General features: G+C 67.0%; 109 protein-coding genes, 3 tRNA genes and 1 riboswitch (1 of these 113 only partly in view). Of the genes, 47 read left to right on the top strand and 65 right to left on the bottom strand.

From position 1 onward, the window contains the following. Positions 1-15: 15 nt before the first annotated feature. The 14 genes from fusA to JHW45_RS15335 form a co-directional block, all read right to left on the bottom strand. Positions 16-2,139 (bottom strand): elongation factor G, encoded by a 2,124-nt coding sequence (fusA, locus tag JHW45_RS15270; RefSeq protein ID WP_272858445.1) that lies wholly within the window; start codon positions 2,137-2,139, stop codon positions 16-18. Between the two features lie 18 nt (positions 2,140-2,157). After that, positions 2,158-2,628: a 30S ribosomal protein S7 gene (rpsG, locus tag JHW45_RS15275; RefSeq protein ID WP_272858446.1), complete on the bottom strand. Its 471-nt coding sequence runs from the start codon at positions 2,626-2,628 to the stop codon at positions 2,158-2,160. A gap of 12 nt (positions 2,629-2,640) precedes the next feature. After that, positions 2,641-3,012, bottom strand: a complete 372-nt coding sequence (gene rpsL / locus JHW45_RS15280) for a 30S ribosomal protein S12 (RefSeq protein WP_042252808.1) — start codon at positions 3,010-3,012, stop codon at positions 2,641-2,643. 279 nt (positions 3,013-3,291) lie between these two features. Further along, a complete protein-coding gene (locus JHW45_RS15285) occupies positions 3,292-4,146 on the bottom strand; it encodes a putative rhamnosyl transferase (RefSeq protein WP_272858447.1) in 855 nt (284 codons plus the stop codon). Between the two features lie 118 nt (positions 4,147-4,264). Continuing rightward, positions 4,265-8,521 (bottom strand): DNA-directed RNA polymerase subunit beta', encoded by a 4,257-nt coding sequence (gene rpoC / locus JHW45_RS15290; protein WP_272858448.1) that lies wholly within the window; start codon positions 8,519-8,521, stop codon positions 4,265-4,267. 104 nt (positions 8,522-8,625) lie between these two features. Then, positions 8,626-12,771: a DNA-directed RNA polymerase subunit beta gene (gene rpoB / locus JHW45_RS15295; protein WP_272858449.1), complete on the bottom strand. Its 4,146-nt coding sequence runs from the start codon at positions 12,769-12,771 to the stop codon at positions 8,626-8,628. A gap of 238 nt (positions 12,772-13,009) precedes the next feature. After that, entirely contained in the window at positions 13,010-13,384 is a 375-nt protein-coding gene (gene rplL, locus JHW45_RS15300; RefSeq protein WP_272858450.1) for a 50S ribosomal protein L7/L12, read from the bottom strand. 66 nt (positions 13,385-13,450) lie between these two features. Beyond that, positions 13,451-13,966 (bottom strand): 50S ribosomal protein L10, encoded by a 516-nt coding sequence (gene rplJ, locus JHW45_RS15305; protein WP_272858451.1) that lies wholly within the window; start codon positions 13,964-13,966, stop codon positions 13,451-13,453. A 239-nt stretch (positions 13,967-14,205) separates the two neighbouring features. After that, positions 14,206-14,904, bottom strand: a complete 699-nt coding sequence (gene rplA, locus JHW45_RS15310; RefSeq protein WP_272858452.1) for a 50S ribosomal protein L1 — start codon at positions 14,902-14,904, stop codon at positions 14,206-14,208. A 3-nt stretch (positions 14,905-14,907) separates the two neighbouring features. Next, positions 14,908-15,360: a 50S ribosomal protein L11 gene (rplK, locus tag JHW45_RS15315; RefSeq protein WP_272858453.1), complete on the bottom strand. Its 453-nt coding sequence runs from the start codon at positions 15,358-15,360 to the stop codon at positions 14,908-14,910. Between the two features lie 89 nt (positions 15,361-15,449). Then, positions 15,450-15,986, bottom strand: a complete 537-nt coding sequence (nusG, locus tag JHW45_RS15320) for a transcription termination/antitermination protein NusG (protein WP_272858454.1) — start codon at positions 15,984-15,986, stop codon at positions 15,450-15,452. A gap of 171 nt (positions 15,987-16,157) precedes the next feature. Then, the gene (secE, locus tag JHW45_RS15325) at positions 16,158-16,355 is read right to left on the bottom strand and encodes a preprotein translocase subunit SecE (protein ID WP_272858455.1); all 198 of its coding nucleotides are present in this window, start codon (positions 16,353-16,355) and stop codon (positions 16,158-16,160) included. 154 nt (positions 16,356-16,509) lie between these two features. Further along, positions 16,510-16,585: transfer RNA gene (locus JHW45_RS15330), tRNA-Trp, on the bottom strand. A gap of 77 nt (positions 16,586-16,662) precedes the next feature. Further along, positions 16,663-18,516, bottom strand: a complete 1,854-nt coding sequence (locus JHW45_RS15335; RefSeq protein WP_272860635.1) for an ABC transporter ATP-binding protein — start codon at positions 18,514-18,516, stop codon at positions 16,663-16,665. Between the two features lie 212 nt (positions 18,517-18,728). Here JHW45_RS15335 and JHW45_RS15340 point away from each other — a divergent pair, with 212 nt between their 5' ends. After that, on the top strand, positions 18,729-19,232 hold the full coding sequence (locus tag JHW45_RS15340; protein ID WP_272858456.1) for a DUF892 family protein: 504 nt from the start codon (positions 18,729-18,731) through the stop codon (positions 19,230-19,232). Between the two features lie 60 nt (positions 19,233-19,292). Here JHW45_RS15340 and JHW45_RS15345 read toward each other — a convergent pair whose 3' ends face one another. The 6 genes from JHW45_RS15345 to tuf form a co-directional block, all read right to left on the bottom strand. Beyond that, complete coding sequence (locus tag JHW45_RS15345; RefSeq protein WP_272858457.1) at positions 19,293-20,867, bottom strand: GMC family oxidoreductase; 1,575 nt, start codon at positions 20,865-20,867, stop codon at positions 19,293-19,295. A 12-nt stretch (positions 20,868-20,879) separates the two neighbouring features. Beyond that, the gene (locus JHW45_RS15350; RefSeq protein WP_272858458.1) at positions 20,880-21,401 is read right to left on the bottom strand and encodes a Twin-arginine translocation pathway signal; all 522 of its coding nucleotides are present in this window, start codon (positions 21,399-21,401) and stop codon (positions 20,880-20,882) included. Positions 21,402-21,463: 62 nt separating this feature from the next. Beyond that, positions 21,464-21,859 (bottom strand): VOC family protein, encoded by a 396-nt coding sequence (locus tag JHW45_RS15355; RefSeq protein WP_272858459.1) that lies wholly within the window; start codon positions 21,857-21,859, stop codon positions 21,464-21,466. Positions 21,860-21,954: 95 nt separating this feature from the next. After that, positions 21,955-22,242 carry a ribbon-helix-helix domain-containing protein gene (locus tag JHW45_RS15360; protein WP_272858460.1) on the bottom strand — a complete coding sequence of 96 codons (288 nt, stop codon included), beginning with the start codon at positions 22,240-22,242 and terminating at the stop codon, positions 21,955-21,957. Positions 22,243-22,344: 102 nt separating this feature from the next. Continuing rightward, entirely contained in the window at positions 22,345-23,088 is a 744-nt protein-coding gene (locus tag JHW45_RS15365; RefSeq protein WP_272858461.1) for an SDR family NAD(P)-dependent oxidoreductase, read from the bottom strand. Positions 23,089-23,266: 178 nt separating this feature from the next. Continuing rightward, entirely contained in the window at positions 23,267-24,442 is a 1,176-nt protein-coding gene (tuf, locus tag JHW45_RS15370) for an elongation factor Tu (RefSeq protein WP_272858444.1), read from the bottom strand. A 221-nt stretch (positions 24,443-24,663) separates the two neighbouring features. On the opposite strand from tuf, the gene JHW45_RS15375 reads away from it, so the two are divergent. The 3 genes from JHW45_RS15375 (at position 24,664) to JHW45_RS15385 (ending at position 26,803) form a co-directional block, all read left to right on the top strand. Beyond that, positions 24,664-25,614: a DUF533 domain-containing protein gene (locus JHW45_RS15375; RefSeq protein WP_272858462.1), complete on the top strand. Its 951-nt coding sequence runs from the start codon at positions 24,664-24,666 to the stop codon at positions 25,612-25,614. A 137-nt stretch (positions 25,615-25,751) separates the two neighbouring features. Next, the gene (locus JHW45_RS15380) at positions 25,752-26,219 is read left to right on the top strand and encodes a c-type cytochrome (RefSeq protein ID WP_272858463.1); all 468 of its coding nucleotides are present in this window, start codon (positions 25,752-25,754) and stop codon (positions 26,217-26,219) included. Continuing rightward, a complete protein-coding gene (locus JHW45_RS15385) occupies positions 26,219-26,803 on the top strand; it encodes a cytochrome b/b6 domain-containing protein (protein WP_272858464.1) in 585 nt (194 codons plus the stop codon). The genes JHW45_RS15380 and JHW45_RS15385 overlap by 1 nt, the downstream gene beginning before the upstream one ends. Before the next feature lie 23 nt (positions 26,804-26,826). On the opposite strand, the gene parC is transcribed toward JHW45_RS15385, so the two are convergent. Next, positions 26,827-29,070 carry a DNA topoisomerase IV subunit A gene (gene parC / locus JHW45_RS15390; protein WP_272858465.1) on the bottom strand — a complete coding sequence of 748 codons (2,244 nt, stop codon included), beginning with the start codon at positions 29,068-29,070 and terminating at the stop codon, positions 26,827-26,829. Between the two features lie 150 nt (positions 29,071-29,220). On the opposite strand from parC, the gene JHW45_RS15395 reads away from it, so the two are divergent. The 7 genes from JHW45_RS15395 to JHW45_RS15425 all read left to right on the top strand — a co-directional run bounded on the left by JHW45_RS15395 (position 29,221) and on the right by JHW45_RS15425 (position 34,224). After that, positions 29,221-29,781: an SH3 domain-containing protein gene (locus JHW45_RS15395; RefSeq protein WP_272858466.1), complete on the top strand. Its 561-nt coding sequence runs from the start codon at positions 29,221-29,223 to the stop codon at positions 29,779-29,781. A 1-nt stretch (position 29,782) separates the two neighbouring features. Next, a complete protein-coding gene (locus tag JHW45_RS15400; RefSeq protein ID WP_272858467.1) occupies positions 29,783-30,601 on the top strand; it encodes an SDR family NAD(P)-dependent oxidoreductase in 819 nt (272 codons plus the stop codon). A 25-nt stretch (positions 30,602-30,626) separates the two neighbouring features. Further along, positions 30,627-30,827 (top strand): twin transmembrane helix small protein, encoded by a 201-nt coding sequence (locus JHW45_RS15405; protein ID WP_272858468.1) that lies wholly within the window; start codon positions 30,627-30,629, stop codon positions 30,825-30,827. Next, positions 30,827-31,399 (top strand): cob(I)yrinic acid a,c-diamide adenosyltransferase, encoded by a 573-nt coding sequence (locus JHW45_RS15410; RefSeq protein WP_272858469.1) that lies wholly within the window; start codon positions 30,827-30,829, stop codon positions 31,397-31,399. Before JHW45_RS15405 ends, JHW45_RS15410 begins: the two co-directional genes overlap by 1 nt. A gap of 148 nt (positions 31,400-31,547) precedes the next feature. After that, positions 31,548-32,306, top strand: a complete 759-nt coding sequence (locus JHW45_RS15415) for an electron transfer flavoprotein subunit beta/FixA family protein (protein ID WP_272858470.1) — start codon at positions 31,548-31,550, stop codon at positions 32,304-32,306. Next, on the top strand, positions 32,306-33,232 hold the full coding sequence (locus tag JHW45_RS15420; protein WP_272858471.1) for an electron transfer flavoprotein subunit alpha/FixB family protein: 927 nt from the start codon (positions 32,306-32,308) through the stop codon (positions 33,230-33,232). The genes JHW45_RS15415 and JHW45_RS15420 overlap by 1 nt, the downstream gene beginning before the upstream one ends. A gap of 116 nt (positions 33,233-33,348) precedes the next feature. Further along, a complete protein-coding gene (locus JHW45_RS15425) occupies positions 33,349-34,224 on the top strand; it encodes a 3-hydroxybutyryl-CoA dehydrogenase (RefSeq protein ID WP_272858472.1) in 876 nt (291 codons plus the stop codon). 54 nt (positions 34,225-34,278) lie between these two features. On the opposite strand, the gene JHW45_RS15430 is transcribed toward JHW45_RS15425, so the two are convergent. The 6 genes from JHW45_RS15430 to JHW45_RS15455 all read right to left on the bottom strand — a co-directional run bounded on the left by JHW45_RS15430 (position 34,279) and on the right by JHW45_RS15455 (position 37,549). After that, on the bottom strand, positions 34,279-34,662 hold the full coding sequence (locus JHW45_RS15430; RefSeq protein WP_272860636.1) for a DUF2852 domain-containing protein: 384 nt from the start codon (positions 34,660-34,662) through the stop codon (positions 34,279-34,281). A gap of 107 nt (positions 34,663-34,769) precedes the next feature. Next, positions 34,770-35,384, bottom strand: a complete 615-nt coding sequence (locus JHW45_RS15435; RefSeq protein WP_272858473.1) for a TetR/AcrR family transcriptional regulator — start codon at positions 35,382-35,384, stop codon at positions 34,770-34,772. Between the two features lie 10 nt (positions 35,385-35,394). Beyond that, complete coding sequence (locus tag JHW45_RS15440; protein ID WP_272858474.1) at positions 35,395-35,673, bottom strand: HPr family phosphocarrier protein; 279 nt, start codon at positions 35,671-35,673, stop codon at positions 35,395-35,397. Beyond that, positions 35,670-36,092: a PTS sugar transporter subunit IIA gene (locus tag JHW45_RS15445; RefSeq protein WP_272858475.1), complete on the bottom strand. Its 423-nt coding sequence runs from the start codon at positions 36,090-36,092 to the stop codon at positions 35,670-35,672. Before JHW45_RS15445 ends, JHW45_RS15440 begins: the two co-directional genes overlap by 4 nt. After that, positions 36,089-37,111, bottom strand: a complete 1,023-nt coding sequence (gene rapZ, locus JHW45_RS15450) for an RNase adapter RapZ (protein ID WP_272858476.1) — start codon at positions 37,109-37,111, stop codon at positions 36,089-36,091. Before rapZ ends, JHW45_RS15445 begins: the two co-directional genes overlap by 4 nt. A gap of 27 nt (positions 37,112-37,138) precedes the next feature. Then, complete coding sequence (locus JHW45_RS15455) at positions 37,139-37,549, bottom strand: HPr kinase/phosphorylase (RefSeq protein ID WP_272858477.1); 411 nt, start codon at positions 37,547-37,549, stop codon at positions 37,139-37,141. 209 nt (positions 37,550-37,758) lie between these two features. On the opposite strand from JHW45_RS15455, the gene JHW45_RS15460 reads away from it, so the two are divergent. After that, positions 37,759-39,354 (top strand): phosphoenolpyruvate carboxykinase, encoded by a 1,596-nt coding sequence (locus JHW45_RS15460; protein WP_272858478.1) that lies wholly within the window; start codon positions 37,759-37,761, stop codon positions 39,352-39,354. 104 nt (positions 39,355-39,458) lie between these two features. Here the strand turns inward: JHW45_RS15460 and argF are convergent, their stop codons facing one another. From argF to JHW45_RS15480, 4 genes are all read right to left on the bottom strand, one after another. Continuing rightward, positions 39,459-40,385 carry an ornithine carbamoyltransferase gene (gene argF / locus JHW45_RS15465; RefSeq protein ID WP_272858479.1) on the bottom strand — a complete coding sequence of 309 codons (927 nt, stop codon included), beginning with the start codon at positions 40,383-40,385 and terminating at the stop codon, positions 39,459-39,461. 123 nt (positions 40,386-40,508) lie between these two features. Next, entirely contained in the window at positions 40,509-40,985 is a 477-nt protein-coding gene (locus JHW45_RS15470) for a GNAT family N-acetyltransferase (RefSeq protein WP_272858480.1), read from the bottom strand. Further along, positions 40,978-42,147 carry an aspartate aminotransferase family protein gene (locus tag JHW45_RS15475; RefSeq protein ID WP_272858481.1) on the bottom strand — a complete coding sequence of 390 codons (1,170 nt, stop codon included), beginning with the start codon at positions 42,145-42,147 and terminating at the stop codon, positions 40,978-40,980. Before JHW45_RS15475 ends, JHW45_RS15470 begins: the two co-directional genes overlap by 8 nt. Positions 42,148-42,302: 155 nt before the next feature. Next, positions 42,303-43,121, bottom strand: a complete 819-nt coding sequence (locus JHW45_RS15480) for an ABC transporter permease (protein WP_272858482.1) — start codon at positions 43,119-43,121, stop codon at positions 42,303-42,305. A 117-nt stretch (positions 43,122-43,238) separates the two neighbouring features. Here JHW45_RS15480 and JHW45_RS15485 point away from each other — a divergent pair, with 117 nt between their 5' ends. After that, entirely contained in the window at positions 43,239-43,826 is a 588-nt protein-coding gene (locus JHW45_RS15485) for a GcrA family cell cycle regulator (protein ID WP_272858483.1), read from the top strand. Positions 43,827-43,836: 10 nt separating this feature from the next. Next, positions 43,837-44,283, top strand: coding sequence for an NUDIX hydrolase (locus JHW45_RS15490; protein WP_272858484.1), 447 nt, complete (start codon positions 43,837-43,839; stop codon positions 44,281-44,283). Here JHW45_RS15490 and nudC read toward each other — a convergent pair. Further along, positions 44,280-45,242, bottom strand: coding sequence for an NAD(+) diphosphatase (gene nudC / locus JHW45_RS15495; RefSeq protein ID WP_272858485.1), 963 nt, complete (start codon positions 45,240-45,242; stop codon positions 44,280-44,282). The two genes, JHW45_RS15490 and nudC, sit on opposite strands and share 4 nt — an antisense overlap. Positions 45,243-45,603: 361 nt before the next feature. Between nudC and metG the strand changes: the two genes are divergently transcribed. From metG to JHW45_RS15510, 3 genes are all read left to right on the top strand, one after another. Continuing rightward, a complete protein-coding gene (gene metG, locus JHW45_RS15500) occupies positions 45,604-47,322 on the top strand; it encodes a methionine--tRNA ligase (protein WP_272858486.1) in 1,719 nt (572 codons plus the stop codon). 61 nt (positions 47,323-47,383) lie between these two features. Next, entirely contained in the window at positions 47,384-48,307 is a 924-nt protein-coding gene (rocF, locus tag JHW45_RS15505; protein ID WP_272858487.1) for an arginase, read from the top strand. A 70-nt stretch (positions 48,308-48,377) separates the two neighbouring features. Then, positions 48,378-48,462: transfer RNA gene (locus JHW45_RS15510), tRNA-Leu, on the top strand. Between the two features lie 75 nt (positions 48,463-48,537). Here JHW45_RS15510 and JHW45_RS15515 read toward each other — a convergent pair. The 4 genes from JHW45_RS15515 to JHW45_RS15530 all read right to left on the bottom strand — a co-directional run bounded on the left by JHW45_RS15515 (position 48,538) and on the right by JHW45_RS15530 (position 52,924). After that, positions 48,538-48,613 (bottom strand) — tRNA-Thr (locus JHW45_RS15515). 81 nt (positions 48,614-48,694) lie between these two features. Beyond that, positions 48,695-50,524 carry a heme biosynthesis protein HemY gene (locus tag JHW45_RS15520; protein WP_419181812.1) on the bottom strand — a complete coding sequence of 610 codons (1,830 nt, stop codon included), beginning with the start codon at positions 50,522-50,524 and terminating at the stop codon, positions 48,695-48,697. Between the two features lie 10 nt (positions 50,525-50,534). After that, entirely contained in the window at positions 50,535-52,160 is a 1,626-nt protein-coding gene (locus tag JHW45_RS15525) for a COG4223 family protein (RefSeq protein ID WP_272858489.1), read from the bottom strand. A gap of 95 nt (positions 52,161-52,255) precedes the next feature. Continuing rightward, positions 52,256-52,924, bottom strand: a complete 669-nt coding sequence (locus JHW45_RS15530) for a uroporphyrinogen-III synthase (RefSeq protein ID WP_272858490.1) — start codon at positions 52,922-52,924, stop codon at positions 52,256-52,258. 65 nt (positions 52,925-52,989) lie between these two features. Between JHW45_RS15530 and tsaD the strand changes: the two genes are divergently transcribed. From tsaD to truA, 9 genes are all read left to right on the top strand, one after another. After that, positions 52,990-54,057, top strand: a complete 1,068-nt coding sequence (tsaD, locus tag JHW45_RS15535; protein WP_272858491.1) for a tRNA (adenosine(37)-N6)-threonylcarbamoyltransferase complex transferase subunit TsaD — start codon at positions 52,990-52,992, stop codon at positions 54,055-54,057. Then, positions 54,054-54,995 (top strand): NAD(P)H-dependent glycerol-3-phosphate dehydrogenase, encoded by a 942-nt coding sequence (locus JHW45_RS15540; RefSeq protein WP_272858492.1) that lies wholly within the window; start codon positions 54,054-54,056, stop codon positions 54,993-54,995. Before tsaD ends, JHW45_RS15540 begins: the two co-directional genes overlap by 4 nt. Beyond that, positions 54,995-55,267 (top strand): YciI family protein, encoded by a 273-nt coding sequence (locus JHW45_RS15545; protein ID WP_419181813.1) that lies wholly within the window; start codon positions 54,995-54,997, stop codon positions 55,265-55,267. The genes JHW45_RS15540 and JHW45_RS15545 overlap by 1 nt, the downstream gene beginning before the upstream one ends. Continuing rightward, entirely contained in the window at positions 55,267-55,680 is a 414-nt protein-coding gene (locus tag JHW45_RS15550; protein WP_272858494.1) for an EVE domain-containing protein, read from the top strand. The genes JHW45_RS15545 and JHW45_RS15550 overlap by 1 nt, the downstream gene beginning before the upstream one ends. Positions 55,681-55,777: 97 nt before the next feature. Beyond that, positions 55,778-56,023 carry a DUF4170 domain-containing protein gene (locus JHW45_RS15555; protein ID WP_272858495.1) on the top strand — a complete coding sequence of 82 codons (246 nt, stop codon included), beginning with the start codon at positions 55,778-55,780 and terminating at the stop codon, positions 56,021-56,023. Continuing rightward, the gene (locus tag JHW45_RS15560) at positions 56,023-57,201 is read left to right on the top strand and encodes a 3-deoxy-D-manno-octulosonic acid transferase (RefSeq protein WP_272858496.1); all 1,179 of its coding nucleotides are present in this window, start codon (positions 56,023-56,025) and stop codon (positions 57,199-57,201) included. Before JHW45_RS15555 ends, JHW45_RS15560 begins: the two co-directional genes overlap by 1 nt. After that, the gene (gene lpxK, locus JHW45_RS15565) at positions 57,198-58,193 is read left to right on the top strand and encodes a tetraacyldisaccharide 4'-kinase (RefSeq protein ID WP_272858497.1); all 996 of its coding nucleotides are present in this window, start codon (positions 57,198-57,200) and stop codon (positions 58,191-58,193) included. The genes JHW45_RS15560 and lpxK overlap by 4 nt, the downstream gene beginning before the upstream one ends. A 205-nt stretch (positions 58,194-58,398) precedes the next feature. Then, positions 58,399-59,385 carry a 5-bromo-4-chloroindolyl phosphate hydrolysis family protein gene (locus JHW45_RS15570; protein WP_272858498.1) on the top strand — a complete coding sequence of 329 codons (987 nt, stop codon included), beginning with the start codon at positions 58,399-58,401 and terminating at the stop codon, positions 59,383-59,385. 6 nt (positions 59,386-59,391) lie between these two features. Beyond that, on the top strand, positions 59,392-60,171 hold the full coding sequence (gene truA, locus JHW45_RS15575) for a tRNA pseudouridine(38-40) synthase TruA (RefSeq protein ID WP_272858499.1): 780 nt from the start codon (positions 59,392-59,394) through the stop codon (positions 60,169-60,171). Here truA and JHW45_RS15580 read toward each other — a convergent pair. Continuing rightward, positions 60,168-60,968, bottom strand: coding sequence for a sugar transferase (locus tag JHW45_RS15580; protein ID WP_336385793.1), 801 nt, complete (start codon positions 60,966-60,968; stop codon positions 60,168-60,170). The genes truA and JHW45_RS15580 overlap by 4 nt on opposite strands. Positions 60,969-61,122: 154 nt before the next feature. On the opposite strand from JHW45_RS15580, the gene JHW45_RS15585 reads away from it, so the two are divergent. The 9 genes from JHW45_RS15585 (at position 61,123) to JHW45_RS15625 (ending at position 68,784) form a co-directional block, all read left to right on the top strand. After that, positions 61,123-61,578, top strand: coding sequence for a universal stress protein (locus JHW45_RS15585; protein WP_272860638.1), 456 nt, complete (start codon positions 61,123-61,125; stop codon positions 61,576-61,578). Between the two features lie 61 nt (positions 61,579-61,639). Next, positions 61,640-62,200 (top strand): NifU family protein, encoded by a 561-nt coding sequence (locus JHW45_RS15590; protein ID WP_272858500.1) that lies wholly within the window; start codon positions 61,640-61,642, stop codon positions 62,198-62,200. Then, positions 62,193-62,792: a tRNA (adenosine(37)-N6)-threonylcarbamoyltransferase complex dimerization subunit type 1 TsaB gene (gene tsaB, locus JHW45_RS15595; protein ID WP_272858501.1), complete on the top strand. Its 600-nt coding sequence runs from the start codon at positions 62,193-62,195 to the stop codon at positions 62,790-62,792. Before JHW45_RS15590 ends, tsaB begins: the two co-directional genes overlap by 8 nt. Beyond that, entirely contained in the window at positions 62,789-63,190 is a 402-nt protein-coding gene (locus JHW45_RS15600; protein WP_272858502.1) for a GNAT family N-acetyltransferase, read from the top strand. The genes tsaB and JHW45_RS15600 overlap by 4 nt, the downstream gene beginning before the upstream one ends. A 100-nt stretch (positions 63,191-63,290) precedes the next feature. Further along, positions 63,291-64,280 (top strand): BMP family lipoprotein, encoded by a 990-nt coding sequence (locus JHW45_RS15605; RefSeq protein ID WP_272858503.1) that lies wholly within the window; start codon positions 63,291-63,293, stop codon positions 64,278-64,280. Continuing rightward, positions 64,280-65,929, top strand: a complete 1,650-nt coding sequence (locus tag JHW45_RS15610) for an ABC transporter ATP-binding protein (protein WP_272858504.1) — start codon at positions 64,280-64,282, stop codon at positions 65,927-65,929. The genes JHW45_RS15605 and JHW45_RS15610 overlap by 1 nt, the downstream gene beginning before the upstream one ends. Then, a complete protein-coding gene (locus JHW45_RS15615) occupies positions 65,929-67,026 on the top strand; it encodes an ABC transporter permease (protein ID WP_272858505.1) in 1,098 nt (365 codons plus the stop codon). Before JHW45_RS15610 ends, JHW45_RS15615 begins: the two co-directional genes overlap by 1 nt. Beyond that, a complete protein-coding gene (locus tag JHW45_RS15620; RefSeq protein WP_272858506.1) occupies positions 67,026-67,991 on the top strand; it encodes an ABC transporter permease in 966 nt (321 codons plus the stop codon). The genes JHW45_RS15615 and JHW45_RS15620 overlap by 1 nt, the downstream gene beginning before the upstream one ends. Next, complete coding sequence (locus JHW45_RS15625; RefSeq protein ID WP_272858507.1) at positions 67,975-68,784, top strand: purine-nucleoside phosphorylase; 810 nt, start codon at positions 67,975-67,977, stop codon at positions 68,782-68,784. Before JHW45_RS15620 ends, JHW45_RS15625 begins: the two co-directional genes overlap by 17 nt. 7 nt (positions 68,785-68,791) lie before the next feature. Here the strand turns inward: JHW45_RS15625 and mnmH are convergent, their stop codons facing one another. Beyond that, a complete protein-coding gene (mnmH, locus tag JHW45_RS15630) occupies positions 68,792-69,844 on the bottom strand; it encodes a tRNA 2-selenouridine(34) synthase MnmH (protein WP_272858508.1) in 1,053 nt (350 codons plus the stop codon). Between the two features lie 2 nt (positions 69,845-69,846). Continuing rightward, entirely contained in the window at positions 69,847-70,419 is a 573-nt protein-coding gene (locus JHW45_RS15635) for a L,D-transpeptidase (RefSeq protein ID WP_272858509.1), read from the bottom strand. A gap of 427 nt (positions 70,420-70,846) precedes the next feature. Between JHW45_RS15635 and JHW45_RS15640 the strand changes: the two genes are divergently transcribed. Both JHW45_RS15640 and JHW45_RS15645 read left to right on the top strand, forming a co-directional pair. Continuing rightward, the gene (locus tag JHW45_RS15640) at positions 70,847-73,267 is read left to right on the top strand and encodes a heavy metal translocating P-type ATPase (RefSeq protein WP_272858510.1); all 2,421 of its coding nucleotides are present in this window, start codon (positions 70,847-70,849) and stop codon (positions 73,265-73,267) included. Continuing rightward, positions 73,264-73,923 (top strand): arylesterase, encoded by a 660-nt coding sequence (locus JHW45_RS15645; protein ID WP_272858511.1) that lies wholly within the window; start codon positions 73,264-73,266, stop codon positions 73,921-73,923. Before JHW45_RS15640 ends, JHW45_RS15645 begins: the two co-directional genes overlap by 4 nt. Positions 73,924-73,941: 18 nt before the next feature. Here the strand turns inward: JHW45_RS15645 and JHW45_RS15650 are convergent, their stop codons facing one another. Beyond that, positions 73,942-75,687 carry a SulP family inorganic anion transporter gene (locus tag JHW45_RS15650; protein ID WP_272858512.1) on the bottom strand — a complete coding sequence of 582 codons (1,746 nt, stop codon included), beginning with the start codon at positions 75,685-75,687 and terminating at the stop codon, positions 73,942-73,944. A gap of 20 nt (positions 75,688-75,707) precedes the next feature. Beyond that, positions 75,708-76,394: a helix-turn-helix domain-containing protein gene (locus JHW45_RS15655; protein ID WP_272858513.1), complete on the bottom strand. Its 687-nt coding sequence runs from the start codon at positions 76,392-76,394 to the stop codon at positions 75,708-75,710. A 286-nt stretch (positions 76,395-76,680) separates the two neighbouring features. Between JHW45_RS15655 and JHW45_RS15660 the strand changes: the two genes are divergently transcribed. Next, positions 76,681-79,398 carry a nitrate/nitrite transporter gene (locus tag JHW45_RS15660; RefSeq protein WP_272858514.1) on the top strand — a complete coding sequence of 906 codons (2,718 nt, stop codon included), beginning with the start codon at positions 76,681-76,683 and terminating at the stop codon, positions 79,396-79,398. Positions 79,399-79,530: 132 nt separating this feature from the next. Here the strand turns inward: JHW45_RS15660 and JHW45_RS15665 are convergent, their stop codons facing one another. Together JHW45_RS15665 and JHW45_RS15670 are read right to left on the bottom strand one after the other, a co-directional pair. Next, positions 79,531-80,529, bottom strand: coding sequence for a formylglycine-generating enzyme family protein (locus tag JHW45_RS15665; protein ID WP_272858515.1), 999 nt, complete (start codon positions 80,527-80,529; stop codon positions 79,531-79,533). A gap of 149 nt (positions 80,530-80,678) precedes the next feature. Further along, positions 80,679-81,620, bottom strand: coding sequence for a porin (locus JHW45_RS15670; RefSeq protein WP_336385812.1), 942 nt, complete (start codon positions 81,618-81,620; stop codon positions 80,679-80,681). Between JHW45_RS15670 and JHW45_RS15675 the strand changes: the two genes are divergently transcribed. The 5 genes from JHW45_RS15675 to JHW45_RS15695 all read left to right on the top strand — a co-directional run bounded on the left by JHW45_RS15675 (position 81,501) and on the right by JHW45_RS15695 (position 87,958). Further along, complete coding sequence (locus JHW45_RS15675; RefSeq protein WP_272858516.1) at positions 81,501-82,313, top strand: MFS transporter; 813 nt, start codon at positions 81,501-81,503, stop codon at positions 82,311-82,313. The two genes, JHW45_RS15670 and JHW45_RS15675, sit on opposite strands and share 120 nt — an antisense overlap. 12 nt (positions 82,314-82,325) lie before the next feature. Next, on the top strand, positions 82,326-83,939 hold the full coding sequence (mdlC, locus tag JHW45_RS15680; protein ID WP_272858517.1) for a benzoylformate decarboxylase: 1,614 nt from the start codon (positions 82,326-82,328) through the stop codon (positions 83,937-83,939). A 27-nt stretch (positions 83,940-83,966) separates the two neighbouring features. Further along, positions 83,967-85,436, top strand: a complete 1,470-nt coding sequence (locus JHW45_RS15685; protein ID WP_272858518.1) for an aldehyde dehydrogenase family protein — start codon at positions 83,967-83,969, stop codon at positions 85,434-85,436. 296 nt (positions 85,437-85,732) lie between these two features. Beyond that, positions 85,733-86,986, top strand: coding sequence for an alpha-hydroxy-acid oxidizing protein (locus JHW45_RS15690; RefSeq protein ID WP_272858519.1), 1,254 nt, complete (start codon positions 85,733-85,735; stop codon positions 86,984-86,986). Between the two features lie 3 nt (positions 86,987-86,989). Further along, positions 86,990-87,958 (top strand): MBL fold metallo-hydrolase, encoded by a 969-nt coding sequence (locus tag JHW45_RS15695; RefSeq protein ID WP_272858520.1) that lies wholly within the window; start codon positions 86,990-86,992, stop codon positions 87,956-87,958. A 166-nt stretch (positions 87,959-88,124) separates the two neighbouring features. Here JHW45_RS15695 and JHW45_RS15700 read toward each other — a convergent pair whose 3' ends face one another. Beyond that, positions 88,125-89,060 (bottom strand): LysR family transcriptional regulator, encoded by a 936-nt coding sequence (locus tag JHW45_RS15700; protein ID WP_272858521.1) that lies wholly within the window; start codon positions 89,058-89,060, stop codon positions 88,125-88,127. Between the two features lie 100 nt (positions 89,061-89,160). On the opposite strand from JHW45_RS15700, the gene JHW45_RS15705 reads away from it, so the two are divergent. From JHW45_RS15705 to JHW45_RS15715, 3 genes are read left to right on the top strand one after another with little or no spacing between them, the layout of a single operon-like run. Continuing rightward, positions 89,161-90,234, top strand: a complete 1,074-nt coding sequence (locus tag JHW45_RS15705; RefSeq protein ID WP_272858522.1) for a maleylacetate reductase — start codon at positions 89,161-89,163, stop codon at positions 90,232-90,234. A gap of 39 nt (positions 90,235-90,273) precedes the next feature. Further along, the gene (locus JHW45_RS15710; protein WP_272858523.1) at positions 90,274-92,031 is read left to right on the top strand and encodes an FAD-dependent oxidoreductase; all 1,758 of its coding nucleotides are present in this window, start codon (positions 90,274-90,276) and stop codon (positions 92,029-92,031) included. A 50-nt stretch (positions 92,032-92,081) separates the two neighbouring features. After that, complete coding sequence (locus tag JHW45_RS15715) at positions 92,082-92,936, top strand: dioxygenase family protein (RefSeq protein ID WP_272858524.1); 855 nt, start codon at positions 92,082-92,084, stop codon at positions 92,934-92,936. A 94-nt stretch (positions 92,937-93,030) separates the two neighbouring features. Here the strand turns inward: JHW45_RS15715 and JHW45_RS15720 are convergent, their stop codons facing one another. The 19 genes from JHW45_RS15720 to JHW45_RS15810 form a co-directional block, all read right to left on the bottom strand. Beyond that, positions 93,031-94,848 (bottom strand): amidohydrolase, encoded by a 1,818-nt coding sequence (locus JHW45_RS15720; RefSeq protein WP_272858525.1) that lies wholly within the window; start codon positions 94,846-94,848, stop codon positions 93,031-93,033. Positions 94,849-94,939: 91 nt separating this feature from the next. Continuing rightward, a complete protein-coding gene (locus JHW45_RS15725) occupies positions 94,940-95,701 on the bottom strand; it encodes an isochorismatase family protein (protein ID WP_272858526.1) in 762 nt (253 codons plus the stop codon). A 273-nt stretch (positions 95,702-95,974) separates the two neighbouring features. Further along, on the bottom strand, positions 95,975-96,565 hold the full coding sequence (gene wrbA / locus JHW45_RS15730; protein WP_272858527.1) for an NAD(P)H:quinone oxidoreductase: 591 nt from the start codon (positions 96,563-96,565) through the stop codon (positions 95,975-95,977). Between the two features lie 40 nt (positions 96,566-96,605). Then, positions 96,606-97,010 (bottom strand): DoxX family protein, encoded by a 405-nt coding sequence (locus JHW45_RS15735; RefSeq protein WP_272858290.1) that lies wholly within the window; start codon positions 97,008-97,010, stop codon positions 96,606-96,608. Positions 97,011-97,036: 26 nt separating this feature from the next. Next, positions 97,037-97,969 (bottom strand): ring-cleaving dioxygenase, encoded by a 933-nt coding sequence (locus JHW45_RS15740; protein WP_272858528.1) that lies wholly within the window; start codon positions 97,967-97,969, stop codon positions 97,037-97,039. Between the two features lie 137 nt (positions 97,970-98,106). Continuing rightward, positions 98,107-98,838: an ABC transporter permease gene (locus JHW45_RS15745; protein WP_272858529.1), complete on the bottom strand. Its 732-nt coding sequence runs from the start codon at positions 98,836-98,838 to the stop codon at positions 98,107-98,109. After that, the gene (locus JHW45_RS15750; protein WP_272858530.1) at positions 98,835-99,560 is read right to left on the bottom strand and encodes an ABC transporter ATP-binding protein; all 726 of its coding nucleotides are present in this window, start codon (positions 99,558-99,560) and stop codon (positions 98,835-98,837) included. Before JHW45_RS15750 ends, JHW45_RS15745 begins: the two co-directional genes overlap by 4 nt. Then, positions 99,557-100,228, bottom strand: a complete 672-nt coding sequence (locus JHW45_RS15755) for a TenA family protein (RefSeq protein WP_272858531.1) — start codon at positions 100,226-100,228, stop codon at positions 99,557-99,559. Before JHW45_RS15755 ends, JHW45_RS15750 begins: the two co-directional genes overlap by 4 nt. Next, positions 100,225-101,160, bottom strand: coding sequence for an ABC transporter substrate-binding protein (locus JHW45_RS15760; protein WP_272858532.1), 936 nt, complete (start codon positions 101,158-101,160; stop codon positions 100,225-100,227). Before JHW45_RS15760 ends, JHW45_RS15755 begins: the two co-directional genes overlap by 4 nt. Next, positions 101,157-102,140: a HesA/MoeB/ThiF family protein gene (locus JHW45_RS15765; protein WP_272858533.1), complete on the bottom strand. Its 984-nt coding sequence runs from the start codon at positions 102,138-102,140 to the stop codon at positions 101,157-101,159. Before JHW45_RS15765 ends, JHW45_RS15760 begins: the two co-directional genes overlap by 4 nt. Continuing rightward, positions 102,137-102,733, bottom strand: coding sequence for a thiamine phosphate synthase (locus JHW45_RS15770; RefSeq protein WP_272858534.1), 597 nt, complete (start codon positions 102,731-102,733; stop codon positions 102,137-102,139). Before JHW45_RS15770 ends, JHW45_RS15765 begins: the two co-directional genes overlap by 4 nt. Further along, positions 102,730-103,500 carry a thiazole synthase gene (locus tag JHW45_RS15775; protein WP_272858535.1) on the bottom strand — a complete coding sequence of 257 codons (771 nt, stop codon included), beginning with the start codon at positions 103,498-103,500 and terminating at the stop codon, positions 102,730-102,732. The genes JHW45_RS15770 and JHW45_RS15775 overlap by 4 nt, the downstream gene beginning before the upstream one ends. Position 103,501: 1 nt before the next feature. Then, on the bottom strand, positions 103,502-103,696 hold the full coding sequence (thiS, locus tag JHW45_RS15780) for a sulfur carrier protein ThiS (protein WP_272858536.1): 195 nt from the start codon (positions 103,694-103,696) through the stop codon (positions 103,502-103,504). Then, entirely contained in the window at positions 103,680-104,657 is a 978-nt protein-coding gene (locus tag JHW45_RS15785) for an FAD-dependent oxidoreductase (RefSeq protein WP_272858537.1), read from the bottom strand. The genes thiS and JHW45_RS15785 overlap by 17 nt, the downstream gene beginning before the upstream one ends. After that, positions 104,654-105,454: a bifunctional hydroxymethylpyrimidine kinase/phosphomethylpyrimidine kinase gene (gene thiD, locus JHW45_RS15790; protein ID WP_272858538.1), complete on the bottom strand. Its 801-nt coding sequence runs from the start codon at positions 105,452-105,454 to the stop codon at positions 104,654-104,656. Before thiD ends, JHW45_RS15785 begins: the two co-directional genes overlap by 4 nt. Before the next feature lie 59 nt (positions 105,455-105,513). Further along, a riboswitch (TPP riboswitch) is annotated at positions 105,514-105,614 on the bottom strand. A 134-nt stretch (positions 105,615-105,748) separates the two neighbouring features. Further along, positions 105,749-106,528, bottom strand: coding sequence for an ABC transporter permease (locus tag JHW45_RS15795; protein ID WP_272858539.1), 780 nt, complete (start codon positions 106,526-106,528; stop codon positions 105,749-105,751). Beyond that, positions 106,525-107,283: an ABC transporter ATP-binding protein gene (locus JHW45_RS15800; protein WP_272858540.1), complete on the bottom strand. Its 759-nt coding sequence runs from the start codon at positions 107,281-107,283 to the stop codon at positions 106,525-106,527. Before JHW45_RS15800 ends, JHW45_RS15795 begins: the two co-directional genes overlap by 4 nt. A gap of 47 nt (positions 107,284-107,330) precedes the next feature. Beyond that, positions 107,331-108,350 carry an ABC transporter substrate-binding protein gene (locus JHW45_RS15805; RefSeq protein WP_272858541.1) on the bottom strand — a complete coding sequence of 340 codons (1,020 nt, stop codon included), beginning with the start codon at positions 108,348-108,350 and terminating at the stop codon, positions 107,331-107,333. 101 nt (positions 108,351-108,451) lie between these two features. Then, complete coding sequence (locus tag JHW45_RS15810; protein WP_272858542.1) at positions 108,452-109,231, bottom strand: IclR family transcriptional regulator; 780 nt, start codon at positions 109,229-109,231, stop codon at positions 108,452-108,454. A 105-nt stretch (positions 109,232-109,336) separates the two neighbouring features. On the opposite strand from JHW45_RS15810, the gene JHW45_RS15815 reads away from it, so the two are divergent. Next, positions 109,337-110,284, top strand: a complete 948-nt coding sequence (locus tag JHW45_RS15815) for a cupin domain-containing protein (RefSeq protein WP_272858543.1) — start codon at positions 109,337-109,339, stop codon at positions 110,282-110,284. 103 nt (positions 110,285-110,387) lie between these two features. On the opposite strand, the gene JHW45_RS15820 is transcribed toward JHW45_RS15815, so the two are convergent. Together JHW45_RS15820 and JHW45_RS15825 are read right to left on the bottom strand one after the other, a co-directional pair. Then, a complete protein-coding gene (locus JHW45_RS15820; protein WP_272858544.1) occupies positions 110,388-111,188 on the bottom strand; it encodes an IclR family transcriptional regulator in 801 nt (266 codons plus the stop codon). A 94-nt stretch (positions 111,189-111,282) separates the two neighbouring features. Then, positions 111,283-111,913 carry the 3' portion of an MBL fold metallo-hydrolase gene (locus JHW45_RS15825; RefSeq protein WP_272858545.1) on the bottom strand. Its footprint extends 347 nt past the window's final position, so only the last 631 of its 978 coding nucleotides appear in the window; its start codon lies beyond the right edge, outside the window; its stop codon occupies positions 111,283-111,285.

A 111,913-nucleotide genomic window follows, 5' to 3' on the forward strand; every position in this document is an offset into this window, starting at 1 on the left:
GACCGCGCACCGCCCTTATGCGTATTTCTTCTGGATTTCGTCCGAGATGTTCTGCGGCACGGCCTCGTAATGGTCGAACTGCATGGTGAACACGGCGCGACCCGAGGACATCGAACGCAGATTGTTGATATAGCCGAACATGTTGGCCAGCGGCACGAAGGCGTCGATGACGTTCGCGTTGCCGCGCGTGTCCTGACCGCGAACCATGCCGCGACGGCTGGTCAGGTCGCCGATGATCGAACCCGTATATTCCTCGGGCGTGACCACCTCGACCTTCATGATCGGTTCCAGCAGCTTGGCGCCGGCCTTGCGCAGACCTTCGCGCATCGCGGCGCGCGAGGCGATCTCGAACGCCAGCACCGACGAGTCGACATCGTGGAACGCACCGTCGATCAGCGCGACCTTGAAGTCGATCACCGGGAAGCCGGCCAGCGGACCGGAATCCATCACCGACCTGATGCCCTTCTCGACGCCCGGAATATATTCCTTGGGCACGGCGCCGCCGACGATCTTCGATTCGAAGCTGTAACCCTCGCCCGGCTCGGTCGGGGTGATGACCAACTTGATGCGCGCGAACTGCCCGGTGCCGCCGGTCTGCTTCTTGTGCGTATAGTCGATCTCGGCCTGCTGGCTGATCGTTTCCCGGTAAGCCACCTGCGGCGCGCCGATATTCGCCTCGACCTTGAATTCGCGCTTCATGCGGTCGACCAGGATGTCGAGGTGAAGTTCGCCCATCCCCTTCATGATCGTCTGGCCCGATTCCAGATCGGTCTCGACGCGGAAGGACGGATCTTCGGCCGCCAGACGCTGCAACGCCAGACCCATCTTTTCCTGGTCGGCCTTGGATTTCGGCTCGACCGCGATCTCGATCACCGGATCGGGGAAGGTCATGGTTTCCAGCACCACCTGCTTGGAGGCGTCGCACAGCGTGTCGCCGGTCGTCGTCTCTTTCAGGCCGGCCAGCGCGATGATGTCGCCGGCGAACGCCTCGTCGATCTCTTCGCGGCTGACGGAATGCATCATCATCATCCGGCCGATGCGCTCGCGCTTGCCCTTGGTCGAGTTGACGATCGAATCGCCCTTCTTCAGCGAACCCGAATAGATCCGCGTGAAGGTCAGCGAGCCGACGAACGGGTCGTTCATGATCTTGAACGCCAGTGCCGAGAAGGGCGCGTCGTCGTCCGCCGGACGTTCGATGTTGCGCTCTTCCGATTCGTCGTCGGGGCTGAAGCCCTTCAGGACCGGAACGTCGATGGGCGCCGGGAGAAAGTCGATCACGGCGTTCAGCAGCGGCTGCACGCCCTTGTTCTTGAACGCCGATCCGGCCAGCACCGGGAAGAACGACAGCGACAGTGTGCCCTTGCGGATCAGGTTCCGCAGGGTCTGCTCATCGGGTTCGTTGCCTTCCAGATAGGCTTCCATCGCCTCGTCGTCCTGCTCGACCGCCAGTTCGACCAGGTTCGACCGCCATTCCTCGGCCAGATCCTTCAACTCGTCGCGGATCGGCTGGCGGATCCAGCTTGCGCCCAGATCCTCGCCCTTCCAGATCCATTCTTCCATCTTGATCAGATCGACGATGCCTTCCAGCTTGTCCTCGGCCCCGATGGGCAGCGCGATGGGGCACGGCGTGCCGCCGGTGCGGTCCTTGATCATCTTCACGCAGTTGAAGAAGTCGGCGCCGATCTTGTCCATCTTGTTGACGAACACCAGGCGCGGCACCTTGTAGCGGTCGGCCTGCCGCCAGACGGTCTCGGTCTGCGGCTCGACCCCGGCATTGGCGTCCAGCAGCGCGATGGCCCCGTCCAGAACGGCCAGCGAGCGTTCGACCTCGATGGTGAAATCGACGTGGCCGGGCGTGTCGATGATGTTGAAGCGATACTTGGTGTCCGAGGTGCCGTCGGCGGTCGGGTCTTCCTGACGCTGCCAGAAGGTGGTCGTCGCGGCCGAGGTGATGGTGATGCCCCGCTCCTGCTCCTGCTCCATCCAGTCCATCGTCGAGGCCCCGTCATGGGTCTCGCCAAGCTTGTGGTTCTTGCCGGTGTAGAACAGGATACGCTCGGTCGTGGTCGTCTTGCCGGCATCGATATGGGCCATGATGCCGAAATTGCGGTAACGCCGAAGCGGGTACTCGCGTGCCATGAGGGGCCTTCCTTCCGTTTACCAGCGGTAGTGGCTGAACGCCTTGTTGGCGTCGGCCATCTTGTGGGTGTCTTCGCGCTTCTTCACGGCGGTGCCGCGGCCGTTGACGGCATCGGCCAGCTCGCCGGCAAGGCGCTCTTCCATGGTGTGTTCGTTGCGGTTCTTCGCCGCGATGATCAGCCAGCGGATCGCCAGCGCCTCGCGGCGGATCGGGCGAACCTCGACCGGAACCTGATAGGTGGCACCGCCGACGCGGCGCGAACGCACCTCGACCGAGGGCTTCACGTTGTCCAGCGCCTCGTGGAAGACTTCGATCGGCTCGCGCTTCAGTCGGCCTTCGACGCGCTCAAGCGCGTTATAGACGATGCGTTCGGCAACCGATTTCTTGCCGTCAACCATCAGGTTGTTCATGAACTTGGTCAGCACGCGATCGCCATATTTGGCGTCGGGCAGGATTTCGCGCTTTTCAGCGGCGTGACGACGGGACATCGATGTCTCTCCTTACTTCGGACGCTTGGCGCCGTATTTCGAACGACGCTGGCGACGATCCTTGACGCCCTGCGTATCCAGCACACCGCGCAGGATGTGGTAACGGACGCCCGGAAGGTCCTTCACACGGCCGCCGCGGATCAGAACCACGCTGTGTTCCTGCAGATTGTGCTTTTCGCCCGGAATATAGGAGATGACTTCGAAACCATTCGTCAGGCGGACCTTGGCCACCTTGCGCATGGCCGAGTTCGGCTTTTTCGGCGTCGTGGTATAGACGCGCGTGCAGACGCCGCGCTTTTGCGGGCATCCTTGCAGGTGCATCGACTTGCTGCGCTGCACCCTGGGCTGCCGCGGTTTGCGGATCAGCTGTTGAATCGTCGGCATTCGGTTCCCCGTCTTGCTCTGTCAATACTCGCAGCCTTCGGGCTGCGCCACTTCTCGACGGCGCGTTGCGCGAATCGCAAAACGCCAAACCCATCCGGCCCCATATCGGGGTGGACGTGGAAATTCCAGAGGATCGGGGCAGGTTACGGCCCGGATCGTGACCACACAGGTTCTGGTCCCCGAGACGGTTTCCCGCCGGGTGTGGGGCGTATATGGGGATTCCCGAACCGAGTCAACAGAGGCCGGGACACCGGTTCCGTCGCCCTGGCCGTCCCGCCCTCAGCGCCCCCAGTTCGGTCGGTCGGCCCCCGGCAGGGCGTGGTCGCGCGCCGCCCGGTCAAGCTGTGCAAGGTCGATGCGGAACCGGTCTTCCAGCAGCCCCTGCCAGTCCGGCGGATCGCCTGCGTTCCAGCCGTAGCCCGACCCGATCGCACCGGAATCGTTGTCGTGGTTCAGCAGGCGCACGAACATCGGCTTGGCCGGCATCGTCACGCCGGGCATCGACAGCCCGATCTTCCAGTGCGGGAAATGCATCACGCTGCGGCGCGCATCGGGCGGCAGATAGACCGTCAGCGCCGCCACCGCGTTATGGATCATCCGCGCCTCGACCGAGACGCCCTGCCGCGCCGCCTTCAGCACCAGTCCGCGCGAGTAGTCGCAGGACAGCCGCCTTCGGCGCTGCCAGATCGGTTCCAGCACCTGAAAATCGCCGCGCGCATCGCGGACATAGTCGATGGCAACGGCATCGTCGTCGTCCTGCCGAAAATGTCCGACCACGTCGGCGTCCGGCTCGATATGCGGTTCGGTCGCGGCAAGGCATGCGTCCAGATGCCGGTCCATCGGCGGGATCAGCGCAAGCCGGAACTGCGGCACCCGTTCGACCAGATCGCGCAACCGGTCCAGAAACGGCTGCGGCAGGTCGGGGCCGGTCATGATGACCAGGGTGAAATCGGGATCGGACTGAGCCAGCAGGCCAGGCAGGGTCACGTGCCGGAACCAGAACCAGCGCCGGGACAGCCGGCCGGGGTCATACAGAAACGCGCGCCGGTCCTGCATGTTGTCGTGGCGGACCTGAAATCCGCGCCCGCCCAGATAGGAGAAGCGGCACAGGCCCAGCATCTGCACGCGCATCATCGCAATGGCCCCTGCGGCAAAAGCTGAAAACCCCTGCGCCCGCGATCGAACCGCCCCGCGCGGCGCAAGCGAAAAGGCCCGACCTGCCGGCCGGGCCTTTCCCATGTCATCCGGACGATCACTCTTCGCCGTTGGTTTCCGGCAGATCGCTGATCGCGCTTTCGGTCATCGTCTCGGGCGCGGTCTCGCCCATCGTCGGCTCGGGCGCAGCCAGTGCGGCTGCGGCCTCGGCCTCGGCGCGACGCGCCTCGATCACCTCGGCGTCGCGCTCCGCGGCAATGCGCCGCACGCGCGCGGTCGCCCCGCCGGTGCCCGCCGGGATCAGCCGGCCGACGATGACGTTCTCTTTCAGCCCGACCAGCTTGTCGCGCTTGCCCTGAACGGCCGCCTCGGTCAGCACGCGCGTCGTTTCCTGGAACGACGCGGCCGAGATGAAGCTGCGGGTTTGCAGCGACGCCTTGGTGATGCCCAGAAGCACCGGCTCGCCCTGGGCCGGACGGCCCCCCTTGGCTTCGATCTTGGCGTTCTCGGCCTCGAAATCGTCGCGTTCGACATGCTCGCCCTTCAGCAGGGTCGTCTCGCCGCTGTCGATGATCTCGATCTTCTGCAACATCTGGCGAACGATCACCTCGATATGCTTGTCGTTGATCTTCACACCCTGCAGCCGATAGACGTCCTGCACCTCGTCGATCAGATAGTCGGCCAGCGCCTCGATCCCCATGATCCGCAGAATGTCGTGCGGAGCCGGGTTTCCGTCCATGATATAGTCACCCTTCTGCACGAAGTCGCCTTCCTGCACCGGGATGTGCTTGCCCTTCGGCACCATGTACTCGACCGGATCGCGCCCTTCCTCGGACGGTTCGATGCTGATGCGGCGCTTGTTCTTGTAGTCCTTTCCGAACCGTACATAGCCGTCGATCTCGGCGATGATCGCGTGATCCTTGGGACGACGCGCCTCGAACAGTTCCGCCACGCGGGGCAGACCCCCGGTGATGTCCTTGGTCTTGGCGCCTTCGCGCGGGATCCGCGCCACCACGTCGCCGGGACGGATTTCCTGCCCGTCCTCGACCGACAGGATCGCGTCGACCGACATCGGATAGGTGACCGGGTTGCCCTGATCGTTACGCACCGGCTCTCCGTCCTCGCTGACGATCAGGATTTCGGGCTTCAGATCGTTGCCCTTGGGCGCGCTGCGCCAGTCGGTCACGATCTTCTGCGTCATCCCGGTCGCATCGTCCGTCTCGTCCCGGACCGACAGACCCGAGGCCAGATCGACGAATTTCGCGATGCCGCCCTTTTCCGCGATGATCGGCAGGGTATAGGGGTCCCATTCATACAGCTTGGCCCCCCGGATCACCCGGTCGCCTTCCTTCACGAACAGCTTGCTGCCATAGAACAGCTTGTGGCTGGCGCGTTCCTGCCCATGCTCATCCATGATCAGCAGTTGCATGTTGCGCGACATCACCACCAGCTCGCCGTTGGCGTTGGTCAGCGTGCTTTCGTTGCGGAACTGGACGGTCCCCTCGTGCGAGGCTGCCTGGAACGATTGCTGACCGCCCTGCGCGATGCCGCCGATGTGGAAGGTCCGCATCGTCAGCTGCGTGCCCGGCTCGCCGATCGACTGCGCGGCGATGATGCCCACCGCCTCGCCGATATTGACCAGCGTGCCGCGCGCAAGATCGCGGCCATAGCACAGCGCACAGACGCCATCCTCGGATTCGCAGGTCAGCGCGGACCGGATGCGGACGGTCTGGACGCCCGCCTGCTCGATCGTGTCGGCCTTGCGTTCGTCGATCAGATCGCCCGCGCGGGTGATGATCTCGTCCTCGCCCGGAACCAGCACGTCCTCGGCCGCGGTGCGGCCCAGAATACGCTCGGACAGGGGCGCGATCACCTCGCCGTCATTGACCGCGGCCGAGGCGGTGATGGCCTGATCGGTGCCGCAATCGTGTTCGCGGATGATGCAGTCCTGCGCCACGTCCACCAGACGCCGGGTCAGATAGCCCGAGTTCGCGGTCTTCAACGCCGTATCCGACAGGCCCTTGCGGGCGCCGTGGGTCGAGTTGAAGTATTCCAGAACGGTCAGACCTTCCTTGAAGTTCGAGATGATCGGCGTTTCGATGATCTCGCCCGACGGCTTGGCCATCAGGCCACGCATCCCCCCCAGCTGCTTCATCTGGTTGACCGAACCGCGCGCCCCCGAATGGGCCATCATGTAGACGCTGTTCGGCTCCATCTCGGCGCCGTTGTCGTCGGTCTTGGTGGCCGAGATGGTGGACATCATCGCCTCGGTCACCCGGTCGTTGCATTTCGACCAGGCGTCCACGACCTTGTTGTACTTCTCGCCCTGGGTGATGAGACCGTCCAGATATTGCTGTTCGAACTCTTTCACCTGGTCCTGCACCTCGCCCACGATGTCCCATTTGTTGTCGGGAACCACCATGTCGTTCTTGCCAAAGCTGATGCCGGCGCGGAACGCCTCGCGGAAGCCCAGTCCCATGATCTGGTCGCAGAAGATGACCGACTCTTTCTGACCGCAATAGCGATAGACGGTGTCGATGACGTTCTGGATGTCCTTCTTGCGCAGCAGACGGTTGACCAGTTCGAACGGTGCCTTGGCGTTCATCGGCAACAGCGCGCCCAGACGGACCCGACCCGGCGTCGTCTCGAACCGGCGGACGACTTCCTGTCCGTTCTCGTCGATCTGGCGGACCCGCGCGGTGATCCGGGCGTGCAGATGCACCCCGCCGGCGGCAAGGGCGTGTTCGACCTCTTCGATATTGGCGAAAGCCATGCCTTCGCCCTTCATCCCCTCGCGCATCATCGACACGTAATACAGGCCCAGAACCATGTCCTGCGACGGCACGATGATCGGCGCGCCGTTGGCCGGCGACAGCACGTTGTTCGTGGACATCATCAGGACACGCGCCTCAAGCTGCGCCTCCAGCGACAGGGGCACATGGACGGCCATCTGGTCGCCGTCGAAATCGGCGTTGAAGGCCGAACAGACCAGCGGATGCAGCTGGATCGCCTTGCCCTCGATCAGGATCGGCTCGAACGCCTGGATGCCCAGACGGTGCAGCGTCGGCGCCCGGTTCAGCAGGACCGGATGTTCGCGGATCACCTCGTCCAGGATGTCCCAGACCTCGGGGCGTTCCTTTTCGACCAGCTTCTTGGCCTGCTTGACGGTGGACGACAGCCCCTTCGCCTCAAGCCGCGAATAGATGAACGGCTTGAACAGCTCCAGCGCCATCTTCTTGGGCAGGCCGCACTGGTGCAGCTTCAGTTCCGGCCCGGTCACGATGACCGAGCGGCCCGAAAAGTCCACGCGCTTGCCCAGAAGGTTCTGGCGGAAGCGGCCCTGCTTGCCCTTCAGCATGTCCGACAGCGATTTCAGCGGGCGACGGTTGTTGCCCGTGATCACGCGGCCGCGGCGGCCGTTGTCGAACAGCGCATCGACCGATTCCTGCAACATGCGCTTTTCGTTGCGCACGATGATGTCGGGCGCGCGCAACTCGATCAGCCGCTTCAGGCGGTTGTTGCGGTTGATCACCCGGCGATACAGGTCGTTCAGGTCGGACGTGGCGAACCGGCCGCCATCCAGCGGGACCAGCGGGCGCAGTTCCGGCGGAATGACCGGGATGACGGTCAGCACCATCCATTCCGGGCGGTTGCCCGATTCCAGAAAGGATTCGACGATCTTCAGACGCTTGATGATCTTCTTGGGCTTCAGCTCGCCCGTCGCCTCCTTCAGCTCCTCGCGCAGCTGTTCGGCGGTCGCGGCCAGGTCGATATTGGACAGCATGGTCCGGATCGCCTCGGCGCCGATATCGGCGGTAAAGGCGTCGGCGCCGTAGTTGTCCTGCGCGTCAAGGAATTCCTCTTCGCTCAGCAACTGGCCATAGGTCAGATCGGTCAGACCGGGCTCGATCACGACGTAGTTTTCGAAATACAGGATCCGTTCCAGATCGCGCAGCGTCATGTCCAGCATCAGGCCGATGCGGGATGGCAGCGATTTCAGGAACCAGATATGCGCGACGGGCGCGGCCAGTTCGATATGGCCCATCCGCTCGCGGCGGACCTTTTGCAAGGTCACTTCCACGCCGCATTTCTCGCAGACGAGGCCGCGATATTTCATGCGCTTGTATTTGCCGCACAGACATTCGTAATCCTTGATCGGACCGAAGATGCGCGCGCAGAACAGACCGTCACGTTCCGGCTTGAACGTGCGATAGTTGATGGTTTCGGGTTTCTTCACCTCGCCGAAGGACCACGCCAGAATTTCTTCGGGCGAGGCCAGCGAGATCTTGATTTCGTCGAACTGCCGCGGCGGAGCCATCGGGTTCAGCGGATTGGTGGCAAGTTCCTGGTTCATTTTCTAATCCTAATGAATGGCGCGGGGAAAAAGGGGAAGGTGGGGAAAACCCCCACCCTGCCGGGTTCGCCTGCGACGGGGCCTTGCCCCATCGGATCGTCCGGCTATTCCTCTTCCTCCGCATCCAGGAGTTCCATGTTGAGGCCCAGACCCCGGACCTCCTTGACCAGCACGTTGAAGCTTTCCGGCACGCCGGCCTCGAAATTGTCTTCGCCCTTGACGATGGATTCGTAGACCTTGGTCCGGCCTGCGACGTCGTCCGACTTGACCGTCAGCATCTCTTGCAGGGTATAGGCGGCGCCATAGGCTTCCAGCGCCCAGACCTCCATCTCACCCAGACGCTGACCGCCGAACTGCGCCTTGCCGCCCAAGGGCTGCTGCGTCACCAGGCTGTAGGGGCCGGTCGAACGCGCATGCATCTTGTCGTCGACCAGATGGTGCAGCTTCAGGACGTATTTCATCCCGACCGTGACCTTGCGGGTGAACTGTTCGCCCGTGCGGCCATCGAACACGACAGACTGACCCGAGGTGTCAAAGCCCGCACGCGCCAGCGCGTCGTTGACATCGGCCTCCTTGGCACCGTCGAAGACGGGCGTGGCGACCGGCACGCCGGTGCGCACGGTATTCGCGTGCTCGACCAGGGTGGAATCGTCCATGCCCTCGAAAGTGTCGGCATACAGCTCATCGCCGTAACCGATCTTCATCGCCTCGCGCACCGGGGTCATGTCGCCGTTGCGGCGATACTCTTCCAGCGCCTCGTCGATACGGATGCCAAGGCCGCGCGATGCCCAGCCCATGTGGGTTTCAAGGATCTGCCCCACGTTCATCCGCGACGGAACCCCAAGCGGGTTCAGCACCAGATCGACCGGCGTGCCATCGGCCAGGAACGGCATGTCCTCCATCGGGACGACCTTGGACACGACACCCTTGTTGCCGTGACGCCCGGCCATCTTGTCGCCCGCCTGCAGCTTGCGCTTCACGGCCACGAAGACCTTGACCATCTTCATCACGCCCGGCGGCAGGTCGTCGCCCTGACGGACCTTTTCGACCTTGTCCTCGAAGCGCGCTTCCAGCGCCTTCTTCTGGGCGTCATACTGATGGTTCAGCGCCTCGGCTTCCTTGGCGGTCTCTTCGTCGCCCACGGCAAGCTGCCACCACTGACCACGGCTCAGCGTGCCCAGCAGATCCTCGGTGATCTGGGTGTTGGCCTTGACGCCTTTCGGCCCCTTGACGGCGGTCTTGCCCAGGATCAGCGATTTCAGACGCGAATAGATGTTGCGGTCCAGGATCGCCTGTTCGTCGTCGCGGTCGCGCGCCAGACGCTCGACTTCCTCGCGTTCGATCTGCAGGGCGCGTTCGTCCTTGTCCACGCCGTGGCGGTTGAACACCCGGACCTCGACGATGGTGCCGTAGGCCCCCGGCGGCAGCCGCAGGCTGGTGTCGCGGACGTCGGACGCCTTTTCGCCGAAGATCGCGCGCAGCAGTTTTTCCTCGGGCGTCATCGGGCTTTCGCCCTTGGGGGTGATCTTGCCCACAAGGATGTCGCCCGGCCCCACCTCGGCGCCGATATAGACGATGCCGGCCTCATCCAGATTGCGCAGGGCTTCCTCGCCCACGTTCGGGATGTCGCGGGTGATCTCCTCGGGGCCCAGCTTGGTGTCGCGGGCGGCGACCTCGTATTCGTCGATATGGATAGAGGTGAACACGTCGTCGCGGTGAATCCGCTCGGAGATCAGGATCGAGTCCTCGTAGTTGTAGCCGTTCCACGGCATGAACGCGACGACCACGTTGCGGCCGATGGCCAGTTCGCCCTGATCGGTCGAGGGACCGTCGGCGATGACCTGCGCGGCCTCGACCTTCTCGCCCACCTTGACCAGCGGGCGCTGGTTGATGGTCGAGGACTGGTTGGACCGCTTGAACTTGCGCAGACGATAGATGTCCACGCCCGCACCGCCGGCCTCCAGGTTCTCGGTCGCGCGCACGACGATACGCTGCGCATCGACCTGGTCGATGACGCCGCCCCGCCGCGCGGTGATCGCGGCGCCGGAATCGCGCGCCACGACGGCCTCCATGCCGGTTCCGACGAACGGCGCCTCGGCGCGGATCAGCGGCACGGCCTGACGCTGCATGTTCGACCCCATCAGGGCGCGGTTGGCGTCGTCGTTCTCAAGGAACGGGATCAGCGCCGCCGCGACCGACACAAGCTGCTTGGGCGACACGTCGATCAGATCGACGGCATCGACCGGGTTCAGCATGAAATCGCCCGACTGGCGGGTCGAGATCAGCTCGTCCACGAAGTTGCCGTCCTCGTCCAGCGTCGCGTTGGCCTGCGCCACGGTGTGACGCATCTCCTCGGTCGCGGACATGTAGACCACATCGTCGGTCACCTGACCGTCGACGACCTTGCGATAGGGGGTCTCGATAAAGCCGTACTTGTTGACCCGCGCAAAGGTCGCAAGGCTGTTGATCAGGCCGATATTCTGGCCTTCCGGCGTTTCGATCGGGCACATCCGGCCATAATGGGTCGGATGCACGTCACGCACCTCGAAGCCCGCGCGTTCGCGCGTCAGACCGCCCGGCCCAAGCGCCGACAGGCGCCGCTTGTGCGTCACCTCGGACAGCGGGTTGGTCTGGTCCATGAACTGCGACAGCTGCGACGAACCGAAGAATTCGCGCACCGCGGCCGCGGCCGGCTTGGCGTTGATCAGGTCCTGCGGCATGACGGTGTCGATCTCGACCCCGGACATGCGCTCGCGGATCGCGCGCTCCATGCGCAGCAGGCCGATGCGATACTGGTTTTCCATCAGCTCGCCGACGCTGCGGACGCGGCGATTGCCCAGATGGTCGATATCGTCGATCTCGCCCTTGCCGTCGCGCAGTTCCACCAGACCGCGCACACAGGCCACGATATCCTCGGGGCGCAGGGTGCGTTGGGTGTCGGGCGCGTTCAGATCCAGACGCATGTTCATCTTGACCCGGCCGACGGCGGACAGATCGTAACGCTCGCTGTCGAAGAACAGGCTGTTGAACAGGTTCGAGGCAGCCTCGACGGTGGGCGGCTCGCCCGGGCGCATGACGCGATAGATATCCATCAGCGCCTGTTCGCGGTTCATGTTCTTGTCCGCGGCCATGGTGTTGCGGATATAGGGGCCGACATTGACGTGGTCGATGTCCAGCACCGGGATCTCGGTCACGTCGTTGTCCAGCAGCACCTTCAGCAGGCCGCCCGACAGATCGCCTTCCTTGTCGTATTCGGCGGTGATCTCGTCGCCCGCCTCGGCATAGATCAGCCCGGTTTCCTCGTTGATGATGTCCTTGGCGACAAAGCGGCCGATGATGCGTTCGAACGGAACCAGCAGGTTCACCTGCTCGCCCGATTCCTGCAACTGCTTGACCAGACGCGGCGTCACCTTGTCGCCGGCCTTGGTGATGACCTCGCCGGTATCGGCGTTCACCAGATCGAACGCCGGACGGGTGCCGCGCACGCGATCGGGGAAGAACCGCGTGACCCAGCCCTGATTGCGGCCGTCCTTGCGCAGCGTGTAATCCACGGTCTCGTAGAAGGCGTCCATGATGCCTTCCTGATCCATGCCCAACGAATACAGCAGCGTCGTCACCGGCAGTTTCCGGCGGCGGTCGATGCGGGCGAAGACCAGATCCTTGGCGTCGAATTCGAAATCCAGCCACGACCCGCGATAGGGGATGATGCGGCAGGCGAACAGCAGCTTGCCCGAGGAATGGGTCTTGCCGCGGTCATGGTCGAAGAACACGCCGGGGCTGCGATGCATCTGCGACACGACGACGCGTTCGGTCCCGTTCACGATGAACGTCCCGTTCTGGGTCATCAGGGGCATGTCGCCCATGAAGACGTCCTGTTCCTTGATGTCCTTGACCGATTTCGCGCCGGTATTCTCATCGACGTCGAACACGATCAGACGCAGCGTCACCTTCAGCGGCGCGGCATAGGTCATGTCGCGCTGCTGACATTCCTCGACATCGTATTTCGGGCGTTCCAGATCGTATTTGACGAATTCCAGCGTCGCGGTCTCGTTGAAATCCCTGATCGGAAAGACCGACTGGAAGACGCCCTGAATACCCTCGCCATCGTGATGGTCGGTGCCTTCGCCCGAATTCAGGAACAGGTCGTACGAGGATTTCTGAACCTCGATCAGGTTCGGCATCTCCAGAACTTCGCGGATGTTGCCGTAATAGCGCCGGATACGCTTCTGGCCGACATAGGATTGCGCCATGGGGTCTTGTCACCTTTCGTCTTCGCGCGCGATCCGGGTCGGGTCACCCGGATGCGGCCTACGAATGCAGGGGTGAGGTTCCATTCGTGCCGCGCGTCCCACCGCGCGGCTCCCGAACCTCGAACTTGCCCTGAAGGAAGGTCTGGCCGCCGTTCCGGCCCAGACCGCCCTTCAAGACAGGTTCGGCAGGGACCGGGAAACCCCGGACCCTGCCACGTTCATCCAGACATCGGGCCGATTATTTCAGTTCGACCTTGGCGCCGGCTGCTTCAAGCTTCTTCTTGATTTCCTCGGCTTCGTCCTTGGTCGCGCCTTCCTTGACCTTGCCGCCGGCCTCGACCAGGTCCTTGGCTTCCTTCAGGCCCAGACCGGTGATGCCGCGCACTTCCTTGATCACGTTGATCTTGCTGGCGCCGGCCTCAAGCAGCACGACGTCGAACTCGGTCTTTTCTTCGGCGGCTTCCGCCGGGCCTGCGGCCGGGCCGGCCATCATGACGGCGCCGCCGGCAGCCGGCTCGATGCCGTATTCGTCCTTCAGGATGGTTTTCAGTTCCTGGGCTTCCAGCAGGGTCAGGCCCACGATGTCTTCGGCAAGTTTCTTCAGATCAGCCATTTTTCCGTTTCTTTCAGTTAGTGTTCCAACGTCCGGTCTTCAACCACCAGTCGGGAAAGGATTGCGTCACGCAGCCTCGCGCTCTTCCAGAGTGCTGAGGATGCTTGCGATGTTGCTTGCAGGCGCGCCGATCGCACCGGCGATGTTGGCAGCAGGGGCGCCGATGCACGACACGATCGAGGCAATAAGCTCGTCGCGCGAGGGCATGGCGGCCACGGCTTTGACACCGGCCGGATCCAGCGCCGTGTCGCCCATCGCACCGCCCAGGATCACGAACTTGTCGTTCCCCTTGGCGTATTCCTGGCAGACCTTGGCCGCAGCCACGGGGTCTTCCGAGAAGGACAACACGGTCATGCCCGTCAGGTATTCGGCGATGCTTTCGCACGGCTTACCCTCCAGGGCGATCTTGGCGAGCTTGTTCTTGGCAACACGCACCGCACCACCTGCTTCGCGCATCTTCGCGCGCAGGTCCTGCATTTGCGCAACCGTCATCCCCTCGTAGTGGGCAACCACCACGACGCCAGAGCTTTCAAAGATCTGGCCGAGTTCCTCGACCACCTGTTCTTTTTGCGCTCTATCCACGGTTCACTCCAAGTTTGGGGGTTTCCCCCCGGCTCTCACTTTGTTCCGACCCCAAGGGGTCGGATCGGGTCCGTGAGGGACAAGATCGCCCGAAGGCGAACCTTCGGAAAAATGCTTGTTCCCATCTCGGGAAGGACATTAAGCCATGGCCCTGTCGGACTGCGGCACCCTCCGTCTCGGACAGGACGGGGCGGCTTTCGGCTGCCCCGCCATCCCCGGCTTGAAGGCCGGGGAATTTCTCAGTTGGCGGTCGCGGACGCTACATCCACCGACACGCCCGGCCCCATGGTCGAGCTGATCGAGACCTTCTTCATATAGGTCCCCTTCGCGCCCGTGGGCTTGGCCTTCTGCACCGCGTCGACAAAGGCGCGCAGGTTCTGGGCCAGCTTGTCCTCGTCAAAGCTGACCTTGCCGATGCCGGCGTGGACGACGCCCGCCTTTTCGGCCTTGAACTGCACCTCGCCGCCCTTGGCGGCCTCGACGGCGGATTTCACGTCCATCGTCACCGTGCCGACCTTGGGGTTCGGCATCAGGTTGCGCGGGCCCAGGATCTTGCCCAGACGGCCGACCAGCGGCATCATGTCGGGCGTGGCGATGCAGCGGTCGAACTCGATCTTGCCCGACTGGATCGTCTCCATCAGATCCTCGGCGCCGACGATGTCGGCCCCGGCCTCTTTCGCCTCGTCGGCCTTGGGGCCGCGGGCGAAGACGGCGACGCGGACATCCTTGCCGGTGCCGGCGGGCAGGGTCACCACGCCGCGGACCATCTGGTCGGCATGGCGCGGATCGACGCCCAGGTTCAGCGCGATCTCGACGGTTTCGTCGAACTTGGCCGACGCTGCGTCCTTGACCAGCTTGACGGCGTCTTCGACGGACAGGCCGGACTTGCCTTCAAAGGCGGCGCGTGCCGCGGCTTTTTTCTTTGCGATCTTCGCCATGGCTCAGCCCTTCACCTCGATACCGATCGACTTCGCCGAGCCGAGGATGATCTTCATCGCCTGATCGATGTCGGTCGCGGACAGATCCGGCATCTTCGCTTCGGCGATCTCGCGCACCTGCTTGACGGTCACGCTGCCGGCGGCGGCACGGCCCGGCTTGTCCGATCCGCGCGCGCGGTTGCGCTTGCCCACCGGCTTCAGCCCGGCCGCCTTCTTCAGCAGGAAGGCCGCCGGAGGCGTCTTCGTCTCGAAGGTGAACGACTTGTCGGCGTAATAGGTGATCACGACCGGAACCGGGGCGCCCTGTTCCATTTCCTGCGTGCGGGCGTTGAACGCCTTGCAGAATTCCATGATGTTGATCCCGCGCTGACCCAGTGCAGGGCCGACCGGGGGCGACGGGTTCGCCTGCCCCGCCTTGATTTGCAGCTTCAGGCTGCCGACGACTTTCTTGGCCATCTGGCCTTCTCCTTCATCATCACGCCCGACGATGCGGGCCTTGACTTAGCGGTGCGGCATCGGGCTTGTCCCCTGCCTCCCGCGACCCATCACGCGGTCTTGGCGACCTGCGTGAATTCCAGTTCGACCGGCGTCGGCCGGCCGAAGATCGAGACGGTGACCTTGATGCGGGACGACGCCTCGTCGACTTCCTCGACCATCCCCGAAAACCCCTCGAACGGGCCGTCGGTCACGTTCACCTTCTCGCCCACGTCAAAGCGGATCAGGTTGCGCGGCGCGGCCTCGTCGCCGTCGCCGGTGCGGTGAAGGATGGTGTTCACCTCTTCGTCGCGCATCGGCATCGGCTTGCCCTGCGCGCCCAGGAACCCCGTGACCCGGTTGATCGAGTTCACCAGGTGATAGGTGCGGTCCGACATCTCCATGTGCACCAGCACATAGCCGGGCATGAAGCGGCGCTCGGACGTCACCTTCTTGCCGCGCCGGATCTCGATCACCTCTTCGGTCGGGACCAGCACCTCGTCGATCTCGTCCTCAAGCCCCTTTTCGGACGCCGCCTGCCGAATCGCCTCGGCGACCTTCTTCTCGAAGTTCGACAGGACGCTGACCGAATACCAACGCTTTGCCATGTCTCGATCGACCCCTGTTCGTCTGCCGGGAATCACCCGCCGCGGCGGCAACCCCTTGAATTCACCTACGTCCCGCAAAATCGAAATCGGCGCGCATGCGGTTTCGATGCACGCCGGATGCCGGACAGTCGGGCGCAGATACCGCCGCACGGCCCGGATTGCAAGCCCCGATCAGCCGCTGATAAAGCGCAGCCCCTCGGTCAGGCCAAAGCGGATGACCAGATCGACCAGAAAGAAGAACAGGCTGGTCAGCGCCGCCATGATGAACACCATGATCGTCGTGGTGATCACCTCGCGGCGGGTGGGCCAGGTGATCTTGGCGGCCTCGGCGCGGACCTGATTGATGAACTGGACGGGGTTGGTGGCCACTTGCGGCTCCTTGCAAAATCACCGCCCATCTAGCCCCGAAAGCCCGGGGTTTCAAGCCCGCACCGCCCATGCAGCGGTTCGCGCGGCATGACGCCTGTGCAAGCCTGTCGCGGTGCGGTGGGTGCGGGCGGCGCGCGCATGGCGGGAAAGGGCCTGGCAGGGGCAGAGGGACTCGAACCCACGACCCTCGGTTTTGGAGACCGATGCTCTACCGACTGAGCTATACCCCTGTGGCCGAGCGTCGGTTTACGGCAGCGCGGCGGACGGTGCAAGAGGGTTCGAGGGCGCGCGGCGGGATCGGGCGGGCCTATTCGGCCGCGTCGGCGGCAAGGAAACCGCCCGATTGCCGCGCCCACAGCCGCGCGTAAAGCCCGCCCCGCGCCAGCAGGTCGGCATGGCTGCCCTGTTCCACGATCCGGCCCGCATCCATCACGATCAGCCGGTCCATCGCGGCGATGGTGGACAGGCGGTGGGCGATGGCGATGACCGTCTTGCCGCGCATCAGCTGGTCCAGGCGCGACTGGATCGCGGCCTCGACCTCGCTGTCCAGGGCGCTGGTCGCCTCGTCCAGGATCAGGATCGGCGCGTCCTTCAGCGCGACACGGGCAATGGCGATGCGCTGTCGCTGGCCGCCCGACAGCTTGACGCCGCGTTCGCCCACATGCGCGTCCAGCCCGCGCCGGCCATGGCTGTCGGTCAGGCCCGGCACGAACCCGTGCGCCTCGGCCATGTGCAGGGCCTGCGCGATCTGGGCCTCGGACGCGTCGGGGCGGCCATAGGCGATGTTGTCGCGCACCGAACGGTGCAGCAGGCTGCTGTCCTGGGTGACGACGCCGATGGCCGCGCGCAGGCTGTCCTGGGTGACGCGGGCGATGTCCTGCCCGTCGATGGCGATGCGGCCGCCTTCGATGTCGTGAAAGCGCAGCAGCAGGTTGATCAGCGTGGACTTGCCCGCGCCGGACCGCCCGACCAGCCCCACCCGTTCGCCGGGCGCGACATGCAGCGTCAGATCGTCCAGCACCGGCAGGGGCCGCGCGCCCCGCGGGCCGGCATAGCGGAAGGTGACATGGTCGAACCGCACCTCGCCCGGGCCGGGCCGCAGGGGCATGGCGTCGGGCGCGTCCAGCACCTGACGCGGCAGCGAAAGGCTGGCGATGCCGTCGCGCACGGTGCCGATATTTTCGAACAGCGCGGCGAATTCCCACATGATCCAGTGCGACATGTTGTTCAGCCGCATCGCCAGCGGCACGGCGACGGCCAGCGCGCCGACCGCGATCCGCCCTTCGGACCACAGCCACAGGCCAAGCGTCGTCACCGCGCCGATCAGCGCGACATTGATCGCGTTCAGCGTCACGTCCTGGATCGTGGACAGCCGCATCTGCCGATAGACGGTGTGCAGGAACGCATCCATTCCCTCCTTCATCCACGCTTCTTCGCGCGCGGAATGCGAGAACAGCTTGACCGTGGCGATGTTGGCATAGCTGTCCACGACGCGGCCGGTCATGCCCGCCCGCGCGTCGGCCTGCGCCTCGGCCACCCGGCCCAGACGCGGCACGATCAGCCACAGAAGGATGCCATAGGCCGCGGCCCAGCCCGCGAATGGCAGCGCCAGCCGCCAGTCCTGCGATCCGGCCAGCACCAGCGCGCCGAGGAAATAGATCAGCACATAGCTGCCCACATCCATGATCTTCATCGCCACCTCGCGCACCGCCAGCGCGGTCTGCATCAGCCGCTGCGCGATCCGACCCGCGAACTCGTCCTGGAAATAGCCGATCGACTGGTGCAGCAGATAGCGATGCGCCTGCCAGCGGATGCGTTGCGGGAAATTGCCCATCAGCGACTGGTGCAGGATCAGCGAGGCCAGCAGGTTCAGCACCGGCAGCACGATCAGCAGCACCACCGCCATCATCGCCAGCCGCGCGCCCTCCTGCGCCCAGAACATGTCGCGCGGGGTGTCGGACAGCCGGTCCACCAGATCGCCCAGCCAGCCGAACAGCATCACCTCGATCACCGCGATCACGCCCGAAAACAGCCCAAGCGCGACCAGCCACGGGATCGCGCCGTGGCTGTAATGCAGCACGAACCGCCACAGCCCGCGCGGCGGCATCGCCGGCGTGTCGGACGGATAGGGGTCGATGCGTCGTTCGAACCACGCGAACAAGGGTGTCACCGGAACTGAAACATGGACAAGGCAGGGACGGGTTTGCTGGCCCGCGCCTGCGGCCAAGTCAAGCCCGCGCGGCGCGGCCTGCCCGGCAAAATGCGCCGAATCGGCGCAATCTGGCGGGCGCGATGGAACGCGCGGCGCGTGGTGGCGGTTAAGCGTGGAATGCCGCGCCCCCGCGCGGCACCGACATCCGAACGGAGGACATCATGGCCATCAAGAACCTGAAAGACCTGTATCTGGACCAGCTGAAAGACCTGTATTCGGCCTGCAAGCAGTCGATGCCGGTCGTGACCGAACTGGGCCGCGCCGCCCAGTCCCGCGAATTGTCCGAGGCGCTGATCGCCGGCAATCAGGGCATCTCACGCGGGATGGAGGTGCTGGCCGAACTGTGCGACCGCCACGGGGTGGACCCGACGGGCGAGCATTGCAAGGGCATGGAAGGCATCGTCGCCGAGGCGCGCAAGCACGGGCTCGAGACCGAATATGCCGACGAGGATGCGCAGGACGCGGCGATCATCACCCAGTATCAGCGGATGATGCATTACGCGATCGCGGGCTATGGCTGCGTGCGGACCTTTGCCAACCGGCTGGATCTGGACGGCGACGCGGCCTCGTTGCAGGAATGTCTGGACAACACTTGGGAAGGCGACCGCCGCATGACCAAGATCGCCGAAGGCGGCGTGAACAAGGCGGCGATGGACGGCCAGTAAGGCCCCTTTGAACCACACGGCCGGCCCGGCGAACCGGGCCGGCCGTCGATTTGCGCAAGCTCAGACGTTGCCGGCCGACATCTCGCGGGCGATGTGATCGGCCTGCCGGATCGCCAGCGCCACGATCGTCAGGGTCGGGTTTTCCGCAGCCCCCGTCGTGAACTGGCTGCCGTCGCTGACAAACAGGTTCTTCACCTCATGCGCGCGCCCGTCGCGGTTCACCACCCCGTCTTCGGGCTTTTCCGACATGCGGTTCGTGCCCAGATTATGGGTCGAGGGATAGGGCGGCGTCGGCAGGATGCGGGTCGCCCCCACCGCCTTGTAGATCGCCTCGCCCTGCCCATAGGCGTGGGTGCGCATCGCGATGTCGTTGGGGTGATCGCTGAAATTGACGTTCGCGACCTTCAGGCCGAACCCGTCCTCGACATCGGACAGGGTCACGCGGTTATCTTCCTGCGGCATGTCCTCGCCCACGATCCACATGCCGGCCATGTTCTCATAGCTGTCCAGCGCGGTGGTGAATTCGCGCCCCCATGAACCCGGGTCCAGGAACGCCGCCATGAACGGCAGGCCGAGGCTGAGGGTTTCCAGCTCGTATCCGCCGACAAAGCCGCGCGAGGGGTCGTGCTTGGCCTCGTCGCGGATGATGCCGGCCATCGTCGTGCCGCGCCACATGCGCACCGGCCGCTCGAACGTCGCATAGACCGAACCGGTCGTGTGCCGCATGTAGTTGCGACCGACCTGCCCCGACCCGTTCGCCAGCCCGTCCGGAAACATGCTGCTGGCCGAATTCAGCAGCAGGCGCGGACTTTCAAAGCTGTTCCCGGCGACGCAGACGATCCGCGCCTTCTGCATGTGCAGATTGCCGTCGCCGTCGAAATACTCGACCCCCGTCACCTTGCCCGTGTCGTCGTGCAGGATGCGGGCCGCATGGGCGCGGTCGCGCACTTCCAGATTGCCGGTCGCCTCGCCGCGCGGAATGTCGGTATAGGCGGTGGACCACTTGGCGCCCCATTTGCACCCCTGAAAGCAGAACCCGGTCTGCTGGCAAGCCATGCGATCGTCGTAATCGACGCTGTTGATCGCCATGTTGCCGGTGTGCACTTCCTTGTAGCCGATCGCCAGCGCACCCTTTTCGAACACCTTGTAGTTGTTGCTGCCCGGCAGGCGCGGACGCCCGCCGACGCCGGTGACGCCCAGCTTGGTCTCGGCCTTGTCGTACCACGGCGCCATCTCCGCCGAATCCAGCGGCCAGTCCAGCAGGTTCGCGCCCTCGACCGGACCATAGGTGGTGCGCGCCTTCCATTCGTGGTCCTGAAACCGCAGGCTGGCCCCCGCCCAGTGGACCGAGGTGCCGCCGACCGCCTTCACGATCCACGCAGGCAGGCCGGAAAAATCGCGCGCCACCCGCCAGTCGCCGCTGGTCGTGCGCGGATCGGTCCAGGCAAGCTGGCCGAAACTGTCCCATTCGTCGTTGATGTAATCTTCGGGCATGTATCGGCCGCCGGCCTCCAGCGCGACGACCTTGACGCCCTTCTGCGCCAGTTCGTTGGCCAGAACCCCGCCGCCCGCGCCGGTGCCCACGATGACGACCACGCTGTCGTCGTTCAGTTCGAATTTCGCTGCCTCAGCCATGATCTCTCTCCCTCACAGCCAGTCGATGTCATCGAAGCCGCGGTCGATATAGCCGCCCTGCGAGAACGACTCGCCCTCATATCCGAAGACGGGCCAGATTTCCTTCTGGTTATACAGCCCCGTCACCAGCCCGCCGCGGACGGACTGGAAGAAGGGCGTATCCTCGATCCGGCGCAGGATCGCGACGCGATCCGCCTCCCACCCGACGGACAGGTAATCGTCGAATCCGGCCTGCACGGCGGCGGCGTCCAGCGCGGCGATGCCCTGGGACACGGCGTCTTTCGCCTCTTCGCTGTCATAGGATTTGACCGCGACCGCATAGAACCGGTCGCCAAGCCGGTCATGCGGATAGATGTCGCGCGCCATCTGCAACAGCGTCGCCATCTGGTGTTCGGTGATCGTGCCGACCTCGACCGCCCAGGCGGCGTCGGGCGCGGCGATGAAGCCCGCCCCGGCCACCGCCAGCGCGCCGGCCGCCGCCGCCCGCGACAACAGCGCGCGCCGGGTCAGCCCTTGCTTGCTGAGTTGAGACATGTTTCCTCCTCCCCTTCCCTTTGTGATGCCCCGCGGCCCCCTTCCCCGGACCGCGGCGCGTGCTATCTGAACCGGCCGCCGCGCCGCAGCACCTCGATCTGGTATCCGTCCGGGTCCGCGATAAAGAAGAACCGCGCGATCACCTCGCCGCCGGGCGCGAAATCGACCAGCTTGCGCGGCGCGAATCCCTCGGCCTCAAGCCGGGCGTGCAGCGCGTCCACATCCTCGACCGAAAACGCCACATGGCCATAGCCGTCGCCCAGATCGTAGGGTTCGGTCCGGCCCTTGTTGACGGTCAGTTCCAGTTCCGTCTCGCTTTCGCCGTTGGACAGGTAAACCAGCGTGAAATCGTCGAAATCCAGCCGGTCTGCGACCTCCAGCCCGAAACAGCGCCGGTAGAAATCGACCGAGCGTGCCTCGTCCAGAACGCGGATCATCGAATGGATGTATTTCGCCATGAAGGCGGCCTCCGTGCTTGTCCATGTCGAACAACACTAGAAGGCGTCCGGCCGGGCCGGGTAGTAGCGGTTTACTACAGCCGCGTTTTTTTCGCCTATTCGGCGGCGATGGCGGCGATCCTCTGATCCTCGCCCAGATGGATGGTGCAGGCGCAGCGCAGCAGCGAGGTGAAGTTCGGCGCCTCACTATGCAGTTCCAGCACCTCGGCATACAGCTTCGAGATGAAGGCGGGCGTGCTGACGCCTTCGCGCGCGGCGATGTCGTCCAGGATGCGCCAGAACGCGCGTTCCAGCCGGATCGAGGTCGATTGCCCGTTCAGCCGCAACCTGCGGGTGACGGATTCATAGCGGTCGGGGTCCTGCCCCGCGAAGATCTGGCACATCGGCTTGATCCGGCTGTTGGTGGGTGGCCGAGTTTGCGGCAGAACCGGGCGGCGGTCAACGGCGCAGCGATGCCGCGCCGCCCGATGCCCCGCGCGATGCGATCAGCGCGCGGTATAGCCGCCATCGACCAGGTGATAGGACCCGGTGATGAAGCTGGCCTCGTCCGACAGCAGGAATGCGGTCAGCGTGGCGACCTCTTCGGGGCGGCCCAGCCTGCCCGGCGCGTGTAGCTGCGCCAGTTGGGTCTGCTGGTCCTGATCCAGATTCTCGTCGATCAGCGGCGTGCGGATGAAGCCTGGCCCGACGGCGTTGACGCGGATATTGTCGGCGGCATGTTCAAGCGCGGCGGTCTTGGTCAGGCCCAGAAGCCCGTGCTTGGCCGCGACATAGGCGACCGAGCCTTCGAACCCGACCGAGCTCAGGATCGAGGCCATGTTGACGATGACGCCGCCGCCGGCCTTCTTCATTTTGGGAATGGCATGGCGCATGCCATAGAAGGCGCCCGACAGGTTGACGTCGATCACCTTGCGCCAGCCATCGACCGGATAATCGCCGGTGGGCGCCGAGGGGCCGCCGATGCCCGCGTTGTTGACCAGCAGATGCAGCGCGCCTGTCCGGTCGACGGCGGTGGCGATCATCGCCCTGACGGCCTCCTCGTCGCTGACATCCACCTCGACCGCGATGGCGCGGTCCAGACTGTCCGCCTTGGCCTTGGCCTCGTCCAGCTTCAGATCAGCCACGACGACCGTCGCGCCCTCGGCGGTCAGTTGCTCGGCGATGGCCGCGCCGATCCCCGAGGCGCCGCCGGTGACGATGGCGGTCTTGTCCTTGAAACGCATGTTCATCGCGGTTCTCCTGCAATGTGGATCTTGATGCGGTGCAGGATGGGCGGCGCGCCGGGCTTTGGCAATATCGGGGGGCGTGCCCCGTTGTCGCGGCACCGCCGGACGAAAAAGGGGCCGTCCCTGCGGACGACCCCTTTCCTGTTTTCGCGTTCGCGGGGCGGCAATCCGCCCCATGACATCACTCGATGATTTTCGACACCACGCCGGCGCCGACGGTGCGGCCGCCTTCGCGGATGGCGAAGCGCAGCTTCTCTTCCATCGCGATGGGCGCGATCAGTTCGACCTCGAATTTCAGGTTGTCGCCCGGCATCACCATTTCCGTGCCCTCGGGCAGCTTCACCGTGCCGGTCACGTCCGTCGTGCGGAAATAGAACTGCGGACGATAATTGGCGAAGAACGGGGTGTGGCGGCCGCCCTCTTCCTTGGTCAGGATATAGGCCTCGGCCTCGAACTTGGTGTGCGGCTTGACCGAGCCGGGCTTGCACAGAACCTGCCCACGCTCGACCCCGTCGCGGTCGATGCCGCGCAGCAGCGCGCCGATATTGTCGCCCGCCTCGCCGCGATCCAGCAGCTTGCGGAACATCTCGACCCCGGTGCAGGTGGTCTTCTTCGTCGGGCGGATGCCGACGATTTCCAGCTCGTCGCCCACGTTCACCGCGCCACGCTCGACCCGGCCGGTCACGACCGTGCCGCGGCCCGAGATCGAGAACACGTCCTCGATCGGCATCAGGAAGGGCTGGTCCACCGCCCGTTCGGGCGTCGGGATATAGTCGTCCACCGCCTTCAGCAGCTCGCGGATCGAGTTCTCGCCGATCTCGGGATCGCGGCCTTCCAGCGCCGCCAGCGCCGAGCCCTTGACGATCGGAATGTCGTCGCCCGGATAGTCGTAGCTGGTCAGCAGCTCGCGCACCTCCATCTCGACCAGTTCCAGCAATTCCTCGTCATCGACCTGGTCGACCTTGTTCAGATAGACGACCATGTAGGGGATGCCGACCTGGCGGCCCAGCAGGATATGCTCGCGCGTCTGCGGCATCGGGCCGTCGGCGGCGTTCACCACCAGGATCGCGCCGTCCATCTGCGCCGCGCCGGTGATCATGTTCTTGACATAGTCGGCGTGGCCCGGGCAGTCGACATGCGCGTAATGGCGCGCGTCGGTCTCGTATTCCACATGCGCGGTCGAGATGGTGATCCCGCGCGCCTTCTCCTCGGGCGCGCCGTCGATCGAATCGTAGGCCCGGAAATCGCCGAAATACTTCGTGATCGCAGCCGTCAGCGTCGTCTTGCCGTGGTCGACGTGACCGATCGTCCCGATGTTGACGTGCGGTTTGTTGCGTTCAAACTTTGCCTTTGCCATCTAGGGCCTCCTGATCGCGGGGCGTGGCGTGACAGACCCCCGGGTTTACGTGCGCCGCGATCTATAAGCCGGCGCAGGAAAAATCAAGGGCGGGCGGACGGCCCCGCCCCGCCACGCCCCGCCCATGGCCCAACGCCGCGCGGAACGGTCTTGAGGGCCGCGACGTTCGGGTGGGAACGCGGCGCAATCCGCGCGTCGCGACACTGCGAAAGGACCGCACGATGAGCTTGATGAAAACCCTTGCCCGCGTGGCGGCGGGCGTGATGCTGGCCAAGGGCGTCGGCGCCGTGATGAACAGCCGCCAGCAGGGCGGCCGACCCGACGACAGACGCATCCAGCAGGAAGGGCGCGACCGGCAAGGCGGCGGCGGATTGCTGGACGATCTGCTCGGCAACAACACCGCCGGCACGTCGGGCGGCAGCTTCAGCGAAAGGCTGGGCGAGGTGCTGTCGGGCGGGCGCGGACAGTCCGGCCATGCGGGCGCGCAAAGCGGACGCGGCGCGCAGGGCGGTCTGGGCGGCATGCTGGACAATTTGACCGGGCGCGGCGGCGGCAGCGGCGGCGGGCTTGGCGATGTGCTGGGCCGGCTTGGCGGCGGCGGGTCCGGCGGCACGGGCACGTCGTCCGGTGCGGGCGGTTCGGGGTCCGGCGGGCTGGGCGATCTGCTTGGCGGGCTGCTGGGCGGGGCCGGTGCCGCATCCGCAGGCGGGCTTGCCCGCAAGGATTCGCAGCAGACCAACGACGCCACCTTCGGCGAATTGTTCAACGATTCGGTCGCACGCGGCGACGAACCGCGCATCGCCCCCACCCCCGAACAGAACGCGGTGGCGGGCCTGATGCTGCGCGCGATGATCCAGGCCGCGAAATCCGACGGCAAGATCGACGAGGCCGAGAAACAGCGCCTTCTGGGGCATCTGGGCGACGATCTGGACGACGACGAACGCCAGTTCATCCGCGAACAGATGGCCGCGCCCGTGGATGCCGCCGCGCTGGCGCGCGAGGTGCCCGAGGGGCTGGAATCGCAGGTCTATCTGATGTCGCTGCTGGCCATCGACTTCGACAGCGAGGCCGAGGCGCGCTATCTGAACGATCTGGCGCAGGCGATGCGGCTGGACCGCGACAGCATCAACGCGATCCATCGCAAGGCGGGCGTCATGCCGCTTTACAGCTGACGCGACCCGGCGGCCCGCGCCCGCGCGCCCGCGCCATAGAAATTCCGTGAGCGGGAACGCGCGCGATTGATCGCGTGGCCTCGCTCTGCCAAGCTTCGAACCCATGACCCCCGATGAACCCAGACAGGAGCCGTTTCATGACCCTCGCCAGGACAGCCGCTTTCCTTCTTGTCGCCGCGATGCCGGCGGCGGGTTTCGCCCAATCCGCAGAAGAGATGGCGCAGGACGCGCTGGAGGCGCGGCACGGATACATGAAGATGCTGTCGATCAACATGGGAACGCTGGCGGCGATGGCGCGCGGCGAAATGGAATACGATGAGGGCGCAGCCACCACGGCGGCCACCAACCTTGCCGCGCTGACCCGATACGATGTGCCGTCGCTGTTCGTGGACGGCACCGCGGCCGGCCAGATCGAGGACTCCGAGGCGTTGCCGGCGATCTGGGAAAACCCCGACGATTTCGCCGCCAAGTTCACCCAGCTTGCCGAGGCGGCCGCGGTCAGCCCCGACGCGGTCAAGGGCGGTCAGGGCAATGTCGGGCCGGCGCTGCAGCAGCTTGGCGGCGCCTGCAAGGATTGCCACGACGATTTCCGCCAGAAGAACTGATGTCGCGCGACGAAACCCGGCGCGTCCGGGTCTGGGATCCGGCGCTGCGGATCTTTCACTGGACGCTGGCGACGCTGGTGATCGCGACCTGGCTTCTGGGCAAGTTCGGTCCCAACATCATGACCCTGCATTTCTGGCTGGGCTATGCCATCATCGGCCTGCTGGTGTTCCGGCTGATCTGGGGCGTGATCGGGCCTGAATCGGCGCGGTTCACCAGTTTCGTGCGCGGGCCGTCGGCCATTGCGGGCTATGCGCGCGAGATGGGGCGGCGCGAGCCCAGCAACTGGCGCGGCCATACGCCGGTGGGCGCGCTGTCGGTGATCGGGATGCTGGTGGTGCTGATCGTGCAGGTCAGCACCGGCCTGATCTCGGACCCCGAGGATTTCGTGAATGTCGGACCGCTGGCCGATCAGGTCAGCCGGGCGACCGCCAAGGGCGCCGTCGCCTGGCATCATCGCGGCGCGACGGTGATCCTGCTGTTCGTGCTTCTGCATGTGGGGGTGATCCTGTTCTATCGGGTCTGGAAGAACGAGGATCTGGTGCGCCCGATGATCACCGGCTGGAAATGGGTGCGCCGCCGCTAGATCGGCCGCGCCCCCCCTTCGGGTCAGGCGAACTTGTTGTCGCGCGGAAAGCCGCGCGGGGCCATGCGGCCGGTTCCGGCGCGTTTGCCCAGCCAGTCGCCCAGATCGCTTTCGGTCCGGGTCTTGCCGCCGCTCATCGGCCAGCTCAGCCCCTGCGCCAGCGTGACGAAGGTGGCATCCGACAGCGTATCGGGCGCGACCAGCCCGCCCCCGCCCGAGAATTTCTGCAACCGCACACCCTTGCCGCGCGTCATCTCGGGCAGTTCGCTGACCGGAAAGACCAGCATCTTGCGGTTGGTGCCCACCACCGCGACGTGATCGCCGCGGACCGGCTTGCACAGCAGCGCCTCGCCGTTCAAGACCTGCTTGCCCGATCTGGTCTGCGCCAGGATGTCGCCCGCCTGCACGACGAACCCGTCGCCGGCGCGCGAGGCGACCAGGTATTTCTCGCCCTCGCGCCACGGGAACATCGCGACGATCCCGGCCTCGTTCGGCAGGTCGATCATCAGGCGCAGCGGCTCTCCCATGCCGCGGCCGCCGGGCAGCGTGTTGGCCGGCAGCGTGTAGAAGCGGCCGTTCGAGGCAAAGACGACCAGCTTGTCGGTGGTCTCGGCATGCAGGGCGAAGCCGGGGCCGTCGCCGTCCTTGAACTTCAATTCCGCGTCCAGCGGCTGATGACCCTTCATCGACCGGATCCAGCCCATTTTCGACAGGATGACGGTCAGCGGCTCGCGCTCGATCATCGCGTCCATGTCCAGCGGCTCGACATCGTCGGCTTCGGTGATGCGGGTGCGCCGCTGGCCTTCCGGGGTGGACTTGCCGAACAGGTTGCGCACCTCTTTCAGCTGGTCGGCGATGCGCGACCACTGCGCGCCCTCATCGGCCAGCATCGTCTGCAACTCCTCGCGTTCCGCGTGCAGCCTGTCGCGTTCGGTGCGCAGCTCGATCTCTTCCAGCTTGCGCAGGGCGCGCAGGCGCATGTTCAGGATCGCCTCGACCTGCACGTCGGACAGATGGAACTCGGCAATCATCACCGCCTTGGGATCGTCTTCATGGCGGATGATCTCGATCACCCGGTCCAGGTTCAGATAGGCGATCAGATAGCCTTCCAGCACCTCGAGCCTTGCGGCGATCTTCTCCAGCCGAAAACGGGCGCGCCGGACCAGCACCTCGCGGCGGTGATCCAGAAAGGCGCGCAGAACCTCCTTGAGGCTGCACACTTTCGGCACGCGGCCGTCGATCAGCACGTTCATGTTCAGGCTGAACCGCATCTCAAGGTCGCTGACGCGATACAGCGCCGCCATCAGCTGTTCGGGATCGACGCTGCGGGCGCGGGGTTCCAGCACGATGCGCACATCCTCGGCCGATTCGTCGCGCACATCGGCCAGGATCGGCACTTTCTTGGTCTGGATCAGCTCGGCCAGCCGTTCGATCAGCCGCGATTTCTGCACCTGATAGGGGATTTCGGTGACGACGATCTGCCACTGTCCGCGGCCCAGATCCTCTTGCTGCCACGACGCGCGCACGCGGAACGCGCCCCGGCCGGTGCGATAGTTGCGGGCAATCGTCTCGGCGCTTTCGACGATCACGCCGCCGGTGGGGAAATCCGGCCCCTTGATCAGCGTGGCCAGCGTGTCGTCGCGCGCATCGGGCGTCTTGATCAGATGCAGGCAGGCGTCGATCACCTCGTGCAGGTTGTGCGGGGGGATGTTGGTCGCCATGCCGACCGCGATCCCGGATGAGCCATTGGCCAGAAGATTCGGGAACGCCGCCGGCAGGACGACCGGTTCGGTCAGGGTGCCGTCATAGTTGGGCCGAAAATCGACCGAATCCTCGGCCAGCCCGTCCATCAGCGATTCCGCGGTCTGGGCAAGCCGCGCCTCGGTATACCGGGCGGCGGCGGGGTTGTCGCCGTCGATATTGCCGAAATTCCCCTGCCCGTCCACCAGCGGGTAGCGCATGGCGAAATCCTGCGCCAGCCGCGCCATCGCGTCATAGATCGCCGCATCGCCGTGGGGGTGGTAATTGCCCATCACGTCGCCGGTGATCTTGGCCGATTTGCGAAACGCGCCGTTGGGCGACAGGCGCAGTTCGCGCATCGCGTAAAGGATGCGGCGATGCACCGGCTTCAGCCCGTCGCGCGCATCCGGCAGCGCCCGGTTCATGATCGTGGACAGGGCATAGGTCAGATACCGCTCGCCTATGGCACGGCTCAGCGGTTCGGCCTGGGTATTCTGTTCGGGGTCGATGGGCGGTTCGTCGGACATGCGGGATGGATAGGCCGCAGCGGCTTGCCGGTCCAGCCGGAAATTCGCCTGCGGGAACGTCGCGAGGCGGGACGGCGTTGTCGTGGCGCGGAACCTGCGGATGGGCTAAGCAGGGCGCAGACGGCAAGGCCGGGGGACGATGGCAACGGGATGACACGGCTTTTCGCGTTCATGACGGCGACACTGGTCGCGCTGTATCTGGTGATGACGATCTATGGCGCCGGCGATCTGCGCGGCGCGCGCGATCCCGTCGCCGCGCCGCGCCCCGCCGCGCAGGATGCCGGGCGCGAGGCGCTGATGCCGGCGGGTCAGGACGCAGCGCAGCCCGATGCGGCGGCAGCCCGGCCCACGGACCCCGACCCGGCGCAGCCCGCCCCCGAGATCGTGCAGACGACCGCGCAGACGCCGCAGCGCGTGCAGGAATTCCCCGGCCCGCCGCTGCGCCCGTCGCCCGAATATGTAGGCCAGACGCCCGATGAAGCCGCGCCGCCGCCGCAAGGCGCGCAGGGTCCGATCCTGTATGTCACCGGCAGCAGCGTGAATTTCCGCGCCGGCCCCTCGACCGGCGACCGGGTGATCGGCGCGCTTGGGCAGGGCGACGCGGTCGAGGCACTGGGTCCGACCGACGCCGCATGGGTCCATATCCGCGACACCGCCGGCCGCATCGGCTATATGTCCGGGCAGTTCCTGTCGCCCGCGCAGCCCGACTGACATGGGCGGGCGGGTCCTGATCACCGGATGCTCGTCGGGCATCGGGCTGGATGCGGCGCGGCGGATGCAGGCCCAGGGCTGGCAGGTCGTTGCCACCTGCCGCAGCCAGGCCGACATCGACGCCAGACGGGCCGAGGGGATGGAGTGCCACCACCTGGAACTGGCGGATGCGGGCAGCATCGCCCGGCTGGTCCAGACGGTGCTGGAAGACGCGCCGCTGGACGCGCTTGTCAACAACGCGGCCTTCGCCCTGCCCGGCGCGGTCGAGGACGTTCCGCGCGACGCCCTGCGCGCGATCTTCGAGGTCAATCTGTTCGGCACCCATGACCTGACCGCCCGCCTGATCCCGCATTTCCGCGACCGCGGCGGGCGAATCGTCAATATCAGTTCGGTTCTGGGGCTGGTCGGCATCCCGTGGCGCGGCCCCTATGTCGCGACGAAATTCGCGCTGGAGGGGCTGACCGATGTGCTTCGGCTGGAAATGCGCGGCACCGGCGTCAAGGTGGTGCTGATCGAACCCGGTCCCATCGCCAGCCGCATCCGCGAAAACGCGATCCCGCATTTCGAACGCTGGATCGACTGGCAGGGCAGCGCGCGCGCCGCGCAGTATCGCGCCACGCTGCTGAAAAGACTGTATGAACCGCCGGGCAAGGACCGGTTCGAACTGCCGCCCTCGGACGTCAGCGACAAGATCCTGCGCGCGCTGACGGCACGCGATCCCGCGCCGCGTTACTATGTGACCGCGCCCACATGGCTGTCGGGCGTCGGGCGGCGCGTTTTGTCCAGCCGCGCACTGGACTGGTTCGCCCGCCGGGGATAGGGTCGCGGCCGAAAGGCGGTTTCCGATGCAAGACAAACCCCTGTTCTATCTCGTCGTGCTGTCCGCGCTTGTGGTGCTGGCGATCCTGGCCACCGGGATCGGCGGCTTCGCGCGCGGCGGCGAATTCAATCGCAAGCACGGCAATCGCCTGATGCGCTGGCGGATCATCGCGCAGGCGGTGGCGGTCGCGCTGATCCTGCTGTTTCTGTGGATGAGGTCCGGCTGATGGTCGTCCTGAACAAGATCTATACCCGCACCGGCGACAAGGGCGACACCGCCCTGTCCGACGGCAGCCGCGTGGCCAAGCACGATCCGCGGGTCGAGGCCTATGGCACGGTGGACGAACTGAACGCGACACTGGGGCTGTGCCGTCTGCACGCGGCGGGGCGGATGGCCGACCGGCTGTCGGTGATCCAGAACGACCTGTTCGATCTGGGCGCCGATCTGGCGCGTCCCGACATGGCCGCCGACGACAAGGCGGGCCATCCGGTGCTGCGGATCATCGACCCGCAGGTCACGCGCCTTGAGGCCGAGATCGACGAGATGAACGCCGATCTGCAACCGCTGCGCAGCTTCATCCTGCCGGGCGGGTCGGTGCTGTCGGCGCATCTGCACCTGTCGCGCACCGTCGCCCGCCGGGCCGAGCGTCGGGCGACCGAACTGGCCGCGGGCGGCGATGTGAACGGGTCTGCGGTGCGCTATCTCAACCGGCTGTCGGACTGGCTGTTCGTGGCGGCGCGTCAGGCCAATGGCGGCGGCAGCGAAGACATCCTGTGGGTGCCCGGCGCCAGCCGTTAGCGTCCCGTCCGCCCCGTGCGCCGTGGAACGCCGCGCCGGGACGCCCCGTGCGGACGCCACGTCGGGGAACGCTTTTTCCGCTGTAAATATGCGGCGGCTGCCGGTAACAAAGCCTCAATTCCGAACGCAACCAAGGGAGAGCAGCCACATGAAGGTTCTCGTGCCAGTCAAGCGCGTGATCGACTATAACGTAAAGGCCCGGGTGAAGGCGGACGGGTCCGGGGTCGATCTGGCGAATGTGAAGATGTCGATGAACCCCTTTGACGAGATCGCCGTCGAAGAGGCGATCCGGCTGAAGGAAAAGGGCGTCGCCGAAGAGGTCGTGGCCGTCAGCATCGGCGTCAAGCAGGCGGCCGAAACGCTGCGCACGGCGCTGGCGATGGGCGCGGACCGGGCGATCCTGATCGTGGCCGCCGACGACGTGCATACCGATATCGAGCCGCTGTCGGTCGCCAAGATCCTGAAGGCCGTCATCGACGAGGAACAGCCCCGTCTGGTGATCGCGGGCAAGCAGGCCATCGACAACGACATGAACGCCACCGGCCAGATGCTGGCCGCGCTTCTGGGCTGGAGCCAGGCGACCTTCGCCAGCAAGATCGAGATCGACGGCGACAGCGCCAGGGTCACGCGCGAGGTCGATGGCGGCCTGCAGACGATCCAGGTCAAGCTGCCCGCGATCGTGACCGCCGATCTGCGCCTGAACGAGCCGCGCTATGCCTCGCTGCCCAACATCATGAAGGCCAAGAAAAAGCCGCTGGATGAAAAGACCGCCGCCGATTACGGCGTCGACGTCTCGCCCCGGCTCGAGATCGTGTCGGTCAAGGAGCCCGAGGGGCGCAAGGCCGGGATCAAGGTCGAATCGGTGGACGAGCTGGTGTCGAAACTGAAAGAAGCGGGGGTCGTGTGATGGCTGTTCTTCTGTTGGGTGAAGTCTCGAATGGCGAACTGAACCGCGACGCGACCGCCAAGGCGGTGGGCGCGCTGAAGACCCTGGGCGATGTGACGGTGCTGTGCGCCGGCGCCTCGGCCAGCGCCGCGGGCGACGAGGCCGCGAAGATCGACGGCGTGGCCAAGGTGCTGGTGGCCGAGGATCCGCTGTATGGCCATCGGCTGGCCGAGCCGGCGGCCGCGCTGCTGGTCAGCCTCGCGGGCGATTACGACCATATCGCCGCCCCGGCCACGACCGATGCCAAGAACATCATGCCGCGCGTTGCCGCATTGCTGGATGCGATGGTGATTTCAGACGTGTCGGCGATCATCGACGCGGACACGTTCGAACGCCCGGTCTATGCCGGCAACGCGATCCAGACGGTGAAATCGAAGGATGCCAAGAAGGTCATGACCGTCCGCACCGCCAGCTTCGACGCGGCGGGCGAAGGCGGCCCGGCCCCGGTCGAGGCGATCCAGGCGGGCGAAGACCCGGCGCTGTCGTCATGGGTCGGCGACGAGGTTGCCGAAAGCGACCGTCCCGAACTGACCTCGGCCGGCCGGGTCGTGTCGGGCGGGCGCGGCGTCGGCTCGAAGGACGATTTCGAGATGATCGAAAAGCTGGCCGACAAGCTGGGCGCCGCCGTCGGCGCCTCGCGCGCGGCGGTCGATTCGGGCTATGCCCCGAACGACTGGCAGGTCGGGCAGACCGGCAAGGTCGTCGCGCCGGAACTTTACGTCGCGGTGGGCATCTCGGGCGCGATCCAGCACCTTGCGGGCATGAAGGACAGCAAGGTGATCGTCGCCATCAACAAGGACGAAGAGGCGCCGATCTTCCAGGTCGCGGATTACGGGCTGGTGGGCGATCTGTTCCAGATCGTGCCCGAACTGACCGAAAAGCTGTAACCGGCCCTGCCGCCGGACCCGTGCCAACCGACCGCCCCCGTATCCGGGGGCGGTTTTGCGTTGCAGCGTCAGGCGGGCCGCCCTATCGTCGCGCGGACAGAAAACGAGGTGCGAAGATGGCGATTCAATCGGTTGGCGTGATCGGTGCGGGTCAGATGGGCAACGGCATCGCCCATGTCTTCGCGCTGGCGGGCTATGACGTGCTGATGACCGATATCAGCCAGGACGCGCTGGACAAGGCGATGTCGCTGATCGAGCGGAACATGGATCGTCAGGTCAGCCGCAACAAGATCACGGCCGAGGAAAAGAAGACCGCCATCGACCGCATCAAGACCACGCTGCGGCTGGCCGATCTGGGCCAGACCGATCTGGTGATCGAGGCCGCCACCGAACGCGAGACGGTCAAGCAGGCCATCTTCGAGGATTTGCAGCCGCATCTGAAGCCCGACACGATCCTGACCTCGAACACGTCCTCGATCTCGATCACGCGGCTGGCCAGCCGCACCGACCGGCCGGAAAAATTCATGGGTTTCCACTTCATGAACCCGGTTCCGGTGATGCAGCTGGTCGAGCTGATCCGCGGCATCGCGACCGATCAGGCGACGTTCAAGCAGATGCACGAGGTGGTGGAACGACTGGGCAAGACCGCCGCCAGCGCCGAGGATTTCCCGGCCTTCATCGTCAACCGGATCCTGATGCCGATGATCAACGAGGCGGTCTATACGCTGTATGAGGGCGTGGGCAACGTGCGCTCCATCGACGAATCGATGAAGCTGGGGGCGAACCATCCGATGGGGCCGCTGGAACTGGCCGATTTCATCGGGCTGGACACCTGTCTGGCGATCATGAACGTGCTGCATGACGGGCTGGCCGACACCAAGTATCGCCCCTGCCCGCTGCTGACCAAATATGTCGAGGCGGGCTGGCTGGGCCGCAAGTCCGGCCGCGGCTTTTATGACTATCGCGGCGATACGCCGGTGCCGACGCGCTGACGCCTGGCGCGTCGTCGGGGCCGGCTGACCCGGCCCCGCGACCTCATCGACGGTTCACGATTGCGGCCTGTCGCCGCGCTGGTTCATGAACTGATCGAATTCGGCCTTGTCCTTGGCCTCGCGCAGCTTCGTCAGGAAATCGACGAACTCGCGGTGCTCGTCCTCCAGCCGTTTCAGCGTTTCTTCGCGATAGGCGTCAAAGGCCGAATTCCCCGTGGACGCTGCGTGAAAGCGGCGCGCGGGGCTGCGGTTGCTGCATCCGAACATGCGTTTGCTCCAGATCATATAGGCAAGGATGGCCAGTCCGACCGGCCAGAAGATGGCGAAGCCAAGGATCATGGCGATGATCCACGCGACCTTGCCGCGTTCGTCCAGCCAGTCGCGGGCGCGGCCGAACGGTCCCGGTCCGCGCGCGGCGTCCGTGCCATAGGCCGACATCTGATGTGATGCGCTGTGCATCTGCGTGATCCCTCCATGTTAATGTTAATCACATTTACATAAATGGGTGGCGGATCGTCCGCGTCAAGAATACGGGCCGGTTTTTTTCAGTCCCCGATCAGGCCAAGCCCGCGCAGATAGATGATGACGCCGCTTTCCAGCATCTCGGCCGGCTCGACCGAGCTGCGCCGCCCCGGCGCCCCGCGCGAAAACAGCTCGACCACGCCGTGGCTCATGGCCCAGATGTGATTGGCGACCATCCGCGCGGGCGGGCGCCGTTCGGGCGGAAGATGGCTGGCAAGCCCTTCGGCGGCGTCCAGCAGCACCGCCTGCGCGCGTTCGGACGCCTGGGCAAGTTCGGCATTCGCGGCAATCGAGATGCCGGATTCGAACATCGCCATGTAATAGCCGGGCCGTTCGCGCGCGAAATCCAGATAGGCCTGGCCCAGCCGCAGGAACGCGGTCAGCACGCGCGGGCGGCCGCCATCGAACGCGGCTTCCAGACGCCGCGAGAAATCCACGAATCCCTGCCGCGCGACCTCTTCGATCAGATCCTCGCGCCCCTTGAAATGGCGATAGGGGGCGGCGGCCGACACGCCGGCGCGGCGCGCGGCCTCGGCCATGGTGAAGGCTTGCGGTCCCATCTCCTCGATCAGGGCCGCCGTCGCCTCGATCAGCGCCTGACGCAGGTTGCCGTGGTGATAGGGTTTGCGCTCGGCCACCTTCGCGGCCCTACATGCCTTCGCCGAAATAATCCGCGACCAGCGTTTCCAGCGCGTCGGCCAGCGCATCGGCCTGAGGGCCGCTGATCGTGACGGTGATGGTCGAGCCGCGCTGCGCGGTCAGCATCAGTAGACCCATGATCGAATCGCCCGACACGCGCATGCCGTCCTTCTCGACCGTCGCCTGCGCCTCGAACCGTTCGACCACATCGACGAATTTCGCGCTGGCCCGCGCGTGCAGGCCCTTTTCGTTGATGATCGACAGCGTTCTGGTGACGGTGTCCTTCATCCCACCGGCGTTCCGACGTCAAGCCCGGCCCCAAGCGGCACGTTGTAGGAATTGATGTATTTCCGCCCCGCCTCTTTCGCGAAGGCGACGGCATCGGCGACCGGCAGATGGCGCGATTTCGCCAGCTTCACCAGCATCGGCAGGTTGGCCCCGTAAAGGATGGTGCGGTCGTGGAACGCGCAGGCCGGCAGCGCCAGGTTCGAGGGCGAGCCGCCAAACAGATCGGTCACCACCACCACGCCGTCGCCGCGATCGACGGCATTGGCCGCCGCCGTGATCTCGACCGTCTTCGCCCCGCGGTCGTGATCGTCCTCGATCGCGACGGCGGCGATATTGGCCTGCGGCCCCACCACATGCTCGACCGCCGAGCGGTATTCCCGCGCCAGCCCACCATGTGCCACGATGACAATCCCGATCAACGCGCTTCACCAAATTCGCCAGTCCGACCGACGCCACGCTGCGGTGACCCGGCCGGGTTATCCAGTGTCTCGCCCTGCGCCTTGCCCCCGAAGGACAGCGGCATCGGCATGCGGCGTTCCAGTTCCCTGTGCCTTATTGACACCGGCCAGCCCGCATCTGCAAGCGCGACCGCCATCTTCTCGGCCAAAGTGACGGAACGATGTTGCCCGCCGGTGCAGCCAAAGCCCACCGACAGGTGCGATTTCCCCTCTTCCAGATGGGCGGGCAGCAGAAACAGGATCAGGTCGCGGATACGGCCGAAGAACTCGTCGAATCGCGGGTCGGCGGCGACGAATTCCTGCACCGCCGCATCTTGCCCGTCCAGATCGCGCAGCCCCGCCTCCCAATGCGGGTTGGTCAGGCAGCGGCAATCGAACATCAGGTCGATCCCGCGCGGCACCCCGCGCTTGTAGCTGAAGGAATGCAGCGACACGCTGAGCCGCTGGTCCGACCGGATGTCGAACCACCGCGTCAGCTCCGCCTTCAGATCGTGAGGCGACAGATCGGTCGTATCGACCAGCACATCGGCCCGCGCCCGGATCGGGCCCAGAAGATCAAGCTCGTTCGTGACCCCCGACAGCGGCGAGCCCTTGGGCGCCAGCGGATGGCGGCGCCGCGTCTCGTTATAGCGGCGGACCAGAACCTCGGTCGCGCAGTCCAGAAACAGCACCTCGGGCGCGTAATCGGGGCTGCGCGTCAGCCGGTCGATCAGTTCGATCACGTTGGAGGCGGAAAAATCGCGGTTGCGCACATCCAGCCCCAGGGCCAGCGGCGTCGGCCGGCTTGGCCCGTCCAGCAGGCGCGGGATCAGCGACAGCGGCAGGTTGTCGATCGCCTCGAACCCCAGATCCTCCAGCACGTTGATCGCGGTGGACCGCCCCGCCCCCGACGGCCCGGTGACCAGCACCAGCCGTTGCGGCCGGTCCCGGCGCGGCGACGGGCCGTCCGGGGTCGCGGACGCGTCGGTCCGGGCCGTCATGATGTCATCCGTGCAGTTCATCTTCGCTCACGCCACACGCCCCCGCAGCAGGATCTGCCGCAATGCAGCATAAAGATGCGGCCGATACGGCCCAAGAACAAGTGGCAAGGCGATTCCAAGAAGCTCATGTTTTCGCGACTGCGGCATTCGCGCATCTTCCCGGCGCCCCAGATCGACGATCAGGGCCAGGGGAACCGGCCCGGCATCGTCGGCGGCCAGCACGCCCAGCCCGCGCGCCTCGATCCGACCGCGCAGCGGGGCCGGACAGCTGGCCACCACCTGCCCGTCCCGTTCGTCCAGATCGGTGCGGTCGTCGGCGACCAGCGCCGCCCCCACCGCCATCAGTTCCAGCGCCAGCGTCGATTTGCCCGACCCCGACGGCCCCAGGATCAGCAGCCCCCGCCCCTGCATCGCGATCGTGGTGGCGTGCACCTGCATCCGAATCACCTCCTGCCCCTCATTCTTGCGCGGAACGGTTAATTTTCGGCCCAAACCGGCGCCTCTCCGCCGCCGATTGCGTTAACATTTTACGTTTGCGCTAACCGTTAGCGCGCCCGTCTGGTTTCAACTTCAGCGCATGCTATAGCCGGCCCATACTGCGTAAAGGATCTGTCGCAGGCGACCATGTAGTCAGGAGCGTTACGAAGATGAGCATGCGTGTAAACCCGAATTGCCGGTTGGAGGATCAGGGTATCGAAGGGCTGGGTCGGGTGCACTACAACCTGCTGACGCCGGCGCTGATGACGCAGGCCGTCGCCCGCGGCGAGGGCGAGATCGGCCTTGGCGGCACCTTCCTCGTCTCGACGGGGATGCATACCGGCCGCTCGCCCAAGGACAAGTTCGTCGTGCGGACCCCGGATGTCGAGGACTCGATCTGGTGGGAAAACAACAAGCCGATGTCGCCCGAGGCGTTCGACCGGCTGCATGACGACATGCTGGCCCATATGCAGGGCCGCGACTATTTCGTGCAGGATCTGTATGGCGGCGCCGATCCCGACGAACGGCTGGACGTGCGCGTGATCACCGAACTGGCGTGGCACGGCCTGTTCATCCGCCATCTGCTGCGCCGCCCCGAGGCCGACGAGCTGGCCAGCTTCACGCCCGAATACACCATCATCAACTGCCCCGGCTTCAAGGCCGATCCCGAACGCCACGGATGCCGCAGCGAAACCGTGATCGCCCTGAACTTCCGCAAAAAGCTGATCCTGATCGGCGGCACCGCCTATGCCGGCGAGAACAAGAAATCCGTCTTCACGCTGCTGAACTATATCCTGCCGGGCAAGGGCATCATGCCCATGCATTGCAGCGCCAACCACGCGCCCGGCGATCCCGACGACAGCGCGATCTTCTTCGGCCTGTCGGGCACCGGCAAGACGACCCTGTCGGCCGACCCGTCGCGCGTGCTGATCGGCGACGACGAACATGGCTGGTCCGACAAGGGCATCTTCAACTTCGAAGGCGGCTGCTATGCCAAGACGATCAACCTGTCGCCGACGGCCGAGCCCGAAATCTACGCCACCACCACGCGCTTCGGCACCGTGATCGAGAACATGGTCCACGATCCCGACACGATGGAACTGGATTTCGAGGATAACGCGATCACCGACAACATGCGCTGCGCCTATCCGCTGGACGCGATCTCGAACGCGTCGGAAACCAGCCTTGGCGGGCATCCCAGAAACGTCATCATGCTGACCTGCGACGCGTTCGGCGTCCTGCCGCCCATCGCGCGGCTGACGCCGGCGCAGGCGATGTATCACTTCCTGTCGGGCTTCACCTCGAAGACGCCGGGGACCGAGATCGGGGTGACCGAACCGATCCCCACCTTCTCGACCTGTTTCGGCGCGCCGTTCATGCCGCGCCGCCCCGAGGTTTACGGAAAGCTTCTGGCCGACCGCATCGCCCGCCACGGCGCAAGCTGCTGGCTGGTCAATACCGGCTGGACCGGGGGCGCGTTCGGCACCGGCAAACGCATGCCGATCAAGGCCACGCGGGCGCTGCTGGCGGCTGCGCTGGACGGCAGCCTGAACGATGCCGAGTTCCGCAAGGACCCGAATTTCGGGTTCGAGGTGCCGGTCAGCGTGCCGGGGGTCGACGATACGCTGCTGGACCCGCGCCGAACCTGGGACGATCCGCAGGCCTATGACCGCCAGGCGGCCAAGCTGGTGCAGATGTTCAGCGACAATTTCGCCCAGTATCTGGACGCCATCGACGACGACGTGCGCGCCGCAGCCATCGGCTGACGGACGCCGCACGCCGCAAGAAGACGGGGCCGCGCCGCAGCGTGGCCCCGTCTTTCGTGTTCGCACATATCAGGCGCGGGGCGATGGCCGCGCCGCGCCCCGCCTCAGACGCCCAGGCACCAGCGCATCACCGCCTTCTGCGCGTGCAGCCGGTTTTCGGCCTCGTCCCAGATCACCGAATGGGCACCGTCCATGACCGCGCTGGTCACCTCGTCCTCGCGATGGGCGGGCAGGCAGTGCATGAACAGCGAATCGGGCTTGGCCCGCGCCATCAGCGCCTCGTTCACCTGATAGCCGCGCAGCTGGTTGTGACGCCGTTCCTTGGCCGATTGCGGGTCGTGCATGCTGACCCAGGTGTCGGCAAAGACCAGATCGGCCCCCTCGACCGCCTTTGCGGGGTCGCGTTCGATGGTCACGCCCACGCCCTGCGCCCGCGCGAATTCCAGCGCCTCGCGTTCCGGGTCCAGCGGCGGCGGGCCGGTGAAGGTGAAATCGAAACCGAACTGTCCGGCGGCATGGATCACGCTGGCGCAGACATTGTTGCCGTCGCCCACCCACACCACCTTGCGGCCGGCAATCGGGCCGCGATGTTCCTCGAACGTCATCACATCGGCCATGATCTGGCAGGGATGGGTGCGGTTCGTCAGCCCGTTGATGACCGGCACATCGGCATATTCCGCCATCTCCTGCAACGTCGCCTCTTCGAAGGTGCGGATCATGATCAGGTCGACATAGCGCGACAGCACCCGCGCCGTGTCGGCGATGGTCTCGCCATGGCCCAGCTGCATCTCGGACCCCGACAGCACCATGGTCTGCCCGCCCATCTGCCGCACGCCGACATCGAAACTGACGCGGGTCCGGGTCGAGGGCTTTTCGAAGATCAGCGCCACCATGCGCCCGGAAAGCGGCTGATCGTCGTCGGGCGTGCCCTTGGGCAGGCCGTTCCGGGCGGATTTCATCCTCTGCGCCTGATCGATGATCGCCCGCAGATCGTCCTTGCCGGTGGTATGGATGTCCAGAAAATGCTTCATCTTGATGTCTTTCCGCGATTTCGTGCAGCAAGCCCGCTTGTGGCTTTCGGGTCAAGGGGGCGCTGCCCCCGCCGCGCCTGTCGGCGCGACCCCCCCGGGGTATTTCAGGCAAAGAAGAAGCCCTTATCGTCGCCGCGTCATCACCCGGACGGCCTGCCCCGCGCTGTCGGCGGCGATCCGGGTGCCGGCAAAGCCCGCCTTTTCACAGGCACGGATCGCGCGCGCGTTTTCCGGGTTCGGGTCGATGGCCAGCATCTCCGCATCGCGCAGTAACAGATCGCCAAGCGCGCGCAGCCATGCCCCGCCCTGCCCCATCCCCTGCGGGCCGCCGAAGACGTCGAGGGCGACGGTCCCCGCCGGCAATCCGGCGAAATGCGGCGCGGGCCAGTGCAGCGCCGGATAGGATTGCGCATAGCCAAGCGGCGTGTCGCCCCGGCACGCGATCACCTGCCGCATCACACCGTGGTCCATGTCTTCACGGACCAGCGCGATCTGCCGGTCCGGCCCCGGCCACCATCGCGCCACCGCCGGCTGACGCAGCCATTCGGCCAGCATCGGCAGATCGGCTGCGACCACCGGACGAAACCCGTAGTCAGGCATCCAGGCTTGCGGCCGCCCGGTCCAGCCGCGCCACCGCCTCGGCGATCTCGTCGTCGCCGATGTTCAGCGGCGGCAACAGCCGCAGCGTGCTGTCGGCGGCGGGCACGGTCAGGATGTGCTGGGCATAGCCCGCCGCGACCAGATCGGCCGGTGCGGCGCGGCATTTCAGCCCCAGCATCAGCCCCTGTCCGCGCACGCCCTCGAACACGGTCGGGTGGGCGGCGACCAGACCTTCCAGCTTCTGGCGGAACAGCGCCGCCTTGCGGTTGACCTCGGCCAGGAACGCATCGTCGGCCACGATCTGCATGACCCGCGCGCCCACCGCGCAGGCCAGCGGGTTGCCGCCATAGGTCGAACCGTGCGTGCCCGCGACCATCCCCGACGCCGCCTCCTCGGTCGCCAGCACCGCGCCCAGGGGAAAGCCGCCGCCGATGCCCTTGGCGACCATCATGATGTCGGGTTCGATGCCCGCATATTCATGCGTGAACAGCCGCCCCGTGCGGCCCATGCCGCATTGCACCTCGTCCAGCACCAGCAGCGCGCCGGTGCGGTCGCACAGCGCCCGGATCTGGCGCAGATCGGCATCCGCCATCGGCCTGATGCCCCCCTCGCCCTGAACCGGCTCAAGCATGACGGCGGCGGTGTGCGGACCCATCGCCGCACTCAGCGCCTCGATATCGTCCCAGGGCAGTTGCCGGAACCCCGGCATCAGCGGCCCGAACCCCTTGACCATCTTCTCGGACCCCGCCGCCGCGATGGCCCCGGTCGAGCGGCCGTGGAACGCGCCCTCGAAGGTCAGGATCTCGGTCCGGTCCTCGCCCCGGTCGTGCCAGTAGCGGCGCACCATCTTGATCGCCAGCTCGGCCGCCTCGGTGCCGGAATTGGTGAAGAACACCGTGTCCGCGAATGTCGCCTCGACCAGCAGATCGGCCAGCCGCTCCTGCTGGGGGATCTGGTACAGGTTCGACACATGCCAGATCCGGCCCGCCTGCTCGGTCAGCGCCGCGACCAGATCGGGATGCGCATGGCCCAGCACATTGACCGCGATCCCCGATCCCAGGTCCAGATACCTTGTCCCGTCCGTGGCGATCGCCCAGGCGCCCTCGCCCCTGTCGAAGGCCAGCGGCGCGCGGTTATAGGTCGGCAGAACGTGCGAAATCATGGCGGATTCCCCGGATGTCATGGCGATTGGAGTTGCAGGCGTGATCGGACGGCGACGGTCTCCCGGCAGGGCGGGGCGTCAACGTCGGGGACGGGCGATGCGGGCGGTCCATGCGATCATGCCCCGCCCATAGCGCCGATTCGCGCCCCGCGCAATCACGGTTTCATGCGAAACCCCGAATCCAGCCAGCGCCAGGCCAGCATCAGGATCGCGGCCACCACCAGCACGCACACGACCAGCCCGCGCAGCGGCGGCGCATCGCTGACCCCGGTCACGCCGAACCGCGCGCCGTCGATCAGATAGAAGATCGGGTTCCAGTGCGACAGGCTGCGAAACGGCTCGGGCAGGGACTGGACGGAATAGAACGTGCCCGACAGGAACGACAGCGGCGTGATGATGAAATTCGTGATCGCCGCCATCTGGTCGAATTTCTGCGCCAGGATGCCAGCCAGGATGCCCAGCCCCCCCAGCATCAGCGCCGCCAGCAGCACGAAGGTGACGGCCCACAGCGGATGGGCGATCCCCGCCCCGGTCACGATCACCATGCCGGTCCCGATCACCGCCGCGACCAGCCCGGCGCGCGCCACCGACCCGCACAGATAGCCGGCCAGCAACTCGCCCGCCGACAAGGGCGGCATCAGCGTGTCGACGATATTGCCCTGCACCTTGGCCGAGGTGATCGAGGACGAGGTGTTGGCGAACGAATTCTGGATCACCGTCATCATCAGGATGCCCGGCCCCAGGAACTCCAGATAGGGCAGGCCCATGATCTCGCCCCGCCCGCGCCCCAAAGCCAGCGCAAAGACCAGCACGAACAGCGCCGCCGTCATCAGCGGCGCAAAGATCGTCTGCTGCCAGACGGCCATGAACCGCATGACCTCGCGCGCGGCCAGCGTCCTGACCCCAAGCCAGTTCACGCGCCCGAAACGGCGCACGCCCATCTCAAGGCGGCCTTCGATCTTGATGCGGTCCATGCTGCGGTCCTTGAATTCTGGCGTGCCGAAGGCTAGATCTCGGCATCCCGTTTGTGACGGGGACTTTCGCAGGTTTCAAGATGGGGCGGCAGGTCGGACCCGCCCGGAAAGGCAACCATGTCCTGGACGGATGATCGAGTCGAGACGCTGAAGCGCATGTGGGGCGAGGGTCAGTCGGCCAGCGCCATCGCCAAGGAACTGGGCGGCGTGACCCGCAACGCGGTGATCGGCAAGGTGCATCGTCTGGGCCTGTCGAACCGCAACGAGGAACCCGAACCGGCCCCCGCGCCCGAACCGGACAAGAAGGCCGGCAAGAAACCCGCCGCCGCGCCCAGACCGGAACCGCAGGCCGAAGCTGGCCCCGCAACGCCCGAACCGGCCAGCGAAGAGCCTGCGACCCAGGCCGCCTTCACCCCGCCGCCGCGCCGCCAGATCGTGCCGGCGGGCCAGCCGCTGCCGCCGCAGCCCTCGGCCAACGAAATCAGCCCCGAGGCGCTGGCCTCGGTCCGCGAGGTCGAGAAGAAGGCCCGCAAGCTGACCCTGATGGAGCTGACGGAACGGACCTGCAAATGGCCCATCGGCGATCCGGCGACCGAGAAATTCTGGTTCTGCGGCCTGCCCAGCCAGCCCGGCAAACCCTATTGCGAGGCGCATGTCGGCGTCGCCTTCCAGCCGATGAGCTCGCGCCGCGACCGCCGTCGCTGACGGCGCGACGGTGACGCATTTCCCCCGCCTCGCCGCGCTGGCCGTCACCCTGCGCGGCGATCGGGTGCTGCTGGCCCGCCGCCGCAACCCGCCCGATGCCGGTCTTTGGGGCTTTCCCGGCGGCCATGTCGATCCCGGCGAAACCGCGCTGGCGGCCGCCGTGCGCGAACTGGCCGAGGAAACCGGGATCGTGGCGACGCCGCGTGTCTATCTGGACAATGTCGATCTGATCCGGCGCGACGCGGATGGCACGCTGCGCTTTCATTTCCTGCTGGCGGCGGTTCTGTGCGACTATGTCTCGGGCCAGCCGGTGGCGGCCGATGACGCGCTGGACGCGGCATGGTGGCCGGTGGACCGGGTCCTGTCCGGCGATCTGCCGCTGTCCGAACATGTCGTCACCATCCTGTCCCGCGCGTGCTGCCACCCCGGCGGCGCGGGAACCGATCCGTCGCCCTAGATCCCGTCGATCTGGCCCCGGACCCAGGCCCGCAGGATCACCTGCGCCACCGCCCCCTTGCGCGCCGGCGCGATGCGGTCGTGGCGCCCCTCCAGCGCCTCGGCGATCTCGGACCGGCTGACCCAGATCGCATCCTCCAGCTCGTGCGGATCGCGGCTGATCTCGGTCGTCAGCGCCCGTCCCGCGCAGCCGATCATCAGCGAGGCCGGAAACGGCCAGGGCTGCGAGGTGACATAGCGGATCTCGTCCACCACGATCGCCGTCTCCTCCATCACCTCGCGCCGCACCGCCTCCTCCACGCTCTCGCCCGGCTCCATAAAACCGGCCAGCAGCGAATACATCCGCTCGGGCCAGCCCGGCTGGCGACCCAGCAACACCCGGTCGCCATCCAGCACCAGCATGATGACCACCGGATCGGTGCGCGGAAAATGCGTGCGCCCGCAGGACGGGCAGTCGAACCGCCAGCCGGCATGGGACACGACGTTGCGATGCCCGCAATTGGCGCAGAACCCGTGCGTCACCCGCCATTCGAAGATGCCCTTGGCCGCCGCGGCGATGCCCGCATCGGCATGGGTCATGTCGGCCATGACGGCGCGCAGATCGATGAACTTGCGGCTCTCGGACAGATCCAGCGTCCGCGAATCGATGAACGTCGCCGGATGGCCGTCCGCAGGCGCCAGGTAGGAGACATCGGCGGCGAAATGCGCCCGTCCCGCGCCGTCCAGACCCATGAAGACACCCGGTTCGGGACAGGCCGTGACCAGATCCTCGGCCGCCGACAGCCAGGCCAGCCGCGGCCCCGCCGCGCCCAGATCGAACAGCGGCTTGCCGCGCCACACCGGCAGCACCAGCGACCCCGGATCGGCCAGGCGCGCGGCCATCTCGGGTCCGTTCGCGCGCAGCCGGTCGGCACGGTTCAGAAAGCTGCCAGCAAAGGTCACATCGGATTCGGGAATCATGCCCCGGATGCTGCCTCGCCCCCGCCCGCCGGGCAAGCCCCGGCCCCGCACCCGCCCGAACGCCGCCAGGCCCGTCTTCGGTGTCCAAATATCCCGGGGGACGGGCCGCACGGCCCGGGGGGCAGCGCCCCCCTCCGGCGCTCGGACGGGCGCGCAACGCCCGCAAGCGGTGTACACGCTGTGCCTGCGCGGTGCCGCCCCGGTGCATGGCCGGTGCAGGCCCCGTCCCCAGCAATTGCGGGCGTTCGACGCCCACCGCTGCCGATCCCCGTTGCGCGGTGCCGCGATGCAACGCCCGCCACTTTCCTTCGCCCCGCAACGCGGCTAGACACGGCGCCGACTGACAAGGACGCATCCCCTCATGGCCCGCCACCTCATCACCTCCGCGCTGCCCTATATCAACGGCATCAAGCATCTGGGAAACCTGGTCGGCAGCCAGCTTCCGGCCGATCTCTATGCCCGTTATCTGCGCGCCCGCGGCCACGAGGTGATGTTCATCTGCGCCACCGACGAACACGGCACCCCGGCCGAACTGGCGGCGGCCAGGACGGGCGAGCCGGTGGCCGAATACTGCGCCCGGATGCACCGGGTGCAGGCCGATCTGGCGGACGGCTTCGGGCTGTCCTTCGACCTCTACGGCCGCTCGTCCAGCGACCGCAACCACCGCCTGACCCAGCATTTCGCGGGCCGGCTGGCCGATAACGGCCTGATCCGCGAAGTCACTGAAAAACAGGTCTATTCCATCGACGACGGCCGCTTTCTGCCCGACCGCTATATCGAGGGTACCTGCCCGAATTGCGGCTATGACAAGGCCCGCGGCGACCAGTGCGAGAACTGCACCAAGCAGCTTGACCCCACCGACCTGATCGCCCCGCGCAGCGCCATCTCCGGCAGCACCAATCTCGAGATGCGCGAGACCAAGCACCTGTATCTGCGCCAATCCGCGCTCAGGGACCAGATCGCAGCCTGGATCGACAGCAAGACCGACTGGCCGATCCTGACCACCTCGATCGCCCGGAAATGGCTGAACGACGGCGACGGCTTGCAGGATCGCGGCATCACCCGCGATCTGAACTGGGGCATCCCGGTCAAGCGCGGCGACCGGGACTGGCCGGGGATGGAGGGCAAGGTCTTCTATGTCTGGTTCGACGCGCCCATCGAATACATCGCCGCCACCGCCGAATGGGCCGACGCGCATGGCCGCCCCGACGCCGACTGGCGCCGCTGGTGGCGCACCGACGAGGGCGCGGACGACGTGACCTATACCCAGTTCATGGGCAAGGACAACGTGCCCTTCCACACGCTGTCCTTTCCGGCCACGCTGATCGGCTCGGGCGAGCCGTGGAAGCTGGTCGATTACATCAAGTCCTTCAATTACCTGACTTATGACGGCGGCCAGTTCAGCACCTCGCAGGGGCGCGGCGTGTTCATGGATCAGGCGCTGGAAATCCTGCCCGCCGATTACTGGCGCTGGTGGCTTCTGTCGCACGCGCCGGAATCGGGCGACAGCGAGTTCACGTGGGACAATTTCCAGCAATCGGTGAACAAGGACCTGGCCGACGTGCTGGGCAATTTCGTCAGCCGCGTCACCAAGTTCTGCCGCAGCAAGTTCGGCGAAACCGTGCCCGGCGGCGGCGAATACGGCGCCGACGAGGAACGGCTGATCGCCGATCTGACCGCCCGTCTTCGGGCCTATCAGGACTGCATGGCGCGGATGGAGATCCGCAAATCCGCGGCCGAATTGCGCGCGATCTGGGTGCTGGGCAACGAATATCTGCAAAGCGCCGCGCCGTGGTCGACCTTCAAGACCGACCCCGAACGGGCCGCGATGCAGGTGCGGCTTGGGCTGAACCTGATCCGGCTTTACGCGGTGCTGTCCGCCCCGTTCCTGCCCTTCGCCGCCCGGTCCATGTTGCAGGCGATGCGCACCGAGAACCGCGCCTGGCCGGGCGACGTGGCGCAGGCATTGCAGGCGCTGCCCGAGGGTCACGATTTCACCGTGCCCGACGTGCTGTTCGCCAAGATCACCGACGATCAGCGCGCCGATTGGGAGCAGCGTTTCAGCGGCATCCGCAGCTGATTGCAGGTGGACTTTCGGTCCCGCCCGGTCTTGGCTGGCGCGCAAGTGACAGGAGAAACCGATGACCCACTGCATTCTGCTGGGCGCCCCGGTCGATGAGGGCCAGCGCCGTCCTGGTTGCCTGATGGGCCCCGCCGCCTATCGCACCGCCGGGCTGACCGCGACCCTGGCCGCGCTTGGCCACAGCGTCGAGGATCGCGGCGATGTCCGCCCCGCCGCGCCGGGAACCCAGACCTGCGCCAACCCCGCTGTCCATCACCTGCCCGAAACCATCGCCTGGACCGATGCGCTGCGCGAGGCCACGGCGGCGGCCCTGACAGACGGCTTGCCGATCATCATGGGCGGCGATCATTCGCTGGCGCTTGGGACGGTGGCGGGCGTCGCGGCCCATGCCGCCCGGGTGAACCGGCCGCAATTCGTGATCTGGCTGGACGCGCACAGCGATTTCCACACCATCGAGTCCACGACCTCGGGCAATCTGCACGGCACGCCGATGGCCTATGCCTGCGGGTTGCCGGGCTTCGATCCGATGCCCGCCTTTCCGAACCCGATTCCGGGCGCGAATATCTGCATGTTCGGCATCCGCAGCGTCGATCCCGCCGAACATGCGGCGATGCAGCCGACCGACATCACCGTGAACGACATGCGGGTTCTGGACGAACAGGGCATCGTCGCGCCGCTGCGCGATTTCCTGAACCGGGTGCGCACCGCGAACGGGCTTTTGCATGTCAGCCTGGACGTGGATTTTCTGGACCCCTCGATCGCGCCGGCGGTCGGCACCACCGTGCCCGGCGGCACCACCTTCCGCGAGGCGCATCTGGTCATGGAATTGCTGCACGAATCCGGGCTTGTGACCTCGCTGGATCTGGTCGAGCTGAACCCGTTTCTGGACGAACGCGGGCGCACCGCGCGGCTGATGGTCGATCTGGTCGGCAGCCTGATGGGCCGCAAGGTCTTCGACCGCCCGACCCGCAGCTATGGCTGACGCAGCGGTGGCGCACGGACCTATGTTCCGCTTGATTAATGCAGATCGCTTGGCTAGCCACGTCTGGCTTGCGGGCGTGGTGGAACGGTAGACACAAGCGACTTAAAATCGCTAGGGCCCAGCCCGTGCGGGTTCGACTCCCGCCGCCCGCACCAGCCCGCCGGCATCGGATCATCCGGCATGAAACGCGAAAGGCCGGTCGCGCGGACCGGCCTGTCTTTCATCAAACCTGGTGCCGGTGAAGGGACTCGAACCCCCGACCCCATCATTACGAATGACGTGCTCTACCAGCTGAGCTACACCGGCATCAGGTTGTGCGGCGCCGGATAGCAGGTTCCGGCGAAAGGGGGAAGAGGGGCGATGCGTTTTTCGCCCCCCCCCGCCCCGTCACTTCCGTTTGCGGGGTGCGGGTTCGTTCCAGTTGTCGTCCTCGGGCGGCTCGACATCGGGGCGCACGGGGCTGGCCTCGGCGGGTTCTGCCGGGGCTGGGACGGTTTCGGCCTCCGGCGGCGGCGCCTTTGCCGGCGCAGGTTCGGGCGTGCGGTCGGTGCTTGCCGGTTCGATCTCGATAAAGTCCTGCTCGCGCGGGACCATGCCGGGCGCCACATCGGCCACCTCGATCCTCGTCGCGGGCTTGGCGGGCTTGGTGCCGGTTGCCGGCGGCGCGGGCCGGGGCTGGGCCGCGGGTTCCGGGTCCGGCTGCGCTGTCTGCTGCGGCTCGATCTGCGGCTCGGGCGGCGTTTCCAGATCGGGCGGCGCGGCTTTGGCGATCACCGGGTCGCGCTTGGGCTCGCGGTCGTCCCGCGCCGGTTCGTCCTCGTCCGAAGATCTGGGCGCGCCGACCAGCAACGGCAGCATTTCGGCCCCGGTCGCGGGCGCGGCGGCGACACTGCGCTTCATGTCGGGTTCGCGCCATGTCAGCGTGTCGAAGCCGCCGCAGCTGTCGCAGACCGGCGCCCAGTCGGCCATCACGTTGTGGCAGTTGTCGCAGACCCATTGCGGCCCGCGCGAGGCGGTCAGCGCGCGCGCCAGCCAGCCGCGCACGACGCTGTCATCGGCACCCTCGCCGCGTTCCACCGCAGCCATGATCGACAGCGTGCGGACGGTCGGATGCGTCTCGGCCAGATCGCCAAGCGCGCGCCGCGCGCCGGGGAAATCCTCGGCCGCCAGCAACAGTTCGGCCTGCAACAGACGCGATTCCTCGGCATCGGGATTCTTCTTGATCAGCCGGTCGAACCGCTTCAGCCGGGCCGCCGGCGTCTCGTCGGGCGCAATCTCGGCATAGGTTGCGGCGATGTCGGGATGCGGGCGCACCGACCACGTCTTTTCCAGCACGCGCGCGGCGTTGCGCAGATCCTTCTGCGCGATATAGCTGCGGGCGGCCAAGACGGCGGCCGGGATCAGGTCGGGCGAGGCGCGGTTGGCGGAAATCGCCGCCTCGCGCGCGCTGATGGAATTGCCCGATGCCAGAACCTCGCTGGCCTCTTGCAGGGCCAGCACGGCATCGCGGCGCAGATGCACGTCCTGCGGCAGATCGCCCTGCTTGCGCTTGTCCTTCAGCAATTGCCGCGCGCCTTTCCAGTCGCCTTCGCGCATTTCAAGTTCCAGCAGCGTGTCCTGAACCTCCTTGTGGCGGGGTTTCAGCGCATAGGCTTTCTGCGCCAGCAGCAGGGCGGTGCCGGTATCGCCCTCGGCCAGCTTCTGCCGCATCAGGCCGCGCACGCCGATGAAGCGCGTGCGGTCGTCGTCCAGCAACTGGCGATACACGCTGTTGGCCTTGGCGTCGTCGCCCGCGACCTCGGCCGCCTGCGCGGCCAGCAGGTTGGTCAGATGCGGCTTGTCCAGATATTTCGCCGCCTTGCTGGCCTTGTCCTGTGCCAGTTTCCCCTCGCCCGAGGCGACGGCCAGCATCCCCTCGCCCAACGCATCGTAACCCTTGCGCTCGCGCGAGCGGGCGAAATAGCGGTCGATGGCGGTCTCGTCGCCGGCGATGAAGCGCAGCAACGCCAGAAGCAGGCCCAGGATCTTGAAGATCATCCAGGCAACGATCATCAGGATCAGCAGGGCGATGATCGCCTTGACCGGGGTCAGCGCGATCTCCGTGCCGCCATATTCCAGTCGCAGCATCTGGCCGGTCTCGGACAGGTGCATGGCCCCAAGGGCGATGGCCAGCACGACGGCAAAGAAGAAAAGGATTTTCAACAACGACAAGAACATGATCGGGCCCTCAGTTCGAATTGGCCGACAGATCGGACAGCGCCGACTGGGCATCGCGATATGCGGTGGCGCCGGCGATCCAGTCGGCCATGGACGGGGCGGATTTCGCGGCATCCGGCAACGCCTGTATCTCGTCCAGCGCCGCGCCGATCTGTCCGGCCTCGACCTCGGCATTCGCCCGAGACAGCACCGCATCCGGATCGTCGCCCTCGCGCGGGGCGACGGAGCGGATGCCGGTCTGGGCCCGAAGGAAATTGGTCAGCACGTTGCCGCCCCCGCTGCCGCCCTCGCGCAGCGAGGCGCGCAGGGCGGCGCGGGCCGCATCGCTGAAATCGGCTTGCAGACTGTCCAGGCTGGGCACCTCGCGCCTCAGCGCGTCAGGCGGTTCGATGCCCGCGCCTTCCAGCGTCGCCCGCGCCTCATCGGGGGTCACGCCCCGGTCCAGCGCGGCCTGAAGCGAGGCTATGGCGGCCACCGCCTCGGCCCGTCTGGTGCTGCTTTCGGCGGCCTGTTGCAGCCTTTCGGCCTCTTGCTGCGCGGCCGTGATCTCGGACCGGGCGCTTTCGGCGACGGACTGGATCTGCTGTTCCAGCGTGTCGGCCTGATCGGCCAACGCCATCACCTTGTCGGCGGTATCGGGGTCCAGGGTCGGGCGCGCGGCCAGCTCCTCGATCCGCGCGGCCTGCTGGTCCAGCCGGTCCTGCAATTCCGCGATGCGTTCGGACGCCTGATCGTTCGTCGGTTCCGCCGGTGCGGGCTGCGTTTCCGCGGCGGCGGTTTCGGCGGCAGGTTCCGGCTCGGACGCGGCCTGCGATTCCGCCGCAGCGGCGCTTTCGGCCAGTTCGGCCCGCAGGGCATCGACCTGTTCGCGCGCCGCAGCCTCGGCAGCGCTGACCGCCTCGGCGCGGATCGCGTCGGCATCGACGGCGGGCGCAGCCTCTTGCGCGGGGGGTTCGGGCAGCCACGAGGCCGGCAGGTTCGGCAGCGCCCAGATCGTGACCGCAGCCCCCAGCCCCGCCGCGACCGCCCCGCCCAGGGCAACGGGCCAAAAGCCGGTTCGCTGCACCGTCACGTTCTGCGTGGGCGCGGGGGTCGAGGCCGGCGTGTCGCGCAAGATCGCCTCGGGCGGCGCGTCCTTCAGCGGGCCTTTCGGCGCGGGATCGGCGTCGGCCCCTGCGGCGCGCGTCTTGTCAGATTGGTCCGCCTTGTCGTCGGCCGGGGATTTCCCGGCCGTCTGCGCCCCCGTCGCGGGGGGCTGGGATTTCGGCGCAGCCGGCGGGACGTTCGCGGTGCCGTCGCCCACAAGGCCCGAAGTCATCGCCCCGGCCTTGCCGCCCCCTTCCGCGGCCGATTTGCCGTCCCCCGGCCCGACATCCCTGGTCGAGATGGTTCCGGGTTTCGCCGCCTCTTTCTTGGCGCGGTCGGCAGAGGGTTCGCCCGAGGCCGAATCCGCCGGCATTGCGCCCGATGGCTTTGCATCCGCCTGCGTCGCACCCGAGGGTTTTTCATCTGCCGGCTTTGCCCCGGACGGCTTGGCATCCGTGGGTGTCGTGTCGGCGGGCGTCGTGTCCGCAGCCTTGCCGGCCTGCGTGGCCTTGGGGCTGCTCGTGGTCTTCTTGTCGTCTGGCTTTTTCACGTCTTGTCCCCGTCATCGCATCCCACGCCGGCGTCGCTGCCGAAAGCTTTGGCGCCAGACTAATGACGCGCGGCCCTTTGCTCAACCCGCCGTGATCAGCATGGTTCCGTTCCGGTCAGGCGGCGGATCGCGCCGACCAGACCACAGGCGTCGGGTCGTGCGGCGATCCGGGTGCGGGCGGCGGGGCCGTCCCATGCGTCGATCGCGGCCCGGCTGATCCCCGCGATCCACAGCGGCGCGGTGGCATGGCGCACCGCGCGCGACAGCAGCATGGCCGAACGCGGCGAGAACAGCGGCAGCAGCACCACATCGGTTCCTGCCAGCAGATCCTGCGCCTGCGCCGTCAGGGGCAGGGGTTGCTGGTCATAGACCACCACCCCCTCGACCGGCAGTTCGCGCGCGACATGGCGGCCGTGGGGATGGATCAGCCGCCGGTCCGATGCCGCGATCAGCGGCAGCAGGCCGCTGGCCTCGCCGGTGGCGCCCTCGGTCACGTCGAATCCCGCCTGTCGCGCCAGTTCGGCGGTGCGCGGACCCACGCACAGGGCCGGACGCCCCCGTCCCGGCCCGGCCGAGGCGATTGCGTGACCCGAGGTGAACACCAGCCCCTCGGCCGCATGCAGCCGCGCCGCGTCGTGATCGACCGGCACGATCCGCAGGATCGGAGAGATGATCGCCGCAAACCCGGGCACCATGTCGGCAAAGCGCTGCGAATCCGGCCTTGGGCGGGTCAACAGAAGCGTAGGCAGCTTGCGCGCCGGCATTGGCAACCTCTCTGGTCGATGTTACGTCCTCATGGGTATGCGCCCCTTCCTTGCCCGGCAAGACCATGGACGACCTGATTTTTCTCGGCCTTGAAAGCAGTTGCGACGACACCGCCGCCGCCATCGTCACCGGCGACCGGCGTATCCTGTCGTCCGTCGTCAGCAGTCAGGCCGATCTGCACGAGGATTTCGGCGGCGTCGTCCCCGAAATCGCCGCCCGCGCCCATGCCGAGCGGCTGGACCTGGCGGCGGAACAGGCGTTGTCGCAGGCGGGCGTGGCGCTGCGCGATCTGTCGAGCGTCGCGGTGACGGCGGGGCCGGGGCTGATCGGCGGGGTGATGGCCGGCGTGATGTGCGCCAAGGGCATCGCGGCGGGCGCGGGTCTGCCCCTGGTCGGGGTGAACCATCTGGCCGGCCACGCGCTGACGCCGCGCCTGACCGACGGGGTGGCGTTTCCCTATCTGATGCTGCTGGTCTCGGGGGGGCACTGCCAGTTTCTGCGCGTCGACGGCCCCGAGGATTTCAGCCGTCTGGGCGGCACCATCGACGATGCGCCGGGCGAGGCGTTCGACAAGCTGGCCAAGCTGCTGGCCCTGCCCCAGCCCGGCGGCCCCGCCGTCGAGGCCGAGGCGTTGCGCGGCGATCCCGACCGCTTCGATCTGCCCCGCCCGCTGCTGGACCGGCCCGGATGCGAGTTGTCGTTTTCGGGGCTGAAGACCGCGGCGCTGCGGCTGCGCGACCGGCTGATCGCGGAACAGGGCGGGCTGCGGCAGACCGACCGCAGCGATCTGTGCGCCGCCTTTCAGACCGCCGTGGCCGATATCCTGGCCGAGAAATCGCGCCGCGCGCTGGCCGCCAGCCCGGTGCCGCTGCTGGCCGTGGCGGGCGGGGTGGCCGCGAATCGGGTCATCCGCGCCGCGCTGGAGCGGGTGACGGGCGATCGGGGCGTGCGCTTTCTGGCCCCGCCCCTGCCGCTGTGCACCGATAACGGCGCGATGATCGCCTGGGCCGGGATCGAGCGATTCCGCCTGGGCCGGCGCGACGGGATGGATCTGGCCGCGCGGCCGCGCTGGCCCCTGGACGAACGCGCCGCACCGATGCTGGGCAGCGGCAGGAAGGGGGCCAAGGCATGAAGATCGCGATCCTGGGCGCCGGCGCCTTCGGAACCGCGCTGGCGGTGGCGCTGTCGGTGAAGGGGCCGGTGACGCTGTGGGGGCGCCGGATCGGATGGCGGGGCGAAAACCCGCGCCTGCCGGGGATTCCCCTGCCCGAGGCGGTTGCCGTGACCGACGATCCGGCGGCGGCGATGGGCTGCGACACCATGCTGCTGGCGATGCCCGCGCAGGCGCTTGGCGGGTTTCTGGCCGAACACGGGCCGGCGCTGGACGGCAAGATGCTGGTCAGCACCGCCAAGGGCATCGACCTGCGCCGGCTGACCGGACCCTCGGCGCTGATCGCCGAGGCATGTCCCGCCGCGCGCATCGCCGTGCTGACCGGCCCGTCCTTCGCCGCCGACATCGCACGCGGCCTGCCCACCGCGCTGACGCTGGCCTGCGCCGATCCGGCAACGGGGCAGGCGCTGCAACACGCGCTGTCCACGCCGGTCCTGCGGCTGTATCGCACGACCGATGTGACCGGCGCGGAACTGGGCGGCGCGCTGAAGAACGTCATCGCCATCGCCGCCGGCGTCGTCATCGGCGCGCGGCTTGGCGACAGCGCCCGCGCCGCGATCATCACGCGCGGATTCGCCGAAATGACCCGGCTGGCCGGCCGGCTTGGCGCGCGGCCCGAAACGCTGACCGGTCTGTCGGGGCTGGGCGATCTGACGCTGACCTGCACATCGCAGCAATCGCGCAACTTCCGCTTTGGCCACGCGCTTGGCGCGGGGGCCGATTTCGACGCCGCCACCACCGTCGAGGGGGTCGCGACCGCCCGCGCCGTCGCCCGCCTGGCCGACCGGATCGATCAGGACATGCCCATCGCCGCGATGGTCGCGCGGCTTGCCGACGGGCTGGTTTCGGTCGACAACGCCCTGGAACATCTGATGAGCCGACCGCTGAAGGAGGAATGATGCCGCTTTTCGCCGTGATCTGCCGGGACAGGCCCGGCGCGCTTCAGATCCGTCTGAACACCCGCGACGCCCATCTGGGCTTCATCCATGACAGCGGCATCGTGCGCATGGCCGGCCCGCTGATCGAAGGGGGCGAGATGTGCGGCTCGCTGCTGATCGTCGAGACGGACGATCTTGCGGCGGCGTCGGACTGGGCCGCGCAGGACCCCTACAAGGCAGCCGGCCTGTTCGACAGCGTCGAGGTGATCGAATGGAAGAAGGTGGTCGGCTGATGGCGTATTGGCTGTTCAAGTCGGAGCCCGACGCCTTCGGGTGGGACGATCTGGTCGCCAAGGGCGACCGGGGCGAGGAATGGGACGGGGTGCGCAGCTATCAGGCGCGCAACAACATGCGGGAGATGAAAAAGGGCGATCTGGGCCTGTTCTATCACTCGAATATCGGGAAAGAGGCCGTCGGCATCGTCGAGGTCATCGCCGAGGCGCATCCCGATTCGACCGCGGACGATCCGAAATGGGAATGCGTGGACGTGAAGGCGGTGAAACCCCTTCCGCGCCCGGTCTCGCTGGATCAGGCGAAACAGGAACCGCGCCTGAAGGACATGGTCCTGGTCAACAACAGCCGCCTGTCCGTGCAGCCGGTCACGGACGAGGAATGGGCCGTGGTGATGGAGCTTGCGGGGCTGTAGCCGCCGGCCGGCACCGGCGCGCGGTTTCGGACAAAGCCGCTTCATCTTGCCGGATCGCCGCGCTAGGGTCCGGCGATTCCGGCAGCCAGGAGGGCCCATGAGCCAGCGTCTTCATCTCGTTTTCGGCGGCGAACTGATCGACCCGCAATCGACCGAGTTCCGCGATACCGACGACATCCATATCGTCGGCATCTTCCCGAACTATCAGACCGCCTACAACGCCTGGAAATCCGAGGCGCAGCGGACCGTGGACAGCGCCCATACCCGTTACTTCATCGCGCATCTGCACCGGCTGCGCGACGAGGAAACCGAAATCAGCCCGACCGAGGAACTGGGCAGCTGATGGCGGCCTCCGGTCTGGGCAGGCTGGGGCTGTGGCTGCATCTGCGCGGCGCGCCCCGGATGCCCGTGGACCGGATCGCCCTGCCCAAGGGCGACGGACCCGTGCTGATCCTGCACATCTCGGACGAGGCGGGGCGCGCGGCCACGCAGGTCGCGCCGCGGCTGCTGGCCAGCCTGCCCGATCTGCGGATCGCCCGGATCGGGCAGACCGGCATTCCCGATCCCGGCGACGATCTTGCCGCCGCGCAGGCCCTGCTGACGGCGGCCAAGCCCGGCGCGGTGCTTCTTCTGGGCGCCGATCTGCCCGCCGCGCTGATCGCCGCCGCCGACCGTCTGCACGTGCCCGTGATCCTGGCCGAGGCGCGGCTGGACCCGCTGACGCCCCGATGGGGGCTGCGCGCGGCAGTCCGCCGGCAGTTGCTGGCGGGCATGCGCGCGGTGCTGGTCACCGATGCGGTCAGCCACCGCACCGCGATCCGCATGGGCGCCGATCCCGCCCGCGTGGTCCTGACCGGCCCCGTCGCCGAGATCCGCGAACCGCTGAGCTGCACCGAGGCCGAGCGCGAGGGTTTCGCCCAGCTTCTCAGCGGCCGCCACACCTGGTTCGCCGTCGCCGTCCCGCCGCAAGAGGAAGAGGCGGTGCTGAACGCCCACCGCGCGGCGATGCGGCAATCGCACCGCGCGCTGCTGGTTCTGGCGCCGCTGGACCCGGCCCGCATCGACCCGCTGGCCGAGGCGATCGAGCGTGACGGGATGCTGGTCGCGCGCCGCAGCCTGGACGAGGACCCCACCGACGAGGTGCATGTGATGATCACCGACGGCCCGACCGAGATGGGGCTTTGGTATCGGCTGGCCTCGGTCAGCTTCATGGGCGGCACCCTGTCGGGCGAGGATCAGGCCGCCCGCCACCCGTTCGAGGCCGCGGCCCTGGGTTCGGCCATCGTGCACGGCCCGGCGACGGCGCGGCATGCGACCGAATGGCAGCAGCTTGACGCCGCAGGCGCGGCGCGGCAGGTCGGCGATGCCGCGCAGCTGGCCGATACCATCGCCGAGCTGACGCAGCCCGATCTGGTCGCGGCGCTGGCCAGCAGCGCCTGGACGATCAGCACCGGCGGCGCGGATGTCGCCAACCGCATCGCCGCGCCGGTGCTGGAGGCGCTTGCCGAGGCCCGGCCATGAGGCGCGCACCGCCCTTCTGGTACCTGACCCCGCCCACGCTTGCGGCGCGCGCGCTGACCCCTCTGGCGCGGCTTTATGCGCGTGCGACGGCGCGGCGGCTGGCCGGCGGTGCGCGGGCGCGGGTCGGCGTGCCGGTGATCTGCGTGGGAAACCTGAACGCCGGCGGGACCGGCAAGACGCCCACGGTCATCTATCTTCAGCAGCTTCTTCGGGATCGCGGGATCGGCGTTCACGTCGTCTCGCGCGGCTATGGCGGAACGCAGAAAGACCCGCTGCGCGTCGATGAGCGTCGCCACGACGCCGCGCTGACCGGGGACGAGCCCTTGCTGATGTCCGCCTTCGGGCCGGTCTGGGTGGCCGATGACCGCCTTGCCGGCGCCCGCGCCGCCGCGCGCGACGGGGCGCGGGCGATCCTGCTGGATGACGGGTTTCAGGACCCGGCGCTGGCCCACGATCTGTCGCTGGTGGTCGTGGATGCGGCCAAGGGGTTCGGGAACGGGCTGTGCCTGCCCGCCGGTCCGCTGCGCGAACCGGTGGAGACGGGGCTGGCGCGGGCCGATCTGCTGCTGAGCATCGGTCCCGCCGAGATGCAGGACCGTTTTTCCGTGCCGCCCGGCGCGCCGCCGCGCCTGCGCGGGCGGCTGGCGCCGCTGCAGACCGGCATCGACTGGCAGGGTCACCGCGTTCTGGCCTTCGCGGGCATCGGGCACCCGGAAAAATTCTTCGCGACGCTGCGGACCCTTGGGGCCGATCTGGTCCGGGCCGAGGCGCTGGACGATCACCAACCTTTCACCGCCGCGCTTCTGACCCGGCTTGAGGCCGAGGCAAGATCGCTGAATGCGCAGCTTGTGACCACCGAAAAAGATGCCGTCCGCCTGCCGCGCAGCTTTCGCCCGAACGTCCTGGCCCTGCCCGTCAGGCTGGAACTTGACGATACCGGGCCGCTGGATGCGGTGCTGGCATCGCTGTTTTCCGACCGGCACGCGGAGTGAGACAGGGGCCGCGCCCTTTGCAATCCGCCCGCCAGTCCCGATATAGCGGACAGGACCGCCCGCGCCGGATACGCGGGCAGGCCGCCCGAATCGACGCCGGAAAGGACCCACATGTCGCGCAAGGCCATGCAGAGGCTGAGTTTCTATCTTCTGGTGCTGCTGACGCTTTACGCGTCGCTGGCCGGCGCGGGCTGAGGGCGCGGCGATGGCGACACGATTCGGCGGACGGTTCTCGCCCGACATGCCCGACCGCGACGGCCGGCGCGCACCATCCCCGCCCCGGCTGCACCGCCTGGCCTCGCGTCCGAAATGGGTGACCATCGCGGCCACGCCGTTTCTGCTCGGCGCGTTCTTTCAGGGGCCGCTGGACATGGTCACCGATCTGGCGGCCTTCGGCGTGATCGCCGCCGCGATGTGGATGACGCGCGAGGGGCTGGCCGCCGAGGCCGCCTATGACGCGCGGCGCGTCGCCCGCCGCCCGGCGATCCCGCGCAAGCTGTTCGGCGGCGTTCTGACCGGCCTTGGGCTGGGGCTGGGCGCGGCGGAACCGGGTGCGGCGCTTGGGGCGGGGGCCATCGGGATTGCCGGCCTGGCGCTGCACTGGCTGGCCTTCGGCGCCGATCCGATGCGCGACAAGGGCATGGAGGGCGTGGACGATTTCCAGCAAAGCCGCGCCGCGCGCATGATCGAAGAGGGCGAGGCGCATCTGGCCCAGATGCAGGATACCGTCGCGCAGTTGCGCGACCGCCAGTTGCAGGCGCGCGTGGCCATGTTCGCCGCCACGGTTCAGGATCTGTTCGACCGGGTTCGCGAAAACCCCGGCGATCTGTCGGCGGCGCGGCGTTACATGGGCGTGTATCTGGTCGGCGCGCGCGATGCGACGGCCAAGTTCGCCGCGCTGTATCGCCGCACCGAAGACCCCGGCACGCGCGCCGCCTATGAGACGTTTCTGGACGATCTGGAAAAGGATTTCAGCGCCCGTTCGGACCGCCTGCTGGAGGGCGACCGCAGCGATCTTGAGATCGAGATCGCGGTGCTGCGCGACCGGCTGGCGCGCGAGGGTGTGCGGCCCCGGACAGACAGCGAGACCGGGCCCGAACCCGCGACGCCGCGCGCCGTGACCAGTCAGGATGCGCGCACGCTGGACGATCTGCTGACCCCGGATCGCGACCCGGCCAAGACCCGCCGCTAGGTTGCGATGCCCAGATTCGCGCTGAAGATCGAATATGACGGCCGCCCCTTTGCCGGCTGGCAGGCGCAGGCCGACCAACCCTCGGTCCAGGGCACGGTCGAGGCGGCGCTGGCGCGGCTGGACGCGGGATTTGCCGCCGGCGCGCGGATCGCGGCGGCAGGTCGCACCGATGCCGGCGTGCACGCGACCGGGCAGGTCGCCCATGCCGATCTGGTCCGCGACTGGGACCCGGCGCGGCTGTGCGAGGCGCTGAATTTTCACCTTCGGCCCGCGCCCATCGCCGTGCTGGCGGCGGCGCGGACGGGGGACGATTTTCACGCCCGGTTTTCGGCCGTGCAGCGGCGCTATCTGTTCCGGCTGATCGCCCGCCGCGCGCCGATGACGCATCTGCGCGGGCTTGTCTGGCAGGTGCGCAATACGCTGGATGCCGACGCGATGCGACAGGGCGCGGCGCAGCTGATCGGGCATCACGATTTCACGACGTTCCGGTCCTCGATCTGTCAGGCCAGAAGCCCGCTCAAGACGCTGGACGACATCGCCATCGACGAGGTCGCGATTCCGCATGGCCGCGAATATCGCTTTTCCCTGACGGCACGGTCATTCCTGCACAACCAGGTGCGCTCCATCGTCGGCACGCTGGAGCGGGTGGGCGCCGGCGCATGGCCGCCCGAGCGGGTGGGCACGGCGCTGGCCGCCCGCGACCGCGCCGCCTGCGGACCTGTCTGCAAGCCGCACGGACTGTATCTGACGGGGGTCGGCTATCCCGAGGATCCGTTCGCGACCTAATGCCGCAGGGACTCCTGCACGTCCTGCACCCGGCCGGTGGGCGAGGGCTTGCGGCCGCGGCGGCGCGGACGCTCATCCCGGCGCGAGACGACGATTTTCAACGTGCTCCACAAGATCCACAGATCCAGGCGCATGTCGCGGTGGCGCTGATAGATCAGGTCGATCTTCAGCTTCGCCGGCAGGCAGCGGCGATAATAGGCCATCTCGGTCGCCTCGGCGCTTTTGCAGCGCGCGAGGATGCGGTCTTCGTGACGGTGATAGATCAGCGTCGCAAGCCCGGTCACGCCGGGGCGGCTTCTCAGAACCTGCGCATAGACGGCCGGAAAGCGCTCCACGTATTCGCGCAGCGGCGGCCGCGGACCGACAAAGCTCATATCCCCGATCAGGATGTTGAACAGCTGCGGCAATTCGTCGATCCGGCTGCGGCGCAGGAAATGGCCAACCGGCGTGATGCGCCAGTGCTTGTGCGCGCCGGTCGCGCCGAAATCGTCCTCCTGGCGCAGCATCGTGCGGAATTTCCACTGGGTGAAGGCGCGGCCCGGCGACCGCATCCGCTGCGCCGAATACAGGATCGGGCGGCCCTGCACGACCAGCAGGATCAACGCGACCGTCGCCATCACCACCGACAGCGGCACCAGCAGGATCAGCGCCAGCCCGATATCGAACGCGCGCTTGGACAGCGGCATCGGTGCGACGCCGGGCGCAGACGCCTCGCCCAGGAACCAGGCCATCTTGGGCGCGGTCAGCGTGGCAAGCCGACGCGCCTCCGTCTTGTCCCAGTCGTGGTGAATGGTCACGATCCCGCCCGTCGCCTTGGTTGCACTGCGTTTTTTCCCGGTAGCATAACGATTATGGCAAGGAAACCGGGACCGCGGCTTTTGGTGCAATCACTTGCGCGGGCATGGCAGTTCGGCCACTGTATTGGCAGGAATCCACTTGAACGGCCTCAAAATGCGCAAATTTCTGGTGCTTCTGGACGACAGCCACGAATCCCTGAACGCGATGCGTTTCGCCGCCATGCGCGCGGCGAACAGCGACGGCAGGGTGGTGATCCTGTCCGTGATCCCCGCCGACGACATCCAGCACGGCTTTGGCGTGGCCGATGTCATGCGCGCCGAGGCGCATCAGCGCATCGAGGCGCATTTCGACGTCTTCGCCAAATGGATGCGCACGCGCCCCAAGGTCGAACCCGAACTGATCGTGCGCGAGGGCGACCCGGCCGAGGAACTGATCGCCCTGATTGGCGAGGACCCGCAGATCGGGGTGGTGGTGCTGGGGCTGAACGCCGACAAGTCGGGACCGAACCCGGTGCTGAACCGCGTGCTGCGCGAGGCGTCCGGCCTGTCCTGCCCGATCACCATCGTGCCCGGCGACATCTCTCGCGAACGGCTGGAGGCGATCACCTGACCCCTGCCCGGCTTGACGCAGCGCGCCGCCATGGCCATATCAGGTCGAAAGGAGCGCCCCGATGTTCATCCAGACCGAAACCACCCCCAACCCCGCCACGCTGAAATTCCTGCCCGGTGAGACCGTGATGGGCAGCGGCACCGCCGATTTCCCCACGCCCGACGCAGGCGGCAGATCGCCGCTGGCGCGCCGCATCTTTCAGGTCGAGGGCGTGGCCGGCGTCTTCCTGGGCCGCGATTTCGTCACCGTGACCAAGGAAGACAATGTGCCCTGGGACCATCTGAAACCCTCGGTCCTTGGCGCGATCATGGAACATTTCCAGTCCGGCGCCCCGGTGATCGAGGGCGATGTGCCCGAAGGCGACGGTCATGCCCAACAGGACGGTCCCGATTCCCAGATCGTCGGCCAGATCAAGGAATTGCTGGACACCCGCGTCCGCCCGGCGGTGGCGCAGGACGGCGGCGACATCACCTTCCACGGCTTTGATCGCGGGGTGGTCTATCTGCACATGCAGGGTGCCTGCGCGGGTTGTCCGTCCTCGACCCTGACGCTGAAGATGGGGATCGAGAACTTGCTGCGCCACTATATCCCCGAGGTGGTCGAGGTTCGGCCGATTGCCTGACCCGGTCTGTCTTGGCTTCGACGCATCGGCCGCGCATTGCGCGGCCGCTTTGCTGTGCGGCGACCGTATCCTTGCCGCCCGGTTCGAGACCATGGCGAAAGGTCAGGCCGAACGCCTGTTCCCGATGCTGGAGGAGATGCTGGCCGAGGCCGGACTGGGCTGGCGCGATCTGGACGTGATCGGCGTCGGCATCGGGCCGGGAAACTTCACCGGCATCCGCGTGGCCGTCGCCGCCGCGCGCGGGCTGGCGCTGTCGCTTGGCATCCCGGCCATCGGCATCGCCGCGACCGAGGCGGCGGCGTTCGGGCTGCCCCGCCCCTGCCGCGTGGTCCTGCCCGGACGGCGGGGCGAGGTCGTCTGGCAGGATTTCGGCACCGATGAACAGGGCGACGGGGGCCGTCCGCAGCAGGCTGCGGACGGCGCGCTGCCGCCCGGCCCTGCGCCGTCTGCGCCGGCGGTTCCGCTGGCCGAGGGGATCGCGCGTCGGGCGCTGGCGCGCAGGCATACCGATGCGCCCCGGCCCGCGCCGATCTATCTGCGGCCGGCCGATGCCGCACCGTCCCGCGATCCGGCCCCGGTCATCCTGCCGTGACCCCCGCGGAACTGGCCGCGCTGCATGCCGCCTGTTTTACCCGCGACCCCCGACCGTGGCGCGAGGCCGAGTTTCAGGCGATCCTGCAAACGCAGGGCAGTTTCCTTCTGCACCGACCGGGCGGTTTCCTGATCGGCCGCGTCATCGCGGACGAGGCGGAACTGCTGACGCTGGCCGTCGCGGCGGCGCGGCGGCGGCGCGGCCTCGGTCGCGAACTGACACGCGACTTTGCCGCCACGTCGCGCCGGCGCGGGGCCGCGTCCGCCTTTCTGGAGGTGGCGGCCGACAACCTTGCCGCACGGGCGCTGTATGCCAGCCTGGGCTGGCGCGAGGCGGGGTTCAGGCGCAACTATTACGGCGCGGGCCGCGACGGGCTGGTTCTGCGGCTCGGCCTTTGACATCGCGAACAAGACGGTTGACCCCTTTCTGGCGATGCGTCCTAATCGGGCCATCAGGCGGGCGGCCTGAATCGCCCGCGTCACCAGCATGAGGCTTTCCATGACCCTGATGAAATCGTTTCTGGCCGGATGCGCGCTGACCGCGCTTGTCGCGGGGGCCGCGCAGGCGGAACCGGCGCTGATCTTCGACCTTGGCGGCAAGTTCGACAAATCCTTCAACGAAGCCGCCTATGTCGGCGCCAGGCGGTGGGCCGAAGAAACGGGCAACGGCTACAAGGAACTGGAGATGCAGTCCGAGGCGCAGCGCGAACAGGCCCTGCGCAGGCTGGCCGAAACCGGCGCCAATCCCATCGTCATGACCGGCTTTGCCTTTGGCGACGTGCTGAACAAGGTCGCCCCCGACTATCCCGACACGAAATTCGCGATCATCGACATGGTCGTGGATCAGCCCAACGTGCAGTCGGTCGTCTTTACCGAGGAACAGGGCAGCTATCTGGCCGGGGTCATGGCCGGCATGGCCTCGCAGACCGATATCGTGGGCTTCATCGGCGGCATGGACATTCCGCTGATCCACAAATTCGAATGCGGCTATGCGCAGGGCTTCAAGGCGACCAAGCCCGACGGCAAGCTGCTGATCAACTATACCGGCACGACCCCTGCCGCCTGGAACGACCCGGTCAAGGGCGGCGAACTGGCCAAGGCCCAGATGAGCCAGGGCGCCGACATCATCTATGCGGCGGCCGGCGGCACCGGGATCGGCGTGCTTCAGGCCGTCGCGGACGAAGGCAAGCTGGGCATCGGCGTGGACAGCAACCAGAACCACCTGCATCCGGGCAACATTCTGACCTCGATGGTCAAGCGGGTGGACAACGCCGTCTATGACGTCTTCACCGCGGGGACCGAGATGGTGCCGGGCGTCAAGGTCATGGATCTGGCCGCCGACGGCGTGGGCGTGGCCATCGACGACGCCAACCGCGATCTTGTCACCCCCGAGATGCTGGCCGCCGTCGAAGACGCCGCCGCCAAGATCACCTCGGGCGAGATCGAGGTCCACGACTATATGACAGACAACGCCTGCCCGGTTCAGTAATGGCCCTGACGGCACAGGACGCAGGGGGGCGGCCGGAAACGGCTGCCCCCTATGCCATCGAACTTCGCGGCATCTCGAAATCCTTCGGGCCGGTGCAGGCCAACAAGGACATCGACCTGCGCGTGGCCAAAGGCACGATCCACGGCATCATCGGAGAGAACGGGGCGGGCAAATCGACGCTGATGTCGATCCTTTACGGGTTCTACAAGCCCGACCGGGGCCAGATCCTGGTGAACGGCCAGCCGACAGCCATCGCCGACAGCCAGACGGCGATCCGCGCGGGCATCGGCATGGTGTTTCAGCATTTCAAGCTGGTCCAGAACTTTACCGTGCTGGAAAACATCATCCTGGGCGCCGAGGATGGCGGGCTGCTGCGCCCTTCGCTGGCCAAGGCGCGCGGCGTGCTGAAACGACTGGCGGCGGAATATCAGCTGAACGTCGATCCCGACGCGACCATCGACGAATTGTCGGTGGGCCATCAGCAGCGGGTGGAAATCCTGAAGGCGCTGTATCGGCAGGCCGACATCCTGATCCTGGACGAACCGACCGGCGTGCTGACCCCGGCCGAGGCGGATCACCTGTTCCGCATCCTGCAAGGGCTGAAGGACGAGGGCAAGACGATCATCCTGATCACCCACAAGCTGCGCGAGATCATGGAGATCACCGACAATGTCAGCGTGATGCGGCGCGGAGAGATGGTCGCCTCGGTCAGAACCGCCGACACCAGCCCCGAGGAACTGGCCGAGCTGATGGTGGGGCGCAAGGTGCTGCTGAACGTCGAAAAATCCGCCGCCACCCCCGGCCCCCCGGTGCTGGAGGTGCGCGACCTGACGATGGTCGATGACGAGGGGGTCGAACGGCTGCGCGGCATCAGCTTCGACATCCGCGCGGGCGAAATTCTGGGCATCGCGGGCGTGTCCGGCAACGGACAGACGCAATTGCTGGAATTGCTGGGCGGTTTCCCTGAAAAGGGCGCCCGCGTCGGCGGCACGATCCGCATGAACGGCGAGGCGCTGGACCTGACCGGCACCGGATCGGACGCGGCCACGCGGCGCGCGCGCGGCATCGGCCACGTCCCCGAGGATCGCCAGTCCGAAGGGCTGATCATGGATTTCACCGCGTGGGAAAACGTCGCCTTCGGCTATCACCGCGCGCCGGAATACAATCGCGGCTTGCTGATGGACAATCAGGCGATCCGGCAGGACGCCGAACGCAAGATGGATCATTTCGACGTCCGCCCGCGCAACTGCCACCTGGCCGCGCGCAATTTTTCGGGCGGCAACCAGCAGAAGATCGTCGTCGCACGCGAGATCGAGCGGAACCCCGACCTGCTGCTGGTCGGCCAGCCGACGCGCGGCGTCGATATCGGCGCGATCGAGTTCATCCACAAGCGCATCGTGGAATTGCGCGACGCGGGCAAGGCGGTGCTGCTGGTCAGCGTCGAACTGGACGAGATCCTGTCGCTGTCGGACCGCATCGCGGTCATGTTCGACGGCCGGATCATGGGCGAACGCCTGCCCGCCGAAACCACCACGGGAGAGCTGGGCCTGCTGATGGCCGGCATCACCGAGACCGACCGTCACGACGCGGATGCCGGCATCCCGCCCGGACACCGCCATGTCGAGACCCCGCCCCAGGAGCGCGCGTGATGGACAAGATGCCGAAATGGGCCGACGTGATCCTGACGCCGCTGATTTCGCTGGTGCTGGCGATGGGCATCTCGGCGCTGGTGATCCTGGCCATCGGGGAAAGCCCGACGATGGCGCTGAAGACGATGGTCGAGGGGGCGTTGGGGTCCAGCTATGGCTGGGGGTTCACACTGTATTACACCACGAACTTCATCTTCACCGGTCTGGCCGTCGCCGTCGCCTATCACGCCAGCCTGTTCAATATCGGCGGCGAGGGGCAGGCGATGATGGGCGGGCTGGGCGTCGCGCTGGTCTGCCTGATGATCGACTGGCCGCACTGGGCCCTGGCCCTGCCCGCCGCGATGGTCGGCGCGGCGCTGTTCGGGGCGGCTTGGGCGCTGATCCCGGCCTGGCTTCAGGCGAAACGCGGCAGCCATATCGTCATCACCACGATCATGTTCAACTTCATCGCCGCCGCGCTGCTGAACTATATGCTGGTCAACGTCATGCGCCCGGTCGGCAGCATGGACCCCGCCTCGGCCCGTTTTCCCGAAGGCACGCATCTGCCGGCGCTGACCGACATGGCCGCCGCGATGGGCCTTGAATGGGGCCAGCACACGCCCGTCAACATCACCTTCTTCATCGCCGTCGCCGCCTGCTTTCTGGTCTGGCTGCTGATCTGGCGCACCCGTCTGGGATACGAGATCCGCGCCCTTGGCCGGTCGGAGCCGGCGGCGATGTATGCCGGCATCTCGCCCGTGCGGATCATCGTGATCGCGATGCTGATCTCGGGCGGGCTGGCGGGGCTGATGGCGATCAACAACGTGATGGGCGAATCGGAACGTCTGGTGCTGAACGCGGTCGAGGGGGCGGGATTCATCGGCATCGCCGTCGCGCTGATGGGCCGCAACCATCCGTTCGGCGTGTTTCTGGCCGCCTTGCTGTTCGGGTTCCTGTATCAGGGCGGGGGCGAGCTTGCGTTGTGGACCAGCATCCCGCGCGAATTGATCATCGTCATTCAGGCGCTGGTGATCCTGTTCACCGGGGCGCTGGACAACATGGTGCGGATGCCGCTTGAACGGCTGTTCCTGTCGCTGCGCAAGCGGAGGGATGCGTGATGGATGTCGCCACCGTCATCCAGATCCTCGACAGTGCCGTGCGCCTGATGACGCCGCTGCTGCTGGCCTGTCTGGCGGGGCTGTATTCGGAACGTTCGGGCGTGTTCGACATCGGCCTGGAAGGCAAGATGCTGATGGCCGCGTTCAGTTCGGCCTCGGTCGCGTTCGTGACGGGCAACGTCTGGCTGGGCCTGCTGGCCGGGATCGCGGGGTCGATGGTGCTGTCGCTGATCCACGGGCTGGCCTCGATCACCTTTCGCGGCAACCAGCTGATTTCGGGCGTCGCGATCAATTTCCTGGCCTCGGGCATGACCGTGCTGCTGGGGATCAAGATCTTCGGTCTTGGCGGGCGCACCCCGGCGCTGACCGGCAATGGCCGGTTCGGCGACATCACCCTTCCCTTCGCCGATGCGCTGCGCGACGTGCCGATTCTGGGGCCGGTCTATGCCGACCTGATCTCGGGTCATTCGATCCTGGTCTATGCCGCCTTTCTCTGCGTGCCGCTGACATGGTGGGTGCTGTTTCGCACCCGCTTCGGCCTGCGCCTGCGGGCGGTGGGCGAAAACCCGGCCTCGGTGGATACCGCGGGCGTGTCGGTCACGCGGCTGCGTTTTGCGGCCATCGCCATTGCGGGCGTGCTGTGCGGGCTGGCCGGGGCCTATCTGGCCACCGGGCTGTCGGCGGGTTTCGTCAAGGAAATGACCGCCGGGCGCGGCTTCATCGCGCTGGCGGCGCTGATCTTTGCCAAGTGGCGGCCGTGGAACGCGCTGTTCGCGACGTTCCTTTTCGGCCTGCTGGAGGCGATCGCCAACCGCTATCCCAATCTGGATCTGGGCGTCGTCACGGTGCCGTCGATGTTCATGAACGCGCTGCCCTATATCCTGACCGTCATCATCCTGGCCGGTTTCGTCGGCCGCGCCATCCCGCCGCGCGCGGGCGGAGAACCCTATGTCAAAGAGCGCTGAACTTGCCGCCCTGATCCGGTCGCGCGCCGGGGACGAGGCGCCGGAATACGGGCTGATCCTGGGGTCGGGGCTGGGCCATCTGTCGGCGCATGTCGATGGCGTGGCGATCCCCTATGACGATCTGCCGGGCTTTCCGCATGCAGGCGTCTCCGGCCACGTCCCGCAACTGGTGATCGGCGCGTTCGAGGGGCGTCGCGTGGCGGTGTTCGGCGGGCGGTCGCATTACTACGAATCCGGGCGCGCGGATGCGATGCGGCTGCCCTTGGAAACGCTGGCGGCGCTTGGCACCGACAGGCTGATCCTGACCAACGCGGCCGGATCGCTGCGCCCCGACATTCCGCCCGGCGGGCTGATGCTGCTGGACGATCATATCGCCTTCGCCGGCACCAACCCCCTGATCGGCGAAAGAACCGATGCGCGCTTCGTGCCCATGACCCAGGCCCACGACCCCATGATGCGCGCCGCGCTGAGCGCCGCCGCGCGCGCCGAGGGGATCGAGTTGCCCGAAGGCGTCTATTGCTGGTTTTCCGGCCCCAGCTTCGAGACTCCGGCCGAAATCCGCGCCGCCCGCACGCTTGGCGCCGACGCGGTCGGCATGTCCACGGTGCCCGAAATCATTCTTGGCCGCTTCCTTGGCCTGCGCTGTGCCGCCATCTCGGTCATCACCAATATGGGGGCGGGGCTGTCGGACGAATCGATCAGCCACGACCACACCAAGGCGATGGCCCCCATCGGCGCATCCAAGCTTGAGGCGGTGCTGCGCCGCTTTCTGCGCGACAACGCCACGGAATAGGCCCCGATCAGCCGGTCAGCCGCGCCAGTTCGGCCTCGACCCGCGCCGCCGCCGCGTCCAGATCGCGCAGATCGGGCAGCGTGACGACCGCCCGTTCGCGCGCGGCATAGCGCCCGCGATGTTTCAGATAGCGGGGATCGTAATGGTCGCGCATCAGCCCCTCGGCCAGCGCGGCCCACGCGCCCTCCCGCGCCTGCGCCCGCCAGCCCGCGATCCGTTCGGCCGGGTGCAGCGGTGCCAGTGCGGCGATGATCGCGTCCAGACGGGCGGGGTCCGCGACCACGTCGGTATAGTCGCGCGCCGAATATTCCGCGCGCGCCGTCACCGGAACCTCCAGCCGGATGCGCGGGGCGGCGCAGATCGCCTGCCACATCGCCTTGGGAACGGTGATGTCGCCGATCCGGCTGCTTTCGGCCTCGACCACCACCGGACGCGCGGGGTCCAGCCCCTCGATCGCGATGGCAAGACGCGATTCGAACATCCTCTGGCCGGGCTGTCCGCCCGCCATCGCCCCGAAAAGGCTGCCCCGGTGATTGGCCAGCCCCTCCAGGTCGATCACCTGCGCGCCGCGCGCGGCCAGACGTTGCAGGATCGCGGTCTTGGCGCTGCCGGTATTGCCGTCCAGCACGATCACCGGCGCGGCGACAGGGCCGTTCTGGACCCGGTCCACGACCAGTCCGCGCCATGTCTTGTAGCCGCCCTCGATCCGCTGCACGCGCCAGCCGATCTGCGACAGGATCGTCTGGAAGCTGCCCGACCGCTGCCCGCCGCGCCAGCAATAGATCAGCGCCCGCCACCCCCCGCCCCGATCCGACAGCGGTCCGGCGATGTGGCGCGCGGCGTTGGCGGCGACCAGCGCCCCGCCCAGCTTGCGTGCATCGAAGGGCGACACCTGTTTATAGATCGTGCCGACCTGCGCCCGCTGTACATCGTCCAGAACCGGAAGATTGATCGCGCCCGGCAGGTGATCTGCGGCATATTCCGACGGCGACCGGACATCTATGATGTCGTCGAACCCCGCAAGGGCGGGGTCCGCGACGCGGGTCGGGCGGAACGTCAAGATCAGTAGACGTAGACGGGCGTTCCCACCGGAACCTGGTCGAACAGGCTCATCACCGCCTCGTTGCGCATGCGGATGCAGCCGTTGCTGACCGCGCGCCCGATCGACCCCGGCTCGGTCGTGCCGTGGATGCGGATGGCGGTGTCCTGTCCCTTGTCGTTGTACAGATACAGCGCGCGCGCCCCCAACGGGTTGGTGGGTCCGCCCGGCATCCCGTCGGCCCATTTGGCATATTGGCCCGGATTGCGCTTGATCATGTCCTGCGTCGGCGTCCAGCTGGGCCATTCGACCTTGCGGCCGACCTTGGCGCGGCCTTTCCAGACCAGTTCGTTCTTGCCCACCGCGACGCCGTAACGGATCGCCCTTCCCGGCGCGACGACGTGGTAGAGGAAAAAGTCCTTGCTGACGACGACGATGCTGCCGACCTCGAAATCGTTGCGGATCGCAACCTCGGTCGGGGCATAGGGGTCGGTCGCATCGGCGGCGACGCGGGTCACCTGCGCGGCCTGTGCCAGCACCAGCGACGGTGCAAGCGTCAGCGGCAGGGCCAGCGAAATCATCTGACGGCGGTTCATGGTTCGATTGTCCTTAAGCCTGTATGTCTTGTTCATTGGCTGGTAAAATACAGGACGGAACCACCCTCTTGCAACTCAAGAGGTCGTTTTCGACGCAATTCCGCCTTGACCCAGGGTCCGGCAGGCCACATCTGTTGAACCATGCACAGCGCGCAACCCCGCACGGCAGATTGCTGCCACGGCACACAGCCCCGCAAGCCCGCCCGCCGGGCCGCGTTCCTGTGCCGTGCGCGCGGGGATCGTGCCTGCCGCTGTCACGTCGATGCGCGCCCATGGCTGACCCGCCCGCTGCGCAGCGCCAGACGTCTGCGCCGCGAGGGCGGAATCCTCTATGCCGCCGCGCCGGACACCGCGCCGGCCCGACCGCAGGCGCCGCCTGTCTCTCTGACCATGCCCGTTGCAAACCGCATGATCAGAGGACAAGGACATGCCCGCCTCGACTGAACTCGATCTTACCATCCCCGGCATCAGCTGCGCGTCCTGCGCCGGCCGGGTCGAACACGCGCTGAACGCACTTGACGGTGTCAGCGACATTTCCGTGAACACGATGACGAAACGCGCGCATCTGCGGCTGGACGGCGCCACCCTGCCGCAGGTCGATGCGGCGCTGAGCCGGGCCGGCTATCCCGCCCAGATGGCCACCACGACGCTGGACGTCGAGGGAATGAGCTGCGCGTCCTGCGTCGGCCGCGTCGAACGCGCGCTGCTGGCGCGGCCCGACGTGACGGCGGCGACTGCCAACCTGATGGCCAACACGGCCAGCGTCACCCACGCCCCCGGTCTGGATGCGGCGGCCTTGGCGCGCACCGTCACCGACAGCGGCTATCCCGCGCGTCCGGCCGCGCCGGGACAGCGTGCCGCCGGACCCGATCGCGGCGGCGAATCGCGCGAACTGCAACGCGATTTCCTGATCGCGCTGGTCCTGACCCTGCCGGTCTTCATCGCCGAGATGGGCGGCCACATGATCCCCGGCTTTCACCACTGGCTGGTCGGGCTGACGGGCACGACGCCGCTGTGGGTCGCGCAGATGGTGCTGACGGCGCTGGTTCTGGCCATCCCCGGACGCCGGTTCTTTGCCGTCGGCATTCCCGCGCTGCTGCGCGGCGCGCCCGAGATGAACAGCCTGGTCGCCCTGGGGGCCGGAACGGCGTTCCTGTTCTCGACCGTGGTGACGCTGGCGCCGCAGATCGTGCCGCCGGCCTCGCGCCACGTCTATTTCGAGGCGGCGGCCGTCATCGTCACGCTGATCCTGATGGGCCGCTGGCTTGAGGCGCGGGCCAAGGGACGCGCCGGCGAGGCGATCCGGCGGCTGGTCGAACTGGCGCCCGATCACGCCACGCTGATGCGCGATGGCCGTCCGGTTCAGGTGCCGGTGGCCGAATTGCAGACCGGCGATCTGGTCCGTCTGGCCCCCGGAGAGCGTGTCGCCGTCGATGGCGTCATCACCGAAGGGCGCGGTTCCATCGACGAATCCATGCTGACGGGCGAACCCCTGCCGGTCGAGAAGGGGGCGGACGACCCGGTGACCGGGGGGACGGTGAACGGCTCGGCCCCGCTGACCTATCGCGTGACCGCGACGGGTGCCGATACCGCGCTGGCGCGGATCGTGGCGATGGTCGAGGCCGCGCAGGCCGGCAAGCTGCCCGTCCAGGCGCTGGTGGATCGCATCACCCGCGTCTTCGTGCCGGCGGTCATGGCGCTGGCGGTGCTGGCCGTCGCGCTGTGGCTGATCTTCGGCCCCGGTCTGGCCGAGGCGGTGGTCGCGGGCGTCGCCGTGCTGATCATCGCCTGCCCCTGCGCGATGGGGCTGGCGGTGCCGGTGTCGATCATGGTGGGCACCGGGCGCGGCGCGGAACTGGGCGTGCTGTTCCGGCGCGGCGAGGCGCTGCAACGTCTGGCCGAGGCCACGACCGTGGCGTTCGACAAGACCGGCACGCTGACCCTTGGTCGTCCCGAACTGACCGGCATCTGGACCGAAAGCATCGCCGAGGATGAGGCGCTGCGTCTGACCGCTGCGGCCGAGACGCGGTCGGAACACCCGCTGGCCGCAGCCATCGTGGCCGCCGCCGAACGGCGCGGCCTGTCGCTGCCCGACGCGACCGAGATCGACACCGCCGCCGGGCGCGGCCTGACGGCGCGGGTCCAGGGGCGGTCGCTGCTGATCGGCAACCGCGCGGCGTTGGAAGAGGCCGGCGTGACCCTGTCCGCGACGCTGGCATCCTCGGCCGAGGGTGCGGCGGCCGAGGGCGCGACACCGGTGCATCTGTCCATCGACGGCGTCCACAGCGCCAGCCTTGCGCTGGCCGATCCGGTGCGGCCGGAATCGGCCGACACGGTCGCGGCGCTGCACGAACTGGGGCTGCGCTGCGTGATGCTGTCGGGCGATACCAAGGCCACGGCGCAGGCCGTCGGCGAACGGCTGGGCATCGACGAGGCCAAGGGCGGGCTGCGCCCCGATGACAAGCTGACGGCGATCGGCGAGATGGGCGAACACACCGTCTTCGTCGGCGACGGCATCAACGATGCCCCCGCGCTGGCGGCGGCCGGAACCGGCATCGCCATCGGCACCGGCACCGACATCGCCATCGAATCGGCCGATGCGGTGCTGATTTCCGGCGATCCGTTCGGGGTCGTGCGCGCGGTGCGGCTGTCGCGGGCGGTCATGCGCAACATCCGCCAGAACCTGTTCTGGGCCTTTGCCTATAACACGGCGCTGATCCCGGTCGCGATGGGCGTGCTGGTGCCGTTCGGCGGTCCGCAACTGTCGCCCATGCTGGGGGCGGCGGCGATGGCGATGTCGTCGGTCTTCGTCGTCGGCAACGCCCTGCGGCTGCGGCGCGCGGCGTGACCGGGCGGCGCGCATTCCTGGCGTCGGCCGCGGCGCTGGCGCTGGCCGGGGGGCCGGTCTCGGCCCGTCCCCTGCCGCGCATCCTGGCCTTTGGCGACAGCCTGACGGCGGGCTATGGGCTGGCTGCGGGCGAGGGGCTGGTTCCGGTGCTGTCGGACTGGCTGGCCGAACATGGGCAGCCGGCCCGGATCGTCAATGGCGGCCTGTCGGGCGAGACGACCTATGGCGGGCGGGTGCGCATCGGCTGGTCGCTGCGCCGGGGCGCCGATGCGGTGATGGTGGAACTGGGCGGCAACGACATGCTGGCCGGCTTTCCGCCCGCCCAGGCCGAGGCCAATCTGGACGCGATCCTGACCCGCGCCGGTGCGGGCGGGCGTCCGGTCCTGCTGGTCGGCATCCGCTCGCCCGCCCGCGACCGGGCGACGCAGCAGGAATGGGCCGCGATCTGGCCGCGTCTGGCGCGGCGTCACGGAACGCTGCTCTGGCCCGATCTTTACGCCCCCATCGCGGCACTTGCGCCCGACCGGCGCGGCGCGATGCTGCAAGCCGACGGGCTGCATCCGTCGGCCGCGGGCGTGCGATTGATCGTGCAGGCGTTGGGGCCAAGCGTGCTGGCGCTGATCGCGCGATTGCCGGCCGCGCGCCGCACGCTCTGAGCCGGCGCGCACCCGCGATCAGGGCGCGCCGTCCGATCCGCCGCGCAGATCGGGCGCGTCGGTCAGCGCGACCCAGGCATCGTATTGCGCCAGGAACACGCGCCCGTTCAGATGCCGGATCAGGTCCGAGCGTTTCAGCCGGTCCATGACCGGCCCCTTCACCTCGGACAGATGCAGCCCCACGCCCATATCGCGCAGACGCTGATTGACCGCCTCAAGGCTTTCCAGCGCCGAAAAATCGACCTCGTTGACGGCGGAAAACATCAGCACCACGTCACGGATCGCGCAGCCCTCGGTCACGCGTTTCTGGATCAGATCCTCAAGGAACCGGGCGTTCACGAAATACAGGCTTTCATCCACCCGCAGCGTCAGCAGGCGGGGATCGGTGGTGACGCTGTGACGCAGGACGTTGCGGAAATGCTGGCTGCCGGGAACCAGCCCCACCTCGGCCACGTGCGGGCGCGATGTCTTGTAAAGATGCAGCATGACCGAGATCGCGACGCCGGATGCCACGCCGATCTCGACCCCCAGAAGCAGCGTCAGCAGGATCGTGACGGCAACAGCGACGAAATCGGCGCGCGAATAGCGCCATGTCTTTCGCAGGATCGAGAAATCCACCAGGCTCAGCACCGCGACGATGATCGTGGCGGCCAGCGTGGCGTTGGGCAGATGGTGGACCAGCGGCGTCAGCGCGACGGCGGCGACGGCCAGCCCGATGGCAGTGAAGGCGCCCGCCGCCGGGGTCCGCGCGCCCGCATCGAAATTCACCACCGAACGCGCAAATCCGCCCGTCACCGGATAGCCGCCGGTGAACGCCGCGCCCAGATTGGCCGCGCCCAGCCCGATCAGTTCCTGATCCGGGTCGATCCGCTGGCGCCGTTTGGCGGCCAGGGTCTGCGCCACCGACACCGATTCCACGAACCCGATCACCGAAATCAGGATCGCCGGCATCAGCAGCGCGCGCAGCAGATCGGGCGAAAGCCCCGGCATCGTCAACGGCGGCAGGCCCTGCGGTACGCGGCCCACGATCTGGACGCCGCGCGCCTCAAGATCCAGCGCCCAGACCGCCAGCGTGGTCGCCACCACCGCCGCGACCGGACCGGCCCGCGTCAAAATGTCGGCCAGCAGATCGGGTGTGCCCAGCCTTGCCAGCGTCGCGCGCAGGCGGCGGCGCGCCCAGAACAGGAACCCGGTCGCGGCCGCGCCGATCAGCAGCGTGATCCCGTTCGTCTGGTCCAGATTGCGCATGATCGACGACACGATCTGCGCCAGATCCTGTCCGCCGGCCTCGATGCCCAGAAGATGCCTGACCTGACTGGCGGCGATCAGGATGCCCGAGGCGGTGATGAATCCCGCGATCACCGGATGGCTGAGGAAATTGGCCAGAAACCCCAGACGCAGCACGCCCATCAGGATCAGGAACACGCCCGACAGGAAGGCCAGCGTCAGCGCGGCGACCGCATAGCCCGCCGTCCCTTGCTGGGCCACCTGCCCCACCGCCGACGCGGTCAGCAGCGACACCACCGCCACCGGGCCGACGGCCAGCGCGCGGCTGGTGCCGAACACCGCATAAAGCAGGATCGGCGCGATCGAGGCATAGATCCCCGCCTCGGGCGGCAGCCCCGCCAGCAGCGCATAGGCCAGCGATTGCGGAATCAGCATGATCGTCACGATCACGGCGGCAAGCAGATCGCTGGACAGCGCGGCCCGGTCGTAACGCCGCCCCCATTCGAGGATCGGGAAATACTGGCGCAATTTCGGCATCTACCGTCACGTCCCTTCGCTCAGTCGATCTGCGGATCGGGCCGGCAGATCGCCGTCAGCCGCGCCCGATCGGTCAACGTCACCCGCGCGCCGGCGACGTGGACGCCGTCGCGCGACAGGCTTTTGAAACAGCGCGACAGGCTTTCGGGCGTCATCCCCAGATAGGACGCGATCAGCCGTTTCTCGTGCGGCAGGGTAAAGCCCGCCGCGCCGCCCAGTTCATCCGACAGCGCCAGCAGATAGGCCGCCAGCCTTTCGCGGGACGATCGCAGCTTCAGGTTCTTCGTGCGCCGGACCATGCTGCGATAGCCGCGCGCCAGTTCTTCGGTCACGTCGACGGCGAACTCGACATCGCGGCGAAACGCGGCGCGCATATCGACCGCCGGGATCAGCACGATCCGGCAGGCGCGCAGGGTGCGCGCCGACATCAGATGATCGCCGTCGCGGATGCAGGCGGCCAGAATGAAGCTGGTGACCGGTTTCAGGATGTCGATCGTGGTCTCTTGCCCGTTCCATTCCGCGAACAGCTCGACCCGCCCTTCGACCAGCACATGCAGAAAGCTGGCGCGCATGCCCTGGCTGACCAGGCACAGCTGCGCGGGAAATTCCTGCACATAGGCGGCCTGCATCAGCGCGTCGAAGCCGGGCGAGGCCATGTTCCTGAACGGCTTCAGCTTTCTGATCTCGGCGCGGTCGCTGTCGTGCATCGTGCTGCCTTTCGAATCGCGTATCGGCGGTCTTACGCTAGCGCGTGACGCGGCCCCGGCAATTGACCTAAATCAATCCGCCGCGCAACGATTACGCGCCATTCGCCCGTCAGGTGCGCCGCGCCCACGCGCACACTGCACGCCGCAACGCCGTCACATCTCAAACCGCGCCGCTTTCCGTCATCCGCGCCGATCCATTTGATCGAGGTCAATTCCCGGCATCCGCATCCGTGAATCCTCGGCTGTGAACCCGCCGCCCTGTGCGGCACGATACGGAGCATTTGACATGTCGAGCGACATTTCATCGACGACGGCGGAACAGCAACGTGCGCTTTGGCTTAGCACGACGGCATTCACGCTGTGCTTTGCCGTCTGGACGATCTTTTCCATCATCGGCCTTGAAATCAAACAGGAACTCGGCCTGTCCGAATTCCAGTACGGCCTGCTGATCGCCACGCCGATCCTGACCGGATCGCTGACCCGGCTAATTTTGGGCGTGTGGACGGAACGCTTTGGCGGCCGGCTGGTCTTTCCGGCGCAGATGATCCTGACCGGGGCGGCGACCTGGGCGCTGACCTGGGCCGACAGCTATGCGACGTTCCTGATCGCGGCGCTTGGCGTCGGACTGGCCGGCGGGTCGTTCATCATCGGCGTCGCCTATGTCTCGAAATGGTTCCCGGCCGAGCGTCAGGGCACCGCGCTTGGCATTTTCGGCATGGGCAACGTGGGCGCCGCCGTCACCAAGTTCCTGGCCCCCTTCGTGCTGGTCGCATTCGGGTGGGAGGCCGTCGCCCATATCTGGGCCGTGGTCATCGCCCTGATGGGCGTGGTGTTCTTCCTGGTCGCGCGCGACGATCCCGCGTTTCGCGCCCGGCGCGAGAAAGGCATCGCACCGCCCAGCCTGGCCCAGCAATTCGCGCCGCTGAAGAAGCTGCAGGTCTGGCGCTTTTCGATCTATTACTTCTTCGTCTTCGGCGGGTTCGTCGCGCTGGCGCTGTGGCTGCCGCATTACCTGACCGAGGTTTACGGCGCCGATGTGCGCATGGCGGGGATGGCCGCCGCGGCGTTCAGCCTGTCGGCCAGCATCTTCCGCGCCTATGGCGGCGTGCTGTCGGATCGCTTCGGCGCGCGGACGGTGATGTACTGGACCTTCGGCTTTTCCGCCGTGCTGCTGTTCATGCTGTCCTATCCGCCGACCGATTACGTCATCCGCAGCAAGGACGGCCCCATCACCTTCTCGACCGAGATGGATCTGTGGCCCTTCATCATCACGACCTTCGTGCTGGGCTTCTTCATGAGCCTGGGCAAGGCCGCGATCTACAAGCATATCCCGGTCTATTATCCCAACCATGTCGGCGCGGTGGGCGGGCTGGTCGGCATGATCGGCGGTCTGGGCGGCTTCATCCTGCCCATCGCCTTCGGTGCGCTTCTGGACCTGACCGGGGTCTATACCTCGTGCTTCGTGCTGCTGCTGGTGATCGTGGTGGTGTCGATGGGTTGGATGCATTTCTCGATCCGCGCGATGGAGCGTCAGGCCCAGGGTCCCGCGCTGGACCGGCTGCCCAGCTTCCCCGAACTGGCCGAGATTCACGACCCCGAACGGACGCGGATGCCGCGCACGCTTGACGACTGGCGCCCCGAGGACCCGCAGTTCTGGGCCGAAAAGGGCCGCCGGATCGCGCGCCGCAACCTGTGGATCTCGATCCCCGCGCTGCTTCTGGCGTTCGCGGTCTGGATGGTGTGGTCGGTCGTCGTCGCGCGGCTGCCCGCGATCGGGTTCGAGTTCACGACCGGCCAGCTGTTCTGGCTGGCGGCGCTGCCCGGCCTGTCGGGGGCGACGCTGCGAATCTTCTACAGCTTCATGGTGCCGATCTTCGGCGGACGGCTGTGGACGACGCTGTCCACCGCCTCGCTGCTGCTGCCCGCGCTTGGCATCGGCTATGCCGTCCAGAACCCGGACACCCCTTATCTGATCTTCCTGACGCTGGCGCTGCTGTGCGGTTTCGGCGGCGGCAACTTTGCCTCGTCGATGGCCAATATCGCCTTCTTCTTCCCCAAGGCGGAAAAGGGCAACGCGCTGGCGCTGAACGCGGGTCTGGGCAATCTGGGCGTGTCGGTCATGCAGTTCCTGGTGCCGGTGGTCATTACCGCCGGCGTGTTCGGCGCGATGGGCGGTGCGCCGCAGCAACTGTCCGAGGGCGGGCAGCTGTGGATGCAGAACGCGGGCTTCGTCTGGGTGCCCTTCATCGTCCTTGCCACGGCGGCCGCGTGGCTGGGGATGCACGACATCGCCGATGCGCGCGCCAGCTTCCGCGAGCAGGCGATCATCTTCACGCGCAAGCATAACTGGCTGATGTGCATCCTCTATACCGGCACGTTCGGCAGCTTCATCGGCTTTTCGGCCGGGTTCCCGCTGCTGACCAAGCTGGCCTTCCCCGAGGTGAACGCCCTGAACTTCGTCTTCCTGGGGCCGCTGGTCGGCGCGCTCAGCCGGGCGGGCACGGGATGGGTCAGCGACCGGTTCGGCGGCGGACGGGTCACGTTCTGGACCTTTGCGGGGATGATCGTCGTGACCTTCGGCGTCATCTCGGCGCTTGGCGCGGGCAGCTTCATCGCCTTCTTCGTGGCCTTCATGGCGCTGTTCTTCCTGACCGGCGTCGGTAACGCATCCACGTTCCAGATGATCCCGATCATCATGAGCCGCGAGGTGCCGCGCCTGATGCCCGAACTGCAGGGTGCCGAACTGCGCCGGCAGGCGGATCGCGAAAGCGCGGCGATCATCGCCTTCACCTCGGCCATCGCGGCCTATGGCGCCTTCTTCATCCCCAAGGCCTATGGCACCTCGATCGCGATGATGGGCAGCCCGGTGGGCGCGCTGTGGGCGTTCCTGGTCTTCTACGCGATCTGCATGGGGCTGACCTGGGCCTATTACACCCGTCGCGGCGGATTGCTGCACGATATCGAGCGTGGACAGTCCCCCATGCCCGAGGCGCAGACCGCCTGACAGCGCGGCGACAGCAGGATGAGCCGACCTGATGGCTGCACCGCACGGGTGCAGCCATCAGGCGTTGGCTGGCCTTCGCGACACCGCCTGCAGGGCCGTCGCCGGCTGTTCGCCGTGATGCCGCGCCCGACCTCAGCCCGCGCCCGTATCGGCGGCACAGCGGAAACCGATATGACGATGCCCGCGGCCCGGCGCGTTGGAAAAGCCGTCGCGGTGGGTTGCGGTCAGGGTCGCGGCATCGGCGTCATAGATGTAATCGCCGCCCCGCGTGACCCGTTCGCCGGCGCGGTCGGGTGCCTCGCGCCCGTCCGAGGGATCATAGGGATAGGGGCGCTTCAGGCTGGATGTCCATTCGGCAAGCGACCCGCTCATGTCCTGCACGCCGGCCGCGGTGGCCCCGGCCGGGTGACTTCCGACCGGGGCGGTCACACCCGTCTGCCGCGACACGAAGGCGCGGGTCCGGTCGGGCGCGGCGTTCCCCCAGGGATAGAGGTCCGCTTCAGCGCCGCGCGCCGCCGCCTCCCATTCGGCCTCGGTCGGCAGCCGCGCGCCGCGCCAGATGCAATAGGCGCGCGCGCCGGCCCAGGTGGTTTCAGTGACGGGATGATCCGCGTATCCCGGATTCGGCACGAACGCGCCGCCGCTGTAACCGATGCGCGCCTGCGGATCGTCCAGCGCGATGATCGGGTAAAGGCCGCTGCCGCGCTGTTCCTCCATCAACAGGGCGGCACTTTCGTCCGAAAGGGCGGTCCGGCTTGCCTGGCCGCCGTCGAAAGCCTGCGCGACCGGGATGGCCAGCGCGTCGAGATATTCGGCGAAGGCCGCGTTGGTGACTTCGGTGCGGTCGATCCGGAACCCCGGCAATTCGACCGAATGCGCCGGTCGTTCGCTGTCGGGTCCGTCGTCTCGACCCAGCACATATGTCCCCGCCTGAACGGGGATCATCGTCTCATTGGCCCGCATGGAACGGGGTGCGTTGCCCGGCCCGGCCGGTTCCGCGCCAAGTCGGGTGAAATCCGGCGGCTGGCCGCCCTGCTGCGCGCCTGCCGCGCTGGCCGCGATCAGTCCCGCCGCGATACCCGCGAGGGCCACGAACGAGGCTTTCGGACGTGCGATGGATGGATATGTCATATCTCCTCCCCGGTGCGGTTGAGGTTATGCGCCCGGACCCGATCATGCACGAAGAACGGCATCTTGCGAACGGGCGATACCCCGCCATCGGGCCGGATCGGCTGCCCGCGCCACGGGCGCTGCATGTCGCAGGCTTCCCCGGACCCCGCTCAGCGGAACATGCCGCTGGTCGCGTCGGCAAAGCTGTTGTCGCGATTCACCCTGGCGTTGAAGCGATAGGTCAGCGACATGCCCACCTCGTTCACCTTTTCGCCGCGGCCATTGCTGGCCCGAACCACGCCGACGCCAAGATCCATCGTCTCGGCGATCTTGCAATCCGCGCCAAGGCTGACCGCCCAGTTATGCGGCGCAGCCGAATCCATCAGCGCCGGGCCGTTCTTGGGGTTGAAGGCGCGGATATAGTTCAGCGCATAGGTCCATTTGCCGACCTGGTAATCCGCGCCCAGATGAAAGCCCCATTCATCGTCGCCGGTCCGGACTTCGGGGCCGACCCGGTCATATTCCATGTTGAACAGCGCCAGGCTGCCGCGCAGCCGGTTTCCGCCCAGATCACGTGTCAGCATCGCGCTGGCCATGTTGCCGTCGTGACAGGTCGCGGTCGTGATGCAGGCCCGGCCATGCGTCAGGCCAAGCGCCAGATTGTCGCCCGAAGGCAGGTCCCCGCTCCAGCGGATGCCGGCTTCCCATTCGTTCCGAAACGACAGGTCGTCGAACCGGTCGTTTCCGGCCGAGGGCGTGTCGGACGCCTTCTCCCGCCGATAGGTCGGGTTGAGGTTGACCGACGCGCCGACGGTAAAGCCGTTCATGTCGGGCGAGGTATAGCCCAGCTTGACCGCCCCGGCGGTGGTGCGATAACCGGCCCCGAACCTGCCGCCGGGGATGCCGTCGGCCCAGTCCCACCTGTCCGGCCGCCCGGTGCCGCCGCCATAGGGCAGGTTGCCCCAATAGCCGACAACGCCTTGATAGGCGCCGTGCCCGACGCTGATACCGGCCCCCCCGGCCCGTGGCGGCGCGACCCGGCCGGCAGCGCCGCCGGTATTTCCGAAATACAGTTCGCCGCGCCCTCGGCCCTGATCCGCATCCGCGAGGATCAGGCGAAGCTGCGCGGCTTCATCCGGCAGATCACATCCCGCCCGCTGCCGGAAGACACGGCGCTAAGCGTCGGCGGCGAAGGCGGGTCCAGAACCTCGGTCCGGCAGGCGTTTCAGGACGGACGGGCGCGGATGACCCTGCTGTTCTGGCTGTGCGCCTTTGTCATGCTGATGGGGTTCTATTTTCTCGCCTTCTGGACGCCGACGCTGCTGGGTCTGGCCGGGCTGCCCGCGTCGCAGGCCATCCTGGGCACGGCGGCGCTGAACCTGGGCGGCGTGCTGTGCGGTCTGGGCGTGGGCAAGGTGGCCGACCGTTTCGGCGGGCGCGTGGTGCTGTCGGGAATGTTCGTCATGGGCGCCGCCTCGCTGGGCATGGCGTCGGCCTCGACCGGGTCGGTCGTGCTGCTGATGGTGGCGATCTTCCTTGCCGGGGCGGCCTGGATCGCCGGTCAGGCGCTGATCGTGGTGGTGCTGGCGCAAAGCTATCCGGCGCAGATCCGCGCCACCGTCATCGGCAGCACGCTGGCGGTCGGCAGGCTGGGCGCGATCGTGTCGCCCATGGTGGCGTCGGTGCCGATGGCGCTTGGCTGGTCGCCCGAGGCCATCCTGCTGATCCCGATCGTTCCGGCGCTGATCGCGGCGGCGGCGGTCCTGTTCGCCCGCCCCGTCGATCCCGCCACATCATCGCGCTGAAAGGAACAGTCCATGTCCACGAAGACCGAAGCACCCAAGACCCGTGGCACCGTCCAAGAAATGACCAATCAGGTCCTGCGCGATTGCGGAATGACGACGATGTTCGGCAATCCCGGCTCGACCGAGCTGAACTTTCTGACCGACTTCCCCGAGGATTTCCGCTATGTCCTGGGCCTGCAGGAGGCTGCGGCCATCGCCATGGCCGACGGATACGCTCAAGCCACGCGCAACGCGGCCTTCGTGAACCTGCATTCGGCGGCGGGGGTCGGGAATGCCTTGGGCAACCTGTTCACCGCCTACAAGAACCACACGCCGCTGGTCGTCACCGCCGGGCAGCAGGCGCGCGACATCCTGCTGTATCAGCCCTATCTGGGTGCCGACCGGGCGACGGAGTTTCCGCGCCCCTACGTCAAATGGTCGATCGAGCCGGCGCGCCCGCAGGACGTGCCGCTGGCCATTGCGCAGGCCTATGAAATCGCCATGCAGCACCCGCGCGGCCCGGTCTTCGTGTCCGTCCCGTCCGAGGATTGGGCCGAGACGGCAGACATGCCGACGCCTGCGCGCACCCGGCACGACACCGTCCCCGGCCCCGACGCGCTGGCCGACATGGCCGCGGCGCTGAAAGCCGCGAAGAATCCCGCCCTCGTGGTGGGCAGCGGTATCGACCGCGACGGCGCCTTCGACGCGGCGGTGGATCTGGCCGAACGGATGGGTGCCACCGTGTTCGAGGCCCCGGTCAGCAGCCGCGCGAACTTCCCCGAGGATCATCCCCGCTTTGCGGGCTTTCTGCCCGCCATGCCCGAGGGGCTGTCGAAGCTGCTGGAACCGCATGACGTGGTGGCGGTGATCGGCGCGCCGGTCTTTACCTTCCACATCTTCGGCCGCGCACCGATCTTCGACAGCGACACGGCGTTCTGGCAGATCACCGACGACCCGGACGAGGCCGCGCACAGCCAGGTGGCGACCAGCCTGCTGGGCAGCATCGGCGCCTCGATCAAGGCGCTGGCCGGTCTGCTGGGCGAGCGGAAGGCGAACCCCGCCACGCCCCTGCGCGCCAAACCCGACAAGGCAAAGGGCCGCGATCCCATGGGCATCGACTTTGCCATCCAGACCATCGACGCCACCCGGCCCGACGGCGCGCTGATCGTGGAAGAGGCCCCCTCGCACCGCCCGGCGATCCAGCGTGACCTGCCGATCACGCAGGGCGGCGGGTTCTTCACCATGGCCAGCGGCGGACTTGGCTGGGGTCTGCCGGCCGCGGTCGGGGTGTCGCTGGCCAACCGCGACAGACGCACCATCTGCATCGTGGGCGACGGATCGTCCATGTATTCCATCCAGGCGATCTGGACGGCGGTGCAGCACGATCTGCCCGTGACCTTCGCGGTGCTGAACAACCAGGGCTATGGCGCGCTGCGCGGGTTCGCCGCGCTGATGCAAAGCCGCTCGATCCCCGGCATGGACGTGCCCGGCATCGACTATGTCCAGCTGGCCGCCAGCATGCGCTGTCCCGGCACCCGCGTGACCGCGCATGGCGACCTGGCGCAGGCGCTGCGCGACGCACATGGCGCGGCCGGCCCGCAACTGGTCGAGATTGCCATCGATCCCGCGACCGGCAAGATCTACTGACGAACCGCATCTTGAAAGGAACCTCTCATGGCTGACATGAAACACGCCCTCAACTGGATCGGCGGCGAATGGGTCGATGCCGACAAGATCTCGACCGCCATCGACCCGGCCACGTCCGAGGAAATCGGCACCTTCGCCGATGCCAGCAAACAGGACGCGCAGCGCGCCATCGACGCCGCCCGCCGCAGCTTCCGCACCAGCCGCTGGTCGCGCGACCGCCATCTGCGCGCCCGCGTGCTGAACCAGCTGGCCGATGCGTTCGAGCGGAACGCGCAGGCGCTGATCGACCTCCTGTGCCTCAACAACGGCAAGGTTCGCGCCGAGGCCGAGCTTGAGGTGTTCATGGTGCCCGCGAAGCTGCGCTTTTACGCCGCCGTCACGCTGACGGAGTACGGCCGCGCGCTGGAGCCGCTGAACGGCACGATCTCGATGGTGCTGCGCCAGCCGATCGGGGTGGCCGGGATCATCGTGCCCTGGAACTCGCCCATCGTGCTGATGATCCGCTCGCTGGCGCCCGCGCTGGCGGCGGGGACCACGGCCGTCATCAAGTTCCCCGGCCAGACCGCACTGGTGAACCACAAGGTGATGGAGGTGATGGCCGAGGCCGCCGACCTGCCCGACGGCGTCGTCAACGCCTTCACCGAGACGGGCTATGAGGGATCGGCCCTGCTGGTCGATTCGCCCGACGTGCCGACGATCAGCTTCACCGGGTCCACCAGGACCGGGCGCAGCATTTCCGAGGCCGGGGCCAAATATCTCAAGCGGTTCGGGCTGGAACTGGGCGGCAAGACGCCCTTGGTGATGTTCGACGACGCGCGGCTTGAGGATCTGGCGCCCCTGTTCGAGAAGGCGCTGACCGTGTTCGCCGGGCAGTTCTGCATGACCGGCTCGCGCTGGCTGGTGCAGAAGGGCATTGCGGACCGCTTCCGCGACCTGATGGCCGAGCGGATGCGGGCGATCAAGGTCGGCCCGGCCTCGGACCCGGCCAGCGACATGGGCCCGCAGATCGACAAGGGCAATGTCGAACGCATCGACCGCATCGTCGAGGACGCCATCGCCAAGGGCGCGAAACCCATCGTGCGCGGCGGCCCGGTCACCGAGGGCGAACTGGCCAAGGGGGCCTTCTATCAGCCCGCCATGCTGGAGGTGAGCGATCCCAAGATGGCGATCGTTCAGGAAGAGACGTTCGGCCCGGTGGTGACCATGCAGGTCTTCGAGACCGAGGAAGAGGCCGTGGCGCTGGCCAATGACAGCGAATACGGGCTTGCGGCGGGCGTCTACACGCAAGACGTCAACCGCGCCTTCCGCGTCGCCCGCGAGATCGACGCCGGCACCGTCTGGATCAATGAATGGGCCAAGATCTATGACGAGTTCGAGGAGGGCGGTTTCAAGCAATCGGGTCAGGGCCGCATGAACGGTCTGGCGGTGATGGACGACTTCGTCGAATACAAGCACATCACCCTGTCCCAGGGCGTGATGTTCCCGCCCGAGGATTGATCCGGGCGCGGCGCGCCCCGCGCGACCGCGTCGGACGGGGCGCGCGGCTTGAACAGGGCGCGGGCAGCGGGCGTTTGGGATGCGCCGGACGCCTGCGGGCCTTCAAGGATGCGGTCGCCGCGAAAGGCAAGGCGGCGACCATTCGTGCGCAACAATCTTGCGAAAATGCGATGCAAAAAAACATTCTGACGCGGGCTGTCGTTGTGACTAGCCCTTGAAACGATCAGCCTTTGCCTTCCCGGAGGGTGTCTTATCGCGCCTTCCGGACTTCGACGTTATAACGGAAAGGACCTTTCATGGACGAGACACGGCGGAATTTTCTTGGCGCGACGGCCTTCGGCCTGGGCAGCCTGCCCTTTGTGACCTCGGCTGCGGCGCAGACCGCGGCGGATGCGCCGGCGGATGCGGGCGGGGCAGAGGCGGGGGCGACGTCCGCGGTGCAGGCCAGCGATTATGGCGCCTCGACCGCGGATCAGCCGCTTGACATCGTCTCGCTGGAACGTCTGGACGCGGCGGTGAAAGAGGCGATCCCCGAGGCCGGATACGAATTCGTGTCGGGCGGTGCGGGCGACGAATGGACCCTGCACGAGAACCGCCGCGCCTTCGACGATTTCCGCATCGAGCCCAAGCGTCTGCGCGGCGTCTCGCCCGAGGTCGACCTGTCGATCGAGTTGCTGGGCCAGTCGCTGCCCTTCCCGATCTTCACCGCGCCGATGGGCGCCCACGGCATGGTCCACGAAGAGGCCGAGGTCGCCACCGCCCGCGGCACCGGCATGGCGGGCACGCTGTATTGTTCCTCGGGCGCCTCGCACCGCACCCTGGAAGAGATCGCCGAGGCGACGCAGGGGCCGAAATGGTTCCAGCTTTACTGGAACAACGACACCGAGGTGACGCGGTCGCTGCTGGACCGGGCCAAGGCCGCCGGCTATTCGGCGATCGTGCTGACGGCGGATGCGCTTGGGCCGGGCCAGCCGGACGATTTCAAGGCCATGGGCTCTCCGTTCCGGCCGGACATGGTGTTTGGCAACCACGATCCGGAACGGGGCGGGTCGGGCAATTTCTTCGACCAGAAGCTGGACCTGGACACGGATGCGATCAAGTTCATCAAGGACCAGACCGGCCTGCCGGTGATCGTCAAGGGCCTGCTGCGCGCCGACGATGCCGACCGCTCGATCTCGGCGGGGGCGGATGCGATCCAGGTGTCGAACCATGGCGGGCGGCAGATCGACGGTGTGCCGGCCTCGATCGCGGCGTTGCCGGACGTGGTGGCGACGGTGGACGGGCGCGTGCCGGTGATCATGGATGGCGGCGTGCGGCGCGGCATCGACGTGGTGCGGGCGCTGGCGATGGGCGCGGATGCGGTGGCCGTGGGTCGTCCGGTGCTGTACGGGCTGGGCCTGGGCGGCGCGCAGGGCGTGCAGTCGGTGCTGGAACATCTGCGCGCGGAACTGCAATCCGCGATGCTGCTGAGCGGGGCGGCGAAACTGGCCGATCTGGACCCCAGCTTCATCAACCTCGTCGGCGCCAGCGCCGAAGCCAACCGGAGCTGAGAGATGGCACACATGAAAACGCTGACCCGCGCCGCCACGCTTGCGGTCGCGACCCTGATCGCGCCCGCCGCCTTTGCGGCAAGCGACACTGCCGAGCCGGTGGACCAGACCGTCTATGAGGGCCGCGAGACGCTGCCCGACCCGACCGAGGGGCAGTGCGATGTCGAACGCTCGCTGGTCGAGTTCAAGGACAATCTGTGGCGCCACACCAACGGATCGTTTCCCGCCACCCATAGCGGGCTGGTCCTGATCACCGATGAAGGTGCGCTGGTGGTCGATGCGGGCAACACCTGCGTCGCCAAGTGGTTGCAGGACGAGATCAAGACGCGGTTCGATGCGGACATCAAGTATGTCGTCATGACCCACGCCCATTTCGATCACCTTGCCGGCACGCAGGTCTGGCAGGATGCCGGCGCGACGGTGATCGCGCAGCGCAACGCGATCGAGCCGATCATCGGGGAGAAACTGCCCGTCGCCACGCCCGATCGCGTGTTCGACACCGAGGCCGAGATCGAGCTGGGCGGCGAGACGATCCTGCTGCACCACGAACCGGCGGGAAGCCACTCGAACAGCATGGTGCAGGTCGTCTTTCCGCGTCAGCAGGCGATGCAATGCACCGATGTCTGCCAGTCCAAGACCTTCCCCTATATGGATTTCCTCGATTTCTATTATGACGGCTGGATCAACACGCTGGACTGGGTGATCGAACAGGATGTCGATCTGATCGACGTGGGCCACTATAACGATCCGGCCACGACCGAGGATATCGTCGCGCTGCGCGACTATATGGTCGATCTGCACGATCAGGTGCTGGCGCGCTTGCGCGAGGGGATGGTGTGGGACCAGCTGTGGCGCACGATCACGGCGGGGAACGAACACAAGGAAGACTGGTTCGGATACGACAACATGCGCTGGGCCAACATTGTCGGCATGTATCGCTGGGTGAACAATCACCGTCGCGGCGTGTGGTGAGACTTCGCGCCGCCGGCCAAGTGCTGCGATCCCGGCTTTGGTGGGCAGGCGCGTCGCCAGCCCCCGGTGCCGCGTGACGCCCCAGGAAGGGTCGGCGCGACATCCGCACCCGACGCGGGAAGCGCGGCGACCCCTGCCCCGGCCATCCGACGCCGGGCCGATGCCCTCAATCCGGCCGGAGACTGGCGATGGATTGAGCAAGGCTTGCGAACTCGGCCTGAAGAAATCCCCGGAACCGCTTGACCGCCGGCCGCATCGGGCGGCCGGTGTGCCACACCAGGCTGAGCGCGCGTGCCGGGTGGCGGATCGGGATCGGCAGGGCCGTCATCGTCCTCAGATGCCTTTGCATGAACACGACCGAATAGGGCAGCACGGTCAGCGCCTCGGACCCGTTCAGCACGTTGACGATGGAGGCCAGCGTCCCGCCCGAAAAGCTGACCTTGATATCGGTCACGCCGATATCGGCCAGCACGGTCCTGAGGTCGCGATACAGCGCGCTGCCCGCCGCCGGCGTGATCCACGGATAGGCCGCGATGTCGCGCTGTTCGACGGATTTCCGCCGCGCCAGCGGATGGGCGTGCGAACAGGCGATGATATTGCGCCCCGGCAGGATCTCGACCCGCTCGAAACCCTGCCCGACCTCGCCCGGGACCAGCGGGCAGATCGCCAGGTCGATATTGCCGACGACAAGCTGTTCAAGCAGATCCTCGGTCTGGCCATAGCTCAGGTCGATCCGCACGTCGGGAAATGCCGTCTGGAACCCCGCGACCATGCCCGAAATCACGCCATCGGTGAAGATCGGCGTCCCCGCGACCCGCGCCGTGCCGGATTTGCCGCCGGCGTGGCGATCCACCGCCTGCCCGGCCCGTTCGGTCGCCTCGGCGACGGCGCGTCCCTGAACGGCAAGAATCCGGCACAACTCGGTCGGTCTGAGCGGGCGTTTGCCCTTTTCGAACAGCCGTGATCCGATCCGCGCCTCAAGCGCCGCCACCGTGCGGGATACGCTTGGCTGGGATTTGCCCAGATGCGCCGCGCCCTCGCCCAGCCCGCCATTGTCGATGATTGCGGCCAGCAGCCGCAGGTGATTTGGGTCGATCTGCATAACATCAGGTTATGTTCTTTTCCTGAAATTCGATCAAGCGTCGCGTTGCGGCATGATACCCTGTCCGAAATCAAACGCCCAAATCAACCGCGAGGACATCATGGCCGACCAGACCGCGTCAGACACCATCGACAGCCAGGGCGTGCGGGTCCGTTTCGGCGCCGGAATGCGCCACCGGATCAGGGCAGAGGTCGAGCGGCTGAACTGCCGCCGCGCACTGGTCCTGTCAACGCCGCAGCAAAGCGAGGCGGCGCTGGAAATCGCCGAGTTGCTGGGACCGCTGGCGGCGGGGGTCTATGGCAAGGCCGCGATGCACACCCCGGTCAGTGTCAGCAAGGATGCGGCAGCCCACGCCCGAAGCGTCGATGCCGACTGCCTCGTGGCCATCGGCGGCGGCTCGACCACCGGGCTTGGCAAGGCGATCGCGCTGCGCACCGGTCTGCCGCAGATCGTCATCCCCACGACCTATGCCGGCAGCGAGGCGACGCCGATCCTGGGTCAGACCGAAGACGGGGTCAAAACCACGCTGAGCGATCCGGCCGTGCTGCCCGAGGTGATCCTGTACGACCCCGAACTGGTGCGCAGCCTGCCGGTCGGCATGACCGTGACTTCGGGCCTGAACGCCATGGCCCACGCCGCCGAGGCGCTGTATGCCACCGACCGCACCGCCCAGACCACGGCGCAGGCAATCGAGGGCTTGCAGGCCTTCGCAGACGGGTTGCCCAGGGTGATCCGCACCCCGGACGATCTTGAGGCGCGGATGCAGACGCTGCGCGGCGCCTGGCTTTGCGGCACGGTTCTGGGCCGCGTCGGCATGGCGCTGCACCACAAGCTTTGCCATACACTGGGCGGGTCGTTCGACCTGCCGCATGCCGACACGCACGCGATCATTCTACCGCATGCCATCGCCTACAATGCCCGCGCCGTTCCTCATCTGTTGCAGCCGGTCTGCGACATCTTCGGGGACGAGAATGCGGGGCTGGCGCTGTATCGTTTTGCCAAGCGGGTCGATGCGCCGCTGGCGCTGAAATCCCTGGGGCTGAAAGAGGCGGATCTTGACCGGGCGACCGAGCTGGCCACGCAAAAACCCTATCCCAACCCGCAACCGGTCACGGCCAGGGATATCCGCGCCCTGTTGCAGGCCGCATGGGCGGGCGATGCGCCGGTCACCTGATTAGCGTGCCGAACATATCCAATCCGGAGGAGACCCAACATGAGTGATATCACCACCGACGTGCTTGTCATCGGCACCGGCCCCGCGGGGGCGGCCACGGCCGCCCTGCTGTCCAGCTACGGGGTCGAGAACATGGCCATCAACCGCTATCGCTGGCTGGCCAACACGCCGCGGGCGCATATCACCAACCAGCGCACGATGGAGGTGCTGCGCGATCTGGGCCGCGACGTCGAGAACGAAGCCTACATGTTCGCCACGCATCAGGATCTGATGGGCGAGAACGTGTTTTGCGAAAGCCTGGCCGGCGAAGAGATCGGGCGCATGACCGCCTGGGGCAACAACCCGCTAAGCCAGGCCGAACACAAGCTGTCCAGCCCGACGCAGATGAACGACCTGCCCCAGACCTTCATGGAACCCTTGCTGTTCAAGACAGCCTGCCAGCGCGGCACGCAGGCACGCATGTCGACCGAATACCTGTCTCACGAACAGGATGCGGACGGCGTCACCACCACCTGCCTCGACCGGCTGTCGGGCAAGGAATTCACGATCCGGTCGAAATACCTGGTCGGCGCGGATGGCGGCAAGTCGCTGGTGGCCGAACATCTGGATTTGCCCTTCGACGGGCAGATGGCGGTCGGCGGGTCGATGAACATCGTGTTCCGCGCCGATCTTGCCAAATACGTCGCGCACCGGCCATCGGTGCTTTACTGGGTGATGCAACCCGGCGCGGATGTGGGCGGCATCGGCATGGGGCTGGTGCGGATGGTGCGGCCGTGGAACGAATGGCTGATCGTCTGGGGTTACGACATCAACGAACCCGCCCCCGAGGTGGACGACGAACTGGCCACGCGGGTCGCGCGCCAGCTGGTCGGCGACCCCGATCTGGAGATCGAGCTGCTCAGCGCGAACACCTGGACGGTGAACAATTTCTATGCGACGAAAACCGCCAAGGGCCGCGTGTTCTGCATGGGCGACGCGATCCACCGCCATCCGCCGTCGAACGGGCTGGGCTCGAACACCTCGATTCAGGACGCCTTCAACCTGGCGTGGAAACTGGCGATGGTGCTGAAGGGTCAGGCCGGCGAACGGTTGCTGGACAGCTATGACGCCGAACGCGCGCCCATCGCCAAGCAGATCGTGACCCGCGCGAACAAGTCGATCACCGAGACGAAGCCGATCTTCGACGCCCTGGGGATGAGCGAGGGCGTCCGCCCCGAGGTGATGCAGCAGAACCTGGAAGCCCGCAGCGACGCCACGCCCGAGGCCGAACGGCAGCGCGAGGCGATCCGGCAGGCGATCGCCTTCAAGAAATACGAATTCGACGCCCACGGGGTCGAGATGAACCAGCGTTATCGCTCGGACGCGGTGCTGCCCGAGGATCAGCCCGAGCCGCCCTTTCAGAAGGACGCCGAACTGCATTACCAGCCGACCACCTGGCCCGGCGCCCGCCTGCCCCATGCCTGGGTCTATCGTCACGACACCGGCGCGGCGGTCTCGACGCTGGATCTGTGCGGGCACGGCGTCTTCAGCCTGCTGACCGGCATCGGCGGCGAGGCGTGGCAGGACGCGGCCAGGGCCGTTGGCGACGATCTGGGCGTGACGGTGCAGGTCCATGTCATCGGCCCGCGCCGCGATCATGTCGATCACACCGGCGACTGGGCGCGCATCCGCGAAATCACCGATTCGGGCTGCCTGCTGGTGCGCCCGGATCATCACGTGGCCTGGCGCCGCGAACGCATGGTCGATGATCCGCAAGGCCAACTGGCCACGGCGATGAAAGCCATTCTGGACAGATAGACAGGTGCGGGGGCGGCCGCCCCTTTGCCGTCATCAGGAGGACGCAAACCATGTCTCGATATTTCACCGAAGACGACTCCGTCGCCACCGTCAACGCCCGGATGGGCGATCACATCGACCCGCGCCTGCGCCAGGTCATGGCCTCGCTGGTGCGCCACCTGCACGCCTTTGCCAAGGATGTCGAGTTGCGGCAGGAGGAATGGGATCTGGCCATCGATTTCCTGACCGCGACGGGCAGGATCTGTTCGGACGAACGGCAGGAATTCATCCTGCTGTCCGATGTGCTGGGCTTTTCGATGCTGGTCGATGCGATCAACAACCGCCGTCCGCAAGGCGCGACCGAGAACACCGTTTTCGGCCCGTTTCACGTCGATGGCGCGCCCGAGCTTGAGATGGGGGCGAACATCTCGCTTGACGGCAAGGGCGAACGCTGCCTGTTTTTCGGCAAGGTCGTCGATCTTCGGGGTCGGCCGGTCGAAGGCGCGCGGCTGGACCTGTGGTCGGACAATGCCGATGGCTATTACGATGTCCAGCAACCGGACGTGCAGCCGAAATGGAACAACCGCGGCGTCTTTACCACAGGGCCGGACGGGCTTTACCGGTTCTACGGGATCAAGCCGGTGTCCTACCCGATCCCCGACGACGGCCCGGTGGGCAAGATGCTGGCCAGCCTGGGGCGCCATCCCTATCGCCCGGCGCATATGCATTACCTTGTCACCGCGCCCGGCTTTCAGAAGATCGTCACCCATACGTTCGTGGCCGAGGACGACTATCTGGATTCCGACACGGTGTTCGGCGTGAAAGAGACGCTGATCGCCTCGTTCGAAAGGGTGGACGACGGCGATGCGGTGTGGCGTTCGCAATTCGATTTCGTGATGACCCCGGAACAAGAGGTCGCCGCGTAACCCCGGCGGCTTGTCGTCTGCTGCGCGACCGGGTGCGACAACCCCGCCGGGCAAGAAAAAGCCGCCGCGCCGGACCTGGCGCGGCGGCGTCGGTTTACTGCTGCGTGAACGCACCTTGATAGTTCGCCACCGGCGACCAGTCGGGGCTGACCGCGGGCAGCGGCTCGGGCGCGAACTCGGCGAAGGGTTCGGCCGCATAGACGATGTTGCCGCCCGTCACCGTCAGCACGGATTCAAGACCCATGATCTCTTCCTCGGGGACCGAGAAATAGTCATCCGACAGGATCGCGAAATCGGCATACATGCCTTCCTCGATCTTGCCCTTCACGTCCTCTTCCTGCGAGAACCAGGCGCTGCCCGAGGTGAAGATCTCAAGCGCCTCTTCGCGCGACAGCTTGTTGGCGTCGTCCCACAATTGCAGGCCGCCGACCGTCTTGCCCGTCACCAGCCAGTAAAGCGAGGGCCAGGGGTCATAGCTGCTGACGCGGGTCCCATCGGTTCCGGCGCCGACCGGGATGTCCATGTCCAGCATCTTGCGCACCGGGGGTGCCGCCACCGCAGCCTCGGCGCCATAGCGGTCGACGAAATATTCGCCGGCAAAGGCCATGCGGTCCTGAATGGCGATCCCGCCGCCCATCGCCTTGATCCGCTCCAGCTCGGCATCGCGGACGGTTTCGGCATGGTCGATGACCCATCGCGGGGCGAACTTGCCCTGCTCCTCGGCCACCTGCTCGAACACGTCCATGATCAGCGCGATGCTGTCGCCATAGGTCGCGTGCTGGCGCAGCGGCCATCCGGCCTCGACCAGCTGCGTCGTGACCTCGTGCAGGTCTTCCTCGGGGGTCTGACCCTCGGCCTTGCGCTCTTCAAGGTCGGGGGCGGGCGCCAAAAAGTTTTCCCAGTCGCCGACGCTGTGGACCAGGAATTCGCCGCCGCCTTCCAGCTCGTAGCCATGCTCCAGATGCACGTCCTCGTTGGTGCCCACCTCGTTATTGGCGATCCACTCGGCAAAATCCTCGGCCTCCTTGCCGGCTTCCTGCGCAAAGAGGTAATAGCTTACCCGCAGCGGCAGACCGTCATTGGTCGCGATGTTCTTCGAGCCGACATAATCCTCGGGAAAGACATGCCCGCCGCCGCCCGCGTCGATGGACGAGGTCATGCCCAGCCGGTTCAGCTCGCGATAGAAATGTTTGGTCGAGTTAACCATGTCCTCTTCCGACAGCTGCGGCAGCTTGCCGATGGTGCTGTAAAGAATGGACGGGTTCGGCTCGGCGTGCAGGATCGCGCCGCCCCCCTCCAGGAACTCGATCCGCGATCCGTCGGCGGTCTCGGTCTCGGGGGTATAGCCCAGCGCCTCGACGCCGGCCTGGTTCAAAAAACCCTGGCTGTACAGGAACAGCACGAAGACCGGCGTATCGGGCGCCGCCTCGTTCAGCTCTTCGACCGTCGGCATCCGCTGTTCCTCGAACTGATAGGGCGACCAGCCGCCGATGACGCGGACCCATTCGCCCTCGGGCACACGCTCGGCCTCGGTGCGGATGCGGTCCAGCGCCTCTTTCAGCGTGGGAATCCCGTCCCACCGGGTTTCGAGGTTATAGAAACGTCCGCCCCGGATCTGATGGGAATGGGAATCGTTAAGCCCCGGAATGACCGTGCGGCCATCGGCGTCGATGACTTGCGTGTCGTCGCCGCGATAGGCGTCCATGTCGGCATCGTCGCCGATTTCCACGAAAAGCCCGTCGCGGACGGCAAAGGCCGTGGCCGCGGACTGGTCGTCCGCGCCCGTGAAGACGGTGCCCGCATTCGTGACAATCAGATCGGCAGGCTGCTGATCCTGGGCCAGGGCGGGCGTGCCGGCGACAAGCGCGGCGACCGCCACGGTCCGCAGACCGGTGGTTCTGAACGATAGCATCGTATTCTCCTGGTTTCAGGGGGTGAAGCCGGCCGCGCCACAGCGCGACCGGTCGTGTTTCAGGCCTGTCCCGGGGAACAGGGCATTGGACTTACTGGCTGTCCTGCTGACCGTCTTCGCTGCCGGTCGCGGCTTCCTGCGCGCGGTTGAAGCTTTCGGTCACGGCGCGATAGCCGGGCGACACCTCGCCATACAGCGCGCCCCACTCGGCGGCATCGGGACGGTTCCAGGTGCGGTGCGTCTCGCTGAGGAAGGTGTTGGTGGTCATGGGTTCGACCCCTGCCGCCACCATCCGCGCAAGCGCCGCGTCCGACGCCATCTGGCTGACATCGCCCGAGGCGTCCATCACGACAACCACCTCATAGCCGTCCGCAAGGGCCTGCAACGCCGGGAAGGCGACGCAAACGCTTGTCCAGACGCCGGCGATGACCAGCGTCTTGCGGCCCGTCGCCTCGACAGCGGCGACGAAATCGGCGTTGTCCCAGGAACTGACCTCGCCCTGACGCGCGACATATTGCGCATCGTCGTCAGCTTCCAGCAGCTCGACCAGTTCCTCCATCAGCGGCCCGTTCGAGCCGTTGGGCTCGGACGCGGTATAGATGATCGGGATGTCGGCCTGTTCTGCGATCTTGGCCAGTGCGACGGTGTTGCGGCGCAGCTCCGAGATCTCGATGTCGTTTACCGTCTGGAACAGGCCCGTCTGGTGATCCAGCAGCAGCAGGACCGCGTCGGTGGGATCGTAAAGCGCGGCGTTCGCGGCCTCGGTCGGCTCTTTCGACAGACCCTGCAGATGCAGGGGCTGGCTGGTATCCTGCGCCTGCGCCGCGGTGAACGCGACCGGCTGCATCAGCATCGCTGCGGCCGTCCCAATTGCCAGGAATGTCCGGCCAAGCTTGATCGTGGATCTCGTAATCGTCTCCTTGGGGTTGGGGAGTGGCCCGCGGCCCGCCACGCCGGGGGCCGTCGGGAAAGGTAACTTGCCGACCGACAACCGTTGCCAATGTCGGTTCGGGTTCCAGCAGCACTGCCAGACGCCGAAGGCGGTCGCCTTCAGGCATTGCGGGCGGTCAGGTGGCGGCAAGCCGGCCATCCACCCGACCGATACGGAACCGATGCGGGGCGTCGCTCAGCCCAGCTTGCCCGCGACCTCGACCAGGCGGCGGGTCTGGTGGCCGATGGCGGATTTGACCTCGTCGGTGAACTCGGCGCCCTGCGAATGGCTGTAGCCATAGGGGTTGCCGCCGGTCTTGAAGATCACCTCGTCGGTATAGCCCGGCGCCACCACGAACCCGCCCCAGTGCATCACCGTGGTATAGAAGGACACCAGCGTCGTTTCCTGCCCGCCATGCGGGTTCTGGGCCGAGGTCATGGCCGAGACCGGCTTGCCGGCCAGTCCGCCCTTGGCCCAGATGCCGCCCAGCGTGTCGATGAAGGCGCGCATCTGGCTGGCCATCACGCCGAACCGCGTCGGCGCCGAGATCAGATAGGCGTTGGCCCATTCCATGTCCTCGGCCGTGGCCTCGGGGATGTCGGCGGTCTTTTCGGCCTGGGCCTTCCAGGCGTCCTGGCTGTTGATTGCCGCCTCGGGCGCGGTCTCGGGCGCCTTCAGCAGCCGCACCTCGGCCCCGGCGGCCTTCGCCGCCTCGGCCGCGATCGAGGCCATCTGGTGGTTGGTGCCATAGGTCGAATAATAGATGATGGCGAGTTTGACGGACATCTTGCCTCCTTCAGGGGTCAGGGTTGAAATCGGTGACGGATCAGGCGCGGCTGCGTTCGGCGCGCAGCGCGTCCAGGCTCCACGGGCCGGGGCCGGCGAAGACCAGGTACAGGAACACGAAGCAGTAGAGGATCGCCGCATCGCCGCGGTTGATCACGGGATAGAAGCTTTCCGGCGCGTGTCCGATGAAATAGGCCGCCGCCGCCATGCCCGAGGTCAAAAACGCGACCGGGCGGGTGAACAGCCCCACGATCAGCAACGCGCCGCCGAACAGCTCGATGATCCCGGCGATCCAGCCCAGCGACCAGGCGGGGGGCGTGCCGCCGGTATCGGGAAAGCCCAGGATCTTGTCGGTGCCATGGGCGAAAAAGATCAGCGCGGCCATGATCCGCAGCACGCTGAGCATGCGCGGCGCCCAGACGGTTTCAAGGTGGTGGGTGTCCATGATGTCTCTCCTTTTCTTGCGGTCGGTCAGCCGGTGATCGGGGCCAGGGTCTTTTCCAGCCGCGCGCGCAGATGGGCGTGCTGGTCGGGCAGTTTCAGCGCCTCGCCCAGATGCGCGATATCCTCGTCGCGGTCGAAGCCCGGCTCGTTGGTCGCGATCTCGAACAGGACGCCGCCGGGGGTGCGGAAATAGATCGCCCAGAAATAGTCGCGGTCGATGACCGGCGTGACATGGGCGCCGGCCTGCAGCAGCGCGCGGCGAACCTCGGCCTGCGCCTCGCGGTTCTCGACCGCGAAGGCCACGTGATGGACCGATCCCGCCCCCTCGCGCGCCCGGTCGGCGTCGGGCAGCACCTCGAGATCGACGATGTCGGCGCCGTTGCCGCCCTCGATCCCCAGCCGGATCAGCGCGCCCTCGCGGCCCAGTTCGCGATAGCCCATGAATTTCAGCAGCTCGGCCGTGGCCGCGCCGTCGCGCAGGCGCATGGTCACGCCGCGAAAGCCGTGAATGCCGCGATCAGCCGGCACCGGCCCGTCGGCAAAGGCCGCGCGCGGATCGTCCGCCACCTCGACCAGCGCAAAGCCGTCGCCGTCGGGACCGGCAAAGCGCAGGCGCTTTTCGCCGAAGCGGGTGTCATCCTGCACCTCGCCCGCGCCCGCCTCGGCCAGCCGCTCGCGCCAGTAATCCAGCGACCCCTGGGGCACCGCAAAGGCGGTTTCCGACACCGCGCCGGTGCCGCGACGGCCTTGGGCGATATGCGGGAACGGGAAATAGGTCATCACCGATCCCGGCGTGCCGACCCGGTCGCCGTAATAGAGGTGATAGACATCGGGGGCGTCGAAATTCACCGTCTTCTTGACCCGGCGCAGGCCGAGCACTCGGGTGAAGAAATCGTTGTTCTCCTGCGCATCCGAGGCCATCGAGGTGACATGGTGCAGGCCCTTGATCTGGTCGAGCATGACAGGCTCCTTCCTGAACGATCTTGCTTGAGGCGGAAGATAGAGCCGCGCGACGCAGGACAGAACAGGGATAATGTTGCATTGATTGTTGCGATTGGCGTAATGGTGGGGCGTTGCCGAAGCCCCTGCCCGGTGCCTCAACCCTCCCAAACCCGCCGGCAGACCGCATCGACAGCGGCGTGAAGAACGAATGTCAGCGCGACCAGCACCAGCAGGGATGCGAACATCAGGTCGGTCTTCGCCCGGCCGTTCGCCAGCAGCATCAGATAGCCCAACCCCCGCGAGGCCCCGACCCATTCGCCGATGATCGCGCCGATGGGGGCGTAGACGGCGGCAAGGCGCAGGCCCGAGGCGAAGCCCGGCATGGCCGCCGGCACGCGGATGCGCCACAGGACGCGGCCGGGTGCGGCCCCCATCACGCGCGCCAGTTCCAGCCAGCCCCGCGGCGTCCGCATCAGCGCGTCGAAGAAGGCGGACGTCACGGGAAAGTAGATGATCAGCAGCGCCATCGCGACCTTCGACCAGATCCCATAGCCGAACCACAGCGTCAGGATCGGGGCCAGCGCGAAGACGGGCACGGCCTGGCTGAACACAAGCATCGGGCGCAGGACCGACCGCGCAAGCGGCGAGGCCACCAGAAGCAGCGCCGAGGCGAACCCCGCCGCCGCGCCCAGGACCAGGCCGATGCCCACCTCGGTCGCCGTGACCAGCGCGTTCTGCGCGATCAGCAGCCGGCTCGTCCACAGCGTCGAGATCACCGCGACGGGACCGGGCAGGATGAAGCGCGGCATCTGCGCGAGCCAGATCAAGGTCTGCCAGGCCAGCAGGATCGCCAGTATCACACCGAAGATGCGGAAGACCCGCGTCATCGCGCAGCCATCAGAAGGCGCAGCAGATGCCCCTGCGAGGCAAGCGTTTCGGGCGCGTCGTGAATGCGCGGCGCAGGCGTCGCGGGCGGGGCAATGGACGCAATGCCGGCCTCGGTCATCAGCAGGATACGATCGCCCAGCCGCGCCGCCTCGGCGGTGTCGTGGGTGACATGCAGGATCGTGCAGCCGCGCAGCAGGTCCGCGGCAAGGTCCTGCATCGCGGCGCGCGACCGGGCGTCGAGGGCCGAGAACGGCTCGTCCAGCAGCACCACCGGCCGGTCCTCCATCAGCGTGCGCGCCAGCGCGACCCGTTGCCTCTGCCCGCCTGACAGCGCGCGCGGACGCTTGCGGGCGTGGCCGGCCAGGCCGACGCGCTGCAGCATGGTCATCGCCCGCTCCCGCTCGGGCGTCGTTCCGCGCAGGCGCGCGCCCAGCAGGACATTGTCCAGCGCGTCAAGCCACGGCATCAGAAGATCGCTTTGCGCCATCAGCGCGACCCGCCCGCCAAGCGGCAGGCCGTCATCCGCCGTGACGTCGCCCGCGAACGCAACCTCGTCGCCCAGACCCGCAAGCAGGCGCAGGATCGTGGACTTGCCGACGCCCGAAGGTCCCAGCAGGCAGGTCCAGCATCCGCCCGGCGCATCCAGCGTCACCGGCCCGAAGACGGTCGCGCCGCCGATCCGGGCCTCACCCGCAAGGCGCAGCGCGGGTGCCTGAGTCATCCCACAAGACCCATGCCCCAGAACCCGACCTCCAGCCGCGTGGCCGTGCGGAACCGTTCGCACAGGCGCGGCCAGCGGGGGCTTGTCTCGGGCTTGTCGCCCAGCCGTCGCAAGGCCGCCGCATCGATCAGACGGCCGACATCGGCGCAGGCGCGCTGGTAATCCTCGCCCGCATAGCTGGCGATCCAGTCGGAATAGGGCGTCTCGCCCGCCTCGGCCGCCAGCCGCGCACCGATCTCGCCATAGCCCAGAACGCAGGGCGCAAGCGCCGCCATCAGGTCGAGGAAGTCGCCCGAATGGCCGGCATCGAGGACATAGCGGGTATAAGCGAGGTTCTGCGGCGCCTCTTCGGCGGCGAACAGATCCGCCTCGGCGATGCCTTCGGCCGCACAGATCGCGACATGCAGCCGCATCTCTCCGTCCAGAAGCGTGTGGACCGTGGCCGCGCAGGCGCGCATCTCGTCCAGCGTCTCGGCCTTGGTGACGGCCAGCGCCCAGGCGCGCGAAAAATGGACGAGGAAGACGTAATCCTGGACGAGATAGCGCAGGAACGCCGCGCGCGGCAGCGTTCCGTCTTTCAGCCCCTCGACGAAGGCGTGGCGGGTATAGGCGTCCCACGCCTCGCCCGCCGCCGCCCGCCAGAGCGGGAAGGTGGTGCCATAGCTCATTGCGCCCCCAGCTCGACGGCGAGGTCGGAAACCGCGCGCGTCCCTTCGATCAGCCCGGCCTCGTTCAGAAAGCTCTCGAACCGCGCATAGCGGCCCGCGTCCAGCGCCGCCGGGCGCAGCGCGAAACGCGGGATCGTGTCGGCCCACGCCTTCCGGTTCAGTTCGTCCCGCAGTTCCGAAGCGGTGCCCGCGAAGATGTCCCAGCTTTCCTGCGGATGGTTGACGATGAACTGCGTGGCCCGTTCGGTCGCGGCAAGGAAGCGGCGGATGTCCTGGGCCTCCATCGTCTCGGGATTGGCGATGTAGATCAGCTCGTCATAGGCAGGCACCCCTTCCTCCTCGGGGTAGAAGCACCGACCATCGATGCCTTCGATCTGCATCTGGTTCAGTTCGAAATTGCGGAACGCGCCGATCGTCGCGTCGACCTGTCCCGACATCAGCGCGGGCGACAGCGACCAGTTCACGCCGACAAGTTCGACATCCTTCAGCGACAGACCGTTTGCCTGCAGCATCGCCGACAGCAGCGCCTCTTCCATGCCGGCCACCGAGAAGCCGACCTTGCGGCCCGCGAGATCGGCGATTGACTTCACCGGACCGTCCTGCAGCACCAGCAGGCAGTTCAGCGGCGTGGCGACCAGCGTGCCGACGCGGACCAGCGGCATTCCCTCGGCAATTTGCAGATGAAGCTGCGGCTGATAGGAGACGGCAAGATCCGCGCGCCCGGCCGCGACCATCTTGGGCGGATCGGCAGGATCGGCGGGGGCGATCACCTCGACCTCCAGTCCTTCGTCGGCGAAATATCCCTGTTCCTGCGCGACGATGATCGGCCCGTGATCGGGGTTCACGAACCAGTCGAGCACGAGGGTCATCTTTTCCTGCGCCGCCGCAGGGCTTGCGGCGAGGAGGGCGAGAGTGGTGAGAACGGCTTTCATGGTTCATCTCCGGTTGGGTCGCCCAGGGCGACAAGGCGAATGTCTCCGTCCCAGACCGTGGCCAGCCTCTCGGCTGCCTGCCAGGATCGCAGGCCGGTGCGGCAACACAGAACGGTGCGCTGGCCGGGCTTGGGGCGGGGACCGTCCGGCCCGAACGCCGCCACGGGCAGGCGGTGGGCCGTGGGGCGGACCAGCGGCCCCTCCGCCTCGGCCCGCAGGTCCACGACGAAATCGCCGGTGGCGATCTCTGATGGCGCAAGGAAACGGGGCTGCGAGGCGGGCTCGGGCGCGGCGTCGAAGCGGAAGCCGCCAAAGCGGCACGTCCGCGCGTCGAAGGTGACCAGCCGGCCCAAAGGCGACGGCACAAGCCTTGCAAGCAGCGCCATCGTCATCTGCGCCTGCAACGCGCCGATGACGCCCAGAACCGGCCCCAGCACCCCATCCTCGGCGCACGAACCCAGCCGCTGCGGCAGGTCGGGAAACACCGCGCGCAGGCTTGGCGCACCGCCGCAGAAGGCCCCGACATAGCCGTCCAGCCCGATCACCGAGGCGCTGACCAGCGGCAGACAGGCTTCGTGGCAGGTATCGGACAGGATATAGCTTGCCGCGAAGCTGTCGGCGCAGTCGAGGACCAGATCGGCGCCCGCACAAAGCGCGGTGACATTCGCGGGATCAAGCGCGGCGATGGTGGCGTCCACACGGCATTCCGGGTTCAGCGCCGCGATATGGGCGGCGGCGGCCTGTGCCTTTGGCCGGCCGATATCGGCCTCGCGGAACAGCGTCTGGCGATGCAGGTTGGAACGCTCGACCCGGTCGGGATCGACCAGATGGATACGACCGACGCCCGCGCCGCCCAGATATTGCAACACCGGCGCCGCAAGCCCGCCCGCACCCACGACCAGCACATGCGCGTCCCGCAGGCGGGCCTGACCGTGCGCGCCGAATTCGGGAACGGCGATCTGTCTTGCATAGCGGGTCATCGGGTCGCCGCGATCCACTGGCGCACCCGGCCCTCGGGGTCGTCGTGCAGGGTGATGTCGGTGACGGCCGACACGATGTCGGCCCCCGCGGCAAAGGCGCCTGCCGCCCGCTCGACGCTCATCCCGCCGATGGCGACAAGGGGCAGATCTCCGATCAGACGCTTCCATTCCGCCACCCGCCCCAGACCCTGCTGCGTCCATGTCATCTTCTTCAGGATCGTCGGATAGACCGGGCCAAGCGCCACGTAATCGGGCGCAAGCGACAGCGCACGGTCCAGTTCGGCGAGATCGTGGGTGCTGATCCCCAGCTTCAGCCCGGCCCCACGGATCGCGGGCAGATCGGCGTGCTCCAGATCCTCCTGCCCCAGATGGACCCAGTCGCAGCCTGCGTCGATGGCCGCGCGCCAGTGATCGTTGATCACCAGCACCGTCCCTTGCGCCCGGCACATCGCCTGCGCGCGCGCAACGACGGGTTGCAACGCCTCATCCGGCAGATCCTTGATGCGCAGCTGCACCAGCCTCACACCAAGGGGCAGCATGCGGTCAAGCCAGCCGGCACCGTCGAAGATGGGATAGAAACGGTCCAGCCTCATTCAAGGAACGCCTTTCCGATCACCGGGGTCGAGGGGGCGGCCATGTCGCGCGGCTGCATCGGATCGGCGCCGAAGGCCAGCCGCCCGGCTTCGACCGCGCGCGCAAATCCCTCGGCCATCGCCGCCGGATCGCCCGCCCTGGCCACCGCGGTGTTCAGCAGCACCGCGTCGAACCCCATCTCCATCGCCATTGCCGCATGGCTGGGCAGGCCCATTCCCGCATCGACGATCATCGGCACGTCCGGGAACTGCGCCCGCAGCGTGCGCAGCGCGTAGATGTTGGTCAGCCCAAGCCCGGTGCCGATGGGCGCACCCCATGGCATCAGCACCCGGCACCCCGCCGACAGCAGCCGGTCGGCCAGAACCGCATCCTCGGTCGTATAGGGAAACACCTCGAACCCGTCGCGGACAAGAATGTCCGCCGCCTCGACCAGACCGAACGGGTCGGGCTGAAGCGTGTCGGCATGGCCGATCACCTCCAGCTTGATCCAGGCGGTGTCGAACAGCTCGCGCGCCATCTGCGCTGTCGTGACCGCCTCGCGGACCGAATGGCAGCCGGCGGTGTTGGGCAGGATCTTCACGCCCAGATCGCGCACCAGATCCCAGAAGGCCGCCCCGGCCTGCGCGCCGCCCGCCTCGCGCCGAACCGAGACGGTCGCGATGCCCGCGCCCGACCGGCGGAACGCCTCGGCCAGCACGGCTGGCGAGGGGTATTGCGCCGTTCCCAGCATCAGGCGCGAGGCGATGTCGGTGTCGTAAAGCCGCATCTCAGCCGCCCTGCCTTGGCGCGACGATCTCGACCCGGTCGCCGGGGGCCAGGGGCACGTCGCGCGCCGCGGCGGGCACGAAATCCCCGTTGACCGCCGTGGCGATTTTCGCATCGCCATAGCCGAGTTCACCCAGAACCGATGCAAGCGTTTCGCCCTGCACCTCGGTCGCCGTGCCGTTAACCATGATCTGCATCCATCACCTCCGGTATAGTGCCATCGCAGCCCGCCTCGACCGCCATCCGCGCCAGCGCCGGGGCCAGCAGGAAACCGTGGCGGAACAGGCCGTTCACATGGATCGTCCCGCCGATCCGGCGCAGGCGGGGCAGGTTGTCGGGAAAGGCCGGGCGGGCATCGACGCCGATCTCGACCAGTTCTGCCTCGGCGAAGGCCGGATGAAGCGCATAGGCGGCGGACAGAAGTTCCAGCACCGACCGGACGCGCGGCCTGCGATCGTCGCTTTCGATCTGGGTCGCACCCAGCATGAAAAGCCCGTCCCCGCGCGGCACCACGTAGATCGGAATGCGTGGATGCAGCAGGCGGACGGGCCGGTCCAGGCGGATCTCGGGCGCGCGCAGCACCGCCATCTCGCCCTTCACGCCGCGCAGATCCCGCAGAACGTCGCGCGCGGCCAGCCCGCGACAATCGAAGGTCAGACCCGCGGCGCGGCCCCTCTCGGCCACGAAGGCGACGCCCGCATCCTCCAGCCGGTCGCGCAGATGGCCAAGGGCCGCGCGCGGGTCCAGATGCGCCTCGTCCGGGAAATGAAGGCCGCGGTCAAACCGTCCCCCCAGCTGCGGCTCGAGCCGGGCGATTGCGGCACTGTCAAGGGGTTCGTGCCCGACGGTGCGGCGCGCAAAGCGGTCGATTTCACCCCGGTCGCGGCCCAGCGCCAGCACCAGCGTTCCCTGCCGCGCGACCGCGACGCCCTGGGCTTGCCACCACGCGGCTGCCTGCCGGCCCAGCCGGACCACGGGTTCTTCCGCCGTCTCGCCCTCGCAGAAGGGGGCAAGCATGCCGCCCGCCCACCACGAACAGCACTGCGGGCCGGGGCGGGGCGACGGGTCGAACACCGTCACCTTGCAGCCCCGCGCGACCAGTTCCGTGGCCACGCAAAGCCCGGCCACGCCGGCGCCGATGACGGTGGCCGCCCTCACTGCCGGACCTCGTGGAAGTGATCGACCGGGCCGTGACCGGCACCGATGGCCATCGCATCCGCCGCCCGGATCGCGCCGTGCAGCCAGGACTGCGCCCGGCGGACCGCCGCCTCAAGACCGGCACCCTTCGCCAGTTCCGCCGCGATGGCCGAAGACAGCGTGCAGCCGGTGCCGTGGGTGTTGCGGGTTGCAAGCCGGGGCTGCGCCATCTCGACGGCGCCGGAGGCCGTCACCAGAATGTCGATGCAGTCGGGGCCGTCGGCATGGCCGCCCTTCATCAGAACGGCACGCGCGCCCAGTCCCAGCAGCGCCCTGCCCTGCGCCTGCGCCTCGGCCATGTCGCGCGCGGGCGCGCAGCCCAGCAGGCGCGCGGCCTCGGGCAGGTTCGGGGTCAGCAGATCGGCGCGGGGCAGAAGCCGCGCGATCAGGGCCGTCTCGGCATCGCGGGACAACAGCGCCGCCCCCGACTTGGCGACCATCACCGGGTCCAGCACGACCGGACCGTCATAGCCTTCCAGCGCAGCGGCCACCGTATCGACGATGTCCGGCGCGCCCAACATGCCGATCTTGATCGCGTCGGGCGGGATGTCGTCGCGCACGGCCGCAATTTGCGCGGCGACCGTCGCCGCATCCACCGGCGCGACCGCAAAGACGCCGCGCGTATTCTGGGCGGTGATCGCCGTGATCGCGCTTGTGCCATAGACGCCAAGGGCCGCGAACGTCTTCAGATCGGCCTGAATGCCCGCGCCTCCGCCACTGTCGGAGCCGGCGATGGTCAATGCGGTCGGGTGGGACATCGTCGCTTCCTCCACCGGACGCCAGAAGGAGGAAGAAAAAGGCGGAAGATACCGAGCCCGCCAATTCGATCTCCGTTCCCTACGCCGGTATTGCCCGGATCAGGTTCGATGGGTCGGCCTGCGCCTCTCAGCCCCTGACGGGGCACCCCAACGGATTCGATGAGAATCTAGCAGCCAGCGGGCCGGGCTGCAAGCGGCGCGCGATCTTGGCCGTGGCAGGGATGGCGGGCCGCTGATGCGGCCCCCCTGATCGACCTTGCGGAGGACGTTGCCGGTCGGCCATTCGCGCGGACGTTACGGAGCGCGGTTCCTGTCGCTGGACACGTGCCACGGCGTCAGCAGCGCCCTCAACTGACCTATGACGGTGTAAAACACCAGCCCCACCAATGTCAGCACGACGATGACCCCGAACAGTTCGGCCACGGCCAGGTTCTGAAGATGCGCGACCGCCAGATAGCCCAGGCCCTGATTCCCGCCGATGAACTCCCCGACGATGGCGCCGATCATGGCCAGCACGACCGCCACCTCGGCCCCGGTCAGGATCACCGGCAAAGCGTTGGGGAAATCCAGCAGGACGAATCTTTGCAGCGGGTTCGCCTGAAGCATGACAAAGACATCGCGATCGCCGGGATCGACCGATTTGAACGCCTGCAACGCATTGGAAAATATCGGGAAAAACGCCAGCGCGGCGGCGATCACGATCTTCGATTCAAGGCCGAAGCCGAACCAGAGGATGAACAGCGGCGCAAGCGCGATTTTCGGGATCAGCTGCAAAAGCACGACAAAGGGCTTCAACGCCCATTCCACGGGCGGCACACGCGCCATCGTGAACCCCAGCGTCAACCCGAGCCCGACCGCGATGCCGAAACCCGACAGCGCCTCGATCACGGTGACCAAAGTGTGCGACCACAGATCGGGATCGAACAACATCGTCGACAGCGCGGCGACGATCGCCTCGGGCGGGGGCAGGACGAAGGCCGAAACCTGGGCGGTGCGGACGTAAAGCGACCAGCCGACCAGAAACAGCGTCACCGATGCGATGGGAAGCGCGATGCGCAAGGTTTTGCGGTTCATTCCGCGCCCTCCGTCATTTGTGTCCGCAAGCTGGCGACAAGGTCCTGAAATTCGGGCGTTCTTTGCAGGTTCAGGTCGCGCGGCCGGGGAAACGGGATGTCCACGACGTCCAAGATCCGCGCCGGGCGCGGTGCCAGAACGACAACCCGATCCGACAGAAACGCGGATTCGGCAATCGAGTGGGTGACAAGGATCGTGGTCACCTTGGCCCGCGCGCAGACATCCATCAATTCCAGGTTCAGCGTGTCGCGGGTCATCGCGTCCAGCGCGCCGAACGGCTCGTCCAGCAGCAGCACCTGCGGATCGGTGACAAGGGCGCGGGCCAGCGAGGCGCGCTGCCGCATGCCGCCCGAAAGCGCGGTGGGGCTGGCGTCCTCGAACCCGCTGAGGCCCACGGTCCCGCAAATATTGCGCGCGCGGGCCATTCTGTCGGCCTGCCCCACGCGCGCGATCCGCAGCGGCAGCGCGACGTTCTCCGCCACCGTCAGCCACGGAAACAGCCGCGCCTCCTGAAACATCATCGAAACGGGCCGGGTCGCGGTCCGGTCGCGTTTCCCGCGGACCCAGATCGGCAGGCCGCGCACCTCCACCTCGCCCCGTGTCGGAACCTCAAGCCCCGCAAGGATGCGCAGCAGGGTCGTCTTGCCGCACCCCGAAGGTCCGAGCAGCGAAATGAACTCGCCCTGGCGCATTTCCAGGTTTGCGTTCGAGATGGCGGTGACCGCCCCCGAACCCTCGCCGAATATCTTCGTCAAGCCGGAAATCCGAATTTCCGGCGCAGCCAGCGCAGCTTCTGACGACATCACGCGATGGCCTTGTCCAGCAGGGCGTTGGTATAAAGCGTCGAGGCATCCGGCGCCGTTCCGATCATGCCGGCCTCATGCAGCCTTTCGACCGCGTTCTGCCAGACTTCGGGTACGTTGCGAAGCAGGTTGTCCCCGCCCTTGGCCATCCAGTTCTCGGCGTTGGTGGCCAGGTCGATCTTGGCCGTTTCCGGGTCGTCGATGCCGTTCACCTCGTGCACGCTTGCGATCTTGGCGATGATCGCGTCCAGATCCCCGGCGGTCGCGATCTCGCGCGCGGCCTTGTGCGTGGCGCGCAGGAAGGACACGTATTTGTCCGGGTTCGCCTCGATATCCTCGGGGCGGGCGACATAGACCTGACCCGGCATCCCGTCATCCATCGGCACGGCGTGGACGTTCGGGCGCGCCTCTTTCGCCTTGATCATGGATGAGGTGTTGCCGATGAACGCACCGGCCCGGCCCGCTTCGATCAGCGCGAAAGATGCGGCGCTGTCGGCGACCTTGACCTTGTTGACCGAGGCCGGGTCCAGACCGCCGGCCATCATCAGCAGATCCAGCGTTCCTTCCATCGACCCGCCAAGCGACGCCATCCCCACGGTGCGGCCCGGCAGATCCTGAACGCCGCTGACCGGATTGTCGTCGGACGAAATGATGAAGAAGGGCGACATCTGCGCAATCGTCGCAATCGAAATCAGCGGTGCGTTATTGTCCACACGCGACACGATATAGTTGGTCCCGCCTGTCCGCCCGACATCCATCTGATCGGCCAGCACCATCTGCGCGGCCATGGCGGCACCGTTCGCCGCCTCGATCTGCATCTCGATTCCCTCGTCGGTGTAATACCCGGCCGCGTCGGCATACAGCACCGCCGCGAAGGACAGCGACAGGCTGAACGGCGTGATAAAGCGGAATGCCGCGCCCTGCGCGGCGGCCGGTCCGCCAGCCAGCAGGACAGCGACGCCAGCGGCGGTGCTGCCCAGAAATGCACGACGGTCGATGGTCGGGACAAGATCACTCATTGGCCGAAGGATTCCCTGATATGACTGTTGCGGTTCCCGCATCCTAATCAGATGCCGTGAAGAAACGAGTTGCCGTTTTACAGGTAAAACACGATCTTCATTCAACTGGCGTCGAACCCCAGCAAACGGGAAATCCGCTGCGCCGTCCGCACCAGATCGTCCTTTACCGGACCCTGCGCGGCCTTCACGGTATCGGGACGGTTCGGGCTGGTCGCATTGATCGCTGCGACGACCCGCCCGGACAGATCGCGAACCGGCGCGCCGACCGAGACGATTCCCGCCTCGAAATCGCCGGCGTGAACGATCGCGCTGGCCTGGCGATCGGCCCTGGCCTGAGCGAGGAGTTCCAGCATCGTGCGGCCCTTTTCCAGCCCCGCAGAGGACGAGTCTGCCCGGAACATGCCGATCAGCTGTTCCTCGGTCAGGTCCGACAGCAGGACCCGGCCCATGGTCGTGCTTCTGGCCGGCAGGCGACGGCCCACCTGCACGATCGACATGTCGCCCGGCAAGGCCGGCACTCGAACGATATACAGAACCGAGGTGCCGTCCAGAACACCCAGATGCACCGACCAGCCTGTCCGGTTGCGCAGGGCCTCAAGCTCGGGCTGGGCGATTTCGGGGATTTCGCGCGCACCCACGAACCCATAGGTCAGCCGCAGCACCCCCGCGCCAACCGAATAGCTTTGATCGCGCGCATCGTGCAGCAGGCACCCCATCTCGGTCAGGGTATAGGTGGTGCGGAACGCGGCCGAGCGCGAGATGCCAAGCGCCTTGGCAATATCCGACAGGCGCAGGACCGGGGTTTCGGGCGTGAACAGCTTCAGCACGTTCAGCCCCCGCACCAGTCCGGGCACCATGTAGCGGTCCGGTTTTTCCTCCATGTGCCTCATCCCTGCTTTACTGGCAAAACGTATGGTAGTGCGCAAAACGCCTTTCGGCTATGAAAAAGCCCAACACAGCCATCACAGACCGGAAGGATCTTCCAGATGACCGTTCAGGATCAGAATATCGGCACGCTTGCGGACAAGCTGGCGGCGCATACGGGCCGCTTTACCGACAAGAAATTCGATTGGGAGGCGTTTCCGTCGAATGTCGGCTTCCCCGAACTGTCGCGCGCGCAGATGCGCTATATCGGCGCCGGCGGCTCGCCCAAGGTCGGCGACACCAGCACCCTCAAGCCCGACCATTTCACCCTGTCCCTGATCTATAAAGAGCCGGGGAAATACGCGGCCTGCCACAGCCACGAGATCGAGGAAAGCTTTCTGATCATCGACGGCGCGCTGATCGTGGGGTGGGAGAAGGACGGCGAGGTGGTCGAGGTGAACCTTGGCCCCAAGGACATGATCCTGAACGCCCGCGAGATCGGCCACGGCTTCCGCGTCGACGGGGTCGAGCCGGTGATGATGTCGATTTCCGTCGATGTCGGCAAACCGCTGCCGCCGGTCTATCATTACCACCCGAAAAGCCACGCGCCGGAATTGGCACGTTCCTTCGGCGCCGAGCCGGGCAAGACGCAGGTGTTCGACCCCAAAAGCACCCATCCGTTGCAGCAGCTGATGGCGAAACACGTCGTCCGCCATGCGGGTCTGAAAACCCACTGGGAACAGGCCGGCTTCAACCGCAAGATCTATTGCGGCCCCGGCGGGGTCGAGACCGACACCTGCCGCAAGGAGATGCTGGGCATCCCCTCGCGCGTCGGCGTCAAGCCCTTCGTGCGCGATGTCGAGGACGCGTTTCTTGTCCTGGAGGGCAGCCTGGTCGTCGGGTGGGAGGAAAACGGCGAACAGGTCGAGACCGAACTGGGCCCGCGCGATCTGGTGAAAACGCCGGCCGGGCGCAAGCACTGGTTCCGCAATGACGGGGCGGGGGCGGCGACGGTCTGGTATGTCGTCGGCTCGTCGGCGCCCGAAACGGTGAAATTCGAGGCGGCCTGACAGCCGCCGGCGTCACTCCTGCCTTGCGCACCTGCCGGGTTCCGGCGGGTGCATTCGACGTCACGCACTTTCAGCCGCCGCCCTGAACGCGGCCCGCACGCGCCTATGCCGTGTAGCCCAGCGCCCGCGACATGCCCAAGGCGGCTTTCTTCAACCCCTGCTCGATCTCGGACAGGCGCGGACTGCCGGGCGTGAAGGCGCTGACATGCCCGGTGACGTTGATCGCACCCGCCGCCTGACCCATGTTGTCGCGCACCAGAACCGCGGCCGAGCCGATCTCGGGCTCGAAATTCGCCGCACTCCAGGCAATGCCAAGCGCCCGATCCTGGGCCAACTGCAGTTCCAGATCGGGCAGCGACGTGCGGGTCTTGTCGCTGTAGGCGTCCATCCGCACGCCCTCATATCGCGCCGCCAGCTCGTCGCGCGGCAGATCGGCCAGCAGGATGCGCCCGATGGTCGTCGCATGCGCAGGCAGCCGCGTGCCTTCCTTGACGTTGCTGACCAGATGCGAATTCGGCGTGCAACGCGCAAGATAGACGATCTCGCGCCCCTCCAGAATACCCAGATGCGCCGACAGCTTCAGCTCCGCGACAAGGTCGGCCAGAAAGCGCGGGGCCACTTGGGCAATGCTGCGGTCGTGCAAGGCATTCTGCGCCAGCGTGACCAGACCGGTGCCCAGCCTGTAGCCGCCTTCGTCCGCAATCGCCTCGATCATTCCCTCTTGCTCCAGCGTGGCCAGCAGACGGATCAGGGTCGTGCGGTTGATGCCGGTCGCCTTCGCCACGCTGCTGATGTTCCGGCAGCGGTTCCCGGCCGCGATATGGCGCAAAAGCGCAAATGCACGCGCAACAGGCGGAACACCGTAAATGGCAGCATCGTCGGGCACGGTCTTGCTTTCCAACATCGTCAGTCCGGCGCTTGGTAGCCGATCGCTGCGGCCGGCGCAAAGCCTGCCGCCCGCCTCAGACCCCCGATCCGCCTGACCGCCGGATCAGGCGTCACAGCAGCAACAGGTCGTGGCCGACGACGATCCGGCCATCGAACTGCTTGGCCGCCTCTGCCGCCCAGACCTCGTCCGTCACCTCTGGCTGATCGCCGGGCAGCAGATGGGTCAGGACCAGCGTGCCTACCCCTGCCTGCGCCGCGATGCGGCCGGCATCCTCGGCCGTGGTGTGGCCGTCCACCAGGAAATCGCGCAGCTTCGGCGGCACATAGGGGCGTTTGGCCAGCATCGCGTCGATGCCGGGGACATACATCGCCTCGTGCACCAGCACGTCCGCCCCCTCGGCAAGGGTGGCGATGTCGTCGCTGGCAGCGGTGTCGCCGGAAAAGACGATGGTGCGGTCCGGCGTCTCGAACCTGAACCCCAGGGCCGTCGAAAACGGCGGATGCGCCGCGAGGGCGGCGGTCACGCGGACCTTGTCGTCCTCATAGACCGGACCCGCCTCGGTCACCTCGCGCACGTCGAGATAACCGTCGATGGGTTTGCGGCCGGTGCCTTCGATGCGGATGCGGATATCCTCGTGGTGGAACGCCAAGGCGGCATCATGGATCGCTCGGAAGGGCGGCGGGCCGACGCTGACGATGCGGTCCCCGATCCCCTGGATCCACGCCAGATGCACCAGATTG

Origin of the sequence: Paracoccus stylophorae (assembly GCF_028553765.1) — a bacterium.
GTDB classification, from domain to species: Bacteria; Pseudomonadota; Alphaproteobacteria; order Rhodobacterales; family Rhodobacteraceae; genus Paracoccus; species Paracoccus stylophorae.

Excerpts from the sequence above, each read along its gene's own strand:
- fusA (WP_272858445.1), bottom strand. The coding sequence starts at position 2,139 with ATGGCACGCGAGTACCCGCTTCGGCGTTACCGCAATTTCGGCATCATG.
- rpsG (WP_272858446.1), bottom strand. The coding sequence starts at position 2,628 with ATGTCCCGTCGTCACGCCGCTGAAAAGCGCGAAATCCTGCCCGACGCC.
- rpsL (WP_042252808.1), bottom strand. The coding sequence starts at position 3,012 with ATGCCGACGATTCAACAGCTGATCCGCAAACCGCGGCAGCCCAGGGTG.
- JHW45_RS15285 (WP_272858447.1), bottom strand. The coding sequence starts at position 4,146 with ATGATGCGCGTGCAGATGCTGGGCCTGTGCCGCTTCTCCTATCTGGGC.
- rpoC (WP_272858448.1), bottom strand. The coding sequence starts at position 8,521 with ATGAACCAGGAACTTGCCACCAATCCGCTGAACCCGATGGCTCCGCCG.
- rpoB (WP_272858449.1), bottom strand. The coding sequence starts at position 12,771 with ATGGCGCAATCCTATGTCGGCCAGAAGCGTATCCGGCGCTATTACGGC.
- rplL (WP_272858450.1), bottom strand. The coding sequence starts at position 13,384 with ATGGCTGATCTGAAGAAACTTGCCGAAGACATCGTGGGCCTGACCCTG.
- rplA (WP_272858452.1), bottom strand. The coding sequence starts at position 14,904 with ATGGCGAAGATCGCAAAGAAAAAAGCCGCGGCACGCGCCGCCTTTGAA.
- rplK (WP_272858453.1), bottom strand. The coding sequence starts at position 15,360 with ATGGCCAAGAAAGTCGTCGGCAGCCTGAAGCTGCAAATCAAGGCGGGG.
- nusG (WP_272858454.1), bottom strand. The coding sequence starts at position 15,986 with ATGGCAAAGCGTTGGTATTCGGTCAGCGTCCTGTCGAACTTCGAGAAG.
- JHW45_RS15340 (WP_272858456.1), top strand. The coding sequence starts at position 18,729 with ATGGCCATCAAGAACCTGAAAGACCTGTATCTGGACCAGCTGAAAGAC.
- JHW45_RS15345 (WP_272858457.1), bottom strand. The coding sequence starts at position 20,867 with ATGGCTGAGGCAGCGAAATTCGAACTGAACGACGACAGCGTGGTCGTC.
- JHW45_RS15350 (WP_272858458.1), bottom strand. The coding sequence starts at position 21,401 with ATGTCTCAACTCAGCAAGCAAGGGCTGACCCGGCGCGCGCTGTTGTCG.
- JHW45_RS15355 (WP_272858459.1), bottom strand. The coding sequence starts at position 21,859 with ATGGCGAAATACATCCATTCGATGATCCGCGTTCTGGACGAGGCACGC.
- JHW45_RS15360 (WP_272858460.1), bottom strand. The coding sequence starts at position 22,242 with ATGTGCCAGATCTTCGCGGGGCAGGACCCCGACCGCTATGAATCCGTC.
- JHW45_RS15365 (WP_272858461.1), bottom strand. The coding sequence starts at position 23,088 with ATGAACATGCGTTTCAAGGACAAGACCGCCATCGTCACCGGCGGCGCC.
- tuf (WP_272858444.1), bottom strand. The coding sequence starts at position 24,442 with ATGGCAAAGGCAAAGTTTGAACGCAACAAACCGCACGTCAACATCGGG.
- JHW45_RS15375 (WP_272858462.1), top strand. The coding sequence starts at position 24,664 with ATGAGCTTGATGAAAACCCTTGCCCGCGTGGCGGCGGGCGTGATGCTG.
- JHW45_RS15380 (WP_272858463.1), top strand. The coding sequence starts at position 25,752 with ATGACCCTCGCCAGGACAGCCGCTTTCCTTCTTGTCGCCGCGATGCCG.
- JHW45_RS15385 (WP_272858464.1), top strand. The coding sequence starts at position 26,219 with ATGTCGCGCGACGAAACCCGGCGCGTCCGGGTCTGGGATCCGGCGCTG.
- parC (WP_272858465.1), bottom strand. The coding sequence starts at position 29,070 with ATGTCCGACGAACCGCCCATCGACCCCGAACAGAATACCCAGGCCGAA.
- JHW45_RS15395 (WP_272858466.1), top strand. The coding sequence starts at position 29,221 with ATGACACGGCTTTTCGCGTTCATGACGGCGACACTGGTCGCGCTGTAT.
- JHW45_RS15400 (WP_272858467.1), top strand. The coding sequence starts at position 29,783 with ATGGGCGGGCGGGTCCTGATCACCGGATGCTCGTCGGGCATCGGGCTG.
- JHW45_RS15405 (WP_272858468.1), top strand. The coding sequence starts at position 30,627 with ATGCAAGACAAACCCCTGTTCTATCTCGTCGTGCTGTCCGCGCTTGTG.
- JHW45_RS15410 (WP_272858469.1), top strand. The coding sequence starts at position 30,827 with ATGGTCGTCCTGAACAAGATCTATACCCGCACCGGCGACAAGGGCGAC.
- JHW45_RS15415 (WP_272858470.1), top strand. The coding sequence starts at position 31,548 with ATGAAGGTTCTCGTGCCAGTCAAGCGCGTGATCGACTATAACGTAAAG.
- JHW45_RS15420 (WP_272858471.1), top strand. The coding sequence starts at position 32,306 with ATGGCTGTTCTTCTGTTGGGTGAAGTCTCGAATGGCGAACTGAACCGC.
- JHW45_RS15425 (WP_272858472.1), top strand. The coding sequence starts at position 33,349 with ATGGCGATTCAATCGGTTGGCGTGATCGGTGCGGGTCAGATGGGCAAC.
- JHW45_RS15430 (WP_272860636.1), bottom strand. The coding sequence starts at position 34,662 with ATGTCGGCCTATGGCACGGACGCCGCGCGCGGACCGGGACCGTTCGGC.
- JHW45_RS15440 (WP_272858474.1), bottom strand. The coding sequence starts at position 35,673 with ATGAAGGACACCGTCACCAGAACGCTGTCGATCATCAACGAAAAGGGC.
- rapZ (WP_272858476.1), bottom strand. The coding sequence starts at position 37,111 with ATGACGGCCCGGACCGACGCGTCCGCGACCCCGGACGGCCCGTCGCCG.
- JHW45_RS15455 (WP_272858477.1), bottom strand. The coding sequence starts at position 37,549 with ATGCAGGTGCACGCCACCACGATCGCGATGCAGGGGCGGGGGCTGCTG.
- JHW45_RS15460 (WP_272858478.1), top strand. The coding sequence starts at position 37,759 with ATGAGCATGCGTGTAAACCCGAATTGCCGGTTGGAGGATCAGGGTATC.
- argF (WP_272858479.1), bottom strand. The coding sequence starts at position 40,385 with ATGAAGCATTTTCTGGACATCCATACCACCGGCAAGGACGATCTGCGG.
- JHW45_RS15470 (WP_272858480.1), bottom strand. The coding sequence starts at position 40,985 with ATGCCTGACTACGGGTTTCGTCCGGTGGTCGCAGCCGATCTGCCGATG.
- JHW45_RS15475 (WP_272858481.1), bottom strand. The coding sequence starts at position 42,147 with ATGATTTCGCACGTTCTGCCGACCTATAACCGCGCGCCGCTGGCCTTC.
- JHW45_RS15480 (WP_272858482.1), bottom strand. The coding sequence starts at position 43,121 with ATGGACCGCATCAAGATCGAAGGCCGCCTTGAGATGGGCGTGCGCCGT.
- JHW45_RS15485 (WP_272858483.1), top strand. The coding sequence starts at position 43,239 with ATGTCCTGGACGGATGATCGAGTCGAGACGCTGAAGCGCATGTGGGGC.
- nudC (WP_272858485.1), bottom strand. The coding sequence starts at position 45,242 with ATGATTCCCGAATCCGATGTGACCTTTGCTGGCAGCTTTCTGAACCGT.
- metG (WP_272858486.1), top strand. The coding sequence starts at position 45,604 with ATGGCCCGCCACCTCATCACCTCCGCGCTGCCCTATATCAACGGCATC.
- rocF (WP_272858487.1), top strand. The coding sequence starts at position 47,384 with ATGACCCACTGCATTCTGCTGGGCGCCCCGGTCGATGAGGGCCAGCGC.
- JHW45_RS15520 (WP_419181812.1), bottom strand. The coding sequence starts at position 50,524 with ATGTTCTTGTCGTTGTTGAAAATCCTTTTCTTCTTTGCCGTCGTGCTG.
- JHW45_RS15530 (WP_272858490.1), bottom strand. The coding sequence starts at position 52,924 with ATGCCGGCGCGCAAGCTGCCTACGCTTCTGTTGACCCGCCCAAGGCCG.
- tsaD (WP_272858491.1), top strand. The coding sequence starts at position 52,990 with ATGGACGACCTGATTTTTCTCGGCCTTGAAAGCAGTTGCGACGACACC.
- JHW45_RS15540 (WP_272858492.1), top strand. The coding sequence starts at position 54,054 with ATGAAGATCGCGATCCTGGGCGCCGGCGCCTTCGGAACCGCGCTGGCG.
- JHW45_RS15545 (WP_419181813.1), top strand. The coding sequence starts at position 54,995 with ATGCCGCTTTTCGCCGTGATCTGCCGGGACAGGCCCGGCGCGCTTCAG.
- JHW45_RS15550 (WP_272858494.1), top strand. The coding sequence starts at position 55,267 with ATGGCGTATTGGCTGTTCAAGTCGGAGCCCGACGCCTTCGGGTGGGAC.
- JHW45_RS15555 (WP_272858495.1), top strand. The coding sequence starts at position 55,778 with ATGAGCCAGCGTCTTCATCTCGTTTTCGGCGGCGAACTGATCGACCCG.
- JHW45_RS15560 (WP_272858496.1), top strand. The coding sequence starts at position 56,023 with ATGGCGGCCTCCGGTCTGGGCAGGCTGGGGCTGTGGCTGCATCTGCGC.
- lpxK (WP_272858497.1), top strand. The coding sequence starts at position 57,198 with ATGAGGCGCGCACCGCCCTTCTGGTACCTGACCCCGCCCACGCTTGCG.
- JHW45_RS15570 (WP_272858498.1), top strand. The coding sequence starts at position 58,399 with ATGGCGACACGATTCGGCGGACGGTTCTCGCCCGACATGCCCGACCGC.
- truA (WP_272858499.1), top strand. The coding sequence starts at position 59,392 with ATGCCCAGATTCGCGCTGAAGATCGAATATGACGGCCGCCCCTTTGCC.
- JHW45_RS15585 (WP_272860638.1), top strand. The coding sequence starts at position 61,123 with ATGCGCAAATTTCTGGTGCTTCTGGACGACAGCCACGAATCCCTGAAC.
- JHW45_RS15590 (WP_272858500.1), top strand. The coding sequence starts at position 61,640 with ATGTTCATCCAGACCGAAACCACCCCCAACCCCGCCACGCTGAAATTC.
- JHW45_RS15605 (WP_272858503.1), top strand. The coding sequence starts at position 63,291 with ATGACCCTGATGAAATCGTTTCTGGCCGGATGCGCGCTGACCGCGCTT.
- JHW45_RS15610 (WP_272858504.1), top strand. The coding sequence starts at position 64,280 with ATGGCCCTGACGGCACAGGACGCAGGGGGGCGGCCGGAAACGGCTGCC.
- JHW45_RS15615 (WP_272858505.1), top strand. The coding sequence starts at position 65,929 with ATGGACAAGATGCCGAAATGGGCCGACGTGATCCTGACGCCGCTGATT.
- JHW45_RS15620 (WP_272858506.1), top strand. The coding sequence starts at position 67,026 with ATGGATGTCGCCACCGTCATCCAGATCCTCGACAGTGCCGTGCGCCTG.
- JHW45_RS15625 (WP_272858507.1), top strand. The coding sequence starts at position 67,975 with ATGTCAAAGAGCGCTGAACTTGCCGCCCTGATCCGGTCGCGCGCCGGG.
- JHW45_RS15635 (WP_272858509.1), bottom strand. The coding sequence starts at position 70,419 with ATGAACCGCCGTCAGATGATTTCGCTGGCCCTGCCGCTGACGCTTGCA.
- JHW45_RS15640 (WP_272858510.1), top strand. The coding sequence starts at position 70,847 with ATGCCCGCCTCGACTGAACTCGATCTTACCATCCCCGGCATCAGCTGC.
- JHW45_RS15650 (WP_272858512.1), bottom strand. The coding sequence starts at position 75,687 with ATGCCGAAATTGCGCCAGTATTTCCCGATCCTCGAATGGGGGCGGCGT.
- JHW45_RS15655 (WP_272858513.1), bottom strand. The coding sequence starts at position 76,394 with ATGCACGACAGCGACCGCGCCGAGATCAGAAAGCTGAAGCCGTTCAGG.
- JHW45_RS15660 (WP_272858514.1), top strand. The coding sequence starts at position 76,681 with ATGTCGAGCGACATTTCATCGACGACGGCGGAACAGCAACGTGCGCTT.
- JHW45_RS15665 (WP_272858515.1), bottom strand. The coding sequence starts at position 80,529 with ATGACATATCCATCCATCGCACGTCCGAAAGCCTCGTTCGTGGCCCTC.
- mdlC (WP_272858517.1), top strand. The coding sequence starts at position 82,326 with ATGTCCACGAAGACCGAAGCACCCAAGACCCGTGGCACCGTCCAAGAA.
- JHW45_RS15685 (WP_272858518.1), top strand. The coding sequence starts at position 83,967 with ATGGCTGACATGAAACACGCCCTCAACTGGATCGGCGGCGAATGGGTC.
- JHW45_RS15690 (WP_272858519.1), top strand. The coding sequence starts at position 85,733 with ATGGACGAGACACGGCGGAATTTTCTTGGCGCGACGGCCTTCGGCCTG.
- JHW45_RS15695 (WP_272858520.1), top strand. The coding sequence starts at position 86,990 with ATGGCACACATGAAAACGCTGACCCGCGCCGCCACGCTTGCGGTCGCG.
- JHW45_RS15700 (WP_272858521.1), bottom strand. The coding sequence starts at position 89,060 with ATGCAGATCGACCCAAATCACCTGCGGCTGCTGGCCGCAATCATCGAC.
- JHW45_RS15705 (WP_272858522.1), top strand. The coding sequence starts at position 89,161 with ATGGCCGACCAGACCGCGTCAGACACCATCGACAGCCAGGGCGTGCGG.
- JHW45_RS15710 (WP_272858523.1), top strand. The coding sequence starts at position 90,274 with ATGAGTGATATCACCACCGACGTGCTTGTCATCGGCACCGGCCCCGCG.
- JHW45_RS15715 (WP_272858524.1), top strand. The coding sequence starts at position 92,082 with ATGTCTCGATATTTCACCGAAGACGACTCCGTCGCCACCGTCAACGCC.
- JHW45_RS15720 (WP_272858525.1), bottom strand. The coding sequence starts at position 94,848 with ATGCTATCGTTCAGAACCACCGGTCTGCGGACCGTGGCGGTCGCCGCG.
- JHW45_RS15725 (WP_272858526.1), bottom strand. The coding sequence starts at position 95,701 with ATGCTGATGCAGCCGGTCGCGTTCACCGCGGCGCAGGCGCAGGATACC.
- wrbA (WP_272858527.1), bottom strand. The coding sequence starts at position 96,565 with ATGTCCGTCAAACTCGCCATCATCTATTATTCGACCTATGGCACCAAC.
- JHW45_RS15735 (WP_272858290.1), bottom strand. The coding sequence starts at position 97,010 with ATGGACACCCACCACCTTGAAACCGTCTGGGCGCCGCGCATGCTCAGC.
- JHW45_RS15740 (WP_272858528.1), bottom strand. The coding sequence starts at position 97,969 with ATGCTCGACCAGATCAAGGGCCTGCACCATGTCACCTCGATGGCCTCG.
- JHW45_RS15745 (WP_272858529.1), bottom strand. The coding sequence starts at position 98,838 with ATGACGCGGGTCTTCCGCATCTTCGGTGTGATACTGGCGATCCTGCTG.
- JHW45_RS15750 (WP_272858530.1), bottom strand. The coding sequence starts at position 99,560 with ATGACTCAGGCACCCGCGCTGCGCCTTGCGGGTGAGGCCCGGATCGGC.
- JHW45_RS15755 (WP_272858531.1), bottom strand. The coding sequence starts at position 100,228 with ATGAGCTATGGCACCACCTTCCCGCTCTGGCGGGCGGCGGCGGGCGAG.
- JHW45_RS15760 (WP_272858532.1), bottom strand. The coding sequence starts at position 101,160 with ATGAAAGCCGTTCTCACCACTCTCGCCCTCCTCGCCGCAAGCCCTGCG.
- JHW45_RS15765 (WP_272858533.1), bottom strand. The coding sequence starts at position 102,140 with ATGACCCGCTATGCAAGACAGATCGCCGTTCCCGAATTCGGCGCGCAC.
- JHW45_RS15770 (WP_272858534.1), bottom strand. The coding sequence starts at position 102,733 with ATGAGGCTGGACCGTTTCTATCCCATCTTCGACGGTGCCGGCTGGCTT.
- JHW45_RS15775 (WP_272858535.1), bottom strand. The coding sequence starts at position 103,500 with ATGCGGCTTTACGACACCGACATCGCCTCGCGCCTGATGCTGGGAACG.
- thiS (WP_272858536.1), bottom strand. The coding sequence starts at position 103,696 with ATGCAGATCATGGTTAACGGCACGGCGACCGAGGTGCAGGGCGAAACG.
- thiD (WP_272858538.1), bottom strand. The coding sequence starts at position 105,454 with ATGTCCCACCCGACCGCATTGACCATCGCCGGCTCCGACAGTGGCGGA.
- JHW45_RS15795 (WP_272858539.1), bottom strand. The coding sequence starts at position 106,528 with ATGAACCGCAAAACCTTGCGCATCGCGCTTCCCATCGCATCGGTGACG.
- JHW45_RS15805 (WP_272858541.1), bottom strand. The coding sequence starts at position 108,350 with ATGAGTGATCTTGTCCCGACCATCGACCGTCGTGCATTTCTGGGCAGC.
- JHW45_RS15810 (WP_272858542.1), bottom strand. The coding sequence starts at position 109,231 with ATGGAGGAAAAACCGGACCGCTACATGGTGCCCGGACTGGTGCGGGGG.
- JHW45_RS15815 (WP_272858543.1), top strand. The coding sequence starts at position 109,337 with ATGACCGTTCAGGATCAGAATATCGGCACGCTTGCGGACAAGCTGGCG.
- JHW45_RS15820 (WP_272858544.1), bottom strand. The coding sequence starts at position 111,188 with ATGTTGGAAAGCAAGACCGTGCCCGACGATGCTGCCATTTACGGTGTT.